Origin of the sequence: Micromonospora sp. NPDC048839, assembly GCF_040649915.1 — a bacterium.
Lineage (GTDB): Bacteria > Actinomycetota > Actinomycetes > Mycobacteriales > Micromonosporaceae > Micromonospora.
On sequence record NZ_JBEZGL010000001.1, the window covers coordinates 473,832 to 583,966 of the forward strand.

The window sequence follows — 110,135 nt, forward strand, 5'->3', positions numbered from 1 at the left end:
CGCAGGACGACCGGCAGGTGGCCGCGTCCATCCACCGCGAGTTGCTCCGCGACGGGCAGGTCTTCTACCTGCACAACCGGGTCGAGTCGATCGACCGGGCGGCGCGGCGGCTGCGGGAACTGGTGCCCGAGGCGCGGGTCGCGGTGGCACACGGCCAGATGGGTGAGGACGCGCTGGAGAAGGTAATGGTCGGCTTCTGGGAGAAGGAGTTCGACGTCCTGGTCTGCACCACGATCGTGGAGTCGGGCATCGACATCCCGAACGCCAACACGTTGATCGTGGAGCGGGCCGACCTGCTCGGCCTGGCCCAGCTGCACCAGATCCGGGGCCGGGTCGGCCGGGGCCGGGAGCGGGCGTACGCGTACTTCCTCTACCCGCCGGAGAAGCCGCTCACCGAGCACGCCCACGAGCGGCTGGCGACCATCGCGCAGCACACCGAGCTGGGCGCCGGCATGTACGTGGCGATGAAGGACCTGGAGATCCGGGGCGCCGGCAACCTGCTCGGCGGCGAGCAGTCCGGGCACATCGAGGGCGTCGGCTTCGATCTGTACGTACGGATGGTCGGCGAGGCGGTCTCCGCGTTCAAGGGTGAGCGGTCGGAGGACGAGCCCGACGTCAAGATCGACCTGCCGATCGACGCGCACCTGCCGCACGACTACGTGAGCGTGGAACGGCTGCGCCTGGAGATGTACCGCAAGCTGGCCGAGGCACGGGACGAGGAGCGGCTGACCGAGGTGGTCGCCGAGATGACCGACAGGTACGGCGAGCCGCCGGCCCCGGTGCAGAACCTGGTGGAGGTGGCCCGGTTCCGCCTGCTGGCCCGCCGGTACGGCCTCACCGACGTGTCCATGCAGGGCAAACACGTGCGGTTCGGTCCGCTGCCGTTGCCGGATTCGAAGCAGATGCGGCTCAAGCGCTACCACCCGGACGCCGTCTACAAGCTGGCCACCGACCAGGTGAGCGTGCCTCGGCCGAGCACCCGTCGGGTCGGCGGGGAGCCGCTGCGGGACCAGGCGCTGCTCCAGTGGTGCGCGCAGCTGCTCTCCGATGTGCTGGGTGCCCCCGCCCCGCTCGCCGTCGCGGCGGGCTGAGGTGGGGGCCGGGGTGCGGTGGGGGCCGTCACAGCACGGACGAGGGCATGAGAGAGTGACGGGCATGCGTGCTCGCCGTGTGATCGCCGCCGCCAGCGTCGCGGCCCTGGGTGTCCTCTCCCTCGCTGCCTGCGGTAAGTCCGCACCGGATGTCGCCGCGTACGTCGGTGACACCACCTATTCGTTGGAGCGGGTCGACGCGATCTACGCCGACGTGCAGGCGAAGTACGGCGACGCGATCCGGCAGCAGGCGGTCCAGTCGGGTGCGTCGCCGTCGCCGGAGCAGTTGCGTTCCACGGTCACCCGTCAGGACGTGGTGGACCTGCTCGTCAGCCTGGATCTGGGCAAGCGGGTGGTGGCGGCGAAGGAACTGCAGGTGCCCGACGAGATCACCCCGCAGCAGCTCGAACAGAACCTGCGGGTGCCGGCCACCACCGAGTACGCCCAGCTCTGGGGCGAGTGGGTCGACCTGCTGCAGGTGCTCAACCAGCAGCTTCCGCCCGCCGATCTGAGCGACGATTCGCTGATGGCCGTCTACGGCGCCCTGGTCAAGACCGGGGCGATCGACGCCGGCATGTCGGTGGCCGACGTCCGCAAGGCGTTCGGCGACGGCGGTTTCGTCCGTACCGCCACCGCCCTCGGTGCCGCGTTGGGCGAGGAGGCCGACCGGGTCGACGTCTCGATCAACCCGCGCTTCCGGGCGGTCGGGGTGCCGTCGTTGGTGAGTACCGGCCAGTCGGTGGTCTTCTACTCGCTGCCGTACATCAGCGAGGACGGCTCGGTCACCGACATCTCCACCCCGGAGCCGGTGCCGTCGACCGACTCCCCGAGTGCCGAGGGCCCCGCACCGGACCAGGGCACGGCCAGCTGAGCATGTCGGCACGGATCGTCCTCCTGGTCACCTCACCCCGGTTGCCGGCCGGCCTGCTGACCTCGGCCGCCTGGGACGTCGTACGCGGGCACCAGGTGTTGACCGGCGCGGAGAGCGAGTTGGCCACGGCCGTGCGCCAGGCGGGCGCCGAGGTGACAGTGGTGGACGGTCCGGCGACGCAACCGTTGCTGGATGCGGTGGCCACGCACGGCACGGTGGTGTGGTTGGCCGGTCCCGCCGGCGACGAGGCGCTGGCTCGGGAGCTGGGGCTGCGACTGGCCCGCCAGCCGGGGTTGGCCGAGATGGAGCTGATGTACGGGTCGTGGGACCCGCCGGGTGCCCGGCTGCTCGACGCGGTGGCCGTGCTGGACCGACTCGCCTCGCCGGGTGGCGACCCGTGGAAGAGGGCGCAGACGCACCGCAGCCTCGCGGGTTATCTGCTGGAGGAGAGCTACGAGGCGTACGACGCGATAAGCGCCGACGACACCGACGCGCTGCGCGAGGAGTTGGGTGACGTCCTGTTGCAGGTGGTCCTGCACGCGCGGCTCGCCGAGGAGTTGCCCGAGGACGAGCGGTGGACCATCGACGACGTGGCGGGCGGCCTGGTCGACAAGATGATCCGGCGTAATCCGCACGTCTTCGCCGGTGCCGAGGCGGGCACCCTCGAGGAGATCACCGAGAACTGGGAGCGGATCAAGCGGGCGGAGAAGGCGCGGAGTTCGGTGCTGGACGGGGTGGCCCTGAGCCAGCCCGCGCTGGCCCTGGCCGCGCAGATCCTGGACCGCGCCGCCCGCAGAGGCATCGAGGTCCCACCGCCGTTGGCCGACACCCAGGTGGATGCCGAAGCAAGGCTGGGCGCGAGCCTCCTGGCCACGGTAGCGGCGGCCCGCGAGGCGGGCATCGACCCGGAAGCGGCCCTCCGCCGCGCCACCCTCGCCTACGCCGAGGCCATCCGCGCCGCCGAGTCCGTCTGAGCCCGCACACCAACGTTGATCATGTAGTTGTTGCCACGACCCCGAGGTCGACGGCAATAACTTCATGATCGACGTAACAGGTGGCAGTGGGTGGGCCGGTCGGTAGGGTGGGCCGGGTGGAGGCGTTTGGGGTACTAGCTGAGCGGGTTGTCGAGGCGCTGCTGGAGTCGCGGCCGGGGGTTGCCACCGCTGCCGGGGACCACCGGTTCGACGACCGGCTACCCGACCTGTCCGTTGACGCGCTGGCCGCCGACCGGGCGATGCTCTCCGACGCGGCCAACGCGCTGTCCGAACTGGACCCGGACTCGCTCGACGTGGACGAGCAGGTCGACCACGCGCTGCTCAGCTCATTCGTGGACCGGGAGCTGTTCGAGCTGACCGAGATCCGGTCGCACGAGTGGGATCCGCTGCGCCACAACCCCGGCGCGCTCCTGCACCCGCTGCTGGCCCGCCCGTACGCCCCGGCGGAGGTGCGGCTGACCCAACTGGCCGGCCGGCTCGCCGCCGTACCGGACGCTCTCGCCACCGCCCGCGCGACGCTGCGGGACATGCCGCGGATCCACGCGGAGACGGCGGTCGGGCAGTTCACCGGCACGGCCGCGCTGATCCGTGACGAGCTGCCGGCACTGCTCGCCCAGGCGCCGAGCACCCACGACCGGGTGGAGCCGGCGGCGACCGCGGCGATCGCCGCGCTTGAGGAGTTCGTCGCCTGGCTGCGCGCCGGCCTGGCCGACGACGCCGCCCCGGGCCGTGACCCGCGACTGGGCCGGCGCCGCTGGGAGGCCCGCCTCTGGCACACCCTCGACACCGAGTTGAGCGCCGCCGAGATCCAGTGCCGCGCCTGGGCCAACCTGGACCGGGTCACCGCCGAGATCCGCGAGGCGGCAGTCGAGCTGGTCGGTGGCCCCGCCGACGACGCGGCCGTCCGCCGCGCACTCGACGTGCTGGCCGCCGAGCACCCGAACGACGCGACGATCGTCGACCTGGCCGGCATCACGCTGGACGAGGCCACCGACTTCGTCCGCGCGCACGACCTCGTCACCCTTGTCGACGACCGGTGCGTGATCCAGGAGATGCCGGAGTTCGCCCGGGGCGTCGCGGTGGCCTACTGCGACTCGCCAGGTCCGCTGGAGACCGCGTCCGTGCCCACCTTCTACTGCATCGCGCCCACCCCGTCGGACTGGCCGGCGCACCGGGTCGAGTCGTTCTACCGCGAGTACAACGACCACATGATCCGCAACCTGACGGTGCACGAGGCCATGCCGGGACACTTCCTCCAGCTCGCCCACGCCCGCCGCTACGTCGGCGGCACCCGGGTCCGGGCCTTGGCCGAGTCCGGGCCGTTCATCGAGGGCTGGGCGGTGTACGCGGAGGAGTTGATGGTCGGGCTCGGCTTCGGCGGCCTCCCGGTGCGGTTGCAGCAGCTCAAGATGCAGCTCCGGATGACCATCAACGCGCTGCTGGACCAGTTGGTGCACGCCGAGGACCTCCCCGAGGCCGAGGCGATGGCGTTGATGACCGAACGCGGCTTTCAGGAGGAGGGCGAGGCGGCCGGCAAGTGGCGCCGGGCGCTGCTCACCTCCACCCAGCTCTCCACCTACTTCGTCGGGTACAGCGAGGTGGCCGAGATCGCCGCGGCCCGCCCGGACGGGGTGTCGGTCCGCGACTGGCACGACGCCATGCTCGCCCACGACTGCCCGCCCCCGCGCCACCTGCGCACCCTGCTGGAGATCTGAGCCCCGCCGCCGCGCGGGGTCAGCGCCGCCGGGTGCTCACCGTCGCGTCGATCAGCCAGCGCGAGATGGAGTACGCGGGCGGCAGCTCCGCCGGCAGCGCATCCAGGCCGAACCACCGGGCCTCGGTCAGCTCCCGGCCATCGACCACCGGCTCGGCGTGCGGGTCAGCGGCACGGGCGGTGAACCCGGCGAGCAGCACACCGGGGCCGGAGATCGCCCACGGTTGGCTGCCGAAGTAGGCCAGGCGGTCCACGGGCAGCCGGACCTCCTCGCCGACCTCCCGGTGCACCGCCGCCTCAAGCGTCTCGCCGGCCTCGACGAAGCCGGCCACCAGCGCCCACAGCCCGGTCGGCCCGGTCGCGTGCCGGACCAGCAGCAGCTCGTCGGCACGACCGGCGGGGCCGGGCCGGGTGATCGCCACCAGTACCGCGGCGGAGAGCTGCATCGGCACGTACAGGCCGCAGTCGGGGCATCGCCGGGCGGTCTCGCCGGGCACGTCGGTCAGCTCGGTACGGCAGGCGCCGCACCACCGGTGGGTACGCCGCCACGTCACCACCGCCAGCGCCCGGCCGGCGAGCGTGGCGTGTGGCTCCGGCACCTCGGCGGCGAGCGAGGCCCAGCCGCGCGCCCGGCCGGGAAGGTCGTCGGCGGTGGCCACGTCGGTGCCCCAGGCGGACACTCCGTCGAGCGTGCCCAGCGGCACCCAGTCGGTGCCGGCGGGCAGGTCGGCGACGCGGAGGGGCTGGCCGTCGGCGCTGGTCAGCAGCTTCGCGCCGGTCACCGGCAGGGCCAGGTCGCCGGGGGCGGGCGGTCGGCTCCGGTCGGCCCCGGGCGTGAACCCGCCGGGCGTGGGCTCGGCCGGTGGGTCGGTCACGAGCCGCCGGGGCGACGGTCCACGACGCCGGCGCCGGCAGGCGGGTCGAACGCGCCCGTGTCGACGGTCGCGGAGTAACGGCTCAGCGCCAGGTCCACCGGCTTGCCGTCGACCGGTCCGGTGAAGCTGCCGAGCACGCCCTCGGTGGTCACGCAGGCGGTGAAGTCGCCGGACGACGAGCCCTGCACCTCGACGCAGGCGGCGTGGTGCCCGGCGACCGTGGTGTCGCTCTGCTTGATGACCGCCTGCGGGTCGAGCGCGGCGGCGGTCAGCAGCCCGACCACCACGGGTGGGGTGGCGAGGCCCTTCTGGTTGGCCTCGCCGAAGAGCGTCACGGTCGGCTTGCTGCCCGGTGTGGGCGGGGCGACAAGCGTGCACTCGGGGCGGGCGCCTGTCGTCGTACACCTGGTGATGGCCTCCGGGGTGACGGTGAGTCGCCCGCCCGGGTAGGTGTACGCGGACCGGGCCGGATCCTGCGCCTGCACGATCGCGGCGCGCTGGCCGCCCGGAAGTTGGTAGTCGGCCGAGTAGGTCAACTCCAGCGCCCGGTCGAGCCGGGCGGCGAGGTCGTTGACGAGTTCCGAGCGACCCATGGCGACTCCGGCGTCCTCGAACGTCTGACAGCCGGTGACCGTGAGCGACGCGATGACCGACACGGCGAGCATGCGGAGGGTGGTCGAGGCGGCGGGCATGACGACCAGCCTGGTGGATCTGGTCCGTGCAGCGCAAACCCGTTGCCGGTTGACGCCCGGAAATCCGGGAATGTCCGTCAACGCGGGGCGACTCGGGTGCGCGGGCGACGCCGTGCCCGTTCGCGCCGCCCGATACGCTGCGTTCAACACCTGCCTCAGCCGCACCGTCGCGGCCCACCCACGGACCGGATCACAACAACGAGGAGCGACTTAGTGGCAACCATCGAGGGAATCGTCGCCCGGGAGATTCTCGACTCGCGGGGCAACCCCACGGTCGAGGTCGAGGTCGGCCTGGACGACGGCACGGTCGCCCGCGCCGCCGTGCCCTCCGGCGCCTCCACCGGCGCCTTCGAGGCGATCGAGCTGCGCGACGGTGACGCCGACCGCTACCAGGGCAAGGGCGTGGAGAAGGCGGTCTCCAACGTCGAAGACAAGATCGTCGACCAGATCATCGGGTACGAGGCCAGCGAGCAGCGGCTCATCGACCAGAAGATGCTCGACATCGACGGCACCGACAGCAAGTCGGAGCTGGGCGCGAACGCCATCCTCGGGGTCTCCCTGGCGGTGGCGAAGGCCGCTGCCGGCAGCGCCGAGCTGAGCCTGTTCCGCTACCTGGGCGGCCCGAACGCGCACCTCCTGCCGGTGCCGATGATGAACATCCTCAACGGTGGCGCGCACGCCGACTCGAACGTCGACATCCAGGAGTTCATGGTCGCGCCGATCGGCGCGCCCACCTTCCGCGAGGCGCTGCGCTCGGGCGCGGAGGTCTACCACGCGCTGAAGTCGGTGCTGAAGAAGAAGGGCCTGTCCACCGGGCTCGGTGACGAGGGTGGCTTCGCGCCGAACCTGCCGACCAACGCGGCAGCCCTGGACCTGATCGCCGAGGCGGTCGAGAAGGCCGGTTACCGGCTCGGCACCGACATCGTGTTCGCGCTCGACGTGGCGGCCACCGAGTTCTTCGACAACGGCACCTACACCTTCGAGGGTGCCGCGAAGTCCGCCGAGGAGATGAGCAACTACTACACCAAGCTGGCCGGTGACTACCCGATCGTGTCGATCGAGGACCCGCTGGCGGAGGACGACTGGAGTGGCTGGCAGACGCTGACCGCCTCGATCGGCGACCGGGTGCAGATCGTCGGTGACGACCTGTTCGTGACCAACCCGCAGCGCATCGCCCGCGGCATCGCGGAGAAGTCCGCGAACGCGGTCCTGGTCAAGGTCAACCAGATCGGTTCGCTGACCGAGACCCTGGACGCCGTGGACCTGGCCCACCGGGCCGGCTTCAAGTGCATGATGAGCCACCGTTCCGGCGAGACCGAGGACACCACCATCGCCGACCTGGCGGTGGCCACCGGCTGCGGCCAGATCAAGACCGGCGCGCCGGCCCGCTCGGACCGCGTCGCGAAGTACAACCAGTTGCTCCGGATCGAGGAGGAGCTGGCCGACGCGGCGCGCTACGCGGGCGCCGGCGCGTTCCCGCGCTACCGTTCGGCCTGAGCGCGCGAAGCCTCGGGGGAGGGGTGTGACGATGCAGCAGCGCCGCACACCGGGTGGTCAACGTCCCGCCCGCCGGCCGGGTCAATCCGGTCGGTCGGGTGGCGGCCGGGCCACCCGGGGATCGGTCCGCGAGACCGGCGTCCGCGCCGAGTCGCGCGGCACCGCTGGTCGGGCTCCGGGCGCGGCCCGGGGCACCGAGGGCGTCCGCTCCGCGAATCGTCCCGCCGCCGCTCGGCGTACTGCCGCCGGTGGCGCCGTCAAGCGGCTCACCGCACCCCACCCCCGTCGCTTCACCGGTCGGGCCACCGTGCTGTTCGCGGTGCTCATCGCGCTCGCGCTGGCCTACACCTACCCGGTCCGTGTCTACCTGGACCAGCAGGCCGACATCGAGCGGATGGAAGCCGCGCAGGCGGTGCAGGAGCAGGAGATCGCGAAGCTCGCCGCCGAGGCCGACAACTGGAAGGACCCGGCGTACATCGAGACCAAGGCCCGGGAACGGTTCTTCATGGGCCGCCCCGGCGAGAAGATGATGGTGGTGCTGCACGACGCCGAGGGCGCCGCCCGAGACGCCGGGAAGTCGGCCGGTTCGGCCGCCCCGGCCGGGCCAACGACCTGGTACGACACGCTCTGGTCGAGCGTGCAGGCGGCGGACAACCAGCAGCCGGGCAAGTGATCCACCGATCGACGCACCAGGAGAGACCGTGACTGTCGTACCACCGTCGGAGCCGGCGGCGGATTCCGTACCCCTGCCGCAGCGTGCGCCGGCCACCGAGGCGGACCTGGCCGCGGTGGCCGCGCAGCTCGGCCGGACGCCCCGGGGCACCCGGGCGGTGGCCCACCGTTGCCCGTGCGGACTCCCGGACGTGGTGGAGACGACTCCCCGTCTCGCCGACGGCACACCGTTCCCCACGCTCTACTACCTGACCTGCCCCCGGGCCACCGCGGCGTGCAGCCGGCTGGAGTCGGCGGGGCTGATGAAGGACATGGCGGACCGGTTGACGACGGATCCCGAGTTGGCCGCCCACTACCGGACCGCGCACGAGGACTACCTCACCCGCCGGGAGGCGATCGGCGAGGTGCCGGAGATCGCGGGAATCTCGGCGGGTGGCATGCCGGGCCGGGTGAAGTGCCTGCACGTGCACCTGGGTCACGCGCTGGGCGCCGGCCCGGGCGTGAACCCGTTCGGCGACGAGACGTTGGCGCTGGTCGAGCCCTGGTGGACGGCCGGCCCGTGCGTGGACGTCCCGGCGGCCGAGTGAACGCGCCGGCCGGGTCCTCGGCACCCGAGAGTCGGATCCTGGTGCGGCGCGCCCGCACCGGGGACGTGCGCGGCATCCGGCAGCTGGTCGACACCTACACCAACGACCGGCGGCTGTTGAGCAAGGCGACAGTCACCCTCTACGAGCAGGTGCAGGAGTTCCGGGTGGCGGTCCGCCCCGCCGACGGCGCGGTGGTGGGGTGCGGTGCGCTGCACGTCATGTGGGAGGACCTGGCCGAGATCCGTACGGTCGCGGTGGATCCGGCCTGTCGGGGCCGACGGATCGGGCACCGGCTGGTGGGCGAGCTGATCGACGCGGCCCGCGAGTTGGGGGTGGCACGGATCTTCGTGCTCACCTTCGAGACGCGGTTCTTCGGCGCGTTCGGCTTTCAGGAGATCGACGGCGCGCCGGTGCCGCAACCGGTGTACGAGCAGTTGCTGCGCTCGTACGACGAGGGTGTCGCGGAGTTCCTCGACCTGGAGCGGGTCAAGCCGAACACGCTCGGCAACACCCGGATGCTGCTGCGCCTGTAGGTCAGGCCTTGCGCGGGTGCGCGGCGAAGAACTCCCACATCAGGTCGGTGGCCGACAGCCCTGCGGAGGAGTCGGCGAGCGAACCGGTCGTCGCCCCCGGCCAACTGTGGCCCATCTCGGGCAGGGTGTAGACGCTCACCTCGCTGCCGTCCTTGCAGCTCGCCAGCGTGTGTGTCACGCCCGGCACCCCGGACGCCTTCGGGCTGGGCTGGCAGGAGAGCCGCTGCTGCCAGGTCTTGATGCCGGTCTGGAACGTCGAGGCGTACCGGTCCTGGCCGCCGATGAAGGTGATCACGGAGACCGGGCTCTTCGGCACGTAGGTCTCGGCCGTGGTCAGTTTTCCGCTGTACCCGCCGCTGACCGCCCCGATCGCGGCGAATTTGCCGGTGCCCTCCACCGCCGCCCGGAAGCTCATGTCGCCGCCGTTCGAGATGCCGGTGAGATAGACCCGATTCGCGTCCGCGTGCCAGGTCTGCACCAGGTGGTCGGTGAGGGCGGTGAGGAAACCGACGTCGTCCGCGTTGCCGCAGCAGATCAGCGCGTTGAAGCCGCCGGCCACCCCGTCCGGGTAGGCCACCAGCACGTTGTCCTTGTCGGCCTTGGCTTCCAGGCCGGCCAGCTCCTGGATGCCGGCGCCGCTTCCGGGATAGAAGTGCAGCGCGATGACCAGCGCGGGTGACCGGCTCGGGTCGTACCCGGGTGGTGCGTGCAGCAGGTAGGTGCGCTCCTGGCCGTTGTGGTTCAGGGTGAGGTCGTGGTCACCCGCAGCCGGGGATTCGCTGGTCGCGGAGGGCGGGGCCGGCGCGGGCCGTCCCCGCTCACCGCAAGCCGCAACCATGGCAATGAGGCAGAGCCCCGTCAACGCTGCCACCATTCGCCGCACGTCGGCCACCCCCCGTAGACCCGACGTCCACTCTGGAGATGGGTCGCTGGTCGATCAACCCTTTCGGCCATGGGCGAAGGGAGGCAGGCTGTGCCTCATGCTTCGTCTCCAGCTCGGGCCGGCCGACCTCTGCCGGGTGCGGTTCGCCGACCGGCTGCATCCGGTCGGCACCGCACTGCTGGCCGGTCAGTGGCTACGGGACCCGACGGTTGCGGCGTTGGCACCGGCGCTGGCCGAGCGGGCGGCGACGGTCGAGCGCACGGGCACCGCGCGGGCCGCCACCGCGACGCTGCGGCACCTGCTCCCCGCCCGGGGGCGCCTGCCGGACTTCGTCACCCCGTGGGCCGGCCTGGAATCGGTCGAGGCCGGCCTGGAGGCGATCCGGGCCACTCCGGCAGGGCGGATCCGGGCCGAGGCCACCGCGTCGTACGCGCAGACGGCTGTCACCCCGCTGCGGCGGCGGTTCGCGGACGCCGACCCGGAGGTGTTGGGCCTGTTCGGCGGGGCCGTCCGCACCTGGTTCGACGCGGTCCTGGCACCACTCTGGCCCGATCTGACCGGCGCGTACCGCCAGCAGTTGACCTGTGCCAGCCATCGGCTGGCGCAGCATGGCCTGGACGGCCTCTTCGCGGGGTTGCACCCGGCGATCCGGTGGCGGGAGCCGGTGCTGGAGGTGCGGACGTGGTGGAGCGGTGACCTGTCCGGCACCGGCCACGGGCTGATCCTGCTGCCCTCCCCGTTGGCCGGACCCCGCCCCCGGGTGCTGGTCCAGCCCGGTCACCCGATCCTGCTCGTCTATCCGACGGTGCTGCCCAGTTTCGGGACCACCGCCGGGGGTGATTCCCTCGGTCGACTGCTCGGCACCACCCGGGCGCTCGTGCTGCGTCGGCTGGCGGTCGACGGCGGGATGACCACCACCGTGCTGTCCCAGGCCGTCGGGATCAGCCTCTCCTCGGCCTCGGAGCACGCCACCGCGCTGCGGTCGGCCGGTCTGGTGGCCAGCGAGCGGGAGGGTGGGGCGGTTCGGCATCACCTGACCGCGCTCGGCGCGCAGTTGTCGAGAGGCTCGTCCGAGGGGTGGCGCCTCGGCCACGCTCCGGGGTGGCCGCCGGCCCTGCCGTAAGGTTGCTGCCGTGACGACGCGTGTGGCGGCCATCGACTGCGGGACCAACTCGATCCGACTGCTGGTCGCGGACCTGCCCGAGGAGTCCACCGGGGCGCCGCTGACCGACCTGACCCGGCGGATGGAGATCGTCCGACTCGGCCAGGGTGTCGACCGCACCGGCCGGTTGGCGCCGGAGGCGATCGAACGGACCCGGGTGGCACTGGCGTCGTACGCGGCCGACATCGAGAAGCTGGGCGCGGAGCGGGTGCGCATGTGCGCCACCTCGGCCTCCCGGGACGCCGCCAACGCCGACGACTTCACCGAGATGGTGCGGGGCACCCTCGGCGTCGCACCGGAGGTTGTCAGCGGCGACGAGGAGGCCCGGCTGTCGTTCACCGGCGCGGTGCGTGGCCTGCCGACCGACGCGAAGGAGCCGTTCCTGGTCGTCGACATCGGCGGTGGTTCCACCGAGTTCGTGGTCGGTGACCGGGCCGCAGGGGTGCGGGCGGCGATCTCGGTGGACATCGGTTGTGTGCGAATGACCGAGCGGCACCTGCCCGGTGACCCGCCGACGTCCGAGCAGGTCAAGGCGGCAGAGGCCGACATCGCGGCCGCGGTGGACCGGGCGCTCGCCGTGGTGCCCGGCCGCGAGGCGGCCACCCTGGTCGGCCTCGCCGGGTCGGTCACCACCGTGGTCGCCATCGCCCAGGGCCTGCGGGAGTACGACCCGGAGCGCATCCACCACGCCCGAGTGTCGTACGAGGCGGTCGCCCAGGTGACGGCGGACCTGCTGGGCCAGACCCGTGCGCAGCGGTTGGCGATCCCGGTGATGCACCCGGGCCGGGCCGACGTGATCGGCGCGGGAGCGCTGGTGCTCCGCGTGATCATGGAGCGGGCCGGAATGCCGTCGGTGGTCGCCTCGGAGCACGACATTCTCGACGGCATCGCCTGGAGCCTTCAGCCAACCACCGCCCGCTAGGCCGTCCAGGGAACGTTGCCGGCGCAGGCGAGCTTGATCAACTCGCCTTCCTTGAAGTCGCGGTGTCCAGGTGCCTCGGATACCCCGACTTCCTGAAAACCGAGTCGATCACGTTCGGCTCAGCGATCCCAACGAACTCGCCCACGGGTTGACGGTAGGTACCGCCGATTGCTTCGCCTTCGTGGGCTGGACCGCCGGGCGGTCTGCTTCCGATTCGATCGGCTCCGAAGGTCTGGACGAATCCGCGCCGGCCGGTTGATCGACTCGTCTTCGGTGAAGTCGCGGTGCCCGGGTCGTGTTGACAGCCCGTTGTGCAGGAATTCGAGTGGATCACGAGCGGGTGCCCCGGCGTGTCGGGGCGTGATCGTTGACGCTACTTCGCATTGCGCAGTAGTGTGCATTGCGTGGACACCACACAGTTGCTGAAGGGCGTGCTCGACATGGCCGTCCTGGCTGTCCTCCGGGAGGAGGACGGCTACGGTTATGACATCCTGCGCCGGTTGCGTGAGGCCGGCCTGGAGGAGGTCGGTGACGCCTCGGTCTACGGGACGCTGCGCCGCCTCTTCGCCGCCGGCCTGCTCACCACCTACGTCGTGCCGAGCGAGTCCGGGCCGCACCGCAAGTACTACTCACTCAACGCCGCGGGGCGCGACCAGTTGACCCGCTCCGGCAAGCTCTGGCGCTCGTTCGCCACCACCATGGACAGTCTGCTCGACGATCGGGGGATGGCGGCATGACCGTCGCGGAGCAGGAGATCACCGACTATGTGGCGCGGGTCCGGGCCGCTCTGGCCGACCTGCCGGCCACGCAACGCGACGAGCTGACCGAGGATCTCGCCGACCACCTCACGGAGGTCGCCGCCGAGGCCGAGGGCACCCTGGTCGAGCGGCTGGGCGAGCCCGAGACGTACGCCGCCGAGCTGCGCGCCGCGGCCGGCGCCGCGCCGGGCGGCGGTGGGCGCAATCTCGACCAGCGGGTCACCGCCGCGCTGGTCCGGCTGCGCGGCCGGCTGAACGCGATCGACACCCGGCTCGGTCCACCCCTGGGGTACGCGCACGCCAGCGACTTCCTCCGCCTGCTGCGCCCCGGCTGGTGGGTGCTGCGCGGCTACCTGGCGGCGATGCTGATCACGGTGATCTCCAGTGGTGGCAACTACTACAACCTGCTGCCCCGCTTTGGTGGAGAGCTGCTCGCCGGCCTGATCATGCTGGTCGGCTTCGTGCTCGGCTCCATCTGGATCGGCCGCCGTCCCACCCAGCTGAGCCGCTGGCCACGTTCGGCGGTGCAGGTCGGCAGCGCGGTGCTGGTGGTGTTCGCGTTCGCCGCACTGATCAATACCGAGGGCCGACTCAACCGCGACTACTACTACGACCAGACCTCGGTCGACAGCCAGTACAGCCAGGTCCGGGACGTGTTCGTCTACGACAGTGAGGGCCGGCTGGTGGAGAACGCCCGGCTCTTCGACCAGGACGGCAACCCGATCCGCCTCGGCTACCCGGACTGTGGTCCGGTCAGCGAGGACGGCAACCCACTGCTGCGGCCGTACCCGTACTGCGTGGGCCGGGCGCCCTTCGGCCCCCGCGGTCCGGCCGGGTCCAATCCCACAGTGACAACACCGCCCGCGACCAGCACGCCCCCGGCCGGCTCGACCAGCACGCCCCCGGCCGGCTCGACCAGCACGCCTACGGCGGAGCCGACCAGCACGCCGCCGGCCGAACCGACCAGCACGCCGTCGAGCGGAACGACGACCGGCGAGCCCTCGGCGGAGCCCACCAAGACACCGAGTCCCACCCCCACGAGTTGAGTCACGGTGTGTGAATTGGATCATGTGGGCGCGGCTGGAATTAACTGAACGGACGAGGCGAGCGGGACGGCACCGGAAATCAATGATCGTTACGGTGTCGTCTGCTCATCCACCCCTCGGAAGGAACCCCCGTGCCAGAGCAGGTCGCACCGCCATCCGCGTCCGACGCCGCACCGGCTGAGCCGGCCGTCGAGGCGCCGCAGCCGACCGAGCCGCAGGCGGCGGTGTCACGTCCGGCCGAGCCGCGTGTGGTCGAGTCGGAGACGACCGGGTCGGCGTCGGCCGAGTCGAAATCGGCCGGGCCGAGTGTGCCTAAGCCGCGTGTGTCCGACCCGGAGTCGGCCGGGTCGCAGTCCGCCGGGTCGCAGTCGGCCGGGTCGCAGTCGACCGGGTCGCAGTCGGCCGGGCCGATTGTGCCCAAGCCGCGTGTGGCCGCCGCGGAGTCGACCGACCCCGACTCGGCCAAGCCGCGTTCGGCGGCCCGTGAGTCGGAGCCGCGTTCGGCAGACCCGCGTTCGGCAGACCCGGAGTCGGCCGAGCCCGAGTCGGCCGAGCCGGAGTCGGCCGAGCCGGAGTCGGCCGAGCCCGAGTCGGCCGAGCCGGAGTCGGCCGAGCCGGAGTCGGCCGAGCCGCAGTCGGCCGAGCCGGAGGTGAAGAAGTTCGGTGCGATGAAGGTCCTCGGCATCGTCGGCGCGATCCTCGCGGTCGCCGTCGTCGCCGGCCTGAAGTTCGGTGTCGTGTCGGCGATCAGCAACGTCATCAACAAGGACGAGACGGCTGCCGCCAAGGCCGGTGACTGTATCGCCAAGTTGCCCGAGGTCACCGGCACCAAGCAGGAGAAGGTGACCGACGCCAGGATCGTCGAGTGCACCTCCACCGAGGCGGTGTACAACGTGGTCGGTCGGGTCGACGACCAGACCGAGGCCCAGGCCAGAGCCGGCACGGCCTGCGAGCAGTACTTCAAGCCGGACGAAAAGGGTTACATCTACTCCACCATCTTGCCCGGCAAGACGGGCTACGTGCTCTGCCTGACCAAGAAGGCCTGACCGCGAAGGCCTGACCGCGAAGGCCTGACCGCGAAGGCCTGACCAAGAAGGCCTGGCCACAGCGGTGGATCGGCATCGACGGCGGCGGGGAACCCACCCCGCCGCCGTCGGCGTATCCGGAGTCACCGGCGGGCGAACAGGAGGTGAATGCCACTGTTCCGGCGTCTTCCCGGCGGCGGCGTGGCATGGCAGGCTACCGGCACTGGAACCACTGGGCGACCAGCCAACGATGACTGACCGCTAGGAGGACGGCCCATGGGCGAAATGGTGACCTACCGCAGCAACGGGGGTACGAGCGAGGGGTATCTCGCGATACCCGCCAGTGGTTTGGCCAGCCCCGCCGTCATCGTCATCCAGGAGTGGTGGGGGCTGGTGCCGCACATCCGGTCGGTCGCGGAGCGGTTCGCCGAAGCCGGTTTCGTCGCTCTCGCCCCGGACTTCTACCACGGTGAGACGACAAGTGAGCCGGACGAGGCGCAGCGGCTGTTGATGGCGATGCGGATGGACGAGGCGGCGAAGGACATCGCGGGCGCGGCCGACTATCTCGCCGGGCGGCCGGAGGTCACCGGTAAGGTCGGTGCCGTGGGCTTCTGCGCCGGTGGCAGCCTCGCACTCTGGTCGGCCACCGTCTCCGAGCGGATCGTCGCGACCGCCGGTTTCTACCCGGTGCTGCCGTGGGAGTCGATGCGCCCCGACTGGGCCGACTACGCCGGCAAGGCCGCGGTCGTCCACTGCTCCGAAGAGGACGGCACCTCGGCCGCCGAGGGCGTGCAGACCGCCCGCCGGGCCATCGAGGAGGCCGGCGGCGACTGCCACCTCTACGACTATCCGGGCACCGCACACGCCTTCTTCAACGACGACCGACCGGAGGCGTTCGACCAGCGCGCCGCCGCCAGTGCCTGGGCCCGCACCCTGGAACTCTTCCGGGCCAAGCTTGGCTGAGTCCCGTACCCCCGAGCAGGTGGTCGCCCGCGCAGCGCGGGCGACCGACCTGGCCGACCTGGACGCGGCGGTGAGCGACTGTTTCGCCTGCCCCCGGTTGGTTCGGTGGCGGGAGGAGGTAGCCCGCACCCGCCGGGCTGCCTTCCGCGACCAGGAGTACTGGGGTCGCCCGGTGCCGGGCTTCGGCACCGGGGACGCCCGGATCGCCATTCTCGGGCTGGCACCCGCCGCACACGGCGGCAACCGCACGGGCCGGATCTTCACCGGTGACCGGTCCGGTGACGTGTTGTTCGCCGCGCTGCACCGGGCCGGGCTGGCCAACCAACCGACAAGCGTCGCCGCCGACGACGGGCTCGCCCTGCGGGACCTGCGGATCTTCTCGGCCGTCCGTTGTGCGCCGCCGGACAACAAACCGACCCCGCCCGAGCGGGACAACTGCGCGCCCTGGCTGCACCGCGAGGTCACGCTGATCCAGCCCACGCTGCGTGTCGTCGTCGCGCTCGGCGCGTTCGCCTGGGCCTCGTGGTGGCCGGTGCTTCGCGAGGTGTACGGGCAGCGCCCGCCCAGCCCGCGACCGAGGTTCGGTCATGGGGCACACTGGTCCGGCACGGCCGCTCCGGACTTGCTCGGCTGCTACCACGTCAGCCAGCAGAACACCTTCACCGGGCGGCTGACACCAAAGATGCTGGACGACGTCTTCGGCCAGGCTAAGCAGCTGGCCGGGGTGGACTGAGACGCGCGTGGGGTGGTGGCGATGACCGACGGAACACGCGCCCCCACTTCGTTGCCGGCCGCCGAGCCGGGGGTGTCGCGCTCGGCGCTTGGCCTGCTTCGCCGGTGGTGGCCGGTCGCCGCGGTCGCCGCACTGCTCGCCGGTGCCGCGCTGGCGTCCGGGCACTCGTCGATCGGGGCCAGCCGGATCCCGCCAGCCGCGGAGAACGTCCCGTGGGTGCCCGAGTACCCGACCGCCGAGCCGTCGCGGTCCATTCCGGTCGAGCCACGCACCGCCGGTGAGGCCACCCAGGCGCACATCCCGGAGTGGGTCGCCACCGTGGCGATGGTTCTGCTCGGGCTGGCCATCCTCGCCGCCCTCGGTTACCTGTCCTGGATCCTGATCCGGGGCGCTCTGAAACGCACCAACCGGGCACTGCCGGCGCAGCGGGCCCGGCGTACCGCCGAGGGCACCGCCCGGGAGGTGGTCGCCGCCCTCGACGCCGGGCTGGTGGAGCTCGACGACCGGGACACCGACCCCCGGGTGGCGGTGATCGCGTGCTGGGTGCGCCTGGAGGAGGCCGCCGCCGCGGCCGGCGTGCCACGGCTCGCCGGGGACACCCCCACCGACCTGGTCAGCCGGCTGCTGCACGGTGACCCGGCGGCCGGCGTTCCGGCCATCGTCAGCACCGAGGTGCTGGCTGAGTTCGCGCACGTCTACCGGGAGGCCCGCTACGCCACCCGCCCGGTCGACGAGCGCACCCGCGACCAGGCCCGCGCCGCACTTCGTCGGCTGCGCGGAGAGCTCACGGCGGTGGCCCCATGAGCAGCACCAGCATCGACGACCTGCTCGCGTTCGACGAGGAGGCGGCACCGAAAGGCCCGCAGGCACCCCGCTCCCGGACCGGTCCGGTGGTACGCGCCCTCGCGTGGGCCGCCGCGGTGGTCGCGGTGTTGCTCGTCGGCCTCCGCGCGGTCGGCCTCCAGGTCTCGCTGCCCGTACTCGTCGCCGGGGTGCTCGCCGTGCTGGGGGTCCGCCGGATCACCGCCCTGCTCGCGCCGCCACCCCCGTCGCCGCCGGCCCGTCGGGCCGGCACGGGTGACGAGGACGGCAGCTACAACTGGGCAACCCGGGACGCGCTGCGTGGCGCGATCAACCAGTGGGAACGGCCCCTGGACTGGTCCTCGAACCGACCCGAACGTTTCACCGGGGTGGTCCTGCCCCGGATCGGTGAACTGGCCGACGAACGGATGCGCCTGAAGCACGGCGTCACCCGCGAGTCGGACCCGGCCCGCGCCCGTGTCCTGCTGGGTGACCGGCTGTGGACGTTCCTGGAGACCCCGCCTCGCCGCACCCCGTCGCCACGCGACCTCGCGGTGATCGTCGCCGAACTGGAGAAGATCTGATGAACGACGTGGACCGGAGCATTGCCCCCGCCGAGGTCGGCCACCTGGCTCGGGCGGTCCTGGACGCGGTCGGCACCGTCGTGGTCGGCAAGCGGGACGCGTTGGAGCTGGTCCTCGCCGGCATCCTGGCGGGTGGCCACGTGCTGCTGGAAGATCTGCCCGGGTTGGGCAAGACGCTCACCGCTCGCTCGTTCGCCCAGGCGCTGGGCCTGGACTTCCGCCGGTTGCAGTTCACCCCCGACCTGCTCCCCGCCGACGTCACCGGCTCGTTCCTGTACGACCAGCGCAACGGCGACTTCACCTTCCGGGCCGGGCCGGTCTTCACCAACCTGCTGCTCGCCGACGAGATCAACCGGACGCCGCCGAAGACGCAGTCCGCGCTGCTGGAAGCGATGCAGGAGAAGCAGGTCTCGGTGGAGGGGGTGACCTACAAGCTGGACGAGCCGTTCCACGTGCTGGCCACCGCCAACCCGATCGAGTACGAGGGCACGTACCCGCTGCCCGAGGCCCAGCTGGACCGGTTCCTGCTGCGGGTCTCCTTCGGTTATCCGCAGCACGAGGAGGAGTGGGAGGTGCTCCGCCGCCGGATGAGCCGTCGCCGCGAGGAGGCGGACATCAAGCCGGTGGTCGACGCCGCCACACTGCGGGCCATGCAGGCCGCCCTGGAGGACGTGGTGGTGGAGGACTCCATCGGCCGCTACATCGTCTCCCTCACCGCGGCGACCCGGGAGCACCCGTCGGTGCTGGTCGGCGCCTCGCCGCGCGGTTCGTTGGCGCTGTTGCTGCTGGCCCGGGTCCGCGCGGTGTTCGGCGGACGGGACTACGTGGTGCCGGAGGACGTCAAGGAGGTGGCCGCTCCCGCCCTGGCCCACCGGATCACCCTGCGCCCGGAGATGTGGTTGCGCCGGGTCGACCCGGCGTTCGTGGTCGGCGAGGTGCTGGAGGCCACCCCCGCTCCGGCGAGTGGCGCGCTGCCCAGCTACGCCGCGGGCGGGCCTCGGCACTGATGACCGGACCGACCGTGCCGATGGCCACCGAGCCGGAACCGGGTGCCGGCTGGGCACCCACCCGGGCGCTCGGCCGGGCGGTGCTGCTCGCCGGCCTGCTGCTGGTGGCGGGGGTGCTGCTGGGGCGGGTCGACCTGATCGTGCTGGCCGCCCCGTTCGCGCTGGGCACCGCGTACGCGCTGCGTCGGCGGCCCACGGCGCTGCCGCAGGTGTGGATCAGCCAGGATGAGGACGGGCCGCTGGTCGAGGGCGGCGACGTGACGGCGGCGGTGAGCGTCGGCAACCCGGACAGCGTCGACTACGACCTGGTGGTGGTGCGTTCCCGCGTGTCGCCGTGGCTGCGCATCACCCGGGCCGGTTTCGCCCGGGACGGGGCCGTCGACGACGTGCCGTCCTCCGCCACGACGCCGGCCGACGGTGGGGCTCCGGCCAGCGGCAGGGGCCGTTCCATCGCCGACCGGCCGTTCGTGACAGCGGTGCCCACCGGGACGGTGGCGGATCTGGAACTCGCCGGCCGCGCCGTGCGCTGGGGCCGGCACCCGGTGGGACCGGCCGGTGCGCGGGTCGCCACGGCGGGCGGTCTGCTGGTCTCCCGGGCGGTGCTCACCGAGCCGGTGCGGGTGCGGGTGTACCCGCGTACCGAGCCGTTCGAGGCTGTCGAGGCCATGCCCCGCGCCGCCGGTCTGGTCGGGGCGCACCACTCCCGGCGGCCCGGCGAGGGCGGCGAGCTGGCCGGCGTACGGCGCTTCGGCCCCGGGGACCGGCTGCGTCGCATCGACTGGCGGGTCTCGTTGCGCGCTCGGCAGTTGCACGTGGCGGCCACGCTCTCCGACCGCGACGCGGAGGTGGTGGTGCTGCTCGACGTGCTCGCCGAGGCTGGCCGATCCGGCGGGGTGAGCGGCGCCGCCTCGGTGCTGGACACCACGGTCCGGGCCACGGCCGCGATCGCCGAGCACTACCTGCACCGCGGCGACCGGGTCTCCCTGCTGGAGTACGGGCCGGGAGCTCGCCGGCTGCGTCCGGCCGCCGGACGTCGGCAGTACCTGACCGTGCTGGAGTGGCTGCTCGACGTACGCGTCCATCCGTCCTCGCACGAGCCGTACGACCAGGTTTTCGGCCCGCAACTGCTCTCCTCGGACGCGCTCGTGGTGGTGTTGACCCCGCTGCTGGACGAACGGTCGGCGCAGATGCTCGCCCGGCTGGCCCGCGCCGGGCGGTTCGTGGTGGCCGTCGACACACTGCCGACCGACCTGGCGTCACCGAAGGACCTGGGCTGGGCCGAGGTGGCGTACCGGCTGTGGCGCCTGGACCGGGAGGTCATGATCGGGCAGCTTCGGGAGCACGGCGTACCTGTGGTGCGCTGGGCCGGTGCCGGCAGTCTGGACCAGGTGTTGCGGGACGTGGCGCGGTTGGCGACGGCTCCGAGGGTTGGTGGCAGATGATCGACGCGGTGACCGGGCGGGTTCGGGCCGCCCAGAACGCGGTTGCCCGCATCAGTGTCACCCCGCTGCTGGTTCGGGCCGGGATCTTCGTCATCGTGTTTGCCGGGTTCGTCCTGGCCTTCCCCTCCGAGGTGCTTTCCGGCCGGCCGCTCCTCTTTCTGGCGGTCACCGCGCTGCTGCCCGCGCTCGGTCCGCGCCGGGTCTGGGCGGTTTTCACGGCGTTGGTCACGGTGGGCGGTTGGCTGCTCGCCACCGACGGGTACGGCCGCCCGGTCGCCCTCTGGCGGCTGCTCGCCGTCGCGGCCCTGCTCTACCTGTCGCACACCCTCTGCGCGCTGGCCGCACTGTTGCCCTATGACGCGGTGGTGGACCCCGCGCTGATCAGCCGCTGGTTGTTGCGGGCGGGCGGCGTCCTGCTGGGCACCGCGGTGCTGGGGGTGCTGTTGTTGCAGGCCGCGGGCATGGGTGGGGAGACCGGATACCAGTGGGTGACCCTGCTGGGGCTGCTGTTGGCCGTCGGGACGGCGGCGTTGCTGGGCTGGCTGCTGCGACGGCGGTGACCGCTGCGACCGGAGGGTTACGCAGGTCACACGGGTTGTGCTCCGTCACAGATGGGGGCCGCGAGCGGCATTACCTGAGCCGGCCGGGGAAAGATAGACAACGTGAATCCGAAGCGGATCCTTGTGGTGGGTGCCGGGCACGTCGGTCTGTACGCGGCGCTGCGCCTGTCGAAGAAGCTCAGCTCCCGTGAGGCTGAGGTCATGGTGGTGGACCCCCAACCGCACATGACCTATCAGCCCTTCCTGCCCGAGGCCGCGGCGGGCAACATCTCCCCACGGCACTCCGTGGTGCCGCTGCGCCGGGAGTTGAAGCGGTGCAAGATGGTGGCGGGCACGGTCACGCGGATCGAGCACGACCGCAAGGTGGCCACGGTCCAGCCGATCAGCGGCCCGGCCCGGGAGATCACGTACGACCACGTGGTCGTGGCCCCGGGGTCGGTCTCCCGCACCCTGCCGATTCCCGGTCTGCACGAGCAGGGCATCGGGTTCAAGACCATCGGCGAGGCGATCTACCTGCGCAACCACGTCCTCGACCGGCTCGACGTGGCGGCCGCCACGGCGGATGCGGACGTCCGACGGTCGGCGCTGACCTTCACCTTCGTCGGCGGTGGGTACGCCGGCATCGAGGCGCTCGCCGAGATGGAGGACATGGCTCGCGACGCCCTGCGCTACTACCCGGAGCTGAACCAGGACGAGGTTCGCTGGGTGCTGGTCGAGGCGACCCAGCGGGTGCTGCCCGAGGTCGACCGGGACATGGGCGCGTACACCGTCCAGCAGTTGATGAAGCGCAACATGGACATCCGGCTGGACACCCGGCTCGAGTCCTGCGTCGACGGGGTGGTCAAGCTCTCCGACGGTGACAGCTTCCGGTCCGACACGATCGTGTGGACCGCTGGCGTGAAGCCGTCGCCGATGCTGGACGCGACCGACTTCCCGCGCGACGACCGTCGGCGGATCACCTGCCTGCCCACCCTTCAGGTGGTCGACGGTGACCAGGTGGTCGAGGGCGCGTGGAGCGCCGGCGACTGCGCCGCCGTGCCGGACCTCACCAAGGAGCCGGGCAACTTCTGCTCGCCGAGCGCCCAGCACGCGGTGCGCCAGGCCGCCCGGATGGCCGACAACATCGTGGCCGTGGTCCGGGGCCGCGAGCCGGTCAACTACAAGCACAAGCACGTCGGCAGCGTCGCGAGCCTCGGGCTGCACAAGGGCGTCGCCCAGGTGTACGGCATCAAGATGACCGGTTGGCCGGCCTGGGTCATGCACCGGACGTACCACATGAGCCGGATCCCGTCGTTCAACCGCAAGGTCCGGGTCGTGGTGGACTGGTCGTTGGCGTTCTTCCTCAAGCGTGAGGTGGTCGCCCTGGGGCAGTTGCACGACCCGCGCGAGGAGTTCGTCGAGGCGTCCCAGCCGGTCGGTGCCCCCCGCGTCTGACCCGAACACGCACGCGAAGGCCCCTCCCTCACCCGTTGCGGTGGGGAGGGGCCTTTCGTTGTGCGACCGCGGTGGTCAGACCCGCCAGATCCAGGCGTCGGCCATCCGGGTCGCGGGGCCGTAGAGCTGCTCCAGGGTGTTCCGCAGGCTCTCCGCGTGGGGGGCGTCGTCGGCCAGCGCCACGCACGAGGCGCCCCAGAAGTCCGCGTCCACGGTGGCCTGCCGGCGCTGCTCGTCGCCGATGGCCGGTTGGTCACCGCGCCGGGCGACGTCCGCCAACAGGGCGGACGTGGGCTGCTTGAAGGTGCCCATCGCCGCGGTGCCGCGCCTCCCGTACGGGCCGATGAAGAACCCCTCGGGCAGGCTGAAGTCGGCGTCGGCGGCCGTGGCCCAGCGCATCGGCCCGGGTTCCTTGGGCGTGGGCAGCGGCACCGGAACCAACACCCCACCGGGCGGCACGCACTGCCGCCAGTGGCCGCCGGTGATGAACTCCGGCACGGCGGGCCGTTCGGTCGTGGGCAGAGGAGTGGGGAAGATCGGCAGCAGTGCCGCGCCGACGGCCAGGGGCACGAGCCGTCGGGCCCGACCGGTGCCGCGCAGAGCCCGGTCGACCGCCAGCACGAGCAGTGTCGCGACGATCGGCAGCAACGCCAACGCGAACCGCATCGGCAGCGCGCCGTCCACCACCGGCAGCCCGCCGATCAGGGCGTACGGGCCGGGAATCGCGGTCCTGGTGCCACCGAGCACCACCTCGGGGCCGAGCGAGAGCGCACCCATCACCAGACCCGCCACGACGCAGGCGAAGGCCAGCCGTCGATGCCGCCCGGCCCAGATCGCGCAGGCGACGGTGACCAGCAGGAGGGGCCAGCCGAGGAAGGTGTTGTACTCGGCCGGACCGGTGGTCAGCCGGGCCGCCTCGGCGCTGCCGGCCACCGACAGCGGGGAGACCGCCCACCAGCTGCTCAGGTCGGCGGAGAAGTAGGCCGGGGTGAACATGCCGTCGGCAACCCCCTGCGGGCCGGCGAACTGGAACCACAGCGGATAACCGAGCACCAGCACGGAGAGCCCGGCGGCGATGGCCAGCCCACCGGCGAAGCCGGGCAGCACCCGCCGTGCCAGGTCCCGGTCCGCCACGGCGTAGCTGATCGCCATCACCAGCAGCGTGGCGGCGGCGAGGAAGAGCACCTCCTCACCGATGAACACCTGTGCGCTGACCGCGCTGGCCAGCCCGGCTGCCGAGGTGATCATCCGCCGGCGGTCCGGGCCGCCGGGTCGGGTGAGTCCGGTCTCGTCGAGGGTCACCGGCCCCGGGTCGGCCGCCCGCAGCAGCCGGACCACCAGCCAGACGATCACCGGCACCAGCCACTGGGCGGTCATGTGCAGGTGGCTGTTGGTCTGCGAGACCATGCCGGGACCGAAGCCGCACAGGCCACCGCCGAGCGCGGCGGCGAGCCGGCGGGCGCGCAGCATCCGGTGCAGCAGCAGGTACCAGGCGACGGCGGTGCCGGCGAGGTTGGCGGCGGCGAGCAGCGCGAAGCTGACCGGCGCTCCCAGCAGCAGGGTGACCGGCGCGACGACGATGCCGAGGGCGATCACCGTGGTGTTGGCCATCAGATTGACGCCGTCGGGCGCGTTGAGCCGGTCGGTGAGCAGGTCGAAGTCCCCGAGCAGCGCGCGGGCGTCGACCGCCAGGAACCATTCGTAGAGGGTCTGGTCCTCCGGGTTGAGCGCCAGGGTGCGGCCGGCCGGATCGGGCCACAGCCCGTGGGTGAGCCAGCCGGCGAGCGCCACCCAGGCCAGAGCGACGAGCAGATCCGCCCGGTGTCGGTGGACGGTGGCCAGCAGGCGAGCTGCCCGAGGCCGGCGGTCGACCTGACGGTCGAGGCGGAAGGCCTGCTCAGGGGCCGTGGGGGCTGTGCTGCTCACGGCACCGACCCTAATGTGGCCAGCCCTGCTGGGTACGTCAGGTCGCCGCTAACCGGTTACGGTGACACTGCACCTCGCGTGTCGACGCGCCGGTGCCACCCGCCCGGGTGGTGGAAAGGCAGACACGGCCGCCTTAAAAGCGGCTGCCGCAAGGCGTGCGGGTTCGACCCCCGCCCCGGGCACCCACCAGCTCGACACATTCTCATCCGTGATCACCAGGACTTGGCCGTGCCGTCTACTCTTGAAGGGCACGTTCACGTGCAAACGACCCCCTGAGGGAGGCCAGACAGTGAAGACCTCGAACCCGGTGCTCGCCCGGCTCGGCCAGGCGGCCGAGCGGGAGCGCTCCGCCGGGTACGCCCCGGCCGGGCCGTACGGACAGCCCGGCATTCCCCAGCAGTACCCGTCCCAGGCCGGTTACCCGGCCGCGCCGCCCACGGTGGCGCCGATGACGGTCGACGACGTCGTCGTCAAGACCGTCGCTCTGCTCGGCATCCTCGGCATCACCGCCGCGGCGGCCTGGGTGCTCGTGCCCGACGCGCTCGTCAGCACCGCCTGGATCGGTGCGGCGGTCGTCGGCCTGGTCCTCGGCTTGATCATTTCGTTCTCCCGGATGGCCAACCCGGCGCTCGTCATCGCGTACGCGGTCGTCGAGGGTGTCTTCGTGGGCATGGTCAGCAAGGCCTTCGAGACGCTCTACGACGGCATCGTGCTCCAGGCGGCGGTGGCCAGCTTCGGCATCTTCTTCCTGATGGCGATGCTCTACCGGGCGAAGGTCATCCGGGCCACCCCGGCATTCGTCAAGGGCATGATCGCGGCGATGGTCGGCCTCTTCGCCGTCATGATGATCAACCTGGTGCTGGCGCTGTTCGGCGTCAACACCGGCCTGCGCGACGGCAGCCCGCTGGCCATCGGCTTCAGCCTGGTCTGCATCGTGGTCGCCTCGCTGAGCTTCGTGCTCAGCTTCAAGGAGATCGAGGACGGCGTCCGGATGGGCCTGCCGCAGCGCTACTCCTGGGTGGCCGCGTTCGGCATCCTGGTCAGCCTGGTCTGGCTCTACATCGAGATCCTGCGCCTGCTGAGCTACTTCCAGGGCGACGACTGACCTCGTCCGCACTGCCGACCGGCGCCCGCTCCCGCTTCGGCGGGGGCGGGCGCCGTCGTCAGCGCCGTTTCCCCGCCGCCGCCGGCCCGACCGGGGCAGAGTGACTGCGAGGGCCACATGCCCTGGGGGTACGCGGGCGAAGGAGGCGGCGGTGCGCAGCAACAACCCGGTGCTCAACCGGCTGGACGAGACCGGCCGGGTCGAAGCCCGGGTGCTCGGCGCCCGCGACGTCGAGCCGATGACGGTCGACGACGTGGTGACCCGTACCGTCGGGTTGCTGCTGGTCACCGGTGTGGCGGCGGCGGTGTCCTGGGCGGTGATCCCGGATGCGGCCTGGCTCGGCGCCGCGCTGGCCGGCAGCGCGCTCGCCTCGATCGCGCTGGTCCTGGTCATCTCGTTGCGGGGCATCACCAACCCGGTGCCGATCGTCGGCTACGCCGTGCTGCAGGGTCTGCTGCTCGGGGTGGCGAGTCGCACCTTCGAGCAGGTCTACCCGGGCATCGTGGTGCAGGCGGTGGCCGGTACGTTCGGCGTCTTCCTCGGCATGGCGGCGCTCTACCGGGCGCGGGTGATCCGGGCGACGCCCCGGCTGGCCCGCCTGGTGATCGGGACGTTGCTCGGGATCGCGGTGCTCAGCGTGGTCAACCTGGTGTCGTACCTGATCTCCGGCCGGCCTGGTCTGGCGGTCTACAGCGTCAGTGGTCAGGTGGGCTGGCTGCCGTACGCCTTCTCGGTGGTGGCCATCATCGCCGGGGCGTTCAGTTTCATCCTGGACTTCGACCTCGTCGAGCGCTCGGTGCGCGACGGTCGTCCCCGCCGGTACGCGTGGCTGAGCGCGTTCGGCCTGCTCACCGGTCTGGTCTTCCTCTACTGGCAGCTGCTGCGGCTGCTCAGCTACCTGCGTCGCTGACCGGCGCGCCGGTCGGCCGTAGACTCGGCGGCGATGAGCGCAGCGGAGTTGGAACAGGCCGTGCGGTTGCTGGTCGGTCAGGTCGGGCACTGGCAGCAGCCGCGCTGGGCGGCGGTCGCGACGACCGGCAACGTGCCCCGCGCCGACCTGGTGCACCGGCTGGTGCAGGAGCTCGCCAACCTGGCCGCCGACGCCGAGGGCACACCGCGCCGGAGCGTGCCCCGGCTCGACAACGACCTGGCGCTGCCCGACCAGTTGCGGGTGGTGACGGCCGACCTGCGGGCCACCGGAGCCGGCGACGAGGTGTTGGCGCGGGCCGCCGCCGAGGTGACGGCGACCCGCAGCGCGCTCTGAGGCCCGCTCCGCGAGCCGCGGGGCAGGTTTGCCTCAGCTCAGCCGTTCGAGCACCATGGCCATGCCCTGGCCGCCGCCCACACACATGGTCTCCAGGCCGATGGTCTTGTCGTGCCACTCCAGGGCGTTGAGCAGGGTGCCGGTGATCCGGGCGCCGGTCATGCCGAACGGGTGACCGACCGCGATGGCGCCGCCCATCACGTTCAGCTTCTCCTCCGGGATGCCCAGCTCACGGTAGGAGGGGATGACCTGCGCCGCGAACGCCTCGTTGATCTCGACGAGGTCGACGTCGTCGATGGTCATGCCCGCCCGGCGCAGCGCCTGCCGGGACGCCTCGACCGGCCCGAGGCCCATGATCTCCGGTGACAGGGCGGTCACCCCGGTGGAGACGATCCGGGCCAACGGGGTCAGCCCCAGCTCCTCGGCCCGCTGGGCGCTCATCACCACCACGGCGGCCGCGCCGTCGTTGAGCGGGCAGCAGTTGCCGGCGGTGATCCGACCGTCCGGACGGAAGACCGGCTTCAGGCCGGCGACCGCGTCCAGGGTGACGCCGGCCCGGGGGCCGTCGTCGGTGCTCACCACGGTGCCGTCCGGCGTGGTGACCGGGGTGATCTCCCGGGCCCAGAAGCCGTCGGCGATGGCCTTCTCGGCGAGGTTCTGGCTGCGTACGCCGAACTCGTCCATGTCGGCGCGGGTCACGTCGTGCACCTGGGCCAGGTTTTCCGCGGTCTGCCCCATGGTCAGGTAGATGTCGGGCAGCTCACCGGCCTCCCGCGGGTCGGTCCACACCTCGGCGCCACCCTGCGCGCGCTGCTTCGAGCGCTCGCCGGCCGCCGCGAAGCGCGGGTTTTCCCAGCCGCCGCCGACCAGGGCCTGCGCCTCCGGTGGCAGCCCGTCGGAGCTGCCCCGGGCGTAACGGGAAACGATCTCCACACCGGCGGAGACGAACACGTCGCCCTCGCCGGCCCGGATCGCGTGCATCGCCATCCGGGTGGTCTGCAGCGACGAGGCACAGTAGCGGGTCAGCGTGGCGCCGGGCACCGTGTCCAGACCGAGCAGGGTGGACACCACCCGGGCCATGTTGAAGCCCTGCTCGCCCCCGGGCAGGCCGCACCCGAGGTAGAGGTCGTCGATCGTGGTCGGGTCGAGTTGGGGGATCTTGTCCAGGGCCGCCTGGACGATCGTCGCGGCGAGGTCGTCGGAGCGGACGTCGCGCAGGGACCCCTTGTGCGCCCGGCCGATGGGGGAGCGGGCGGTGGCGACGATGACGGCGTCGCGGGACGACTCAATCGGCATGAGCCAACGTTAACCCGCCAGTAACATGGCGCGGAAGAAGCCGACGCGGCGGGAAATGTCACCCCGGCCGGGGACGATCTAGCGCCGGGTCGCGACCGTCGCCGCGGCGACGACGGCGGGCAGCAGCGCGTGCGCCCACACGCGGTAGCCGTCGGCGGACGGGTGGAAGCCGTCGTGGCAGAGCGTCCCCACGTCGGCCCGGAACACCGGCCCGGTCTCGGTGGCGAGGTCGACCACCGAGCCGCCCGCGTCCAGCACGGCGGCGGTCTGCGCGTGGGCCATCCGACGCCCCGACCAGCCGACCACCTGGCGCAGCGGCGGCGCGATGGCACGCACCGCGCCGAGGTCGGGGCAGGTGCCCACCACCACCTCGACCCGCGCCTCCCGCAGCCGGTGCACAGCGGCGGCGAGATAGGCCGCCGCGTCGGAGGGGCGGCGCAGCCCGGTGGCGTCGTTCGCGCCGATCAGGATCAGCGCCACGTCGGGCCGTTCACCGAGCAGGGCCCGGGCCACCTGGGTGGCCAGGTCCGTCGAGCGGGAGCCCGAGACGCCGACGCTGGACAGGTGTACGCGTCGGCCGGCCGGACCCTCGGCGAGCAGGTTCGCCAACTGCCCGCCGATGGTGTCGTCGAGACGGTCGACGCCCACGCCGAGCGCCGACGAGTCGCCGAGCAGCACCAGCCGCAGCGGCGGAGCCCCCGCCCGGCCGATCGTGGCCCGCAGGGCCAGCCCCAGCTCCGGTTGGGCGTAGCGCCGGTGCCGGGCGACGAACGCCTCACCAGCCAGGACGGCAGCGCCGCCCACGGTGCCGGCGAGCAGCGAGAACGCCGCTGCCCGACCCAGTCGGCCGGCGAGGCCGGCGGTCACGCCCCGGTCGCTGCGCTCGTTCATGCCAGTCCCTCCACTGTCGAGGCGTCGGGGGCGGATCCGTGTTGCGGCACCGCGACGACACCGAAGAACGCCCGGCGGCGCAACTGCGCCCACCGGCCGGCCGGCCCCCGGTCGCGGCCCCGGACCTGGGTGCCACTGACCTCGGTGCCGGCGTGCCGGGCCGCCTCCTGTGCGGCCTCCGGCAGCGACCGTACGCCCTCTCCCCACGTCGGTGTGGCCCGGCGGTCCTGCCCCGCGCCGAGCGCGGACAGCATCGTCGGCAGGAGAGCGGCGGCGCACATCGCGTACCCCTCGGCGGAGGGATGGAACCGGTCCCACGCGAACATCCGGGTCGGCTCCGCCGCGAACCGGGGGCCGAGGAGATCACCGAGGGACACCGTCCAACCGCCCGCCTCCACCACCGCGACCGTCTGGGCTGCGGCGAGTTGGCGGCTCCACCGGTGTGCCAGCCACCGCAGTGGAGGCTGGATCGGGCGGATCGCCCCCAGGTCGGGGCAGGTGCCGACGACCGCCTCGCAGCCGGCGTCGCGCAGCGTGTGCACCGCCTCGACGAGGTAGCGCACCGCCAGCCCCCGTGGAGTCCGGTTGGTGATGTCGTTGCCGCCGATGAGGATCACCGCGATGTCGGGTCGGCACTCCAGCGCCGCCTCCACCTGGTGGCGGAGTGCCGACGAGATGGCGCCGACCACCGCGAAGCGGTGCAGTTGCACCGGCCGGTGCAGTCGACGGGACAGGCCGGTGGCGAGCAGCGCGCCGGGCGTCTCCCGACGGCGGTGCACCCCGTAGCCGGCGGCCGACGAGTCACCGAGCACGACCATGGTGAGGGCTGGGCCGGGGAACTTCGCGCCGTAGATCCCGTCGCAGCGCGGTGGCGGTGCCTCGGCCATCGGGATGGTGCGTCGGGCCTGCCGGGCCTGGCCGAGCAGCACCCCGCCGGTCGCCACCGCGGCCGCCGCGGTGGCGCCCGTCCCGATCGCCGCCAGGCGGGCGAACCGCCGGGTCTGCCGCCAGCGCTCACCGGGTACGACGGAATCAGCCACCCCCATACCACGACATTATCGCGAAGGTCCGACACGCCGCTGTCGTCGTGACGGCACCCGAGTGCCTGGAAACCGACGCGACGGGGTATCGGTACGGCAGAGGCCGGCCGAGTTGCGCCGACCCGCCACGCTGATCCGGCGGAGAGGAGCGCGACGATGGGGAAGACACTGAAGCGCAGCGCGGCCTTCGCGGCCCTGGCACGGGCACTGACGGCCGGGGCACGCGGGGGACCGTCGCTGGGCACGCGGTTGGCTGCGTTGCCCCGGATGATCCGGGCCACCACCAAGGGGGAGTACGACGGCGGCCTTCGGCTGGCCCTGATGACGGCGGCGACGGCGTACATCGTCTCGCCGATCGACCTGCTGCCGGAGATCCCGCTGGCGATCTTCGGGCTCGCCGACGACGCTGTCATGATCACGTGGTTGGCCGGCAGTGTGCTCGCCGAGACCGACCGCTTCCTGGAGTGGGAGGCCCGCCGCAGCTCGGTCATCCCCGGGGGGCTGGTGCCCTGACGGCACGTACGCTGGGCGACGAGGAAACGTCTGCCCGGCCGCCGTTGCCGGCGCCGCAACGAAGGGCACACCGTGCAGTACTACGACAACGTCGTCGACATGATCGGCAACACCCCGCTGGTACGTCTGCGTAACGTCACCGAGGGCATCCAGGCCACCGTGCTGGCCAAGGTGGAGTACGTCAATCCGGGCGGCTCGGTCAAGGACCGGATCGCGCTGCGGATGGTGGAGGACGCCGAGGCCGCCGGCCTGCTCAAGCCCGGCGGCACCATCGTCGAGCCGACCAGCGGCAACACCGGCGTCGGGCTGGCCCTGGTGGCCCAGCTCAAGGGCTACAAGTGCGTCTTCGTCTGCCCGGACAAGGTCAGCCAGGACAAGCAGGACGTGCTCCGGGCGTACGGCGCCGAGGTGGTGGTCTGCCCGACCGCCGTCGCCCCGGAGGACCCGCGGTCGTACTACAACGTCTCCGACCGGCTGACCCGGGAGATTCCCGGCGCCTGGAAGCCGAACCAGTACAGCAACCCGGCCAACCCGCGCTCGCACTACGAGACCACCGGCCCGGAGCTGTGGAAGCAGACCGAGGGTGGGCTCACCCACTTCGTGACCGGCGTCGGCACCGGCGGCACCATCTCCGGCATCGGTCGCTACCTCAAGGAGGCCTCCGAGGGTCGGGTGCGGATCATCGGGGCAGACCCGGAGGGTTCGGTCTACTCCGGCGGCACCGGCCGGCCCTACCTGGTGGAGGGCGTCGGCGAGGACTTCTGGCCGGAGACGTACGACCAGGGTGTGGCCGACGAGATCGTCGAGGTCTCCGACAAGGCCTCCTTCGAGATGACCCGGCGGTTGGCCCGCGAGGAGGGGCTGCTGGTCGGCGGCTCCTGCGGCATGGCCGTGGTCGCCGCGCTGGAGGTCGCCCGCAAGGCCGGCCCGGACGACGTGGTGGTGGTGCTGCTGCCGGACGGCGGCCGGGGCTACCTTTCCAAGATCTTCAACGACTCGTGGATGGCCCGGTACGGATTCCTCGACAACTCCGGCGCCGAGCCGACCGTGGCCGACGCGCTGGCCAGCAAGCCGGGCGGGCTGCCCGAGCTGGTGCACGTGCACCCGACCGAGACGGTCCGCGACGCCATCGACTACATGCGCGAGTACGGCGTCTCGCAGCTGCCGGTCCTCAAGGCCGAGCCGCCGGTGGTGACCGGTGAGGTGGCCGGCTCGATCGCCGAGCGGGACCTGCTCGACGCGCTCTTCACCGGCCAGGCCCACCTGCACGACACCATCGAGCGGCACATGGGCGACCCGCTGCCGATGATCGGTGGCGGTCAGCCGGTGAGCGAGGCGGTGGGCCTGCTGGAGAAATCCGACGCCGCACTGGTCCTCGTCGACGGCAAGCCCAAGGGCGTCCTCACCCGCCAGGACCTCCTGGCCCACCTGGGCGCCCACTAACCGTCGCTCCGCGGAGCGCCCCGGTGTCCGCCTGGGGCGGCACCGGGCGTCCCTGCGCGTCCTTTGCTCTGCTTCACTCCACGCACCAGCGAGTGTCCGATAATCGGACATCCGCCGTTGCGCATGGTGAAGCAGAGCAAAGGGTGCGAGGCAGGGAGAGGCTCCAGCGGGCGAAGGCGATACTCAGAGGCGGCGGGCGTAGCGCAACTGCAGGGTCTGTGCCGATCCGACCGCCTCAACCCGTTCGTCTCCGGTCGCGGTCCAGCCGCCCCGCTCGTAGAAGGCGCGGGCGTGGGCGTTGTCCTGGAGCACCCAGAGCACGGCGCCACGCCAGCCTCGGGCCCGCATGGCGTCCAACGCGTCGACCATCAGTGTGCGGCCGGTGCCCCGACCCTGCTCGGCCGGGTCGAGATGGATCGCGTTGAGCAACCCGGTGGCCGGATCGTCCTCGTCGTCCGGACCCAGGTAGCTGAACCCGACAAGCGTCCCGGCCCGCTCGGCCACGGTCATCCGGTGGTTGTCCCGCTCCCACTGCCACCGCTCCGCCCAGTACCGCCCCATCGCCTCCGGCGTCGGGTCAGCCAACGCCTCGGCCGGCAGGAAGGCCGAGTATGCGGCGACCCGGGAGCGCTGGTGCAGGGCACCCACCGCCATCAGGTCGCGAGCGGTCGCGGGGCGGAGCGTGACGATCACCCGGCCGAGGCTACCCGGCGGGGTGGGAGCTGCACCGTGGTCAGGTCCTCGGCGATGATCAGGTCACCGTCGAAGTGCGCGCGGGCCTCGTCGTGGAACCGGCGCGGGTCCGGGTAGCGCTGGGAGAAGTGGGTGAGCACGAGCCGGCGTACCCCGGACTCGGTCGCCACCCGGGCGGCCTGCGCCGCGGTCAGGTGGCCGACCTCGGCGGCGAGCGCGGCCTCCGACTCCAGGAAGGTCGACTCGATGACCAGCAGGTCGGCGTGCTCGGCGAGGGCGTACACCCCGTCGCAGAGCCCGGTGTCCATCACGAACGCGAACCGCTGGCCCGGCCGGGGCACGCTCACCTCGTCGCGGGTGACGCGACGCCCGTCGAGGTCCAGGTGCCCGACGCGGATCAGCTCGCCGACAGCCGGCCCACCGATGCCGTACGCGGCCAGTTGCTCCGGCAGCATCCGGTGGCCGTCCGGCTCGACCAGGCGATAGCCGTACGTCTCGATGGGGTGCCGCAGCCGGCGTGCCTCCAGCGTGCCGCAGCGCAGCGCGATCCGCTGCCCGTCCTCCTCGATCGGGGTGACCTGCAACTCGGCGGTCTCGTAGAAGGAGGTGGCGTGCCGCAGCCGGGCGAAGTACTCGGCGCCGCCGGCCGGGAAGTGCACGGCGACCGGGTGCGGCACCCGGTCCAGGGAGAGCCGCTGGATGGTGCCGGGCAGACCGAGACAGTGGTCGCCGTGGAAGTGGGTGACGCAGATCCGGGTCAGGTCGGTGGCGGTGACCGTGGTGTGCAGGAGCTGACGCTGGCTGCCCTCACCCGGGTCGAAGAGGATCACCTCGTCGTCCCAGCGCAACACGTACCCGTTGTGGTTGCGCTGACGGGTCGGCGCCTGGCTGGCCGTTCCGAGGATCACCAGCTCGCGCATGGACATCGTCGCTCCCCCGGAGATGGAGCGACCCCCGGGGCGCTCCGCGCAGGTGCGCGGGCCGGCTGGACTTGGCCGGCACCCCGGGGGTCGGGTGGCTGTCGTGGATTCGCCGCACCGCTGCCACACGGTCTCGACGATGGTGCTGGTTGCCCGCCTTGCGGCGGACCGATCACTGTCGAGGACAGCGGCTAGCTGACAGCCACCTCACGAGTCCGATTGCTATACAAGTCTGGACCACCTCCTTTCACGTGTACGGCCACGTTATCGAGTTCCCGCCGGGCTCGCCAACGGATTTCGATCACAGGGTCAGATGGGAATGCCCGGCCACCTCATCGGCGGCCGGGCATCATCCGTGTGCGGGTGGCGGTGGTCAGCCGCCGACTCGGGCCACGCCGACCGGGCAGCTCAGGCCGTTCGGGCCGTGGTTGCAGTACCCGTTCGGGTTCTTGGTCGGCGCGAGGTACTGCTGGTGGTAGTCCTCGGCAAAGAAATAATCGCCGAGCGGGGCGATCTCGGTGGTGATCTCACCCTTGCCGGCCCGGCTCACGATCGGCTGGAACGCGTCCCGGGACGACTCCGCGATGGCCCGCTGCTCGTCGGTGGTCGTGTAGACCGCCGAGCGGTACTGGGTGCCGACGTCGTTGCCCTGGCGCATGCCCTGGGTCGGGTCGTGGTTCTCCCAGAAGACCTTCAGCAGGTCCTCATAGTTGATCTTGCTCGGGTCGTACACCACCTGGACGACCTCGGCGTGTCCGGTCCGGCCGGAACACGTCTCCTCGTACGTCGGGTTCTTGGTGATGCCACCCGCGTAGCCGGCGGAGGTGGTGTAGACGCCCGGCAGCGTCCAGAACAGCCGCTCCGCTCCCCAGAAACAGCCCATGCCGAAGACTGCGACCTGCAGACCCTCCGGGAACGGGCCCTTCAGCGGGGTGCCCAGCACCTCGTGGCGGTCGGCGACCGGCATGGCGATCGGACGGCCCGGCAGGGCCTGGTCGGGCGAAACCATCTCAGCGTTCATACGGCGCAAAAACACGTGGGGATCTCCTCTCGTACCTCTCCCAGCGTGTAACACCGGTGGGTTCACCTTCCTTACCCGCGCCGGTGTGAGTCAGGCCCCGTCCGGGAGTGCGGCGGCAACGCGGTCCGCGTAGGCCCCGGCCTCGGCGTCGTCCTCGTAGCGGGTGCGTGGCCAGAAGAAGCCCCTCAGGCCGTCCCGCCTGGTGCGCGGAACCACGTGGGTGTGCAGGTGCGGGACGGACTGGGACACCTTGTTGTTCATCGCCACGAACGTCCCGCCGGCGCCCAGACCGGTCTCCACGGCCACCGCCAGGCGCTGCACCAGCGCGAAGTAGCCGCGCAGCAGGTCCGCCGGCAGCTCAGCCAGGGTCACCAGGTGGACTCGGGGCACCACCAGCACGTGTCCCTTGAACACCGGCCGGGTGTCCAGGAACGCCACCCCGTCCGGGGTGTCGGCGACCCGGAACGCCGGCACCTCACCCGCCACGATTCCGCAGAACACGCACCCACTCATCGGCTCAGGCTATGCCGACCGGCCGACGGATCACGGTGCCCCCCACGCGCGCATCGACTGTGATAGTTATTGACCAGTCTGGATAAGCACACGGGGGTGACGTGCTGTCGCGACAGCGACGCCCGGCCGATCGGCCGAGGCGGGCTGCCGCTTGGACTGCGCCCTCACGACGACGATCCGATTCCGTTGCGCCTCAGGACCCCGGGCCGTCGCGGTCTCGCTCGTCGAGACTCCGAAAGGACGCACCTTGCAGATCAGAAGAGGTCCGACCCTGGCGCTGGCCGCCCTGACCGTCGGGCTGCTGACCGCCGCGATCTCGACTCCCGCCCAGGCTGCTCCCGCGCAGACGGCCACCCCGCTGTCACTGCCGGGCGTGGCCGACGTGGTGTCGGCCGGTGACCGGGTCTTCGTCAGTGGTGGCTACTCCTCGACCGAGGTCGTGGTGACAGGCGCGACGGGCACGGTGGTCGGCACCCTGTCGGGGCTTCCCGGCCCCACCGACCTGCTGCTCAGCGCCGACCGGCAGACGCTCTACGTGGCGCTGCCCAGCGCCAACGCCATCGCCGCCTTCAACACCGGTTCGCTGACCGAGTCGGCCCGGTACGACACCGGCGCGGGGGAGTGCCCGTCGTCGCTCGCGCTGACCGGGCGGTACCTGTGGTTCGGCTACGGCTGTGACCAGTGGGGCGGCAACATCGGCCGGATCGACCTGGGCCGCCAACCGGCGGTGGTGACCACCGGTGTGGCCACCGGTCAGGACTTCTACGACGCCCCGCTGCTGACCGCCGCCAGCCAGAACCGGTCGGTGCTGCTGGCCGGGCAGCCCGGGTTGAGCCCCGCGTCGGTGTACGCGTACACGATCGGCAACGGGGGCGCACTGAGCGCGCCCAGGGAGAACGACTTCATGGCGGTCGGCAGCAACCTGCAGGACGTCGCGCTCGACCCCACCGGCACCACGGTCTTCACCGCCTCCGGCGCCCCGTACGTGGTGCAGGCGTTCCCGTTCGCCGACATCAGCACCCCGTCGGTGACCTATCCCACCGGTGCGTACCCGAATGCGGTCGAGGTGTCCCGTGACGGCACCAGGATCGCCGGCGGGGCGGACGCCTCCTACGACCCGGACGTCTTCATCTTCCGGGCCGACGGCACCGAGCTGGCCCACTTCGAGCTGAACGACGACCTCAGCCCGGGAGCGCTGGCCTGGGCGCCCAACGGAGCCCGGGTCTACGCGGTCTCCTACGACTGGACCGGGGACCACCCGGTCACCCTGCACGTCCTGCCCGTTCCGGCCGGCTGACCGGCCCGCCGACCGATGGTCGGCGTGCGCGGGGCCGGGCCAGATGGTCCGGCCCCGCGCCCGGGAGCGCGGGTTCCGTTCCAGTCATCTCCGGCGGGGCACTAGCCTCACCAGAATGAACCACGGCTTCGACACGCTCGCGATTCACGCCGGTCAGGACCCCGAGGCGCGGACCGGCGCGGTGATTCCACCGATCTACCAGACCAGCACGTACGCCCAGGACGCCGTGGGCGCGCCCCGGCTCGGCTACGAGTACAGCCGCTCCGGCAACCCGACCCGGGACGCGCTCCAGGAGTGCCTGGCGGCGCTTGAGGGTGGGCCGGTCGGGCTCGCCTTCGCCAGCGGTCTGGCGGCGGAGGACGCCCTGCTGCGGGCCGTCTGTCAGCCGGGCGACCACGTGGTGATCCCGGACGACGCCTACGGCGGCACGTACCGGCTCTTCGCCCGGGTCGCCCAGCGCTGGGGCCTGGAGTTCACCCCGGCGAAGGTCTCCGACCCGGCGGCGATCCGGGCGGCGGTGCAGCCCGGCCGCACGAAGATCGTCTGGCTGGAGACGCCGACCAACCCACTGCTGAGCATCGCCGACATCGCCGCCCTGGCCGCCGTGGCACACGACGCGGGCGCGCTGCTGGTGGTGGACAACACCTTCGCCTCGCCGTACCTGCAGCAGCCGATCGCGCTCGGCGCGGACGTGGTGGTGCACTCCACCACCAAGTACATCGGCGGGCACTCCGACGTGGTCGGTGGCGCGCTGGTCGTCGCGGACACCGCGCTCGGCGAGGAGTTGCGCTACCACCAGAACGCGATGGGCGCGATCAACGGCCCCTTCGACGCCTGGCTCACCCTGCGCGGCATCAAGACCCTCGGGGTACGCATGGACCGGCACTGCGACAACGCCGAGCGGCTCGCCGCGTACCTCGACGGGCACGCCAAGGTCGCCGAGGTGCTCTATCCGGGACTGCCCTCGCACCCTGGTCACGAGGTCGCCGCCAAGCAGATGCGCCGGTTCGGCGGCATGATCTCGTTCCGTGCCGAAGGTGGTGAGGAGCACGCGGTGGACATCTGCAACCGCGCCAAGCTCTTCGTGCTCGCCGAGTCGCTGGGCGGCGTGGAATCCCTGATCGAGCACCCGGGTCGGATGACACACGCAAGTGCTGCCGGCTCGCCGCTTGAAGTTCCCGGCGATCTCGTGCGACTGTCTGTCGGCATCGAGACGGTCGACGACCTACTCGCCGATCTGGAGCAGGCGCTGGGCTGACCGCTGGGGGAGGATGGCCGTGCAGGACATCATGGCGACCTGGGTCGGGGCGACCGCCAAGCAGATCGCCCGGGGCGTACGCCGAGGTGACGTCTCGGCGACCCAGGTCGTCGCCGACCACCTCGAATACATCTCCCGAGCCGACCGTGAGCTGGCCGCGTTCCGCGCCGTTCGCGGCGGTGAGGCGATCACCGAGGCGGAGAAGGTCGACGAGCAGGAGGACCTGGCCAACCTGCCACTGGCCGGGGTGCCCGTGGCGGTCAAGGAGAACACTCCGGTCGCCGGTCTGCCCACCTGGAACGGGTCGGCCGCCGCCCGCAGCGACGTGGCGGAGGCCGACCACGAGGTGGTGCGTCGGCTGCGCGGCGCCGGAGCGGTGATCCTCGGTGTTACCCGGATGCCGGAGCTGGGGCTGTGGGCGCTCACCGACGACGACAGCGCGGTGACCCGTAACCCGTGGGACAGCACGCGTACCCCCGGTGGTTCCTCCGGCGGCGCGGCCGCCGCGGTGGCCGCCGGGCTGGTGCCGATCGCGCACGCCAACGACGGCCTCGGCTCGATCCGGATCCCGGCGGCCTGTTGCGGGCTGGTCGGGCTCAAGCCGGGTCGGGGCGTGGTCCCCTGCCAGCTCGGCGCGGACGACTGGTTCGGCCTCACCGAGCACGGCATGCTGACCAGCACGGTCGCCGACGCCGCGGTGGGCTTCTCGGTGCTCGCCGGTCGGCGTCCCGAGAAGCTGGTCCCGCCGCAGCGGCTGCGGGTGGGTGTCTCGCTGCGCTCCCCGGTGCGGGGTGTCGCACCGGACGCGCCCAACCGGGACGCGGTCGCCGCCGCCGGTCGGCTCCTTGCCGCCGCCGGGCACGACACGGTGCCGGCCGATCCGGTCTACCCCACCGCGCTGGGCCTGCAGGGCATCGCCACCTGGCTCGCCGCCGCCGCCGCCGACGTGCGGGCCGCCGGTTTGGACCGCCGTGGCCTGCAACGACGTACCCGCCGGCATGTCGCGCTGGGCGAGTGGGCGCAGCGTCGCGGCTACGTGCGGGAGGCCGACCGGGCCGCGTGGCGGCAACGGTCGGTCGACTTCTTCACCGACCACTCGGTCGACCTGCTGCTCACCCCGGCGCTGGCCAGCGCGCCACCGGAGGCGGCCCGCTGGTCCGACCGGTCCTGGCGGGCGAACATGACAGCCAACATCCGGTACGCCCCGTACGCCGCACCGTGGAACATCGCCGGCCTGCCGGCGATCGTGGTGCCGGTCGGCCGCCGCCCGGACGGTCTGCCGGTCGCCGTGCAGCTCGTCGGTCCGCCCGGCTCCGAGCTGCTGCTGCTCGGGGTGGCCGGCCAGTTCGAGATGGCCGCACCGTGGACGCGCCACGCTCCCGGTTACCCCCGGGCCGGAACAGGGTCGCCAGCTGCCGCCTGATTGGCCGGTGGCCAGCCCGTCGTGCCCAACGCCGCACACTCCGGTGTCGCCGCAGAGGGCTCCGGAGGTGGGTGGCACGATCGGGGCATGACGGAACTGGTCGGTCTCGACGACGTGCGGGCTGCACGGGAACTGCTCGCCGGTGTCATCCGGACCACCCCGCTGGAGCCCTCCCGTCCGCTCAGCGCGGCGCTGGGCGGGCCGACCTGGCTCAAGTGCGAGAACGTGCAGCGCGCCGGCTCGTACAAGGTGCGCGGCGCGTACGTGCGGATCTCCCGGTTGTCGGCGGCGGAGCGGGAGCGCGGCGTGGTCGCGGCGAGCGCGGGCAACCACGCGCAGGGCGTGGCCCTCGCCGCGGGCCTGGTCAGCACGCGAGCCACCGTCTTCATGCCGGTCAACGCGCCGCTGCCGAAGGTGGCCGCGACCAAGGGGTACGGCGCGCAGGTCGAGTTCGCCGGCAACACCGTCGACGAGTCACTTGTCGCCGCGCACACCTACGCCGAGCGCACCGGAGCGGTGCTGATCCACCCGTTCGACCACCCGGACGTGATCGCCGGCCAGGGCACGGTCGCGCTGGAGATCCTCGAACAGTGTCCGGACGTGAAAACGATCATCACCGGGGTCGGCGGCGGTGGCCTCATCTCGGGCATGGCGGTCGCCGTGAAGGCGTTGCGACCGGACGTCCGGATCATCGGCGTCCAGGCGACCGGCGCGGCGGCGTTTCCTCCCTCGCTGGTGGCCGGGGAGCCGGTCCGGCTGCCGGCGTTCTTCACCATCGCCGACGGCATCGCGGTCGGTCGGCCCGGGGAGATCACCTTCAACCATGTGCGCAAGCTCGTCGACGAGATCGTCACGGTTTCCGAGGAGGACATCTCCCGGGCGCTGTTGATGTTGCTGGAGCGGGGTAAGCAGGTCGTCGAGCCGGCCGGGGCGGTCGGCGTCGCCGCGCTGCTGGCCGGCGTGGTCGAGGTGGAGACGCCGGTGGTCGCGGTGCTCTCCGGCGGCAACATCGACCCGCTGCTGATGCTCCGGGTGATCGAGCACGGTCTGGCCGCCGCGGGCCGCTACCTGCGGGTGACCGTGCGCTGCTCGGACCGGCCGGGACAGCTGGCGTCGCTGCTCAGTCAGATCGCCGAGCACCGGGCCAACGTGGTGGACGTGGAGCACCAGCGCGCCAACCCGCACCTCAGTCTCGGCGAGGTGGAGGTGGCGCTGTCGGTGGAGACCCGGGGCGTGGAGCACTCGGACACGCTGATCAGCGCGCTGCGGGCCAGCGGCTACCAGGTGGTCTTCGCCGCCGAGGCGTGACACCGGTGGGTGCCACGCCTCGGGGCGGTGCGTCTGGGCCTGCTGCGGTGCAGCCGGCGTCGTCAGCCGGAGAAGGGCTCGAAGCTGACCACTGTCACCTTGATGTCGGCGCCACTCGGTGCCGTGTAGGTGCAGGTCTGCCCGGGCCGACCGCCCAGGATCGCCTTGCCGAGCGCGGACTCGGGGCTGTAGACGGTCAGGTCGGTGGTGGCCGCGATCTCGCGCGAACCGAGCAGGAAGGTCTCGGTGTCGTCGGCGTCGTCGTCGAAGTAGATCGTCACGACCATGCCGGGCGACACCGCGTCCGCGGACGGCGCCTCGCCGACCTTCGCGGTGCGCAGCAACTCCTGCAGGTAGCGGATGCGTCCCTCGGCCTTGCCCTGCTCCTCGCGGGCGGCGTGGTAGCCGCCGTTCTCCCGCAGGTCGCCCTCCTCGCGCCGAGCGTTGATCTCGGCGGCGATCGCCGGGCGGTTGGCGATGTGCTCGTCGAGCTCGGCCTGGAGGCGGTCGTGCGCGTCCTGGGACAGCCAGGTGGCGGGCGCCTCGTTGCCAGTGGACACAGGCGTTCTCCTCAGTTGTGCGTGGCTGGCTGACAGGTGAACTACCAAGTTACCAGTGCGGTACGACACAGCGTGTCGGCCATTACCGCCGGTGTCCGGTTCCGACACCCCGGGTAGGCACCCTCCGAGGCCTGTCGCTGAGGCTGTTGTGGCAGCTCAGGACGGGGGTCGGCAGCGCAGGACCTCGCCGATGAACGGCCGCGCGGTGGTGGTCAGGCGGTGCTGGGTCGTGACGTGCCGGTCGCCGGGCCGGGCGGTGACGGTGATCTGGTCACGGGCCACCTCGGCCCCCGCGCGGTCCCGGGCGCGCAGCACGCAGACCGCCGAGCCGCCTGCCGGCACGGTCACCCGGAAGTCGACAAGCACCTGGGCGTCCGTGATGTCGGTGTAAGTGATCACCTGGGCGTCGTAGACCGGGTCGCCGTACTGGCGGTAGAGCCGCACCGAGATCACGGTCAGCGTCGCCACGAGCGCCAGCAACACCAGCGCGGCGAGCAGGTTGCGTCGGCGTTCGCCGCCAGGTGCCCGGCGACGGCCGTAGCGTCCGGCGGGAAAAACCGGAGCGCCGGGGGAAATTGTGGCGTGCGTCTCGGTCACCGGCGGGTATCTCCTGGCGTTGTTGTCGGCGGCATCGGCAAGAATGACAAGGTCCATCCTCCCACCCGGTCCAGCGGCAGGAATGGCAGGTCATGCCCTGCGGTGCTGGCCGGCGACAGGGTGCGGTGAGCAACGATCCCGGCAGGTCAGCCGGTCGAGCCCGGTCGGGTCCACCGGCCGGCACAGACGAGGAGTGCCGAAGTTGGCAGAGCAGCTGCGACTCATGGCCGTGCACGCGCACCCCGACGACGAGTCGAGCAAGGGCGCGGCGACCATGGCCAAGTACGTCGCCGAGGGCGTGGACGTCCTGGTCGTGACGTGCACCGGTGGGGAGCGCGGCAGCGTGCTCAACCCCAAGCTCGACCGTCCCGACGTCTGGGCCAACATCGGCGAGATCCGCCGCGCCGAGATGGACGCCGCCCGGGCGATCCTCGGCGTCGAGCAGGCCTGGCTCGGCTTCGTCGACTCCGGGCTGCCCGAGGGTGACCCGCTGCCGCCGCTGCCCGAGGGCTGTTTCGCCCTGCAGGACGTCGAGGTGGCCGCCGGCCCACTGGTGCGGCTGATGCGCGAGTTCCGTCCGCACGTGGTGACCACGTACGACGAGGAGGGTGGCTACCCGCACCCGGACCACATCATGTGCCACAAGGTGAGCGTGGCCGCGTTCGAGGCCGCCGGTGACCCGGAGCGCTACCCGGAGCTGGGCGCGCCCTGGCAGCCGTTGAAGCTCTACTACGACATCGGCTTCTCCAAGGCCAAGATCATGGCCTTGCACGAGGGCATGCTGGCCGCGGGCAAGGAGTCGCCCTACGAGGAGTGGATCAAGCGTTGGGAGGACCGGCCCGACAAGGGTCCACGGATCACCACGCGGGTGGAGTGCTCCGAGTTCTTCCCCGTCCGCGACGACGCGCTGCGCGCCCACGCCACCCAGGTCGACCCGGACGGCTTCTGGTTCCACGTGCCGATGGAGTTGCAGCGCCGCGCCTGGCCGACCGAGGACTTCGAGCTGGCCCGATCAATGGTCGACAGCCCACTGCCCGAGTCCGATCTCTTCGCGGGGGTGCGGGAGACGGCGCACGCGCGCTGATTCCGGGCAGAGCTACCCTGGTTACCAACCGCACATCGGAGGAACGCCATGCTGACCGCTGCCCAGGTGCTCGCGGAGAACAACTTCGGAGACACCCGCACGGGTGGTCTGGCCGGGCCGATGGGCCTGTTCCTCATCCTGCTGCTGGCCGCCGCGACCATCCTGCTGATCCGCAACATGAACGCCCGGCTGCGCCGCCTGCCGGACCGGTTCCCGCAGCAGGCGACGCCGTTCGACCCGACCACGGCCGACGCTTCAGTCGTCGATCCGACAGACGGGACCACCGGGCGTGATTCATCCACCGCCGGTCCCAATGGGCACCAGCAGCACCGGAACGGGTAGCCAGCGCGTGAATCACGCCGAACCGGTTGGTCGCCCCCTGTTGCGACCACCCGGTTTGGCTTAGCCTTCCGCCGGGGGACCAAAAGTCTCCGAGCCGTGTGCGGGAGGGGGCGCCGATGACACGCACAGCACCGGCTGCCCGCCGTACCGTCGGTCGGTCGACTGACGGGGGAGGTCGATGACCTCCGGTCCGGCCGGCTGCTCGTCCGACCGGCTCGGGGTGCGGGGCACACCGGGCCGCCTGCTCGTGCTCACCGCCGCCGTCACCCTGACCGCCCTGGTCGCCTCCGTGGTCGGGTTGACCCTTCCCGCCCGGCTGCCGGCCGACGATCCCCTCGGCGGACCGGCCCGATTCGGCATCGCGGTCGCCGTCCTCGCGCTCGCCCAGCTCGCCCGGCTGCGCTTCCGGTCGTCGGCGGGCATGGTCAGCATCACCTGGGGCGAGGCGGCGTTGATCGTCTGCCTTCATCTGACGCCGGCCGGCTGGCTGCCGTCCGCCACGCTGCTCGGCACCGGGCTGGCCTGGACGATTCTCTCCCTGCACAACGACCGCCGTCCGGCCCTCGATGTCGTCCGGATCGCCGCGTCGCTGGCCGCCGCGACGGCACTGGCCGCCTCCGTGGCCACCGCGCTCGGGCGGCCGTTGCTCGCCCCGCCCACCCCGATGCTGGCGTCGGCCGTGATCGCCGGGTCGGTGACCTACCTCCTGGTGACCGCCTGGCTGGGTGGGGTGACGCTCGGCCTGCGGCACGGGCTGCCGATCGGGCCGCCGCTGATCGCCGCGCTGCGCGGCAAGCTGCTGATGTTCGTCGGCAACGTCGCGGTCGGCCTCGTCGTCGTCGCCCTGATGGAGCTCGACCCACGGTGGTTGCTACTGCTCCCACCCCTGCTGTGGCTGCTGCAACAGACCTACCGCTACCGGCTGCGCTCCGATCAGGAGCACCGCACCTGGCGAGCGTTCGCCGAAGCCACCGCAGCCCTCAACCAGCTCGACGAACGAGGTGTGGCCAGTGCGGCGGTCACCGGTGCGCTGACGCTGTTCAACGCCGAACTGGTGGACGTCGACGTCGCTCGGACCGACGGCCAGTGGCACCGGTACCGGGGAGACGCCACCGGCCAGTTCGTCGACCGGGAGACGGACCCGCCAGACCGGTCCGAGCCGGACGAACACGAGCTGAGTCGGGCACTGTCGGTAGGTGCCGCGCCGGTGGGCCGACTGCGGGTGCGGTTCCCCCGATCTGCTCCACCCAACACCCGGGAACGCGATGCGGTGGCCGCGTTCGGTGACGCGCTCGCCGCCGCGCTGCACGACGCCTCGACCCACCAGGAGCTGCGGCTGGTCACCGCCCGTTCGTCGTACGAGGCGGTGCACGACCCGCTCACCGGGCTGGCGAACCGGGCCGCGATGCTCGGCAAGGGCGATCAGTCGCTGCGACAACTCGCGCACGATCACCCGGTGGCGCTGCTGCTGCTGGACATCAACCAGTTCAAGGAAGTCAACGACACCCTCGGTCACGCCGCCGGCGACCAGTTGCTGCGACTGACCGCGAACCGGCTCAGTGCGCTGGCCCGCCCTGGTGACCTGCTCGGCCGCCTCGGCGGCGACGAGTTCGCTCTGCTGCTCACCGCGGTGCCGGTGCTCGGGGACCGGGCCGCCCCGATGGCTCACGCACTGCGGCAGGCCCGCGAGATCGCCGAACGACTGGCCGCGCCGACCGAGGTGGCCGGCGTCCGGATGTCGATCGAGGTCTCCGTCGGGGTGGTGGTGGCCGACGCCGGCACCGCCGACCTGACCGAGCTGCTGCGCCGGGCCGACATCGCCATGTACCAGGCCAAGGAGGGCGGCGGCAACGTCGCCGCGTACGACGGCACCCGCGACGCGGCAAGCACCGACCAGCTTGCCCTGCTGGCCGAGCTACGCGAGGCGCTGAAGGTCGACGACCAGTTGGTGCTGGCGTTGCAACCGGCTGTCGACCTGGCCACCGGTGCGCCCACCGGAGTGGAGGCCCTCATCCGCTGGCAGCATCCCCGGCGCGGATGGCTGGGTCCGGCCGACTTCATCCGGCCCGTGGAAAACAGCGAGCAGCTCGGCACCTTCACCCGCTACGTGCTCGACAAGGCCCTCGGCGTGGCCGCGAGTTGGGCCCGGGAGGGGCTCGACGTCCCGATCTCGGTCAACCTGTCGGCGCGCAGCCTGCTCGATCCCCGGTTGCCGGCGGAGATCGCCGAGGTGTTGCGCCGACATCAGGTGCCACCGCACCGGCTGGTCCTGGAGATCACCGAGACGGTGGTGATGAGTGAACTGGAGATCATCGACGAGGTGCTGGCCACGCTCCGGTCGATGGGCGTGCAGCTCGCCGTCGACGATTTCGGGACCGGCTTCTCGTCGCTGACCTTCCTCACCCGGATCGCGGTGGACGAGCTGAAGGTGGACCGCTCGTTCGTGATCCGGATGACGGACTCGCCGGAGGCCGCCGCGATCGTACGGACGACCGTGGGGCTCGCCCACGAGTTGGGGCTGCGCGTGGTCGCCGAGGGGGTGGAGACCGCCGAGCAGCGGCTGGCCCTGGCCGAGCTGGGCTGCACCTCGGCGCAGGGTTACCACTTCTTCAAGCCGATGCCGGCCGACAAGATCGGCGCGGTGCTCGGGTCGCTGCGCGACTCGGCGGAGTCGAACGTGTTCCGGCTGCGCGCCGACGGCGCCTCCTGACCGTCTCGGGTGGAGCCCGCGCGGTCCGCCCCGCGGCTGGTTATGGTCGTCGGGTGAACCGACTCGTCGACGCCACCAGCCCGTACCTGCTCCAGCACGCCGACAACCCGGTCGACTGGTGGCCCTGGACGGACGAGGCGTTCGCCGAGGCGAAACGGCGGGACGTTCCGGTGCTCATCTCGGTGGGCTACGCGGCGTGTCACTGGTGTCAGTGAACAGCTTAACCCAGTAGTCAGGGAGCTGGGAAGACACCAGGGAGTGAGCCGTTGTGTGCGTACGACGAGGAGCTTGAGGCCGAGATTGAGTCCTGGGTGAAGGCCCAGATCGCCGAGTCCCCCGAGCTGGGGGAGCGGGTCCTGGAGGCCCTGCGGCGATCGAGCGACGACCCAGCGCCGGAGTAAGCAGCAGACGAAGAGAGCGGTCCCCGAGCACGGGGACCGCTACTTCCTGACCCCAAAAAACTGGCCCCGAACGGTGTGTCACCACCGCCGGGGCCTGACGGACAGTGGAGGTCCGCCGTGTACCAGAAGTCTATCAGTGCTGGTGGTGCTCAATGAGCATCGAAGCCTTGAACTGGGCCTTCAGCGAAGCGCCGGGCGTACGCAAGTGCTGCGTGCCTGTGCTGCTCGGGTTGGCCAACCACGCGCGGCCGAACGGCAAGGGCGCGTTCCCCTCCCGCAAGCTGCTCGCCCACTACTCCCGCAAGAGCATTCGCGCCACGCAGGACTGCCTGGGCCACCTCATGGAGGACGGCCTGATCGCCCGTGGCGACCAGCGACACAACGCCTGGATTCCGTCGGACCGCCGGCCCGTGGTCTACAACCTGGCGATGCACCTGCGGATGGAGCTGCCGGCGGATCTGCACGCCGATGCTGAGCCGCAGTCGGGCAAGCCGACGATCGTCCCCGACCCCGACGCGCCCGCCGAGGAGCCCGAGGGCGAGCCGGAAGCGCCGGCCCAGCCGAAGCCCAAGCCGGGGAACGTGACCGGCCTGGCGGCCTTCAAGGCGGCCCGCACCAAGCTCGGCCACAAGGGCGCCGGGGCGGCCAACCCGCCCAACAGCTACGCGGCCCAGTGCCCCAAGCACCGAGGCCAGTTGGCCGCCTTCTGCGCGCCGTGCAAGAGCGAAGCCCTGGGGGAGCTGTGAAGGAGAAGGAGAAGCCCACCGCGACCGAGCGGGCCGAGACCACGATCCTCGTCCTGATCCTGCTCGCCGTTGGCGGCATGGCGATGGCGAGCAGCTTCACTCACGTCCACGACTTCACGATGAAGCACTCGCCGGCCGACCTGCCGGACTGGTTCGGTTGGGCCAACGCCGTCATCACGGAGCTGACCCCGACCGCAGCCCTGCTGGAGGTACGGCGGTGCTCGCGCCGTGGCAAGTCGATCCGGTTCCCGATGTGGGTACTGATCGGCTCGACGCTGGTGTCCCTCACGGCGAACCTGGCCCTGGCCATCCCCTCGCTGTTCGGCTGGATGGTCGCCGGCCTCCCGGCGCTGGCCTTCGCCGTACTGACCAAGATGGTGCTGTCCGGCCTGCCGAAGACTGACGAGGGGCCGGCGTCGGTACGGGTCCAGTCGACTACCAGTACGCCGGCCGTACCGGTACACCCTCTGGCTCAGGTGCCGCCCGTACCGGTACGCCAGGCGGTCGGTACGGGTGCCGTACCGGTACCCCCGGTAGCCAGTACGCCTGCTGTACCGGTACCCGTACCGGTCACCCCCGTACCGGTACCCGTACCGCCCCGACCTGCACCGGTACACCCGGCGAACCCCGTACCGACCGAGCCAGCGATCGTCATTCCGGGGCCGGCTCGGCGTACCCGCAAGGCTGCCGGTACGGCTACCGACGAGGAGCTGCTGGCCGTACTGGGTGACGCGAAGCGCGTACCGCGTGACGAGGACGGAACCGTACCGGTACGCCGGGCGGCTGCCGCACTGGGTACCGGTCCGGACCGGGCGCGTCGCCTGCTCGATCACCTCGGGCTGCGGACGCCGAAGGTACCGGTACCCGCGTAGAGCGAAGCGGGCCAGCCTCGATCAGGCTGGCCCGCTTCGCTCTGCTTCACAGCGTGGCGTGGCTCGTCTCCTGCTGAGCAGCGCGCCGCAGCGCCCCCGACATCTCCTCAAGGTCCAGCCCGGAGAGGTAGTCAATTAGGAGCGACCGCGCCTCCGCGACTGTCTGTGGCATGGTCGCGGGATTGAGCCCTGAAGGAGGGATGACGGCGCGGAAGCGGGGGTCGCGGATTGCACTGCCAACCAACCGCTCGGCGACCCACAGCGGTACGCGCTCTTTCAGCACGAAGGTCAAGTGCACGCTGGTCGCTGCGGAGTTGCGCGAGTGCGGGTTGTGCACCCAGCCTCGCGGCAGCATGAGGATATCGCCGGGGGTCAGCTCAACCGTCTGGTAAGGGCCATCCTCCTGCCACCGCTTGACCCAGTCGTCTTGCCACAGGTTCGTCGACATGGAGTGGTCGCGGTAGGGCGCGTCGACCATGGGCTTGAACAGCTCCCACGTCTTCGTCCCCTGAAGCTGCACCACGATCCCGAGGTACTGATCCCAGTGGTAGTCAAGCCCCTGCCTGCTAGGCGGCGTGATGAAGGCGGTGACGTACCCCGGATAGCCGGTCTCTGCCTGGATGCTCGAACAGATCGCGCTCAACGGGGGGAACCAGCGATTCAGCTCGCGGAGCTGGATGGTGCAACCCTGGTCGAGCAGGAGCTGGACGGAGGCTGGCGCCACCCGGTCGTCGGCGGTGAAGCGGGCTGGATGCAGCCCCTCGCCCTTGTGGAACACGTTCACGTAGTTGCTCGGTGCGCAGCCGGCGTCGAGGAAGCCGCGGATCGTCTGCGCGTTGACCACCCTTCCGAGTGGGCTGCCGCTCGGGAGCTTCAGTGTGTACGGGTGCTCGGGCCACTCGCTGAGAACGGCGTTGGCGGCCTCGGGGCCGAGGATCATTTCAAGGGACATGTGCTTCTCCCAGTGTCGAAGGTCAGTTCGGCGGGAGGGGGCACGGCACGGTGGTGGCGAAGCGATGCGGACAGCAGATCACCGAGAACACGACGACCCTGTTGCCGTTCAGGCTCGCGGTGTAGTGCCAGATCGTGTCGCTTCCATGCCTCAGCGAATCGCTGGTGTGCTCAAGTCGGGCAGCCACATCGAGGTAGCTCAGTTGCGGGTCGGGCGGTTGCTGGGCATACGTGTCGGCCAGCCATGCCAGCGGCCCCTGGATGTCGGTCCATGTCCGCTCCCGTGCCGTCTGGTCACGGCGCAGAAGGTAGTGGCCGTTATACAGGGGCGGTGTCGACGCCCGGATGAACGCGACCGTAGCGGCGTCGCCGGGAGTCTCGCCGGGCCGTCGCACATGGTCGTTCTTGGTCTCGAAGGTCTGGTGCGGACCCGCCCACGGGCCGTAACCGTGCCAATGATGCGTCACCAGCGTCATTGTTCCCCCTGGGTGCGGGCTGGCCGCGCAGCGCACGCGGCCAGCCCTGGTCGATCAGATGATCTCGCCGGCCTGGTACGCCGCGAAGAAGTTGTCCAGCTCGCCGCGCGTGAACCGCAGGGTCGGCGAGTCGGCACCCAGCTTCGTGTCGCCCAGGATGATGGCGTCCTCGCTGCCCGGCAGGATGGCGGCGGCGACGCAGCTCTCCATCGTGTTGGTGATGCCGCCTCCGCAGAGCTTCCGGAGGTTCACGCCGGTGGCATCGACCTCGTACAGGTCGAGCGGACTCTTGATCGTCATGAGACGATCTCCTTTCGGTGTACTGCCATGCGGGGATTCGGTCCTCGCGCCGGTGGTGCACCTTCACCCCGGTCTGGTCGTCTGCTTTCCACGGGAGGCGGCCAGGCCGGGCGTCTCGGGGTCGACGGAACTACGCGCCGCCGGCCGTCATCGGGGGTTCGACGATGGGCCGGCGGTGATGACCCCAGCCGACGAAGCGCCTGAACAGGTCGGTCGGGTTCGGTCCATCGTGCGGGTTCAGGTGATACAGGTCCCTGGCCGCCATGTAGTACATCCCCGCCAGGTAGATCGTCAGGCCAACCCCGTTGTCCTCGAACTCGGCCTTCAGCCGTAGCCGAGCTTCACCGCAGGGCCAGTGCTGCCCGTCCGCCCGACAGAACCACATCGGGCGCAGTGGAGTGTGTGGCGTCGCCCCGGCGTGCGATCTGGGGAGGTCGGCTGCCGGGAGGGAGCGCGGTGGGGCGGTCAGCTCGCTGAGCTTGTTCACAAGGTCTCCTGCCATCGGGTCCTGGTCTCGGCGGCCAGCGTCCAGTTGATCTCCGTAGGGGCGTTCCAGTGAGTCCAGGTGGGGTTGTACTGCGGGATGAGTCCGCTGGGGGGTGCGTCGAAGCGGGCGATCGGCTGCTCGGCCGCGCTGGCCGCACGCTTCGGCTTGCGGGGGGTGCGGCAGGAGGGGCACGCGCACTTCCGCCCACTCAAACGGAAGCGCTTCGAGCGATGCGGCCGGTGCCGTGGTTGGGCCAGGTCGGCATCGTCGTCGTCCACGATCGCGCCCCTCCTGCCTGCTACACGGAGTCCGGGCCGCGACCTACACGTCCCCTCCACGACCCGGACCCCGACTCCTCGGGGCGCGGTGCCGAGGTACCACGGGGGAAGCAACTCGGCACCGCGCACTTCACAGTCTGGATAGGACGGGTCTATCTTCGATATGCGCTCACGCTGATTGAGCTGGTCAATCACTACGGGTGAGTGCCCTTGAGTAGCTGTGAGTGAGACGCCGGGGAACTTGGGCAGAAGGTGGGCAGCCATGGGCAGCGCGTTGGAGTTCGTCGTGATGGAGCTTCGTCTCCTGCGGGCGACGCTCAGCCTTAGCCAAGAGGACTTCGGTAGGTCGATCGGCTACTCGGCATCCCATGTCAGCTCCGTCGAGACAGCCAGCCGCGCGCTGACGCCTGACTACGTCCTGGCTGTCGACCGGGCGCACGACCCCGCCTGCCACAGGGAGAAGGGCGGCCGGTTCACCCGGATGCTCCGCGAGCTGTCGAAGGTCGATCCCGAGTGGTTGCGTGAGTGGATTGAGCTGGAGAGGGAAGCGACACTGCTCCGCTGGTACGAGCCCGCCTACATCCCCGGCATCCTTCAGACCGAGGCTTACGCAAGGGCGAGCCTTGCCGACGGCCTGCTGCCAGCCGACGAAGTGGAGCGGCGAGTGGCGTCCCGACTGGAGCGGCAAGCTGCCCTGATTCGGGACAACCCACTGCCGCTCGTTGCCGTGCTCGATGTGATGGTCCTGCGGCGGCAGATGAACGGACATGCCGGCGTCATGCGGGAGCAGGTGGATCACCTGATCAAGATGGCCGAGCTGCCCCACGTCCAGATACTCGTGGTGGCTGAAGACGCGGGGGTCTACCCTGGATTGCAGGGGGGCTTCATCCTGGCCACCCTGCCGGACGGGACGGTAGTCGCCCACCTGGACCACCAGGTGGAGGCGCGAGTCGTGAATCAGCCTGATCGACTTGCTACTCTCCAGCGCGTATGGGAGGCGGTCCGGGGCGAAGCCCTCTCGCGTAGGCAGTCACTCGAACTGATCAAGGAAGCGGCGCAGACATGGACATAACCGGTGCCAAGTGGCGCAAGTCGTCTCGCTCGGGTGCCAACGGCGGATCGTGCGTAGAGGTGGCTGACAACCTGCCTGGAGTCGTGCTGGTGCGCGACACCAAGGACCGGGACGGCGGCACGCTCACGTTCAACCCGCAGACCTGGAAGGCGTTCGTCGGCTACGCCAAGTCGGCGAGCTGACACTTCCACCCGTCGACCACCTGTTGTATGGTCGATCCGCTCCTGCTTCGGCGGGAGGTGCCGCCCCTCGGGGCGTGAAGGATCGCAACACCGTAACGTCAGAGGCAGCAGGAAGCATCCTGCCTGCCGCCCTTCGGGGCGTGAAGGATCGCAACTCTGTTGTCGTGTCAGACTTGGGTGCTGACAACAACGAGAAGGCCCCCCAGCATCACGCTGGGGGGCCTTCCTCGTGCCGGCGCGCATCGTGTCGGGCTTCAACCTGTCGGGCCCCTGCGTTACCCTGGGACCTGTTCGCGGCCGGACTCCATTGACGGCTCACGGCGGAAGCTGTGTCTCGCCAACGGCGTTTTTCGCCAGGCAACTCTTCCGGCCGCGAACCCTGCTTGCGGCCGGGCTCCGTTGCAGGGAACCGAGGGCTTGGTGCTTGCGGCTGGGCTCCGTTGCAGAGAGCTTGGGACATGGCGTCTTGTGCCACACCCGAGATCCACCTCCCGGCCGTAAACCAAGAGGCCCCCCAGCATCACTGCTGGGGGGCCTTCTCGTTGCGCTGCGCCTCACGGGCGTCGATCCTGTCGAGCACGGTGGCCAGGGACCAGCCCCGCTTCAGGGCCCAGGAGACCGACCGGGCATACCTGGTGAACACCACGTAGACGCCCGGCCGATCGGTCATGTCGGCAGGCTACCGAACTGGGCAGGCCCCGGTCTGACAGTCCTCGTCGATGCCGTCAGCAACCAGGGTTGCGCTCGCCGCCTTGTACTGGGCCTCGGTGATCTCCTCGTACGGGGCCTGCGGCCGGCTCCCGTTGTCCGGCATGATCGTCGTCCCCTTGAGCAGGTGTAGCCACCGACCGATGGTCACCGCGGCTTCGTCCAGGCCCAGGTCAGGCTTGATGTTGGCCGTGAACGAGACGGCGTTGTCGGCGTACTCCGTCTGGTACATCGCCTGGAAGGACAGCAGCTCGTCGAGGGTCATCTCCCCGCTGCTCTGCACCAGGTCGATCGCCTCGTACTTGCCGTAGCCGAGGTCTTCCACCTCCTGGAGCAGCGTCTCCTTGGTGGGGAACGAGACGACTGCCGTGTTACCCGAGGCGTCGTAGACGCACGTCTCCACGGTGAAGCCCTGCTCGCGGAAGCCCTCCACCTTCGCCCGCTCCTCGGCGCTGTTCAGGCTGAACCGCACCCTGCGGATGAAGTACCTGAAGTGGATGGCCTCGCAGCCCTCGGTGGTGCCCGGCAGCTTGGCGATCGTGCCCGTCGGCGCGACGCAGGTGGTCTTGACGGGCTCGGGGATGCGCAGCTCGAAGGCGTACGCCCTAGCGGCTTCCCGGACCACGTCCTTCATGTCGCGCAGCTCCTGGCGAAGCCGGGCGATCTTCGGGACCGCCGAGTAGGCGTACCCCCGCTTGGCGAAGAACGCCTGCACCCCGAAGTGCCCGACCCCGATGCGGCGTTCCGACTCCATGACCGCCTTCTGGCCGGCGTCCAGCATGTCGCCGGATGTCGCCCTGATCAGGAAGCGCGTCATGAGCCGGTGCGCCTCGTCGAGACCAAGCCAGTCGACCGGACCGCCCCGCCGAGTCGGCGCGAAGGCGTTCAGGTTGACGTGGCCCAACACACACGCGCCGCTCTCGGGGAGCGGGATCTCGCCACACGGATTGGTCGCCACGATCTCGTTGATCTCGCCGATGTTGCTGTACTCGCTGTTCCAGTAGCCCGGCTCGCCGTTGGCCAACGCGGCGGCAGTCACCAGACGGTGGATCTCGGTCGCCTCGGCCTCGCCGACCAGGACCCCCTGCACGAAGGCGTTGTCGATCTCGACGCTGATGTTCGTCGTCCAGTGCAGGCCCGAGTCCCGCTTCGCCGCGATGAAGTCCTGGATGAAGGGGTCACGCCAGTGCACGATGGACATGCGGGCGCTGCGCCGGTTGCCCCCGGACACCACGCACTCGGCGATGGCGTGGTCAATCTCCATCGCGTCGAGCGGGGTCACCATCGAGCCGTCGAAGGGCAGCTCATCAGCGCGGGCGTCAGCCCGGTTCAGTACCTCGCTCGTCCGGTGGAGGAGTTGGGCGAAGGGGGCCGGACCCGAGGCGGTGCCGCCGAAGGTCTTGAGCCGGCTCCCCTTGCAGCGGACGCGCGAGACGTCGAAGACGCGGTTCTTGTGCTTGACCGGATCGGGGGTCATGTAGGTGTCGATCAGGTCGACCAGCGCGTCCGCCCAGCCCTCGCGGGAGTCCTCCACCTCGAAGGCTCCGGCCCAGTCCGAGTCGTACTCGTCGGAGAGCAGACCGGCGGCCTTCATGTCGGCGTAGTCCTGGTGCATCGGGTCGCACACGATGTGCACGCGGAGCTGCCGGTTCGGCGGGCCGAACTTCGTCAGGAAGCGCGAGCTGTAGTTGGCGCCCACTCCACCGCCCTCCATGAGCCGGAGGAAGGCGAACCGGAAGTGCTCGGACAGCTTGTCGCTCTGCCAGCCGGCGACGTGGCAGTTGAACAAGAACTGTCGTCCGCTGACGCCCGTGGCCCACAGGTGGCGGCCGGCGGGGATGACGGCGAAGCGCAGCATGAACGCCTTCAGCCGCGTGTACTCCTCGGTCACCTCGGCGGACCAGGTCGCCTTCGGTCCGTAGACCAGGGCGAAGTTGCCGGCGGCGACCCGCTCCACGGTTTCGGGCCAGGTCTCCTTGGTGCCGTCCGGCTTGGTGCGGCTGTAGGTCCGGTCGTAGACGACCTCGCCGGTCGGGCCGAACTCGTACTCGGGCTCAAGGTTGAGGCTGATCACTGGTTCTCTTCGCTCCCTACACTTACCCACTCGGATGTGAACTCTTCGCCGTTGAGGTGCGCGACGATCCGCCCGACGCCCCGGACCAAGCGGTCAGAGACCGTCCGGCGGGGGACGCCGAGGATGACGCCGATCTCTCGCTCCAGGCAGCCCATGCCGTACCGCAGGACCAGGGCCTGGCGCTCCTCCAGCGGGATGTACGCCCGCTTCCACGTCGACTTGATGTCCGCGATGTGGGCGTACAGCGTGTTGCCGTGCTTGGGGTTGGCCTTCGCCTTGGGCATGTCCGGGTCCGGCATGGTCGGGTTGACCAAGCCGAACGCGAAGCTGGAGTCCCAGGCGGTGGGCAGCAGGTGCTCCACCATCGGCCGGTCGTAGCTACTCATCAGCGCCGCCAGCGAGCAGGGCATCCAGCGACCGGGTCCGGTTGGACTTGCTGACGTTGATGCCGTTGACGAGCCGGCACCACAGCCAGTGGTGCAGCCCGCCCAGGCCGTCCGGCCCGTCCACGTAGGCGTGCACCAGATCGGACTTCGTGGCCAGGTGGATCAGGGCGTCCTGGTACATGTCGTCGTACTCGACGAGGCTGGCGTAGTCCCGGGCCACCTTGCGGGCGGCGCGCACGGCCACCTCGCTGACGCCGGGGATCTCCAGCACGGTCCAGTTGGCTTCGCCGGTCACCTCACCACCTCCTTGATGTTGGTCTGTCCGTCCTTCGTCACCAGGAGCACCAGGCCAGGCGCTCCGGTCGTGCCCTTCGCATGCCTCCACCAGGTGCTCTCGGACTCCATGGCCGGCGGCTGCACGAACGTCCGGGGCCCGTCGGTGTCGACGTGTTCGTGGTGCAGGTGGCCCGCCAGGAGCAGGTCCGCCTGGTGCATGGCCGAGGCGCGGTTGAAGGACTGGCCGCGCCACCACTCCCAGTGCTTGCCGGGCCTCCACTGGTGGCCGTGGGCGTGGGCAACCACCGTGCCGGCGACGTCGACGACCACGGTCAGCTCGTCGGTCTGCGGCACGAAGAACTGGACATGGTTGAACGCGGCGTGGTTGAGCGCGGCGGCGTCGGCGACCGCGATCAGGGACTCCGTGTCGTGGCTGTCGTCGTACCGGGTCAGGCCCTTGCCGTTGAGCCGCACGGCCTCGCCGTGGTTGCCGGGGACGGCGGCCATGGTCAGCTTGGTGACGATCGGCGCGAAGGTCACCAGCGCATGCAGCATCACCCGGCGGGTGAGCCTGATCTGTTCGTTGAGGGTGAGCTGGGTCCGCCAGGTGTTGGACCCGCCCTGCGAGACGAAGCCCTCGACGTGGTCACCGAGCCAGGCCAGGTGGACGTGACCGATGTCGAGCTGGTTGCTGTAGTCCATGAGCCGGTCGGCCGCCTTGTCCAGGCAGTCGATGGTCCGGCGCAGGGTGCCTTCCACCCCGTCGCCGTCGATCTTGCCGAACTGCATGTCGCCCAAGGCGACGATGAATCCGTGGTCGCCCTCGCTTCGTGCCGTGGGCGCCGGCTGATGGGTGCCGATGTTCGCCAGCAGCTCGTCCAGGTTCGGCCGCTCAGCCTCGGCCGAGCCGGCGCGGGCGTAGGTGTAGCGGGTGCTGACCCCGGTGTCCCCGTTGGCCATCGTCCACTCGGAGCTACGGAAGCCGGTGGCGATCCAGTCCTCGGTGTTGAGGCCCTGGCTGCGGAGATGGGTCACCGCGGCATCGACAGTTACTTCTTCCGCCGATCCCCGCACGGTCACAGCTGCGAGGTCGCCGGTCACCTCCACCTGCTTGGTGAAGTCGCGGTCGGGGTTGGTGGTCCGGGCCGGGATCTCCGGGCCCACGGGCTTGCTCAGCAGCTCGTCGACAAGCTCACTCACTGGGTTGCTCCGATCTGGCGAGGGCTCGCCGGTACGTGCGGATCGTGGAGGCCGACACGGGAGTGCCGGCGCGGTGCAGCCAGTCGGCCAGGTACTCGGCCGGCGTGGTGCCGAGCAGGTGAGGCAGGAAGGCCGCCTGGGTGTCGCCAGTCATGGCGTCCCAAGCGGCCCTCAGCCGTGGTCCAGGTCTGCCCGGCAAGGTGCTGGGCGGGTCGGTCACGTCACCCGCTCCAGCCACCGCACGTAGTCGCCCAGGCTCTCCAGGGGGACGCGGACAACCACCTCGCCGTCGACCCAGCGCACCCACTCCTGGGTGGCCTGGTCGAAGTGCCAGCCGTTCATGCGGTCGCCCGCCGCGCCCGGCTGGCCTCGTAGCCGGCGACGCAGATGGCGGCCAGGTCCAGCAGCTCGTTCTCCCGCAGCTCGTCGTCGGTCTGCGACAGGGCGATGTACGCGGTCTGGAGGATCACCCCGTCCCACGCCGCCTGCCCGTGCTCGGCGCGGACCTTGTTGTCTGCCACCCACCGGTCGGCTCGGTGCTGGTACTCGGCCATCCAGGCGGCACCCTCGGGGTACATGGGCACCCGCTCGTCGAGCCCCGGCAGCGCAGCGCGGACGTACTCACGCCGCTGCCGCAGGCGCAGCAGGGTGTTGCCGCTCAGCTCCAGGCCGTTGTCGGTCCAGAGCATGCTCACCAGATCGAGGAACGCCTCCTCCTGGTACTCCTCGTCGGTCACTGGTCGTTCCCCTTCCACGCACGCATCAGGGCCTCAGCCCCGCCTTGCAGATAGGTGTCGCTCACGTCGCCGTCTCGCAGGCGCACGCCCTTGGCCTGCCGCAGGGAGCGGGTGATCTTCATCAGCAGCTTCGCGCCAGCGTCGTCCGGGTCAGCCCACACCCAGATCCGGCTGAAGCCGGCGAGCATCCGGCGGTGCCGGCCCTTCCAGCTCTCCGCGCCCGGCGCACCCACCGCGTGGACGCCCAGCTTGTGGCGCAGGATCAGCCGGTCCAGCTCGCCCTCGGCTACATGGATCTCGTCGTCGGCCTGGTGGATGGAGTCGATCCCGTACATGCGGGCCGGGTCGTCCTGGATCGTCATGTACTTGCCGTGACCCAGTGCCCTGTGGTTGTGCTCCTCCATGCAGCGGAAGCGGATCTGCACCGGTCGCCCTTGCGGGTCCAGGTACGGGATGGCCATCCAGCCCTCGAACCGGCCGTGCCCGGGGTAGGGGTCGCTAACGACGCCAAGACGGGCGGTAACCGCCACCTCCCGGTCGATCCCCCTTGCCACCAGATACCTTGCGACGTCCCGCGTAAGCGCTCCCTGATAGGCGGTCGTCGCCTCCTCCAGCGCTTCCCGCTGCGAATCCGAGAGAGGACGCAAGGGTGCGTGCTCCGACATAGTTGATCTGCTCCTTCTCCATGATCAGCGCGTAGCTGTCGCCCCCCTTGCCGCAGGAGTGGCAGTTCCACAAGTCCTTGTCGGTGTTGACCGAGCACGACGGCGTCCGGTCCTCATGGAGCGGGCACTTCACCATCTGCGACACCTTGTAAGGGCTGTAGTGCACGTCGTAGTGGTCCAGCACCGCCGTGAGGGCCGGACGCTCGCCGTCGTCGCTCACGCCACGCGCTCCCAGGTGGTCGTCGCCTGCTCGATCCAGCGCTCGATCGCCGGGTCCGGGGTGCCGAACCGCCGGCCCCACAACCGCTGGTTGATCTGGCTGGTGAGCACCGAGCTGGCCGAGCTGGTCGACGTGTACGGGCCGACCTCGATCCGCTCCTGCCAAGGCTTGTGGCGGTTCTCGTTCCAGTGGTCCGGGTCCGCCTCGAAGCTGAGTACCGCGACTCCCCGGAAGACGTGCCGGTCGTCAACGAACGTGCGTGGCATCGCTGATCACACCCCTCTCATGTCGATGTGGAAGAAGTCCTCCACGGCGGCGATCTGGCGCACGCCGTAGTGCTCCTCGTCGCGCTCGTAGGACTCGGCCAGGGCGTCCATGTCGAACGCGACCGTCGCCGGGTCCGGGCCTTGCGGCCACTCGCGGAGCTGGAGCCAGCGGGCCCAGTCACCGCCTCGTTCTGCGGCCAGCTCGGCGAGCCGGTCACGCCTCGGTGGGTAGTTCGTCAAGGCTCAGCACCTCCCTCGCTGGCGGGTTGATCAGGTAGTTGACGGCGCGCAGGAAGAACTTCGGGTCGTCCCGGGCGTGCCCCAACATCTCGTTGCAGGGCCCGCAGAGGAGGCCGCGCACCGAGGCGCGGCTACCCTCCAGCTCCTCGCGGGCGTGGTCGTGGTCGACGGCCAGCTTCTTGGTCGCCCCGGTCGCCCTCTCGCAGATGGCGCACCGCTTGCCCTGGTACTCGTAGAGCAGCCGGTACTCCCCCGCGCTGATCCCGTAGACCCGCATGACGCGGTAGCCGTGGGCTCGCTCGCGGCGCTGACGTCGGGCCAGGAGCCGGCACCGGTAGCACCGCAGCTCGGTCTGCTGGTTGGGCCCCTTCTTGCCCCCGCAGTCCTTGCACGGCTTGCCCCGGTGCCGCTCCCCGGTCGCCGACACTTACCCACCCGCCCCAGCGCGAAGGCGCTCGGCGAACGTGATCAGGTGCGAGGTGTCGAAGTGCTCCTGTCGACGCGCCATCTCCAGCGCCTCCTGCCACTCGAAGACCGGCCGCAGGTCGCCTCGACTGGTGACCTTCTCCGTGAAGCTGGTGCACGAGCAGCCGCTGGCGTGGGCGTAGAACAGCCCGCCCCCAGGGGACTTCAGCAGGGCGGCGATGTTCCAGTCGTAGCCGTACTCGCCGGCCTGGGCCACGATCTCGAAGTCCTCGTCGTCGATCTTCACCGTGTTGCCGTAGATCACTGCCGCGCCCCCTGCATCTGTCGTTGGAGCGGCGACGTGTTGTGGAACCGGGTGAACTCCGGCTCGCACCACATCACCGCGTACTTCCTCGCGGTCGGATCGGAAGGGCCCATGCGCTGCTTGATCGTGGCGACCCGGTACTCCATGGAGTTGGGGTCGAGAGCCACGCTCAGGCTCAGCTCGGGCTTCTCCGACAAGCCGCCCTTGACCTGGTCTCGGGACGGCGGCGCCCATGGATCGGACTTGGCTTCCCAGCTCTTGTCGCTGGCGTGGTGGAGGATGATGATCGTTGCCCCGGTGGCTCGCGCCAGCTCGGTGGCGCTGGACATCACCGCCATCTGCTCGGTGTAGTCGGATTCACCACCCTCAAAGTCCATTAAATTGTCGAACACAATTATTTGTGGATACGAATTAAATAATTCGACATAAGCTTCCAATTCCTCATCAACGGACTCCCATTTAATTGGTGCTCCGAAGGAGAACGTGATTCGGCTGTCGGCCAGTGCCTTCAGGTACTTCTTGGGGTCGGTCGCCATCCCCGCCTCCACCTGTTCGGTGGTCTCGCCGGTGGCCATGGAGGCGAGCCGGGAGCTGGCGGTGAAGGCGGACATGTCGGCCGAGAAGTACAGGGTGGGCAGGTTCATCTGGGCCACCCAGAACAAGGCGAACCCAGACTTCTGGGTGCCGCTGCGGCCGGCGACCATGATGACTTCCCCGTGCCGGGGCCGCGTTCCCCGCTCGTAGAGCTGAGAGAACGCGGGCACCCGGGGGAGTTCACGGCCGGACTCGGCGTGCAGGCTGAGCGACCTACCAGGAGTCAGCAACTGCTACGCCCTTCGGCTCAGGCGTCGAACGACGGCATGGCACCGGAGGCCAGGGCCTCGGAGACGGCAGCCTCGCGGTTGCCGTAGTAGGTGCCTACCTGGCCCTCGATCGCGGCCGAGACGTCGCGGAAGGCGTAGCCGCTGCCGGCCTTCGTCGGGACCTTGGCCACGACGCCGACCATCGCGCCGCCCATGATCTTCTCCAGGGTGGAGGTGAGCATGCCGTGGGTGACCCGCGCGCTCTTGATGACGGCGGTCGGCACGCCCTTCTCCAGGGCCTCGCTGGTGCCGAAGACGGTGATGTCGGCGGTCACCTCGTCGCGGACGCGGGTGACGTTGTTGTAGGTCGACTCCACGTTGCGGTCGATCCGCTTCGGCTCGATCAGCAGGGCCAGGTCGTTCATGTGCTCCAGCGGCTTGAAGAACGTGCCACCAGCGAACTCGGACGGCTTGGCGAACTGGAATCCCACGAGTGTTGCTCCTCTTGTCTGTGCGGCGGTTGCCGCAACTTACCCATTGCGATACTCTGGGCGGGCAAGTGACCTACACTTACCCACCTACGTGCGGGGGATGGACTGATGTCAGCGCGAGGCGCAGCGGGCCGGCACGTTGCCAGCCTTGCTGTACGTCCACAGCTCACACGGTCCGGTGAACCAGGTGAAGACGCCGCACAGCAGCGTCATGAGAAGGGCGAGCCCTGCGGCCAGCTCCTTCACTTGCGGATCTCTCGGCCGCGCGCCTTCCAGGCGTCCATGATGGCCGGGTCCGAGAACGCCGCCTGGTTCTCAGCCCAGAGGCGTTCGAGCGACGGCACGTCCAGGGCCGCCTTGATCAGGCCGAGCAGCGGGTTCTCCGCAGGCTTGGCCGGCGTGGTGCCGGCGTCGATCCACGGGTCATCGCCCGAGGCGGACGACCGTGGCCTGTCCGCAGGCTTCGGGCCGGAGGCCAGGACGGTGCCACCGAGGAAGCCGGCGACGTTGCCCACGCCGTGGGCGATGCTCGTCGCGTTGACCACCAGGTCGTGAAGCGTCAGGGACTCGACCTCCGAGCGGTTCATGCCGAAGAAGTCGATCAGGTCTTCACGGACCTCGGGGAGCTGGCCCTTGAACACCGTCCAGGTGTCCTGGTAGCCCTTGCCGTGCTTGATGGTGACGGTTGTGCCTCGACCCGCTGGGTCACTTGCGATTGTCACGCGGCCGTGCTCCTCTCTCTCACTTACCTTAACTTACCCACCGGCTCAGTTCGATGCAACTTCGGGGCCGGTGTCGAGCGACACAGTGGGCTCGAAGGGGTGCAGCACCTTGTTCTGCCGACGCAGCGCCCGGACGACCTTCGCCGCCAGGACGCCCTCCCATCCCGCCCGCAGGTCGATCCAGTACACGGTGGCCACTCCACTACCGGCGGGCAGGTGGATGATCAGGCCCCAGTCCTGGTTCACGTCGGGCAGCGGCGTGTACGCGGCACGCGCCAGCTCCTCGGGGAACTCGGTCTTCTTCCAGCGGGCGAACGCCTTGGCGTCCTCCATGTCGACCGGGAACTTCGTGGGGTCGTAGAACATGCCCTTGCTGTAGTCGGAGAGCTGCATCGCCATCTTGAAGGCCCCGTACTCGACCGACCCGGTCTTGAGGTCGGTGATCAGGTTGCCCTTGATGTGGATGCGCTTGCCGTCGACCAGCGGGCCGGGGCCGTCGTAGTAGCTCACGCGGTCCGGGGTGCCGGCGGTCTTGTTCTCGCCCACCACCACCAGCTTCTCGATGTGCACCACGTCGAGCTGCACGGTGGCCATCTTGTACGCGGCCATGTCCACCAGGTCAGCCTCGCTGCACGGTGGCAAGGGCTCGCCCCGGTCGACGAACTCCGACAGGTGGTGAAGGTGGCTGCCCTTCTCCCGCTTGTCGTTGGCGCCCGCGATCTCCTGCGCCCGCTCGGCGATGGCGTTGAGCTGGCGCTTGTCCTTCGCGTCCTCGGGGTCGAGCAGACGAACCGCGTCCAGCAGGCTCGGCTTCTTGGCCGCGCCCAGAAGGACCATGCGCTGGTGGTAGACGTCCAGGTTGGACTTGTCGTCGATGCAGTCGATGTACGTGGTCACCCGCGTGTGGGCCGCCGGCCTGCCGCCGTCGATCGGCACGACCAGGGGTCGCTTCCAGCCGTCGCGCGGGACGTCGAACTCGGGGACCTTCTCCGTGTTGCCGAGTTGGCTCGGCTTGCTCAGGGTCAACGTCACGCGGGCACCCGCTCGGCACACCAGATGCGCGTCATGCCGTTGTCCAGCAGCTCGGCCGGCGCTTCCCACGGGAGCACGGCCTCCAGGCCCTCCTCCTCCAGGATCAGATCGACCTGGCGGGTGGTGTCAGCAGTGGCCACGCGGCCGAGGTCGAAGTAGCACTCCTCGCCCTCGCGGTCGATGTAGACAACCGCGTGTCCGTCGGTCGTGGTGATGGTCGTGATCTGGTCCTGCACTGTGCGTCGTACCTCCACCTGGGCCAGTGGGTAAGTTGCGGCCCATCCCCCGTTGTAGCAGTCCCGATCATGGGTGGCAACTACGTGCGTCACCCCTGAAACTTTCCTTCACCAGCGCGTCCTCACCGCAGGTGATCGCCAACGTACCCATCTCGATCTTCGGCTGTCCAGTTTCCCGGACAGTCGTCCGGAAGATTGGACGAACGGATGATCAGGGGGGTAGGGTTCCGCCCCGATGGAGCACGATTCAACCCCGAGAAGAGAGGCATCGTGGCAGATCACGGGCTTGCTCGGCTGATCGCCGAACATCAGAGGAAGACCAGGGACTCCTACCGCGACATCGCCGAACGGGGCGGCGATGCGCTGAAGAAGACCATGGTCGGCGCTCTCGCCACGACCGACCGGCCGGCGATGCCGAAGCCGGAAGTGTTGGAGGCGCTGGCGCACGCCCTCGGCCTACCAGTGGAGCAGGTGACATTGGCCGCCGCAGAATCGGCCGGGCACGCAGTACCGCCAGAGGTGCACGTCTACCGCGAACGGGTGCCAGACAGTGACGAACAGGTGATCATGGCCGGGTACGAACGGCTGAGTCCCGACAAGCGGAAGGCGCTTCTTGCGCTGGTCAAGTCCATGGCCGATGACGTATAGCACGCACGTTGATCGACAAGTTGATCGGTAACAACCATTACAGTGAGCAAGCCTTCGTCCCGTAGACGGGACTGGCCACCCTCCCCACCCCCAAGCAACAAGGAACCATGAGTGAAGATCGTTCAACGGCAGACCGGACTGGAGTGCGTCTCCTTCCCTGACCGGGGCCTTATCTTCGTCGACCCGGCCCTCAACCATGAGTCGGTCGTGCACCTCATCCAGCAGTCCATGCCGTTGGTCCACCCGGACGCGATCCGTCACTGGGTGGAAGCGGCCATGCCGACGGCCGATCCGCTGTCGAGCTACCGGGCGTTCGATCAGAAGCGGGCGCGGTCGCGGTCGCATGAAGCTGCACACCGCAAGCCTGTCCGCACGCTCGGGGACAGGATGGCCAGCGCAGGCCGTCAGTTCGCTACGGCAACGGCGGCTGCTGTGCTCGGCGCGGTGGTGGCCCCGATGATCATGGGCAACCATGGCGTGGTGCCGGCTTCGGCGGCCGAGGCGTGGAACAACCCGGTCTTCAGCTCCGTCCAGACCGGCTCCGACTGGGACTGCTCGGGCACGGACAACTCCGACCTGGTGGCCACCTGCGTTGCCAAGGACGGGGCGGTGATGCACGTCGAGGCATGGGTGGGCCCCGACAGCTTGACCTTCACCTTCGCCTACAAGGACCCGCGCACGGGTCACATGCAGCGCAACCGCATGAAGGTGTTCGCCACCCCCGAGGGCGTGGAGAACTGGTTCACCAACGTCCCGCCCGACTCAGGTGAGTACAACAACCTCATCAAGGGCGAACGCTGGATCATGTACGGCACCGACGCCGGCCGGCTGAAGCGGTGGGCGCACGGGCTGGACTCGACGGTCGTCATCCCGGCAGACATGACCCAGGCCGCGTACGCCATGGGCCTGCTGGTCGATCCGGGCGAGAACTCGCCGAAGAACCAGAAGGAGCTGGCGACCGTCGAGCCGATTCTGCGCTCCACGGTTGCCCGGATCATCCTCGGCGACAACACGTTGCCCATGCCCGTCCTGGGTCCGGTCGGGCCGAACGACCCGATCGAACCGCTCGACCCCTCGGCTCCGAACGTGCCTTCAGTGCCCGTCCCGCAGGAGCCGAGCAACCCGGTCGAGACGCCGCCGGCCACGCCTCCAACGGCACCGCCGATCAACACGCCGGCCGAGCCCCCGACCACCATCCCCGCCGAGCCGCCGACCATTCCGACGCCGCCCATCATCCTGCCCGTCGATCCGCCGCCGGCCGACCAGACTCCCTCGAAGCCGCCGGCCGAGGAAGCCCCCTCCAAGCCGCCGGTCGAAGAGGCTCCGTCTGGCGATGCTCCGTGGAACGTGCCGGCTGACGAGACCCCCTCCAGGCCGCCGGTCGACGAGACCCCAGCCGGCGAGGCTCCCTCCGAGGAGCCGGCCGATCAGGCGCCCATCGACGAGGAGCCCACCTCGCCGCCGTCCAGCGAGGAGCCGGCGACTGAGCCGGCGACGCCGGTCGACGAGCACGACCCCCTGGAGGACCCGATCGAGGTCCCGCAGGAAGAGGTGGCCCCGGTGCACGAGGAGATGACTGCGACGCCCATCTTCAGCAAGCTCAGGTGGGACATGCGCCTGGCTGCCTGACCCCAGGCACGAGGAAGCCCCCCAGCAATCTGCTGGGGGGCTTCTGTATGGGGGAGGGGAGGCCGCGGTGACCCCGTACGCCTACTTGCCGCCGGAGCCGTGAGACTTCCGCATGGTCGTGACCGCCTCTGGGACGCGGATCAGGTCCGTGTCGATGCCCGGCCGGCGAGGCACCAGGAAGAAGCCCTGCTCGGTCTCGGGGTCGTAGTGCACCACGGAGTCCTCTGCCTTGCGCTTGGCCAGCCAGCTATCCAGCTCAGCCGCCTCGCGGGCAGGGAGCTTCTTACCGTCACGCCGGCGTGCCTCTGCCCGCAGCATCATGACGTGCCAGTTGTAGCGGTGCTCCGGCTCAATCTTCCAGGGGATGAGGTTGCTGTCCCGAGTAAGGCGCGGCTCCAGGCCCTGGCGACGACGGAAGTTGCCCCACATCGTCACCGAGGTCTCGATGCCGTACTTCTCTCGGTACAGCTCGATCATCTCGCGGTAGGTCCTGCCTTCCGTGATCCAGTCAATGGCTTCCTGGTGATTCTGGATCTTCGACGCTGGCATGGCCCCCGCTCCCCTCGTTGACGTGTTGACTTACCTGCAAGGTACACCAAGTGGGTAACTTGCGTGTGGGTAAGTGAAGTGTGCCACGGTCGATCTGTCAACTCAAGGTATAGTCATGCCTCGTTGCCAGATGCATGGCAAGGAGTCCGATTACCAGCGGGAAGGTTGCGGTTGTGAAGATCAGCCTCGTCGTATGCAACGTCTGCCAAGACCCTAAGAAGCCAACCAGGCAGTACAGGGTCGCATCCGAGGGCCGGTCAATGGTCGCGGACCTGTGCAAGGAAGACGGTGCTCCAATCGAACAGTTGTTCGAGAAGCAGCCGACGACAACTCGCACCCGCCGCCAACAATCGCAGGTCACCTCCATGGAGGAGATCGAGAGATTGAAGAACAAGGGCACGAAGAAGCCATAGACAGAGCAAGCGCCCAACCCGCTGGCACACGGCGCGTGCGCAGCGGGTGGGGCGACGGGGGCGGCATGATGGCACGACCGACCCGGAAGGACAGGCAGCATGAGCTTCGATGCGGGCGACCTTGCCGCCCTCGACCAAGCGTTCGCGGCGCACCGCGAACAGGTCCGCGACATGGTCAACCAGGCCGGGCCTGCCATCAGGGCCCACGGCAACAGCGTTGGCATGGCCATCGTCGGTCGAATCCTGCGGGATGATCCCGACTGGGACGAAGACGCGTTGCTGCTGACGCTCAGCGCCGCCGTGGTCGTGCTCGCAACCGGGGACCACGAGGGCTGAGGACACCGCGCTCAAGACAGCAGGCGGGCGCTTCCCCTTACTTGCCCTTGGCCGAGAGCCAGGGAACGAACCGGTCGATCCAGGCGACCACCGGACCGGCAGACATCACCCGAGTTACCAGGGTGGCCCCGGCGGTGATGGCCGCAGCAACGCCGGCCAGGGCCGCGTACTGCTCGGCCGACAGCGAGTGCTCCAGGTACTTCATTGCCACCGGCACGCCGACCATCAGGACAGCGCAGGCGCTGACGAAGGCTTGGAAGGCGGTGCGGATCTTCCGCCGCCGGTCCTCGTCGCTGGTGTCGAGAGCGGCGTGAGCGGGCGTGTAGTCGTCCATAGGGGCTGCCTCCATGGGTGAGTGTGGGTTCAGAACTTGTTGGTGTTGAGGCGGCGCTGAATGGCCTTCACCAGCTCGGAGACGGGGGCGGACATGCGGCCATCCCGCTCGGTGCCGAGGTAGCCCTGAAGGGCGTACGTGGTCAGGTAGTACCGGCCGTCCTGGCGGATGCCCCGGCCGTCCACGTCGATCTGGTGGCCCTTGCTGCGCAGGAGGCGCTGGACCGCTCGGACCAGCTCGCTCGGGTCGCTGATCTTGCCGTCGACCGGCGTACCCATGACCTGCTGCCAGCGCCGGATCGTGGCCGGGCCCAGCTTGCCGTCGACCACGAGCTTCGCCGGCTGGGCCGGAGGCTTCGGAGTGCTCGGCGGCTTCGGGGCCGACAGGGCTCGGATCTTCCGGGCGATCCGCGCAACCTCGGATGCGCCCTTGTTGATCTCGAAGTGCATGTCGTCCTTGCGGCCCGAGTAATCCCCGCCCCACCGGACAACGCCCTCGCAGAAGGCAAGGATCTTGCGGATCGCTGCGACCTTCGCGGCGCTGAAGGTGTTCGCCCGACCCATCGGGTGAGCCGGCGCGTTCAGGTCGATGGCCGTACCGGACGCGTGGTTCGACAGCTCGCTGCTGCCCTCGATGTTCTTGTAGAAGTAGCCCCAGCACTCGCCGTCCTTCAGCGGCTCGACGGTGCGGTGGAACTCGGCCGCCACGTACATCAGGACGGTCTCGACGTCGCCGGCCAGGACGCCTTGCGGGAAGTCGACGTTCGTCCCCGGGACCTTCGGGGACACGATGCGGATCTCGGTCTTCGGGCCGGCGTTCCAGCCGTTCTGGCTCTTGCTCACGGGTGCGGTACCTCCGAGTAAGGGGTGACGACGCGGGCGATTCCGGCTGCGGCGATGAGGCGGGCGCAGCCGTCGCAAGGGGCGTCGGTGATGTGGGGGTGCTCCTCGGCTGGCCTCGCGGCCTGCGCGCAGGAGGGCGTTCTGTTCGGCGTTTAGCTGTCCCAGTCCGGCTGGGTCAGCGCGCCGTGAGGTGGTTGTCCAGTCGGCGCTCGACGTCGATGCGCTCGATGCGCTCGGTGCGCAGCTCCTCGCGCAGGCCGCCGATGTCCTTGCCGTGCTGGCGCTGCGTCTCGATCACCTGGTCCAGGCCAGCAAGGACCCGGTCGATGTCGTCGCGCAGGTTGGTGGTGTGGCTGTTCTGGACCTGGTCGCGGGCGGCTGCGGCGTGGGCCTTCACCTCGCCGAGGCGCTTGTGCTGCCGGCGCAGCAGCTCGACGACGACGCCGATGAGGGCGACGCTGACGGTGCCGCAGGCGGTGACGATGGCCGCCTGGACGGGCGGCTCCATGGACAGGGCGAGACTCAAGGGGTGACTCACTTCCAGGTCGTTCCGTCGCCGACCTTGACCTGGCACAACACCCACTTGGAGCCGTCGCCGACCCACACGATGGCGTCGAGCCACTTCGTGCCGTCGCCCACCCGCAGCCCAGACAGGGTGGTGAACGACCTGGCGGCAGACCAGTCACCCGCGCCGGCTGCGTTGTTCGCGCGGGTGCGGGTGTAGTAGGTGGTGCCCGGTAGCAGGCCGGTGAGGGTGGTGGACGAGCCCGAGGCGGTCACCGATACCGGGCTCGTGAAGCTGGAGCTGGTCGATCGCTGGATCTCGTAGTGCGTGATGTCCGAGCCGCCGTCGTCGGACGGGGCGGACCAGGACAGGGAGGCCGAGGTGGGGCCGATGCCGCTGGCGCTCGGCTGAGCCGGCGCGCTGGCGGGGGTGATGTTGGTGGTGAAGGCGCGCGAGGGGGACCAGCCGCCCCAGCCGTTGGCGTTACCCGCCCGGACGCGGACGTAGAGCGTGGTGCCCTTGGGCAAGCCCGTCAGGTTTCTGCCCTGCCACCCGTCCTCCTGCCAGCCCTGGATGAGGTCGGTGAACGCCGAGTTGCGGGACACCTGGCCGCCGTTGGCGCTCAGCGGAAGGCCGCCAGTGTCGGACGGCGCACCCCAGGTCACGTACGCCTGCGTGGAGCCGATGCTGTCGACAGTGGGAACGGGTGGCGTGTCCGGCACCGTCGTGAGGGTCTTGAAGGTGACCGTGCCGGAGCTGCCGGACCAGCCGGCGGCGTTGTGTGCCCGCACGGTGGCGTAGAGAACTGTGCCCTTCGGGAGCCCGGTCAGACTGCGGCTCGTCCCCCAGGCCGTTGCCCAGTAGGCCACGCGGTCGACGAAGCCAGGGTCGCGGGCGACCGCGCCGTCAACCGTGTCCAGTGCCCGGCCGTTGTTGGCCGGCGTCGACCAGGACAGCGTGGCCGTGGTGTCGGTGATCGAGCTGGCCACCGGAGTGCTCGGCGTGCCGGGGGGCGCGGGCGGGCGGGCCGGCATGGTGATCGAGCGCGAGTGCGCCGGGGTGCCGCCGTTATACATGCCGGAGATGGAAGCGGTCCACGAGTACGTTGGTCCGCCGTCGTAGTCGATCCCGGACGAGAAGTCCCGGCTGTAGATGAGCTTCGTTGCCCCGGTGCCGGACAGGTTGTTATGGAACGTGCCCGATCCGCCGCCGGTCCCGGAGACGCTGTAGTTCTGATCGTCGTCGAAGTCCCACTGCTGGTCGTACACCTTGACGTAGACCCGCAGGGAGACCGTGACCGAAGTGCTGCCCGAGTTGGGCGTGGAGGTCCAGCAGTCGATGCCGACCTGTAGATGGCCCTCAGCGGAGCCCCATGTAACTGCCACTCAGTGCCTCCTTAGCTGGTCGGCTGAATCCAGATGCGGTCAGTGGTGGGGGTGCCGGACGGCTGGGTCTTGGAGACGGTCACCGTGTAGCCGTTCCAGCGGGTGGCGTTGTCGGCCGTGGCGGGGATCAGATCCGTCCAGCCAGTGCCGGAGCCGTTGTAGAACTCCCACTTGCCGGTGGTGACGTTGAAGCCGAGCTTGCTTCTGCGCGGGGCGCTCGGGCGGATGGCGGTCGTCCAGACGCCGACCCGGCTGCCAAGGAACTGCCGCTCATCCACCGGCACGTCGGCGGCGATGGCGACAGCTCCCGCAGCCACCGGAACGCTGCCGAGGCTCATCTCGAAGACGCCCGTGTCGGTCTGGGTGACGCCCGGCGCACCGCTTCCCGGGGTGCCCGTGAGAGGGACCAGGGTGATGCTGTTCGAGGTCGGGTCCAGCCGCAGAGCCACGCGGTCGGTCCGCAGGGTGCCGGACGCGGCGGCGACCGCGACCTTCTCAACTGCCGTCGAGTACACGGCGTGGCCGCGCAGGATGGCGAAGCCCGGCTGGACGAAGACGTACATGCCGGTGCCGTCAGCGGTCAGCTTGAAGTCCGAACCACTGATCGAGTCGGCGACGCCGGAGTCCTGCAACTCGCGGAACAGGCGGGAGAACTGGCTCTCGTCGGTGTCCTGGTTGTCGAAGGGGAACGAGGTGATTGCCACGGGGTGGGCCTCCTGCGGGCATGAGGAAGCCCCCGCGCAGATCGAGCGCGGGGGCTGAGGGAGGGGGGGGGTCAGTCGGTGGGCGGGAGGTCTTCGTCGATGACCGGGAAGGGGTCCTCGCCCGCCTCGTCGACCAGCCGGAACACGGCGTTGCCTGGACCCAGCAGCGCCTCGACCTCGGGCTCGGGGTCGGTGTCGCTGTAGATGCTGCCGTCTTCGAGGTTGGCGTCGAGCAGGCCCTGCCGCTCCCACTCCTCAATGTGCTGGCGCAGGACACGCCAGGTCCGCGTCTCGAACGTGAACGCCTCGAATCGGAACACGTTGATCTCCTCAGAGGTCTGGGCGGACGCGGATTCGCCGGTTCGCCATCTGCATGGTTCCGGTGGGCGCCATGTGCACCAGCCGGACGTTGTATGAGGCCCCCGGCGTGAGGCCGGGCACGATGTCGCTCTGGGCGGCGTGGTACCAACCGCCGCCGGCACCGACCCGCGAGGCGTTGTTGCTTGCGCCAGCCACGATCACCGACCCCTGGCCCATGACGGCCCCCTCGCGGAGGGTGAATGACGTCAGGGCTCCATCGCCGACGGCTGCCATCTCGCAGTCCCAGATGACCTCGACCTGTGCGCTCGGGGGAGCCACGAACACGACGCCAACCTCAGCTCCGGAGACGGAGCCGAAGGTGGTACCCGTGTAGCTGCGCGCGTTGGTGTCGCGGCCACTTGAGGTGGTGCGAAGGACGCTGCCGGCGATGCACCGCCAGCGCGACCAGCCGGACGCCTGGTTGGCCGTGCGCTGCCACAGCTCGGTCTCGCCGCCGGACCCGCCCTGGTGTCGCGTCCAGGTCTGGACCGCGAAGTCGTCGCTGGAGCGGTAGGTGGTCACCATGCCGAACTGCGCGCCGAAGTACCAGCCGCCGGTCGTCGATTCGGTTGAGTTGAGGTACAGGAAGGACGTGCCCCACGGGTAGCTGGTGAAGCCTCGGCCCTGGGGGAAGTCTGCCGCGCTGAGGCGCGCTTCGGTGAGCACCTTCTGCCAGTTCCCCCAACCGCCCGCCTGGTCCTCGCGGTAGCGGCGGAAGTGCAGGTAGTTCTCCACCTGCATCACCTGGAAGCTGCGGTAGCCACCGTTGTTGAAGGTGGCGATCGTGCCGAACTGGGTGGGCGGGACCGAGCCCCAGACTGGGCCGGCGCTGCCCTCCATGCCCATCAGTGAGATGCCGCTCGGATAGGCGCTGAGCGGGTCGGTGGGCTGTCTCGTGGGGATCGCCGTGCGGCTCTCGGCAGTGCGCTCCAGCGAGGAGAGGCGGACCTCCGCGCCCTGGACGCGCTTCTCCATGGATGCCGTGCGGTCGAAGCCGGAGGGGTCGCCGATCAACGCGCCGAGCCGGAAGCCCTCGCGGTTGACCTTCAGCACGTAGCCGGTGACGACGGTCGACAGCTCCTGGCCCTCGACGACGACGCCGACCTTGTCCCCGACGCCCCAATGCACGCCGAAGTCCATGCCGCTGTCCTCCATGGGCACGGCCTGGACGGCGAGGATGGCGGCGGCGTCGTCGGCCAGGCGCTCAAGCCCGGCCTGGCGCAGCTCGTCGACGACGTTGGTGTTGCGCTGGTCGACGAAGCGTTCGATGCGCCGGCCCCAGTCGGATTCGCCGGCAAGGGAATCCGCGGTGGTCACCTGAAGGAACTGGCGGTCGACGCCTTCGTTCTGGCCAGCGACGATCGCCCGCGTACTGGCCGGCGGGCTGATCGCCACGCGGTGCCCGGCCAAGGTGTTGTTGCGAATGTCCAGCCGGATCTCCCGGCTGCGGTCGGCGACCGCGTAGGTCTCGAAGACGAGCACGTTGCCGCGCTGCACGATCCTGAAGCCCAGGTTCGCCGTGGCCGCCAGTTCACTGAGCAGGTTGCCCAGCACCGGGAATCGAGCGGACTTGGTGGTGACGGGGCCGCGACCAAGGTTGGCGCCCATCGTCAGCTTCGAGGCCATGAGGCCGGCAGCGCGCCGCTCGGAGGGTGCGCCAGGGCCGATGTTGGCGTTGACGAAGGCGTGCATCAGTGACTCGACGTTGCCGGTGCGGGTGTCGTTCGCCAGCGTCTGCTTCGTCGGGTCCGGGTTGGCCGGCTGCGGGTAGGCCAGCGCGTCGGCCAGGAGCACGGTGTCGTCAACGCCCTCGACGGTGACGGTGCCGTAAGGGTCGGTAGAGGTCGCCTGGTTCTCCGGCTTGACGACCGGCCCGCTGAGGAGAACATCGGTCGGGCCGGTCACGATGATGCCGGAGCCGGGCTGGCGCAGAGCCCCCGCAAGGGGGTGCTCCGCTGCCAGCGTCAGCTTCCAGTTACCGATCCCGTTGTGCAGGTCGGACAGGTCCAGGTCCAGCTCCTCGGGCCGGATGAGCCCGAGGCGCTTCAGGTCGCGGTCCCGCGCCTCGACGGTGATGTCCGCGAGCTTCACGTCAGATCACCATCCACTTCCGAGGTCGCCATGTGCAGGTGATGGAGGACGATGTGGTCGTCGAATCCAGTGAGGCGGTCGCCTCGGTGATGCCCGGCGGGATGCGCCAGAGCCGGGGTGCTGCGGCCAGGTCGGCGTAGCGGTTGACACCGTTGCCGTCGCGGACCGTGCCGCTGCGGGTGTCGATGACCAAGCGCTCGCCGGCCGCCAGGACGCCTGTCCAGTGGAAGGACTCCCCGGATCGGGAGATGGCCCTGAAGTCCCGACCGGGGCCGGTGACCGTCCACAGGGGGTACGCGTCGGCGTCGCCCAGCTCGTTCTCCAGCGCCATCGTGCCGATGGCCTGGGAGCTGGCAACCTTCAGGCTGGCGAGCTTCCCGACCAGGCCGCGACCGGCCCCGGCGTTGGTGATCCGCTTGGAGGTGGCCCGCGAATAGGTCCAGTACGGGTCGCCAGCGCGGAGGGTGATGACCGTTCGGAGGTCGGTCTCGCCGTTCGTGTCGACGCCGTACGTGTACTGGCCGCCGCCGACGCGGACCACGTCGGTTGACCAGTCGCTGCCGTCGTCCTCGACGAGCCGCAGGGTGCACGGGTTGGCGAGCATGACGGCGAGCCGGGACAGCCGCGCCTTCAGGTCGCTGCGATGCCACCCCGCGACGTAGATCGGTATGTCGATGTCGCGGGGTGGAACTCGCTTACCCCGGAAGAGGCCGCCGTCGCCGGCCCCTTCCTGCCACTGGGTCTGGACAGCGGGCAGGCCCAGTCCGGTTACCCCGGAGAGGGCCTGCACGCCGACGTCGTGGTTGAGCACGTCGTCCAGGTCGAGCCGATCGGTCGCCGAATCGAGTACAAGCCGTGGCATTACCACCCCCACCTTGCGCGGCCGACCGCAGCGAACAGGTCTTCCTGGCTGTCGATCGAGGAGCCGGGCGCTGCGTTGTAGATGAACTGCTTGACCACGGGGCCTTCGGTGCTCGCGTCGCCCAGCGCGCCGGCCAACTGGTCAGCCATGCCGCGAGAGGAGACGCCGCCGATGGACGGGCCAGCGATGGTCATTCCGCCGAGGTCGGCGGTGAGGCCGGCGAGGGAGCGCCGCACCTGGTCGTACTGGGACTCAAGGCCCTTGATGAAGCCGCCGATGACGAGCTGGCCGGCGCGGACCAGGAGCACCTTGTCCAGGGACTCGGGGCCCTTCCAGTCCTTGATCTTGTCGGTCAGTCCGCCGAGGGTGTCCTGAACGCTGCCGAACATGTTCTTGATGCCGTCGATAAGGCCACCGATGATGGACTTACCGATCTCGAACAAGATGTTCTTGGCGGCACCGAAGGCGTCCTTGATCTTGCCGGGCACGCTCTTCATGAAGGACAGCACTTCGCCGAACTTCTGTGGCACGACGTTCTTGATGAGGTTGAGGCCGGATTCCCAGACCGACTTGGCCGCATCAATTCCGGACCGGAAGAGGTTCTTCCAGGCTTCGATTCCGCCACGGAAGTACGCGACGATCCATTCCCACACCGTGGAGGCGACGTTCTTGATGGCGTTCCAGGTGTTGTCCCAGAGGCTCTTGATGAAGTTCAGGCCAGAGGAGAACAGGTTCTTGTAGAACGTGAAGCCGTTGTCCAGGAACGACTTGATGCCGTTCCAGACGCTCTCGAACAGCGTCTTGATCGCCAGCCAGGCGTCGTCCCACAGGCCCTTGATCGCCTTGAGTCCGCCCTTGATGGCGGTGCCGCCCATGTAGGACAGGGCGACCTCGACGATGCCGACGATCAGGTTCCAGATCGAGGAGAAGACCTCCTTGATTCCGCTCCAGACTCGGTCCCAGTCGCCCGTGAAGATGCCGGCGAAGATGTTCCAGATCCCCAGCACCACACCGACAACGCCCTCGAATACGCGAGCCACGCCGTCGATCGCCATGACCAGCGTGTCGATTAGCAGGCCAGCGATGAACGCGATGGCCGGCCCGAGGATGCTCATCAGGAATCCGACGACTACGGTCAGCGCCGCGATAACCGGTTGGAGCGCGGCGACCAGCTTGTTGATCGCCTCCATGAAGGGGCCCATCGCCTCGGCGATAACCTGCTTCACAATGGCGATAAGCGGCGTCAGAATCGCCATGGCGAGCTGAAGCAGCGGAGCGATCAGCGGCATGATCGCCGCCAGGAGCTGGCCGAGAAGCTGACCGATGAGCTGGAGCACCGGGGCGAGCTGCGAGACGAGCTGCGGCACCAGCTCCGCGAGGAGCGCGATGGCCGGCTGGATGGCCGGCATGAGCGACTGGAAGACGCCCAGCAGCGCGCCACCCAGGACCGTCACCAGGGTCTGGACCGAGGGCAAGATGGCCATGAACGCGGCCGACAGGGTCGGCAGAACGGCGGCGATCAGCGGCCCGAGCTGGGCGGCGAAGGTGCCGACGATCTGGCCGAGCATCCCGAAGACCGGGGACAGCGACTGGATGACCGGGGCCAGCGAGGCGATGCCCCGCGAGATGCCCTCCACCATCAGGATGAGGCCCTGCTGGATGGCCGGGTCCGCGAGAGCCGTAGCCAGGCCGGAGACCAGGTTGCCGATCGCCACGCCAGCGGCGGGAAGAACGGACTGGAGCGTTGTGGCCAGGGTGCTGAGCATGTTGGTCACGGCCGGGCCGGACCGGTTCGCCAGGTTCTCCATCATCTGGTGCGCCGCCGCGAAGGTCGCGGCGAGCTGCCCCTGGAAGACCGGGTCCTTAGCCGCCTGGGCGATGGCCGTGAGGCCGGTCGCCAGGGTGCCGAGGGTCGCGCCGCCGCCCATGCTCGCGGCCTCGGCCACGCTGACGAAGATCGACGCGGTCTGGGTCAGGACCGTCCAGAGCTGGCCCAGGGCCACGATGGCGGTATCCACCCAGCCCTTGAGCCGGCCGTCCGCCTCAGCAGCCGCCAACCAGCCCTCGAACTTGTTGACGATGTCGACGAACCACTGCGCGAGCTGCGGCAGGTAGGACGCGCCCAGCTCGCCGAGGATGCCGATGATCGAGGCCAGGTCGCCGGTCGACTTCTTGGCGATCTCGATGGACTCGGTCAGGTTGCCGAACATCTGCGCGAGCAGCGACGGGCCGATGGCCCCCTGAAGGGCGGTGGCGAACTGGCCGAAGAACTGGCCAACCTCGGTGCTGACGTTCTTCATCCCGGCCGAGAAGGCGGGGAGCAGGTTGTTGATCAGGTCGGAGATCGGGGCCTTGGCGGCGGACCAGAAGTTGCTCGACATCTGGTCGGCCAGCTCGGAGAGCTGCTGCTTGACGCCAGGCAAGACGGCGTTGAAGTCCTTGAGGGCAACGAAGGTCGCGCCCAGGCCGAGGGCCATGCCGGCGAACAGGCCGGGCAGCAGGAGAGCTGCTGGCGCGATGCTGGCCAGGGACGCGGCGAGCGAGGCCATGTTGCTGGCGGCCGAGATTGTGGCGCCGGCCAGGCCGAGTGCGGCGAGGGTGACCGAGCCGATCAGGGGCACGGCCTTGTCCAGGTTGGCCAGGGACTTCATGAAGGTGTCGAAGATGCCGGTCAGGACCCGAGCACCGGACAGCGCATTGATCATTGCCAACGCCGCGGCTGCGCCGCCCTTGTCGACGACCGGGAAGATGTTGACGATCCGGTCGCGGGTCAGCTTGACGAGGCTGGCCGTGACCAGCGCCATGGCACCCTTGGACGTCTCCGGCTTGACCTCGGCCTTCAGGTCCTTGATCTTGTCCTGGAGGTCTTCGATGTCGCGCTCCACCTTGCGGCGGGCGCGGTCGTCCAGTTCCGGGGTGATCTTCGCGCGAAGGTGTTCGATCTGATCCAGGTAGCCCTCGATCTGCCGCATGACCTTGGCGATCTTCGCCTCGTCGAGCTTGGTGTTGACCGGGATGTCGGAGAGCTGCGCTTCGATGCGGGCGCGAATCTCGGCCGCAGCCTTGTTGTCGAACGCCAGCTTGATCTTCGTCTGCCGAGCCATGGTCAGCTCCAGCTCGGCGCGAGCCTTGGCCAGCGACTGCTGGTCGAGCTTGACCGGGAGCTTGACGTCCTTGAGCTTGCCCAGCTCCTTGTCGATCTGGGCGATGGCCGCCTTGACCGAGTCCATCGAGCTGCGGTCAACCTCAAGGTCGATGTGCCGGACCTTCTCCAGCTTGGCTTCCAGGAAGCCGATGGCGCTGTTGAGCGACGCCTTGTCCAGGGTGATCGGGAACGGCTTCTCGCTTAGCTTGTCGAGCTGGCCCCGGACCTGGCCGAGGGACTTCATCAGCGACTGCTGGTTCTCCAGGTCGACCTGGAGCGTGATGCTCTTGAGCTGCTTCTGGGCCTTGGCCCGGACCGCCTTCGCCTCCTCGGCGACCCCGTTGTCCTCCAGGTCGACGACGAGCTTGACGTCAGCGGTCAGCTCCTTCTCGACGGCGTTGAGCTTCTTCTGCGCGTCGCGCCGGAAGTCACTCGTGTCGGGCATGACCTTGACGCTGACGCGCCCGATGATCGTGCCGGCGTTCGCGGCCATGCACTTACCTCCGCTGGAATCGCTTGTAGATGTCCGCGACCGTGACCGGCTTCTTGTCCTGCTCGGGCTCGGCCGCCGCGCTCTTGGGCCGTGGCCACACCGGCATCTCCGGGGCCTTGCCCTTCTTCCAGTTGCCGGTCGCCCGCGTGTTGGCGTTGATCGCGTCGAAGGTGTCGACGGCCAGGTGGCGGTCGACGCCCCAGCCGTAGAACTGCCTGCCGCCGGACGCGAGAGCGACGGTCAGGCTTGTGTCAGGGAGGGCCAGCGCGAGCGCGAGGACCAGCGCGGGGGCGGGGCCCCGACCCTCGATCACGTCCACCAGGTCCACCTGGTAGAAGCGCTTCAGGTCGGGGTACAGCCCCGTGCCGTAGTCGTCGATCAGTCGCGCGAGCCCGAGGCTTCCCCCGCCGACGTCCCCTTGACGTAGTTCTCGAAGACCTCGGCCAGGACGGTCAGGTCGCCGCCGATCGCGGCGAGCAGCTTGTCCGCGTGCTTCTCGGACTGGGCCACCAGACGCAGCGCGTCGGCCAGCATCTCCTCCTGGTCGGTCTCCGACTCGTCGCTGTTGATGCCGCCCTGAATGTCGGCCAGCGCCTTGCGGTTCTCCTTGGACAGCCGCAGCGGGTTGAGCAGTCGGACCGTGCCGTCTTCCAGCTCGATGTCGAGCGAGCCGTACTTGGCTTCGGCCGCAGCGCGGATGGTGTCAAGGCTGATCGTGGACATGGGGGTGCGGACCTCCGGGTATTGAAGCGATTGGATGCGGACCTACAGCTGCGATTCGGCAGGGGTGGAGCCCTCCCCGCGACGGGTCCGCACGCATCGCGGGGAGGGTGGATCAGGGGTGGCTCACGCCTCCGGGTCGGCGTCGCCCAGCGGGGTGACGGCGTAGGCGTACGGGTTGGTGCTCAGCGCCATCGGCTTGACACCCAAGGGCAAGCCGGCCAGCGACTCGGTGTCGCTCAGCGACATGTCGTCGGCGCGGTAGATTTCAGCCTTCGGGGCCCAGAAGCCGAAGTGGTTCACGCCGTCCAGGAAGACCACGAGGAACGCGGCGACAGTCGGCACCGGATCCTGCGGCACACCGAGCAGGCCGTTGGCCAGCGTCGGGGCGTTCGAGCCGTAGAACAGGCGCAGGCCCGGGGTGTCGAACTGCTGGAGCGTGAAGGTCATCGTCTCCTGGCGCGGGCTGTACTTCGTCCTCAAGCTCTTGTTCTGCAACGAACCCAGGGTGGTCGCCTCACCACCTTCGGAGGTGATGCCGAAGATGTCTTCCAGGCTGGTGTGACCGACCGACTGCCACGGGGTGGCGATGGCCATCAGGTCCGCCGGGAGTTCGGTTCCGACAGGTGCGGTGAAGAAGTTGCCACTGCCGATGACGAGCGTGGCGTTGTCGTTGAGTGCCACGGGGGCGGCTCCTTACGAGGGCATGCCGATGGCCCCGCTCGCGCGTCGCGGCGGGGTTCGGGATGGGGTGGGTCAGGGCAGGGGGTACGGCCGCTGAAGCGGCTTGCGGATGTCGATGCGGTACTGGGTCTCGTACCGCCAGACACCGGTCGGGAGGTCGGCGTACTGAACCGGCCCCGTCGCCGTCGCCCAGTCAGTGGCCCGGCGGGGAGCCGAGGTCATGTCGACGCGGATCAGGTGGCCCCGGCCGGGCACGACCGTCTGGTTCAGCCAGGCGTCCCGCAGGACGATCCGCACCGCCTCCGAGAGGATCGCCGCGTCTTCGTCGCCGTCGGGGTCCTCGGCGAAGGCTTGGATCGTGACGTCCGCCGAGTCGGTGAACCGCTGATCAGCGGACCAGTTGCCGAACTGGGGCATGCGGCGCGGCACTACCAGCGGGAACGTCTGGTCATCGGCGATGAGGCTCTTGACCTGGACGCCGGGGAGGCCGGCTCGCAGGATCGGGAGTAGCAGGTCTTCGACGGGGCTCAGCTCGGCGAGCGCCCGCACCTGCGGTGGGATGCCAGCCATTACGTCCTCTTCGACTTCTTGTAGGCCCCGCGCTTGCCGCGCTTGCGGCTGGCCCGGACGACCCGCTTGCGGGGGATGTCGACGGCGACCTTGGGGCCCTGGCGCCGGTCCAGGTTGAAGGCGTTGTGCAGGATGAACAGGCCCTCGGTCGCGGCGTACTTCACCTCGACGACTTCGCCCGTGTCCTCGTACAGCACCTCGTAGCTGCCGCCCTTGCGGCCGAACTCGATGCTCATCGCGGCGTCCTGGCCCGCCTCGTCGTTCAGGACGAGGTAGACGTCGATGTCGCCGTGCTCGATGTGGGTGAACGCGTCACCGTCGCTGGAGCCACCGTTGGCCTCGCGTGCGCTGAGCAACGCGTTGTCGGCCTTCGCCTTCGCCTCGAAGGTCAGAGCGGTGATGTGGGCCTGGACGCCGGGCAGGTTCGCCAGCAGCTCCGCGCCCCAGTCGTCGTCCATGCGGGTCTTGCCGTTGTGGTAGACCTCGGCCATCAGGGGCGCTCCCGCAGGTCGATCGACCAGTGCCGGGTGCGCCGGGTGCCGTGGTGATGGGACGGCGGAGTGACGACGTCCCACTGCTTGCCGTTCCACTCGACACGCGACCACAGATCGACGTCAGTCAAGTCCGCGGTGACCAACATCCGAACGACGTTGATCTGTTGCTGGCCGGGCACTTCGGCCCTGGCGCTGCGTTGCGGGATGAAGGCGGCCCGGACGATGTGGGGGCCATCGGCCTGGGCGACCTTCACGACGTTGCCCCGGTTGTCGGTGACGGTCTGGGTCTTCCAGACCTTGGCGAGCTGGCCGCGCCTGCGCTGCATGCTCACCAGGGCTCATCCCCGGCGAAGTACGGCAGCGGCTCGGAGCTTCCCTCGACCGGCACGTAGCCGGTGGTGTCGCGCTGGGGGCCGTTGCGCCGGCCGCCCCATGCCGTGATCGGCACGGACCAGACGCGGGCCGCCTTGCCGGCCAGGCCCTTGATCAGGGCCTGCTCGTCGCGGGTGAAGTAGACGCTGCCGGCGTCGTGGCCGGCGCTGTCGTTCCAGGCCAAGGTCTCGTCCCCGGCGCGAGACTGCGTGTAGCCGCCGGGGTTCTTGACGTGGCGGGCTGCCGCCTTGAGGACAAGGGTTCGCACCAGGCGCGGGACGGTCTCTGACGGCCAGTCGCGGCCATAGCCGCGCGCCAGGTCGGAGGCGTCCTCCAGGGCGCTGGTCGCTACCCGCTCCTCGTCTTCGTCGAGTGCCCAGTCCAGCCGGGCCTTCAGTTCATCGAGCGTCGCGTAGGACTCCAAGGAGCCTCCCTCCGGGGAAGCGGAGGGCGGCAAGCCGTAGCTCGCCGCCCTCGCGCGGTGGGTCAGCTCTTGGCAGCGGTCTTCGCCAGCGCGGCCTTGGTGCCGAGGCCGGTGATCTGCGCCAGCTCGTTGTCCTCCGCAGCGGTCCGACCGATGGCCGGGCGACCGGCGGTGCCGTTCGGCAGCGAGTCGGTGCCGTCCAGGTCCAGGCGGATGGCCCGGATGAAGTGCTCGTACTGGCCGACCGACCGGAAGCCGGTGGACGCGTCGCGGGCGATCAGGATGTCCTCGACGTGGCGGAAGCCCTGGTAGGTGTTGAACACCGACCGGTCCTGGAACTTCTTGGACTCGTAGTCACGGATCCAGCGCAGCGCCACGCCGTTGTAGGACGCGGTCGCGCCGAACGGCACCGACTGCGGAACCGACGGGGCACCCGTGGCGAAGATGAACGCGCTGTCCACCATGGCGACGGCCATGGTCGGCTCCAGCTCCTGGGCCACGACGAAGTTGAAGCCGTAGCGCCGGCCCAGAGTCGCCTCGCGGAGCTGGGACACCGCCTCGGCCTCGCCGACGTTCGACGCCAAGTTCAGCTTCTCGTCCTCCAGCAGCGCCTGCTCCCACTGGGAACCGACCAGGATGGTCCGCGCGCCGGCCGGGACGTGCAGCCGGTTCATGGTCGCCCGCGCCCGGATCAGGCCGGACTTCAGGTTGTCGGCCGCGATGCCGAGCCGGATGGTGAACGGGGCATCCATCAGGTAGTCGGTGGCCTTGGCCTCCAGACCCTTGCCCAGCGCCTCGGTCTGCTTGCGGGCGAGCTTGGCCCAGCCCGGCAGGTCGAACTCGTTCTGCTCGTCGGTCAGGCGGACCGCCGAGTAGATGTCGCCGCCGAACTTGACGCCGACCTTGCGCTCCTTGTATTCGTCGAACTCGATCTCAGTCGACCGGTCGTTCCGCCACCCGTAGGTCCGGAACGGCAGCACGCCCTCGACGGTGACGTTGATCGTGTCGTCCTCGGCGCCCTTGTAGGCGTCGATGCCCTCGCGCCGGAAGACGGCGGGGACAACAAGCTGCTCCTCCAGGAGGACCGCAGCGGTGGACGCGATCTTCTCTGCCTTGACTACCTGGTGCTGTGCCACTCGGGGGCCCTCCTAGGGGCATGAAAAAGGCCCGGACCAGATCGGTCCGGGCCTGCGGGTTCGGGGTTGGTCAGTAGCGGCGGGCTCGCGCCTCGCGCGCCGTCTTGACGGGGTCGAATGCGCCCTCGTCGTCATTGGGGTTCAGGCCCCCGCGCAGCTCGCCCGGCTCGTCACCTACGGCGTACCTGGCGAGCGCCTTGGCGTCGGCCAGCAGCTCGTCGTACGTGGAGCCCTTCAGGCGGCCGGCGAGGTCATCGGGGAGCTTGGCCTTGCGTGCCACTCGCTCCACCAGCAGCTCGTGCTCCAGCGCCTGGTTGGCCGTGCGCAGCTCCTGGGTGGCTGCCTCGAACTCCTCCACCGTCTTCGCGGCGGTGAGCTTGGCTTCTGCCTCACGGAGCTTCGTGCGGAAGTTCGCGGCCTCGGCGTTCGCCTTCGTGAGTCGCTTCCTCAGCACCTCGGCGGGGATCTCCTCCTCGCCGTCCTTGTCCTCGTCGACCTCCGTGCCCGGAACCTCGGTCTCGTCCGGCGGCGTTTCAGCCGGAGGGGTCACCGCGGCATCGGTGTCGGTCTGTTCGGTGCTGGTGTTCTCGTCGGGCTTAGCCACGGTCACGCCTCCTGGACGTTGTTGTGCCGCGCCGCCAGGGCGCGGTCCTTCTGTTGCTTGCGGATGAAGCTGCGCCAGGCGGATACGGCAGCCTTGCCGGATAGGCCGTTGGTGACCTTCGGCCAGAGCTGGGCGTACTCGCGGTTCAGCGCGTAGAGGGGAGAGCTGCCAACCTGCGTGTCGCTGAAGACCGGCTCCGCGTAGCAGTGGCAGTTGTTGTGGTACCGGTCGCCGTCGTCGTAGTCGCCGGAGTCGAGCTGGGCGAGCGTCGGCCCGGCCGCTGCCTGCGATCGGTAGCGGTCCTTCTTGCGGACGAAGCCCTTGCTGATCAACATGGCGCACCACCCGCAGGGGGTGCCTGTACGCGACAACCGGACGTAGCCGACGCAGCGCCGGTCCCGCTGAGCGATGGACCAGACGGTCCCTCTCGCGCCGTCCATGACGACGCGTTCAGCGGCTGCGGCCTGCTGTGTGCCGGCTCGGGTGTGGGCTTCCTCGCGGGCCTTGTCGACGTCCTTGGCTGGTGCCTTGGTGTCGATCTCGTCGACGAGCCTGATGAGCTTCTGCGGACCGAGGGCGATCAGCGAGGTCCGGGCTTCTTGCTGGGCCGCGTGCTCCAGGCGCGCGTGCTCCTGCTTGATTCCTGGGATCTCTTCGACCTTGATCTGCTGGTCGTCGCCGCCCCGCTCGGGCTCCTCGGTGTCTCGGGCCGGCTCGTCATCCCCGGCGCCCTCCTGGGGCTTCTGAGGACCGACGAGCAGCGCGAACTCGTGGCGCAGCATGGCGAGGGTGACGTACGGCGGCTCGGGCCTGCGGGGGTCCGCGATCGTGGTCCCGGTACGCAGCGCCCGGACCAGCCGGTAGTACGCCATGGCCAGATCGCGCGAGCGACCTCGCCGGGTGGTGATCATGTGCACGGCCTTGCCGAGCCAGTCAGCCGCCGTGCTGGCGGTGTTCGTCGGGGGCACGCCGGCCCAGAGCGCCATCGCGTCCTGGATGGTCGCCGCCCCGATCTGGGTCAGCGCCAGGTGGTACGCGATGGACGCCTGTTCTGCCTCGGCCTCGTTGGCCGGCGTCGTCACGCGGCGATCACCCCGGACTCCAGGCCAGGGGCGTCGGGCGTTGCGCGGCGCAGGGCCTGGGCCAACTGCAACTCGCCGTTGTCGTCCTCGGCGATGCGCTCCCACTCGTCCAGCTCCTGGCGCGTTGCGCCGGGGACTCGGGGCCACAGGCCGCGAGCGGGGATGCCGAGCTGTTCCCGCAACTTACCCAGGGCGTCAGCGGCCTGGGCCAGGGACTTCTGCTCCATGTCCCGCCACAGAACCTCGCCGCTGTAGTCCTCGGCTGAGGCGTCGATACCCTCCATCTCGGCGGCCAGGCGGAAGACTCGCTCCCAGCTCTCGCCGAAGGACTTCCTGAAGGACTCGATCTTCCGGCTGAGCGCCGTCTCCGCAGCCAGCAAGGCTTCAGCGGACAGGTTGGCGATCTGGCCCAGGAGGTGGTGAGGCGGGGTCTGGCTCATCGCCGACAGGTGCCGGATCGACATGTCGATGCTGTCGATGAAGCCGTTCAGCGGGGTCTCGTCGAGCGTGCCCCACCTGGTGTCCGGGTCCTCGGCGAACAGGAACCGGGAGACGTTGACGTTGATCTCAGCCGGGATCGGCTCGCCGTCCTTGTCCAGGATCGGCTCGCCCTCGGCGTTCCGCTTGACCGGCGGTGCCATCCCGGAGACGGTGCGGATCTTATGGCTGCCCCAGGTCTGCGCAATCAGCAAGTCCAGAGTGGTCTGGTTGATGCGATTTTGGAGTTCGATCATGGGCTCGATGACGCCGCAGGTCCGACCCTCCAGGTCGACCGCAGCGGCGAAGCGAGTCACGGGGCACTCGGTCGCGCCGTGGAGGGCTCCCCGCTTGATGGCGACGGAGTCCAGGTCGGCCAGGGAGTCGAAGGTGACCTCGTACTCCCGGCTGCCATCCCACATGCGGGCGCGGCCCCGGTCGTCCCCCTGGTTCCAGCGGGTCACCGTGAGCGCGGCGTATGGGGTGTCGTCGTTCGCGGGGTCCTCGTACAGGGCGCTGGTGCGCAGCGCGCTCAGGCCCTTGGTGCGGATCTTCCCGTTGCGCAGCCGCTCGGTCACGGTGAAGCTGTGGCCGTAGGTCAACGCTCCCTTGTGCACCGCGATCTGGCGGGCGTCGAGCCGGCTGCCCTGCCAGTGCAACCACTCGGGCAGCACCTCGTCGAACTTCGCCGTGGTGGTGCCGCGCCGGAAGCTGTCGACGTACATGGCCTGGGCCGGCGTGTCGACGAGCAACGGCATCCAGTTGGACACCGCCCTCTTGGCCAGCAGGCGGTACTCGTCGTCACAGTTCGGCGGCATGTACGGGTCGTCGTGGATGCCGTGCAGGTAGTCGTCGATCCGCAGCAGCGTGTCGCGGTCCTTGTGCAGGATGGTGAGGAGCTGCTTGGCCAGCTTCAGGGGCGCAGTCGCCACAGGTGAACACCCCCGGTCGGGTTAGAGGAAGTGCCCCCGACCTGTCCGGGGCTTGGTCTTCTTGCCGCGCGTGAGCAGGTCGTGCAGCGCCTCGTGGGCGAGCATCAGGGCGGCGTAGGCGTCGACCTTGCGGTTGTGTTCGGGCTTGCCGAACGAGACGCCGTAGATGTTGGTTCGGCGGTGCGCGTTGAGGACGTGCCGCTGAAGGGTCAGGTCACCGTCGTGGCGAAGCCGGCCGTCGAAGATGGTGGTCATCAGGCGCTCGTGCGCTCGCGTGACGAGCTGCTGCGAACGCCGCATGTCCCAGCCGATCGCGGACTTCTCGCTCGCCTTGACGCCGAGCTGGTCTCCGTACTTCTCGCTCCAGTCGGAGATGTGCGATTCCCACAGAGCCACATCGGCGTACATCGCGCGCACGTTGAATACGCGGAATGCCTCGTGGATCTCGGAGTTGACGCGGTCTCGCGGCACTTCCCAGCCCTCGCCGTTGGGGCCGTCCGGCTTCTCCCATACCCCGATCACGAAGGCGCAGCGATCCTTGATTCTGATCGCTATTGCAGCCGTGGCATCGTCGGACTTGCCACCGTCGAATCCGATGACAATCTCGTCGCCGGGCTTCAGTACCGCAGTCTCGTCGGTGAGCGGAAGCCACTGTGCTGGCCCGTATAGGGCGTCCTCGTCGGCCACGATCTGGTTGAGCCACATCCGCCGGCTGCGGGCCGGCGAGATCGTGGTGTCCATGACCGACTGGATGATGGTCTCGACGTTGAGCCAGACCGCGTCGCCCCTGATTTTCGGGATGACGATGCGCAGCGCTTCCGCCGTCAGCGGGGTCTTGGGGTGCGCCTCAACGCTGTCGTACAGGAAGCCGACATCGACCGACCGACCCTCGCGGATCTTGTCGTACGACTCACGCATCCGCTGCGCCACGGAGTCTTCTCCGGGCAGGTAGGCATTGGTAATGGCGAGGTAGCGCGAATCCTTCTTAGTCGCATTACCATCAATGGTCTCCATCATTTTATGACCATTGTTGCCGCTTACCCAGTGGTGCGTTTCATTTAATAGAATAAAGGAAGTTCTTTTACCCTCGATCGCCCTATACGAGGATGTTACCGCCTCTAGTCGACACTTACCGCCATTAGCGCGAATAAGCACCGCGCCATCTTTAATGCGGTACTTCTTGCGGAATGCATCCGACATTAGTGACGGAATCAATTCCATCGTATTCGTCGTCTGCGACTGGTTGACCGCAGTCACCTGCACCCAGGCTCGCGGGTGCGGAATCGCCACCGGCTCGCCGGTCTTCTTGTCGAAGAACGCGAAGCGCGAGGGGCCCACCAGCTCGACGAGGCAGAGCACCGCCAGCAAGGGGTCCTTGCCGTGGCCCTTCATCCGCTGGAAGACGCCCTTGCGACTGATGAAGCGGCCGGTCTCGTCGATCGCGTACCAGTGCAGTACGAACCGAAGTTGCTCCATCGTGAATCGCCACGGGCCGCCGTCCTCGGCGGTCAGGTTCTCCGCGCACCAGGCGGCGATCTGCCAGCCCAGCGTCAGCTTGGGGAGGAACCAGGAGCCGTCGGGGTTCTTCTTCCAGGTGGGCCCGATGTAGATGGGCGCCAGGGCGTCGATCTCCTCGGCGGTCAACGGCTTGTCGGCCACGGCAGTAGCCACGGCGATCACCTCCCCTCGGGGGTGGTCCCTCCGTCCTGGGGAGGTGGGCGGAACAGGGCAGGGTCAGCCGGGGTGAGCTTCAGCAGCTCCACCCAGGCGATCAGTTCGTGGTCGTCGCGGGAGAACGGACATCCCTTGCGCCGGCAGCGCGAGCGCCGGCTCATCCGACGATGCCGAGGCCGCGCCGGTAGTCGTCCATCACCGCGACGGAGGCCGGGGTCTCTTCCTCCTCGGCCTCGTGCAGCTCGATGCGGACGCGCCGCCGGTCGGCCTCGGTGACCAGGAGGTTGGTCATCGCCGAGTAGATGGTCTGGAGCATCTGTCCCGACCGCTTGCCGGACTTCTTGTAGACCGACAGGTCTTCGCACAGGCTGAAGGCGAACGCCCAGTCGGACTGCTGGTAGAAGTCGGCCTGGCCGGACTTCTTCAGCGAGTCCCACAGCATGCGGGCGATGGGGTGCCAGTTGGCATCGGCGCGAGGGACGACCACCGGCCGCAGCTCGCCCCGAGTCACCGCCTGGACGTCGCCGCCCTTGCGCTCTCGCGGTCGGGCCAGGTCGTCCTCACGGTTCGGTACGGGGCCGGGCATGGTGGTCACCTCCTCAGTGCTTGGCGACGAATCCGAACGGCTGCTTGGCCTCGGGCTCGTCGTCCTGGTCCTCGTCGTCGTCCAGCTCCAGGGGCTCGTTCGCCTGCCGGCCGGCGTCGATGTCGAGCACCCATGGGCCGAGGCCCAGGCGGACGGTCAGCATCACCAGAGGTTCCACACGATGTGCGGCACGAACCAGACGACGAACGCCACCAGGACGCCGATGAAGGCCAGCGGGCCGGCGGACTTCCAGCCCCGATCGGTGCGCAGCCAGGTGCGGGTGTTCTCGCTCAGGGTGTCGCCAGGCTTGCGCCGGACCAGCGCAGCGCCTTCCAGGATGGCGAAGGACAGCGCCACCAGGAGCAGCCACAGCTTCCAGCAGGTGGCCCAGAACCGCCGGTACGGGTCGATCATGCAGCTCTCCGTCCCTCGGCTCTGGCCGATAGTTGAGTGTGGGTGTCGTATGTAGGTGCGAAGATCACTCGCGTCAGTTCAGCGAGAAGTGGGGAACCATGACCGACCCGAACCAGCCGTACCCGCCCCAGCCGCAGGGTTACCCACAGGGTTACCCACCGCAGGGGCAGTACCCGCCGCCCGGCTACCCGCCGCAGGCACCGCAACAGCAGTGGAAGGTCATCAAGACCGGCGGGACGCGGCACGGGATGCACGCGATGATCACGCTGTTCACCTGCGGTATGTGGGCTCCGGTGTGGTTCTGCGTGTGGCTCGTGACCAAGAAGCACAAGGTCGCCGTGCCTCGCTAACGTCGTGGGCCCCTGCCCTGGAGAGGGGGTCAGGGCAGGGGCCGGGCGAGGGGGCGAACCGCCCGCACCTCGCAGCACTCAACGGGGATCGCCCGGAGTGCGGTGACCGCAGGGCCGCCGGGTCGCTTGTCTTGTCGCGCACCCGTAGCGGCCCTACTTCTACAGCAGGCCGGGGTGACCCTCAGTCCTGCGGAACTTCCTGTTGTTGCGCCGCCAGCGGGCAGCTCGCGCCGCCGCGCCTTCCGCGCCGGACTTCCTGTCGTGGTGCCATTCGCACAGCGACTGAAGCGCCTCGTCCCTGTGGTCCAGGGGCCCGTTCATGTGGTCGACGTCGACCGCTGCCTCAGCGCACCGCTCCCCGTAGACGTTCGCACCGCGGCATCGATAACCATCGCGCCGGAGCACTCGCTTCCGGATCGCGGGCCAGTCCGGGGGGAGCTGGGCTCGGCGGTCTGATCCTTCCCAGCGCGGCATCCAGCTCCCCCGTCGAGGTGGTGATGGCCCCGACTACGTGTGCTCGGAAGCGTGCAGACCCGGGGCCAGGTCAAGGGGTAAGCAGGAGAGCTGGCAACCGCTTGTGGCCCCTCCGGGGCCCAGCAGTTGACCTGCTTGCGAGCTACCAGTTGGTGGCCCCTCCGGGGCCCAGCAGGCTTCCCTGCCAGCTCGCTAACTTGCTTACATGTTTAATACCGGCTCGGCCGGCTGATATGGCGGATGTTGTGTCCTGTCCCACACTTACCCATCGGCGAAGGGATGGCAGCGGCGAAGGGATGGGAAGGAAGCCCTGGTCAACCGACGTGCAGTGGACTTCACCCCGGTTGAGCTGGGGTTGTACTGGATGGCTGTCGTCCCTGCTCAAGCGACGTGCAGTGGACTGCACCCCGGTCCCGACCGGGGAGAAGTTGAGGGTCGAACGGGGTGAAGCTGAGGGTCGACCGGGGTGAAGCCCACTGCACACGAACCGGCCTTAACCTTCTTGAACCGATGGGGGGATCTCTGAGGGTCAACAGCAGAAGATCAACCCCCAACCCACACCTACCCATCGGCGAAGAGAAGGGGCCCCGGAGGGGCCACATGAGGTAGCCTGGCAACCATGATCGACGTCAACGACCCAGCCCAGGTGAAGCGCCAGTTCGCTTCCATGTTGATCGCAGCCGAGCTGGTCACGCCGTCGCAGCTCGACGGCCAGGACGGCGCCAGCATCGGCAAGTTCGCCGCCAACGCCCGCCGGCTGCGGCAGGGCGAGATCACCGTTGAGGAGTTCGAGGCCATCGTGGGCGAGGACAGCTAACGCCCCGTTACCAGCCCTTCGCCGATGGGCCCAGATGAGCCGGCGAACCAGTCGTGAGCAGCGCCGTTCCCAGTCGGGGGCGGCGCTTCTTCGTGCCCTCGTCGACCTTGGAACCGTGGCAAGATCCCAGGCGCTAAGACAGGGCGGTCCCTAAAAAATCGCGCGAGGGGTCATACCCCCACCCCTTCGGAATGTCAACGGGCCGAGCGGTTGATGTGTGAGCGCGTGCGGTCTGGTGGGATCGCGCGTCGCGCGTCTTCCTGACTACGGATCAGGGCAGGGCATGGCACACCCACCCCCCACCTGCACACACGCCAGCTAGCCCACCTGAGAGCCACGCTGCGGGCTGAACGTGCCGCACCCATGGGTAAGTGTGGGTCTGCCTGGAGGGGCGCTGAGATTGGCTCAAAAAAGGTTGGCCGAGAGGGCGTCGCATCGACGAAGTCCTAATAGCTGGCCTGACCTGCGGAAATGTCCGCCGCCAGGGGAGCTGCCAGCGCCACCCAACCGGCCGCACGGGGTGCCGATCATGCCTCTGACCTGCGGAAACATCCCGATTAGACAGTGGGTAAGTGTAGGTGTAGTGTTCTCCTTGTTCGGCCGGCACGACGGGCCGGACGGGGTTACAGCAGGGCCTGACAACTGGAGATGCAAGGCGCGGGATCGGTCGACAGACCGGCCAACCCGCCCGACGCGAGCGTTAGAACGGTCCGGCCGCAGCGCACGCAAGGGCATTAGGGCTGGCCAACCGGCTACCGAAACCGCAAGTTGCACACTTCGAGCGGATGCCCTACAGTTACCCACAGCACGGCAAGCCCCGACGGGGCGGGCGTCCTGGATAGGAGCCCATCCCATGGTGTGCGGTTGTTCGTTGATGGAACTCAATAGCGACATTAGGCAACAAGGCGCGAGCCATGCCTACGCAGCAAGTCTGCACATGCCTCCCGGTAGCACGGGGGGTGCGGGCCGAGCGTGGGAGCCGCGAGCGCCGCTCTACCTGGCCTATCCCTATCCACTCGTGGGTAAGTGTAGGTTCGTCCTGTCCACTGCAAGGTGGCTCCCGGTTCGCGGCCGGGCAGGGCGCTGTGCCTGACCAGACTCGCTGGTCGGCATGGGTAAGTGGAGGTAGTTGTGCCTGAGATGACTCACGACCAGCGTCTGCGTCTCACCGCCGGGACCAACATCCGGGCGACCGCCGATCGCATCGTGACCACCTGGAATCGGGCGACTGACACCAACAAGGAGGCTGGCGCTCGCTGGTACTCCGAGGGTGAGCAGTTCATCGACAACCTGGCCGCCCAGACTGGTCGGTCGCGTGAGTTGGTGGCTGCCGTAGTTGCACACCTGTCCCCTCGCACGACGTGGAAGCGGAACCTGTTCGGGGCGACCATGCTCCTGACTACGGGTGAGGCTCCGACGTGCATGAGTAACAACGTCGACCGGGCTCGCCGCGCGATGGATGCGGACCGCCCGCTTGACACCCTGAACGGCCCGAAGACTCGGCGGTTCGCCGCCAACCTGCTGGGTGACCGTGAGTCCGTCACGGTCGACATGTGGGCGGTGCGTGTGGCCCTGGGCCAGCGTGACGACTCCGAGCAGTTGCTTGCTCGGGTCGGTGTCTACGACGCGTTGGAGCACGCCTACCGGACCGCCGCCCGCCGCATCGGGGTGGACCCGGTAACCGCCCAGGCCACCACCTGGATTGTCGCCCGCAATGGGCGCGCTGCCTGACCTACGTGGGTAAGTGTAGGTAGGGCAACCTGCAACCGGCTCGGCCGGCGGGGGTTCGTGACCCCATGCAGGTGCTCCCCGTACCAATAGATGGGAGAACGTGCATGAATGTCGACGAGGCAATGACCGCGCTGGTCGAGGCCGAGCGCGCGGGTGCCGGCGAGACCCTGTGCGGCAAGCTGCCGCCCCGCATCCTGCGGGAGCTGTGCGACCTGATGTACCTGCCCACCACGGGCAACCGCCAGACCCTGACCCGTCGGGTGATGGCTGAGGTCCGCGCATGACCGCCCCGGTGTCGAAGGCATGGGCGCAGTGGCACACGCCCGTCACGAAGTGGGACCTGCTGCCCGAGAACGTGCGGGAAGCGCTGGACGCCCAGCCGCTCGGAATCAACTGCTCGGGATGTTCCGAGCCCCTGCCGACTGAGGGTGCTTTCGCTCGGCACTTCGTCCTCTACGACCGCCAGTACCTGAACCTCGGCTACTGCCCAGTCAAGGGGCGTAACCCCAACGCCATGCCCTGATCCACCAGCCTGCGGCCCGGTCCGGCCGGTGTGGGTTCACGACCCACCGCAGGCACTCCCCTGTACGCCATCGAAAGGAATCACCATGCGTGGAATCGCCAAGGCCCTGCTCTCCGACGACCGTGCCGCGCTGGACCGCGCGGTTAACCGCGAGGTGCTGCGGGCGGCTGTGGCCCGGCAGATGTTCTGCGACCAGACCGGGAAGCTCCTCGACGTCAGCGACGCCGTGCTGGTCACCGTGACCCACAAGAGCGGCCGGGGTGCCCGCCTGCTCTCCGGTGCCGCCTTCGACGAGATCAAGGAGCACCTGACCAATCGGTCGGTCGTGCTCGGTGCCGAGCTGGAGATCATCGACGGCCGCGACTCCTGATCCGCCCGCCTGCGCGCCGGTTCGGCCGGTGAGGGTTCGTGACCCGGCGCAGGCACTTCCCTGATCCATCCATCCAAGGAGATGACCATGCGTATCAAGACGGCCGACGCCGGCAAGTTCATCGCCAACCTCTGCCCGTTCACTGCCGGCAACCTGCGGGGTGACGGCGTGGGAGTCCTGTCCGCACCGCCCGCCACGGGTGCCCTGCCGGCTGAGTTGGCCGCCGGCCTGCGTGACGCACAGATGAGGCTCACGCAGGACTACCTGGCCGGCAGCGGTGCCCGCGACGCGGTACCGGACGCGCCCGCCTACATCGTGAGCAGCTACGGCACCCCGATCGCGTGGGTCACCCACGCCCGCAAGGTCGTGATCCCGGACGTGACCTACTCGTCGACCACCACCCGTCACCAGCGGGTGGTGCGCGAGGCGCTGGCCGCCCGGCCCTGATCCGCCCGCCTGCGCGCCCGGTCTGCCGGGCGTGGGTTCACGACCCGGCGCAGGCACTCCCCGCAATCCGACCAAGGAGACAGCCATGCCAGTCGACACGCCGGCCCAGGCCCGGCAGGCGATGACCGTTCGTAACGGGTTCACCTGGGGCGCACTGTCCGGCCGTGGGATCTACGTCCTGACCCCCGTCATCAGCACGGGCCAACTGCCGACTGAGTACGCCAACCGCCTGCGTGCGTTGCAGCGGGAGCGCGAGGCCGCCTACCTGGCCGGCAAGGGGCGGGACGCGATCCCGGACGCCCCGGCCTACGTGGTGACCAGCTACGGCACCCCGATCGCGTGGGTGACCGTGGCCGGCGAGGTGGTCATCCCGCCGGTCACCTACAACCCGACCATCAGCCGCCACCAGGCGCTGGCGCGTCTCGCCCTGGTCGTCGAGTCCTGACGCATCGCCTGCACGCCGGATAGCCGGCGAGGGTTCGTGACCCGGTGCAGGCACTCCCCAGCAAGAGGAGAGCCCGATGACCACCAGGGACATGTTCGGCCACCTGACCGTCTCCATCACGCGAGAGCAGTTGGAGAGCTGGGCCGGGCGGACGTTGACCGACGACGAGGTTTACCGACTGGACGACTGCGTACCGGACTCTTCGATCCCTGATGCGATCGACGCCATCGTCTCCGAGCGCATGCCAACTCCGGACGAGGACGAGGACGACGACGAGGGCGAGCAGGCCGAGAGCACGCCTGCCTGACCCACCACCTGCACGCCGGTCAAGCCGGCGAGGGTTCGTGACCCGGTGCAGGCGCTTCCCCAGCAAGCCAGCCACGGACTCGACGTAAGTCGATGCCGCGGTGACCCCTGCCTATCGAGAGGTAGCAACATGACCGCACCAGACAGCAAGCTGGCGACGATTCGCGCTCTGCTGGCCAAGGCTGAGTCGAGCCAGTTCCCGGCAGAGGCCGAGGCGCTGACCGCCAAGGCGACCGAGCTGATCGGCCGGTACGGCGTTGACCGCGCCATGCTTGCCGCCTGCGACCCCACCATCGACGTGCCCGCCGACAAGGTGGTGATCGTCGAGGGTTCGTACGCGATCGACAAGCGTGACCTGCTTAGCTGCGTCGCCCAGGCGCTCGGCGTCAGGGTGGTGTTCCCGTCGCGTGGCAGGACCCGGAGCCGGCACCCGGTCCACCTGTTCGGCTACGCCTCGGATCTGGAGCGGGTCGACATGCTCTTTACCTCGCTGCTGGTGCAGTCCGCCAACGCGCTGGCCAAGGCCGAGATCCCCTGGTGGGAGAAGGCAATCACGTTCCGCAAGGCGTGGCTGGCCGGCTTCCGGCAGACCATCTCGTATCGCCTCCAAGCGGCCGAGGCGCGAGCCAAGCAGGAGGGGGCCGAGGAGCGGGCCGGCACGGCGGGTCCGTCCGTCGCCCTGGTGCTCGCCGACCGGGCCACCGTGGTCAAGACCCGGATGGAGCGGGCGTACCCGAAGCTCGGCAAGGAGAAGCATCGGCCGGTCGCGTCCGGCGATGGCTACACCAGCGGGCGCGCGGCCGGCGAGCGTGCCGACCTCGGCGGGACTCGCATCGATCGCCAGCGGCAAGCGCTCGCCCACTGATCCGCAGCCTGCACGCCGGTCAAGCCGGCGAGGGTTCGTGACCCGGTGCAGGCACTTCCCCAACCACACCGAACAAGGAGCGACCCGTGCCGCACCAGCTCGACTTGCCGACCGTCGACAACGGCGGGATCTACTTCGCCGCCGCGAAGCGGTACCGCACCGACTTCGTCCTGGCCGTGACCGACTACGACGGCAAGTCAGCCGAGGTCGGCCTGACCGAGGACGAACTGATCGCGCTGATCCACAGCGCGGCCACGCTGCTGGCCGAGGCTCGGCAGTGACGCTCGCCAGCGCCATCCTCGCGGCCCTGCTGACCCTGGTGCCGGGCGTGGTGAACGCCCACCCCGAGATCCTGCCGCCGTGCGCCACCGAGGACAGCGCCGGCCCCTGCTACTGGGACGCCACGACACGCGGCACCGGGTCCGGCAAGGGCCACGGCCAGCCGTTCTGGGTCGACGCCGCCCAGCGAATCCACTACCTGCCCACCAACTGAGGAGAGATCCATGCCTGCTACTGAAATCCGCGGTGACCGTGTCGAGCTGGTCGCCTGGCACGACGGGGTGCACGTCTACTCGGCCGGCGACGAGCGGGCGCTGGCGCAGCGCGCTACCGCGCTGGCCAACTGGGGCGAGGACGTGGGCATGGTGCTCACCCCCGACCACTGGGACCGCGCCGCCCTGATGCTGCCCGCCGGGATGCAGATCCACGACCACCGCGACGCCTGATCAACAGCCTGCGGCCCGACGTGGGCGGCGAGGGTTCATGACCCACCGCAGGCGCTCCCCATCCCTACCGACTGGAGGAACCATGACCCCCACCACCCTGTGCCGGCGCCCATCCGTCAACCGCACGAACCGCACGGACTTCCTGTACGACATGCTTCTGCTCGCGCTGAACCACGGCGGGCAGGGCTTCTTCACCGTCGCGGCGAAGCACGTCGATGACGAGAACCCATCCCGGACGTGGGTCGACATCGTGGAGGAGCGGACCGGCGCGAAGCACCGGGTGACGCTCTACCGGATGCGCCGGGCCATGGCGAGCATCCGCCGCGCTGGCTACGGCCCTGGAATGGGGCAGCCGCGAACCTGGGTGCCCATGGTCGACAAGAAGACCGGCCGGCGGCTGTACCTGAGCTGGACCGAGCAGTACCGCCTGGCCGACGCCGACCGGATGCTGAGCGTTCGGACCCTGGGGGTGGACGACGCGCTCTGCGTGTTGCAGGTGGCCGTGTTCGGCCAGAAGGTCTACGTCTGATCCGACCCCTTGATCTTGCCCTGATGGGTAAGTGTAGGCTTGCGGGTGAGGGGCGAGCGTTGCTCGCCAGCGGGTGTTCCGCTATCAGGGCGGCTGGGTTCATGACCCGACACTCCGCACCACAAGTTCCCCACGTAAGAGAGTGAGACACGTCAGTGCGTTGCGAGGTTGAGAACAGCAAGGGCGAGCAGTGCGACCGGGACGCTCTGGCGTCCTGGGGGATCTGCAAGACCCACCTGTACCGGCTGGACCGGTACAACGACGTCCAGGCCGACCGGCCGATCCGGCAGTACACGATGCGGGTGCCGCGCAGCTACCCCCGCTATCCGGGCGACGACGAGGCCGAGCGCTTCTGGTCCCGCGTGGTCAAGACCAGCAACCACTGGTGGTGGACCGGGTCGCTGACCGGCCCGCAGGGCGTGCCGCAGGCGATGTGGGGCGGGTACACCCGCACCGCCGCCCAGATCATCTGGGAGCTGGCGCACGGCCCGATCGAGCCCAACACGATCATCCGCCACACCTCCGACTGCGGCGAGTCCGACTGCGTGCGGCTGTCGCACCTGACCGACCAGCCGGCGCGAGTGGAGGTGCCCGCGTGACCCGTCCCCTGGTGGGCGTGCTCGGACGGAAGCGGGCCGGGAAGACCACCTTCGCTGACCGCTTCGTCGAGCGACACGGCTACGTGTCCTATGCCTTCGGCGACCCCGTCAAGACCGCTCTGCTGGCCCTGGACCCGATCATCGGTTACGAGGAGCGGTTCGAGGAGTTGGACCCGAGGAACCACTGGTACGAGCCGGTGCGACTCTCTGAGGTGGTCAACCAGCTCGGCTGGGAGAAGGCCAAGGAGTTGCCCGAGGTGCGGGCGCTGCTCCAGCGGTTCGCCACCGAGTCGATCCGGGCCTTGGACGAGGACTTCTGGGTGCGCCTGGTGATGAGCGACGTGGACAGCGACATCAGGCCCGTCGTAATCGGCGACGTGCGCTTCCACAACGAGGCTGAGGCGATCCGGCGGGCCGGCGGCCTGCTGGTGCGAGTCACCCGCCCAGGGCTGCCCCCGGACCCGCACATCAGCGAGAACGGGCTGATCGACCGGGCCACCGACTACGAGATCCACAACGATGCGGGTCTCGACTTCCTGACCAGCCAGACCGACTGGCTGGCGGGACTGATCAACCGGAGGTACGGCAAGTGAGAGACCGCAGCTTCAACACCCTGGTGTACGGCGGCCTGGCGCTGTCTGTCGTTGCCGTCGCGGCGCTGACCGCGTGTGCGGCCGATGAGGCGTGCGCCGCCGGCCCGAGCAACCCCCGCCCGCCGGCTCCCGCGTACCGGGCTCCGGCGCCCGCCTACAAGCCGCCGGCTGCGCCCAAGGCTCCCGTGACGGGACCGAAGGTGCAGAGCGTGCCCAAGGCTCCCGTGAGCAAGCCGACGGTCTACAAGACCACGTACGACAGTCACGGCTACCCGATCATCATCCCCGTGGTCGTGGATGACGACGCGTTCGAGAGTGACGACTGCGACTAAACCGCAAGTTGCACACCGCACGGTCGGTGGGTAAGTTAAGGGAAGACAGCAAGGGCAACGAGAGGGGCACCAACCAGTGAGCAGCACTACCACCCAGACCCGGACCGTCCAGATCGACACCAAGGAGGGCCTGATCGCCCTGCCGGTCGGCGCGAAGGTCAAGGACCGCGACGGTGACCGCTACCGCCGCACCGAGTCCGGCTTCATCACCGGTCACGGTAGCGACGGCATCCCGTTCTCCTTCGGTGAGCTGGCGGTCTACCTGCCCTGCACGCTGGAGAACCCGGAGATCCTGTCGTCGGAGCTGAAGACCGGCGACCCGGTCACGGTCAGCGCCGACATGTTCGCGCCGTACATCAAGCGGGGCGACAAGGGCACGGTCAGCCGGGTGGTCGGCCCGCACCTGTACGTCTCGTTCCCTGACGGCCTGGTCCTCCCCTTCCTGCCCAACGAGCTGCGCAAGCCGCTCGCGGCCGGCGACCGCATCCCCAGCTCGTCCGAGCTGCGGACCCTGCCTGACGGCACCGTGGTGGTCAGCGACCGGGGCGAGGTCCGCAAGCGGATTCAGGGCCGATGGTTCCGGCCGGGCTCCACCGCTCAGTGCGACCTGGGCACCGGCATGATGGCCTCCCGTGGCGAGCTGCGAATCGCCCACGTCGCTTACTGACATGGGTAAGTGTGGGTGGGGCTGGCCGGTTCGCCTGCCCCACCCCTGGCGGGGGAGGGGGGCGCAGCGTTGCGGCTGACACCGCGCAAGGAAGAGATCCAGGTCGTCAAGGACATCTTGGAGAGCGACGAGTACGCCAACGCCGACCAGATGGCCAAGGCCCTGATCAAGGCGGTGGCCGACGCGCTGTGGATGCGCGACTGGTACGGCGTCGGGACGAAGTTCCGCGAGGACGACCCGTTCTGGCTGCCGTACGGCCCGTTCGCCTCCGAGAGCGAAGCACTCCAGACCGTCAACAAGTACGGCTCCGGCGTGGTCGCCAGGACCACGAAGCTCTACAGCCCCGGCCGCCTCGTCGCCTTCCACGAAGGCAAGGACTGGCCTGGCTACTGCCGGACCTGCAAGCACGACGCCACCTGGCACATGCAAGACGGCAGCTCTCGCGGCAAGTGCGTGAGCTGCCCCGCCTGCAAGAAGTTCAAGAAGTGACGGGGAGAGACAGTGAGCACCAAGACGCCAGACCACACGTTCTGCCCGACCTGCGGGCTGCACGGATTCTTCGACGAGCGCGACGCTGACCGGGCCCTGGGCCAGGCCCGCACCCGGCGCAACCGGACGGCCGACAAGCAGGGCTCGCGGCGCGGCATGACCCGCGAGAACCGCACCTTCACCTGCGGCGAGGGTCTGATCCACCTGACCTCGCAGAGCCGGCGCAGCTTCGTCGCCATGGGGGTGACGGCATGAGCTGCCCCACCTGCCGCAACCAGCGGGTGGCCCTCGGCCACGACGAGCACTCCGTCCGCATCGCCGTCCGCCGCGCGCTGAAGTCCGAAACGGCGGCCAACGTAGCCGCGGTGAGGTCCGCTCAGGAATCGCTCGCCCGGACCCGCCGGGACATCAAGGCGCACGCCGCCGAGCACGAGCTGGTGGCCGCGTGACCGAGCTGCGGCAGGCGCTGGGAGCCGTTGAACGCGCCGTCAACGAGGAGAACCGCAAGGGCGGTGAAGCCCGCCAGATCGTCGTGGGCGTGGCCCGCCTGGTCGACATCGACCTGACCCGCGATCCGGCCGAGGGCAACGTCTGGTCCCTCTCGAACATGAGCAGGGTCCTCACCGGGGTCCACGGCCTGGCGCGACGAGTCAGGGAGCTGGAGGGCCGACAGGTCGTCGACTTCGCCGCGATCACGGCCCAGATCGACGAGCTGGAGACCCAGATGCAGGAGCTGGAGAGCGACCAGTTCGCCGGCTACCGGCAGAAGGTCCAAGACCTGTCCCGCCGCCAGGCCGGGCTTCAAGAGGCGTTGGCCATCCTGTTCCAGCAGAGCAAGGAGTCCAGTAAGTGAGCACCGAACCGGCCTTCAGGCCGGACCCGACCCCGACCAGGCGAGCTTGGCGTGACCCCGCCGAGGACGACATGGACTTCTGGGGCCTGACCCTTGAGCAGCGCATCCACCACCTGAAGCGCCTCGTCAGCTACGGCATGTGGCGCGTCGAGCAGCGCATGAAGCGGGCGGCCCGGTGACCTGGAGCCAGCTCTACTTCGCCGCCGGGGCCGCGTTCCTCATCGCTGACCACCCCGTCACCGCCGCGTTCCTCCTCCTCTGTTCCATCTTCGCCAGCTACAAGGAGACCCCCCGTTGATGTTGCTCGGAACCGCAGTCATGCTCACCGGCATCTGTACGGACACCACGCCACTGACGATCACCGGCCTTGTCTGGATGGGCATCGCCCTCGGCATGTGGCTCAGCAAGCCGGCGGTGCGCCGATGAGCAAGAAGACCGAGGAGCCGGTGACCCTGCCTCCGCTGACCGACATCCTGGTGGTGGGCTTCCTGCGCGAGGCCCAGGAGTATCCGGCCTTCGGGCAGCGGCACGTCTTCTCGGTGCTCAGCCAGAACGCCCTGTACGGCCGGCGCTTCCGGCGGGCCTACTTCACCACCGAGGCGGCCAACCACCCGCGCTGGCCGCACTTCCAGTCCCTGCTCCTGGCGTTCGCTGCCCGGTCCGGGCCTGGCGCCGAGGTGAAGCACATCAGCTACTACGACCAGGACCAGGCGGCCGATGCCGCCGCTTACGCCGGAGCGGGTGGGTAAGTTGCGGGAACTCGCTCGACGCGCGTTGGGACAGCTCGCGCTGTTCGCCGCGTACCTGGTCCTGGCGGTCGGGGCCATCGCACTGTCCGGCTTCGCGGTCCTCTGGATGACCGCTCACGGGTACGCCTGAAGGGGGTGAGCCACAGCATGACCAGCGCCCTGATGGAGGACACGTTCGACGCCCAGGTGGACGCAGAGATCGATGCCTGGGTGGCCGCCCACCTGGCAACCTCGCCCGAGTGGGACGAGGAGCGGTGGGCGGCACTCGGGGAACTTCTCGGCGTCGAGTTCAGGCCCAAATCGGCTTGAGCCGGTGGGGGTCCGGCGTCTTGGACCCCTTCTGGCCCGGCTGCACCTGGATCGCGGTGAACACATCGAACAGGATCTTCCGGCGCTGGGCGAGGTCGTATTCGCCAGTGCGCCACTTGCGGATGATGTCGGCCGGTTCTTCGGAGCCGGCCGCATTTTCCGTCTCCCACCGGGCGCGTTCCGCGCGCAGGTTCTTCACGTCGGCCTGGAGGCTGGGGGAGAGGCGGTAGAACTGCTCGTCGCCGACCTCGCCCGCCATCCACCGCCTCTCCAGGCCGGCAAGCCGATCGGCCAGGGTCTTCAGTGTCTCCTCCTGGGGCCAGACCAGCTCGGGCTTGCGGTAGGTGACCTGCATCTTGCTGAGCTTGGCCAGTAACAGGCGCGTGACCTGGCGGTCCACCATCGGCCCGGAGATGTTGTTCCGGCTGCAACTGCCGCACCCGTAGGTGTACGGACTCCGCTTCGACTTCGTCGGGCTGCCGGTGATCGAGCCGTTGCAGATGCGGATCTCGCCGTCGCGCTCGACCTTGTTCATGCAGCGCAGCAGTTGCGAGGCCAGGTACTTCACCGTCTTCGGCTTGCCCGTGACCCGTGGGGCCAGGGGCCCTCGGTGCAGGTAGGTGCTGCCTGGCTTGAAGGTGGCGCAGACCGCCTCCCACTCCGCCGGCTCGCAGACCTTCTCCCACTGGCCGACGATCGGTGCGCCGTGTTCGTCCACCGCGAGCACGCCGCGATTGCCCCGGTAGCCGCACAAGCGAGGTGCGGTAATCATCTGGGTCAGCGAGGTGGGGGTGATCTCCGCGCCCTTGCTGCCCTTCAACCCGCGCGCCTTCGCCTCCGCGCACAGCGTCGGCATCGCCTTGCCCTTGATCCGCTCGCAGATGGCCCAGTACAGGAAGTCGGACTCGACCTTGCGCAGGGTCATCTTGTCCTCCTCCCAGCCGAACGGCCTCGGGCCGCTGTGCGGCAGCCCGTCGAGGATGAGGTCCTGGTGCCAGTCGCGGATGCGCCGCTTCTTCTTCATCGACTCGGCCTTGTTCAAGACCGCCATGATTCCCGACTTGATGACGTCGCCCTCGTCGGTGAGGTCCATCGATCCCGATGGCGTCCAGAGCAGTCGGCCGGGCTGGGCGTTAAGGGCATCAACGAACCGCTCCCAGGCCGAGCCGGTCCGCTGAACCCGGTCCTGGTCGGTGCAGATGATCCCGTCCAGCCGGTAGCCGGCGGCGGTCCTGCCCTGGCGCAGGGCACGCAACATCGCCTCGAAGTCCGGGCGGATCACGTCGTCCGACGACGCCTTGAGGTCGTTGTCGGTCCAGCGGTGCACGATGATCAGGCCGTGCCGGCCGGCGTTCGTGCCGTTCCGTCGATGCTGGTTCGCCACGCCCTTGCCGGCCTTCCAGTGGGACGCCTTGGCCTTCTTCGAGTTGTTCTTGCGCCAGTCATCCGAGATGCGCGAGTAGGCCCCGACGAAGATCGCGCTCGGGTAGAGGGCCAGTAGCTCGGCGTACGTCGGCAGCCCTGGTGGGGTGCCCCGCAGCTCAAGGTCGTTCGGTCCCGACTCCTCGGGTAGCGACGTGCTCACTTCAACTCCTCCTGTGGCAGGATCGGCCACATGAACCGACTGGCAAGCTCCCAGTCGCCGTATCTCCTCCAGCACGCCACCAACCCTGTGGATTGGTGGCCATGGGGAGAGGAGGCGATGACAGAGGCTAAGAGGCGGGACGTTCCCCTACTGATTTCAGTTGGGTATTCGTCCTGCCACTTATGCTTCTGATACTGTACTGGTGTCATGTGATGGCGCACGAGTCGTTCGAGAACGAGCAGGTAGCGGCCCTGTTGAACGACAACTTCGTGTCGATCAAGGTGGACCGCGAGGAGCGCCCGGACGTGGACGCGGTCTACATGACCGCGACCCAGGCGATGACCGGCCAGGGCGGTTGGCCGATGACCGTCTTCGCCGCCCCGGACGGCACCCCGTTCTTCTGCGGCACCTACTTCCCGCGTACGAACTTCATGCAGTTGCTCCAGTCGGTCAGCACCGCCTGGCGGGAGCAGCGCGAGGCGGTGGTGCGCCAGGGCGCCGCGGTGGTCGAGGCCATCGGTGGCGCACAGGCGGTGGGTGGCCCCACCGCCCCGCTGGACGCGCCGCTGCTCGACGCCGCGGCCGGCAGGCTGGCCAGCGAGTACGACGCGACGAACGGCGGCTTCGGCGGCGCCCCGAAGTTCCCACCGCACATGAACCTGCTCTTCCTGCTGCGCCACCACCAGCGCACCGGCGACCCGCGCAGCCTGGAGATGACCCGGCACACCGCCGAGGCGATGGCCCGCGGTGGCATCTACGACCAGCTCGCCGGCGGCTTCGCCCGCTACTCGGTGGACGAGCACTGGACGGTGCCGCACTTCGAGAAGATGCTCTACGACAACGCGCTGCTGCTGCGGGTCTACACCCAGCTGTGGCGGCTCACCGGTGACCCGCTGGCCCGCCGGGTGGCCCGGGACACCGCCCGCTTCCTCGCCGACGAGCTGCACCGGCCGGGGGAGGGCTTCCTGTCCGCGCTGGACGCCGACACCGAGGGCGTCGAGGGGCTCACCTACGCCTGGACACCCGCGCAGCTCGTCGAGGCGCTGGGCGAGGAGGACGGCCGGTTCGCCGCCGACCTGTTCACGGTGACCGACGAGGGCACCTTCGCCCCTCATTCCGCCTCCGCGCCGCAAGGCGGCACTCCGGACGGAAAGAAGGGCGTCGAGCACGGCATGAGCGTGCTCAGGCTCGCCCGGGACGTCGACGACGCCGCACCCGAGGTGCGGTCCCGCTGGCAGCAGGTGGTCGGGCGGCTCCTCAGCGCCCGGGACACCCGCCCGCAGCCGGCCCGCGACGACAAGGTGGTGGCCGCCTGGAACGGTCTGGCGATCACCGCCATCGTCGAGTTCCTCCAGGTGGCCGCGTTGTACGCGTCCCCGCAGGACGAGGACGCCAACCTGATGGACGGCGTGACGATCGTCGCCGACGGCGCGATGCGCGACGCCGCCGAACACCTGGCCACCGTGCACCTGGTGGACGGCCGCCTGCGCCGGGTCTCCCGGGACGGCAAGGTCGGCGAGCCGGCCGGTGTCCTGGAGGACTACGGCTGTGTGGCGGAGGCCTTCTGCGCGCTGCACCAGCTCACCGGCGAGGGACGCTGGCTCACGCTGGCCGGCGAGCTGCTGGACACGGCGCTGGCGCGCTTCGCCGCGCCCGGTGGCGCCTTCTACGACACCGCGGACGACGCGGAACGGCTGGTCGCCCGGCCCGCTGACCCGACCGACAACGCCACCCCGTCCGGACGCTCGGCGTTGGTCGCCGGGCTGGTCGCGTACTCGGCGCTGAGCGGGGAGCCGCGCTACCGGGAGGCCGCCGAGGCGGCGCTCGCCACCGTCGCGCCGATCGTCGGGCAGCACCCCCGGTTCACCGGGTACGCGGCCACGGTCGGTGAGGCGTTGCTCTCCGGGCCGTACGAGATCGCCGTGGTGACCGACGACCCGGCGGGTGATCTCCTGGTGGCCGCGGCCCACCGGCACGCCCCGCCCGGGGCGGTGGTCGTCGCCGGGCAACCGGACCAGCCCGGGGTGCCGCTGCTCGCGGACCGTCCGCTTGTCGACGGGCGGTCCGCCGCGTACGTCTGCCGGGGGTTCGTCTGCCAACGGCCGGTCACCTCCGTCGAGGAGTTGGTCGCCGAGCTCGGCTGAGCGCACCGTAGTTGCCCACGCCGCACGCCGGGCGGCCGCCGCAGCGCTTCCGGGGCGGGTCGCCGGCCCACCGGGTGGGCGTGCCGAGGCCCCGGATAGGCTGGCCGCGCTATGGATTCCCGTACCGGTCTGCCTGTTGTCGGCATGGTGGGTGGCGGCCAGTTGGCCCGGATGACCCACCAGGCCGCGATCGCCCTCGGCCAGTCACTGCGTGTGCTCGCGACCGCCCCCGACGACGGCGCGGCGCTGGTCGCCGCCGACGTCCAGTACGGCGACCACACCGACCTGGTCGCCCTGCGCACCTTCGCCAAGGGCTGTGATGTGGTCACCTTCGACCACGAGCACGTGCCCTCCGAGCACATCCGCACGCTGACGGCGGAAGGGATGACCCTCTATCCGCCGGCGGACGCGCTGCTGCACGCCCAGGACAAGCAGGTCATGCGGCAACGCCTGACCGAGCTGGGCGCGCCCAACCCGGTGTGGCGGCCGGTCGGCGAGCCCGCCGACCTCGTCGGTTTCGGCGAGCAGGTCGGCTGGCCGGTGGTGCTGAAGGCGGCGCGCGGTGGCTACGACGGCCGGGGCGTGTGGATGGTCGACGACGCCACCCAGGCCACCGAACTGGCCGCGACGCTGCTCGCCGGCGGCACCCGGCTGATCGTCGAGGAGCGGGTGCCGTTGCGCCGGGAGCTGGCCGTGCAGGTCGCCCGGTCGCCGTTCGGTCAGGTGGCCGCGTACCCGGTGGTGGAGACGGTGCAGCGGGACGGCATCAACGTGGAGGTGTTGGCCCCGGCACCCGGCCTGGACGAGGAGCTGGCGGTCTCCGCCCAGCAACTCGCCATCGACCTGGCCACCGCGCTCGGGGTGATCGGCCTGCTGGCCGTGGAGCTGTTCGAGGTGCGCGACGACGCCGGCCGCCCCGCGATCGTGGTCAACGAGCTGGCGATGCGCCCGCACAACTCCGGGCACTGGACCATCGAGGGTTCCCGGACCTCGCAGTTCGAGCAGCACCTGCGGGCGGTGCTGGACTACCCGATGGGCGACACCTCGCTGACCGCGCCGGTGGTGGTGATGGCGAACGTGCTCGGTGGAGAGCCGGGCGGCATGTCGATCGACGAGCGGCTGCACCACCTCTTCGCCGCCGAGCCCGGCGCCAAGGTGCACCTCTACGGCAAGCAGGTGCGACCGGGCCGCAAGGTCGGGCACGTCACGGTGCTCGGCGACGACCTGGACGACGTACGGGCGCGGGCCGCGCGGGCCGCCCGCTGGCTGCGCGAGGGGCACGAGTGAGCCCTTCGGTCGAGAAGGAGACCTCGGTGAGCACGGTCGGCTTGATCATGGGTAGCGACTCGGACTGGCCGACCATGCGCGCCGCCGCCGAGGTGTTGGACGACTTCGGCGTGGCGTACGAGGTGCGGGTCATCTCGGCGCACCGCACTCCGGTGACGATGATCGAGTACGGCCGGGACGCCGCCGACCGGGGCCTCAAGGTGATCATCGCCGGGGCTGGTGGTGCCGCCGCCCTGCCGGGCATGGTCGCCTCGGTGACGCCGCTGCCGGTGATCGGTGTGCCGGTGCCGCTGAAGCACCTCGACGGCATGGACTCGCTGCTGTCCATCGTGCAGATGCCGGCCGGGATCCCGGTCGCCACCGTGTCGATCGGCAACGCCCGCAATGCGGGCCTGCTCGCCGTACGGATCCTCGGCGCCCACGACGAGGCCCTGCGCGCCAAGATGACGACCTACCAGCAGGACCTGGAAAAACTGGTGGCAGACAAGGAGTCAGCCCTCCAGGCAACCCTGCGGTAAGTCCTGACTCAGAACGGGGCTGGGGTTGCGGCGAGGGACACCGGCCATCCGCTGTGGCTGCCCGCCAGGTCGATGTGCTGGTGAGCGGTATGACTCAGAGGTATGAATATGACTCTGAGGTATAGCGCTCATCACCGCAATCGCCCCGAACGGAGGTGACCGGCGGTAACCGCCGGCCGCCGGCTGCACCCACCCGGACCACTCACCGCCTCCACTCACCCACGCCGCAGGGACCCTCCGATTCATCTCATGCCGCGCAGGGCGGTCTGGAGGCGTTCCTGGGCGCGGCGGCGGCGCTCATTGCTCGCGCCGAGCACGAGCAGCAGGATGCCCACCGGGATGAGCGCCAGCCACGGGCCGAGGCTCACCAGCGCGTGGATCGCGGCGATCGCGGTGACCGACGCGCCGACGATCACCGGTGCCTGCTGCCGGCTGGACGAGCCGAAGATCAACACCGCGACCGCGCCGAGGAGCAGCAGCATCTGCCGTACCGTGCTGGACTCGGTGGCCAGCACGATGGCCAGCGTCGGCACGAAGGCGGCGACCAGCGCCGGCCCGTACGCCACCCAACTGCTCAGGTCCGGTCGGTGGCGCAGCTCCAGGACCCCGACGAGCAGGGCCAGCGCGGCGAACGGCAGCGTGTACGCCTCGGGCAGCGCCACGTCGGCGACCCGCATCAGGATCCACCACGCGGTGATCTCGCAGATCACCACGGCCCAGAACAGGATCCGGCGTTCCACCGGCCGGCGGCCGGGCCGGGTCGCCGCCACGCCGAGGACCGCACCCCAGGCGGCCAGCAGGGCGGCGATGTGTCGGGGCGAGTCGAAGGCGAGGGCCAACGCGATGAGCGCGGCAGCATAACCGGTCCACTCCACGGTGGACGCCTCCCGCTGTGCCTCGGGACGGCGCAGCCGGGGCAGGGTCGCGGCGAGCACCTGCAGGACCGCCCCGACCGCGAGCACCCCGAACGCGGACCAGACCGCGGCCAGCCCGGCGACCAGGCCGGCGGTGAGGACGAAGAGCTGCGCCATGAGTGAGGCGAAGAGCCATCCGAGGATGCGCGCTCGCTGGGTGGTGCCGAACACCGCCCCGACCGCCCCCACCGCGACAGCGCTGCCGAGGGTGAACAGGGTCAACTGCCGGTCGGCCAGACTGCCGGCGAGTCCGGCGCTGCCGCCGGCCAGCCCGATGACGAACACCAGCACCCGGGCCAGCCGCAGCGAGCGGGCCCGCTCGGCCAGCGGCGGCGGTGGGGTCAGCGCGAGACCGAGCATCGCGATGGTGAAGACGGAGAGCGCGGCGACCGTGCTGGCGGGCCAGCCCCGACCCAACGCGATGGGTGCGATCAGCAGGGTGACGGCTGCCCCGGGCAGCACCACCGGCACGGCCCGGGACCGCCGCCCGCCGCTGAACCCGGTGGCGGCCAGCGCGGCGGTCGCGGTGAGCAGCAGCGCCGTCAACACGTGCGTCGGGTTGACCACGTCCGGCGGCGGGGTGAGCAGATCCGGCGACGGACCCTGCCAGATCCGGGTCAGGGTGCGGTGGGGCTCGACCAGTGCGGTGACCAGCGCCGGCGCGATCGAGGCGAGAGCCAGGGCGGTCGGCAGGGCCGCCGCGGCCAGTGCACCCGCGGCCGGGTTGACCCGCCACCGGCGTCGTTCCGGGTCGTCCGGCAGTCGCCGCAGCGCGCCGTCGAGCCGTACCGCCCAGCGCCGGACCGGCTGGGCGGAGCCGGTGGGCGGCACAGTGGCCGCTCGGATCAACTCGGCCAGCACGCCGAGCAGCGCGGCGGCGGCCGCGTAGACGCCCGCGGGAAGGCCGGTGGGGATGGCGGCGAGGGCGCTGATGCTGGCCCCGCCGACCACCGCGACGCTGACCCAGGGCAGATATTGCGGCACCTGACGGCGGACCGCGGCCACGGCGGCGAGGCCGAGGCTGGACGCCGCCAGCGCGGCGGTCAGCACCACCTGCGCCGAGTTCTCGAATTCGGCGGCCAGTGCCGCCACCGCGCCAGGGAGGGCCAGCAGAGCGGCACCGATCGCCGCGCCACCGATCTGCACCAGGTGCGGCGGCATCCCCTCGGTGTCGATGTCGGCCACCTGTGGGCCGGCCAGGACGCGTGCCAACGTCGCCACCACCACGCCGATCAGCGCGATGCTGCCCAGGGCCAGTGCCGTCGTCCAGGGCTGGACCAGGCCGGCTCCGGCGGCGTGCAGCGCGACCACTCCGGCCACGGTCGCCCGGGACAGCCCGGCGCGCGCCTCCTCGGAGGCCGCCGCGGCCATCCCGTAGACGGTGGCGACAACTGCGCCGACCAGGACCGGCGACCACCAGGCCAGATCGAACGCGGCCGGCGCGCCGATCGTGGCGAGCACCACGGCCGCGCCGGACACGTCCCACCGCCAGGGCGGGGGGAGCAGGATGCCGGCGGCGAGGGCCAGCAGCACCAACGCGACAGGTGCCTGCCAGGTGGCCCCGCCGACGGGCGCGGCCGGCCAGCTACTCAGGTCGCCCTGCCAGATCGGGCCGGGGGTGGCCAGCACGCCGACCCCACCACGAATCGCCGACCAGCCGGCGAGTACGCCGATGAGGAGACCGCCAGCGGCGAGGCCGAGGATCGGTCCGCGCCGCCACTCCTCCGGCATCGTGCGTGCTCCCACGGCGACCACCAGGACCAGTGCGGCGGCCATCGCCAACTGCCCGCCGGGGGCGAGTACCGCCCCGATCCGTACCAGCGTGGCGATCAGGGCGGTGGTGACCGCCGCGGCGGCCAGGTCCGAGCCGTCGAGGGTGAGGTCGGCGCGACGGCCGGCGTCGATGGATGGGGCCAGGAACAGCAGTACCGCGGCGACCAGCAGCAGCGCGCCCACCCAGGCGTCGGCGACGGTCGCGCCGGGCGCTCCGAACGCGGCGGCGGTGACCAGCAACGCGCCCAGCCCGGTGCCGACCGACAGCGGCGCGGGGATGCGGCGCTGGGAGACCTGCACGACGGCGGCGTAGCCGAGGGTCACGCAGACCGCCAGGAAGCTGGCCGCCAGCACCGGTACGGTCACCTCGCGGAGGCTGGCCGGGGTGGGGGTCGGGTCGGTGGGCACGGTGGCGGCCACGAACGCGGCCACCGCCCCGGGCAGGGCGAACGCCGCGCCTCCGGCGGCCCAGGCGGTGACCGTGTCGGAGGCGGCCGAGGCGATCCGGATCCGGGGTGCCAGCGCGACAAGCGTGCCGGCGGTGAAGAGGGTGAGCAGGACCGCTGCGGTGAGTGCGGGGCGCGACAGGCTGGCACCGGCGCCGAGCAGGCCCACCACGGCCGCTCCGATGGCGTGCGCCGCCGCCGCTCGGTCGGTGCGGGCGGAGAGCCCGATGACCCCGATGCCGATCGCGGTGATCACCATCGGCCAGGGTGCCGCGGCCCAACCGAGACCGAGCGAGGCCGGTACGGCGAGCGCGGTCAGCGCCGCGCCGGCGACCGCGAACTCCCGGCGGATCTCCGCCGGCAGGGCCAACACCGCCGCGATGGTGAGCAGGAGGGCGGCACCGGCGAGCTGCCAGGTGGTCGGCCCGACCGCGGCGGTCAGCGCGGCCGGATACCGGTCGAGGTCGGCGTCCCAGGCGGGCAGTGCCGCCCGGACCGGCGCCAACCCGGCGCGTAGCGCGCCACCGGCGACCACCAGCCCGCTGACGGTCAGCGCCACCGCCGAGGCGAGCTGCGGGCCGCGTCGGGCCGCCTCGGGGACCGCGCGCACGGCCAGCCCGGTCACCGTGATGACCGCCGCGATCAGCAGCAGCGCCCGGCCCGGGACGGCCACCGAGGCGATGCGACTCAGCGCGCCGATCACGGCAAGCGTGACGATGCCCGCCGCCACGTCGGGCAGTGGCGCGCGACGCAGCACCAGCGCGCCGGCAAGCCCGATCGTGGCGGCCAGCAGCAGCACCACCCCGGCGCCGGTCGCGGTAGGCACGGTCTGCGCCCGGAGCAGGGCGGTGACCGCGTACGCCAGGGCGACCGCGACCGCCACCGCGTGCAGCACCCAGGTCAGCTCGCCCAGCCCGGGGACCGGGCGGCTCGGCCGGGTGTCGGTCGAACCCGCGCTGGCGTCGATCAGCTCGGCGGCCTCCTCCGCGTCGCCTTCCGGCCGGGTCTCGGCGCCGCGCTGGCGGGGCGCCGACGTGGTGTCCGACGGTGGCAGGTCCTGCCGGGCGGGGCGTTCCAGGGCCACGCCGGAGCGGGCCAGCCACAGGTCGACGAGGGCGACCAGGGCCAGCACCAGCGCCCAGCCACCCGGTCCGGTGATCTGGTCGTAGGCCAACAGCGGCAGCACCGGCTGCGCGGCGAGCACGGTGGCGAAGCGGGGTGCGCGCAGACCGGTCCAGCCGGCGTACCCGAAGGCGACCGCGGCGGTGACCGCGAAGAGCACCCCGGCGAAGACCGTGCCGGAGGCGCCGCCGGCGCCGATCCGGTCCACGGCCCAGAGGGCGTTGCCGGCGAGCGGCACCAACAGCAGGCCGACCGCGGCGATGGTCTCGGCGGTGGAGGTGAGCCCACGCCGGGCCAGCACCGGTGGGGCGAGCAGCATCAGCACCGTGGCCAGGAGCAGGATGCCGAGCCGGGCCAGCGCGTCCATCGAGCTGGTGGCGACGGCGGCGAAGACCACCGCGGCCACCGCGAGCAGCAACGCGCCCAGCCCGAGGGGGATGTTCTGCACTTCGCGCGACGAGGCTTCCGGGGGGTGCGCCGGGTCGTCCGCGTCCAGCCAGCTCGGCCGCGGTGAAGGCGGCGGCGGGTCCTCGGGGGCGGACGTGCTGCCCTGGCGGGGGACCCGGGGCGGCACCGATGCGCCGGCGGCCGATGGGCGCCGGCCGGGGCGGCGGCGGAGCACGCGGCGCGGCCGGGTGGCCTGCTTGAGTCGCTCCTCACCGGCGTGGGCGAGGATGTCCCGCTGGAAGAGCGCGGCCTGCATCTTCGCGGCGATCTGCCGCTGTTCGCTGGCGATGGCGGCGTCGCGCCGCTTCATCTCCGCGATCGAACGCTCGATGTCCGCCAGGTGCTCGACCCACTGCGGCTGGTCAGCCCCGCAGTGTGGGCAGTGGACGGCCGGTTTGATCTCCCGGCCGCACGAGGAGCATTGAAAGTTCGCCACGACACCCCTCCACCCGCACTGTGGACTCCCACTGTCGCAGCATGCCCAAAGCTGGCCCGGATTTCGACTCTTGTCGGCGGGTCCGGGGCAAACAACGACACCGGCCGGCCACCGATACGTTCGATGGCCGGCCGGTGGGGTGCTCCGATCAGGGGCGGCCCATGCCCCGGTACTCCCAGCCGGCCTGGGTCCAGAGCGCCGAGTCGAGGCAGTTGCGACCGTC

Annotated in this window: 139 protein-coding genes, 1 tRNA gene and 1 pseudogene (2 of these 141 cut by a window edge); 75 read left to right on the plus strand and 66 right to left on the minus strand. The window is 70.0% G+C overall.

Going from position 1 to position 110,135, the window contains the following annotated elements; all coding sequences use genetic code 11:
- The 4 genes from mfd to AB0C25_RS02290 form a co-directional block, all read left to right on the plus strand.
- On the plus strand, positions 1-1,091 hold the 3' portion of the coding sequence (mfd, locus tag AB0C25_RS02275; RefSeq protein ID WP_357368667.1) for a transcription-repair coupling factor. It extends 2,539 nt beyond the left edge of the window; the window shows 1,091 of its 3,630 coding nt (coding positions 2,540-3,630); its start codon lies beyond the left edge, outside the window; it ends in the stop codon at positions 1,089-1,091.
- Positions 1,092-1,155: 64 nt separating this feature from the next.
- The gene (locus AB0C25_RS02280) at positions 1,156-1,962 is read left to right on the plus strand and encodes a hypothetical protein (RefSeq protein ID WP_357368669.1); all 807 of its coding nucleotides are present in this window, start codon (positions 1,156-1,158) and stop codon (positions 1,960-1,962) included.
- A gap of 2 nt (positions 1,963-1,964) precedes the next feature.
- Entirely contained in the window at positions 1,965-2,936 is a 972-nt protein-coding gene (locus AB0C25_RS02285; RefSeq protein WP_357368672.1) for a nucleoside triphosphate pyrophosphohydrolase, read from the plus strand.
- A 116-nt stretch (positions 2,937-3,052) separates the two neighbouring features.
- Positions 3,053-4,672, plus strand: coding sequence for a DUF885 domain-containing protein (locus tag AB0C25_RS02290; RefSeq protein ID WP_357368674.1), 1,620 nt, complete (start codon positions 3,053-3,055; stop codon positions 4,670-4,672).
- Positions 4,673-4,691: 19 nt separating this feature from the next.
- Here AB0C25_RS02290 and nudC read toward each other — a convergent pair whose 3' ends face one another.
- Positions 4,692-5,546, minus strand: a complete 855-nt coding sequence (gene nudC, locus AB0C25_RS02295) for an NAD(+) diphosphatase (protein ID WP_357368676.1) — start codon at positions 5,544-5,546, stop codon at positions 4,692-4,694.
- Positions 5,543-6,238, minus strand: coding sequence for a hypothetical protein (locus tag AB0C25_RS02300; protein ID WP_357368678.1), 696 nt, complete (start codon positions 6,236-6,238; stop codon positions 5,543-5,545). Before AB0C25_RS02300 ends, nudC begins: the two co-directional genes overlap by 4 nt.
- Positions 6,239-6,451: 213 nt before the next feature.
- Here AB0C25_RS02300 and eno point away from each other — a divergent pair, with 213 nt between their 5' ends.
- From eno to AB0C25_RS02320, 4 genes are read left to right on the plus strand one after another with little or no spacing between them, the layout of a single operon-like run.
- On the plus strand, positions 6,452-7,735 hold the full coding sequence (eno, locus tag AB0C25_RS02305) for a phosphopyruvate hydratase (protein WP_184181511.1): 1,284 nt from the start codon (positions 6,452-6,454) through the stop codon (positions 7,733-7,735).
- Positions 7,736-7,766: 31 nt separating this feature from the next.
- Entirely contained in the window at positions 7,767-8,408 is a 642-nt protein-coding gene (locus AB0C25_RS02310; protein ID WP_357368680.1) for a septum formation initiator family protein, read from the plus strand.
- Between the two features lie 28 nt (positions 8,409-8,436).
- A complete protein-coding gene (locus tag AB0C25_RS02315) occupies positions 8,437-8,994 on the plus strand; it encodes a DUF501 domain-containing protein (RefSeq protein WP_357368682.1) in 558 nt (185 codons plus the stop codon).
- Positions 8,995-9,029: 35 nt separating this feature from the next.
- Positions 9,030-9,527, plus strand: a complete 498-nt coding sequence (locus AB0C25_RS02320; RefSeq protein ID WP_357369042.1) for an amino-acid N-acetyltransferase — start codon at positions 9,030-9,032, stop codon at positions 9,525-9,527.
- 1 nt (position 9,528) lies between these two features.
- Here the strand turns inward: AB0C25_RS02320 and AB0C25_RS02325 are convergent, their stop codons facing one another.
- Positions 9,529-10,365 (minus strand): polyhydroxybutyrate depolymerase, encoded by an 837-nt coding sequence (locus AB0C25_RS02325; RefSeq protein WP_357368684.1) that lies wholly within the window; start codon positions 10,363-10,365, stop codon positions 9,529-9,531.
- A gap of 142 nt (positions 10,366-10,507) precedes the next feature.
- Between AB0C25_RS02325 and AB0C25_RS02330 the strand changes: the two genes are divergently transcribed.
- From AB0C25_RS02330 to AB0C25_RS02390, 13 genes are all read left to right on the plus strand, one after another.
- Positions 10,508-11,533, plus strand: coding sequence for a helix-turn-helix transcriptional regulator (locus AB0C25_RS02330; protein ID WP_357368686.1), 1,026 nt, complete (start codon positions 10,508-10,510; stop codon positions 11,531-11,533).
- Between the two features lie 22 nt (positions 11,534-11,555).
- Positions 11,556-12,494 (plus strand): Ppx/GppA phosphatase family protein, encoded by a 939-nt coding sequence (locus AB0C25_RS02335; protein WP_357369044.1) that lies wholly within the window; start codon positions 11,556-11,558, stop codon positions 12,492-12,494.
- A 404-nt stretch (positions 12,495-12,898) separates the two neighbouring features.
- A complete protein-coding gene (locus AB0C25_RS02340) occupies positions 12,899-13,231 on the plus strand; it encodes a PadR family transcriptional regulator (RefSeq protein ID WP_030328782.1) in 333 nt (110 codons plus the stop codon).
- Entirely contained in the window at positions 13,228-14,298 is a 1,071-nt protein-coding gene (locus tag AB0C25_RS02345; RefSeq protein WP_357368687.1) for a hypothetical protein, read from the plus strand. Before AB0C25_RS02340 ends, AB0C25_RS02345 begins: the two co-directional genes overlap by 4 nt.
- A 131-nt stretch (positions 14,299-14,429) precedes the next feature.
- Positions 14,430-15,344 (plus strand): hypothetical protein, encoded by a 915-nt coding sequence (locus AB0C25_RS02350; RefSeq protein ID WP_357368688.1) that lies wholly within the window; start codon positions 14,430-14,432, stop codon positions 15,342-15,344.
- A 255-nt stretch (positions 15,345-15,599) separates the two neighbouring features.
- Complete coding sequence (locus AB0C25_RS02355) at positions 15,600-16,286, plus strand: dienelactone hydrolase family protein (protein ID WP_357368689.1); 687 nt, start codon at positions 15,600-15,602, stop codon at positions 16,284-16,286.
- 19 nt (positions 16,287-16,305) lie between these two features.
- The gene (locus tag AB0C25_RS02360; protein ID WP_357369046.1) at positions 16,306-17,019 is read left to right on the plus strand and encodes a uracil-DNA glycosylase; all 714 of its coding nucleotides are present in this window, start codon (positions 16,306-16,308) and stop codon (positions 17,017-17,019) included.
- 21 nt (positions 17,020-17,040) lie between these two features.
- Positions 17,041-17,823 (plus strand): DUF4129 domain-containing protein, encoded by a 783-nt coding sequence (locus AB0C25_RS02365; protein WP_357368691.1) that lies wholly within the window; start codon positions 17,041-17,043, stop codon positions 17,821-17,823.
- The gene (locus AB0C25_RS02370) at positions 17,820-18,404 is read left to right on the plus strand and encodes a hypothetical protein (protein ID WP_357368693.1); all 585 of its coding nucleotides are present in this window, start codon (positions 17,820-17,822) and stop codon (positions 18,402-18,404) included. The genes AB0C25_RS02365 and AB0C25_RS02370 overlap by 4 nt, the downstream gene beginning before the upstream one ends.
- Positions 18,404-19,411: a MoxR family ATPase gene (locus AB0C25_RS02375; protein ID WP_357241749.1), complete on the plus strand. Its 1,008-nt coding sequence runs from the start codon at positions 18,404-18,406 to the stop codon at positions 19,409-19,411. The genes AB0C25_RS02370 and AB0C25_RS02375 overlap by 1 nt, the downstream gene beginning before the upstream one ends.
- Positions 19,411-20,853 carry a DUF58 domain-containing protein gene (locus AB0C25_RS02380; RefSeq protein WP_357368695.1) on the plus strand — a complete coding sequence of 481 codons (1,443 nt, stop codon included), beginning with the start codon at positions 19,411-19,413 and terminating at the stop codon, positions 20,851-20,853. Before AB0C25_RS02375 ends, AB0C25_RS02380 begins: the two co-directional genes overlap by 1 nt.
- A complete protein-coding gene (locus AB0C25_RS02385; RefSeq protein ID WP_357368697.1) occupies positions 20,850-21,413 on the plus strand; it encodes a hypothetical protein in 564 nt (187 codons plus the stop codon). The genes AB0C25_RS02380 and AB0C25_RS02385 overlap by 4 nt, the downstream gene beginning before the upstream one ends.
- Positions 21,414-21,515: 102 nt before the next feature.
- A complete protein-coding gene (locus tag AB0C25_RS02390; protein WP_357241758.1) occupies positions 21,516-22,847 on the plus strand; it encodes an NAD(P)/FAD-dependent oxidoreductase in 1,332 nt (443 codons plus the stop codon).
- A gap of 75 nt (positions 22,848-22,922) precedes the next feature.
- Here AB0C25_RS02390 and AB0C25_RS02395 read toward each other — a convergent pair whose 3' ends face one another.
- The gene (locus AB0C25_RS02395; RefSeq protein WP_357368699.1) at positions 22,923-24,773 is read right to left on the minus strand and encodes a hypothetical protein; all 1,851 of its coding nucleotides are present in this window, start codon (positions 24,771-24,773) and stop codon (positions 22,923-22,925) included.
- 101 nt (positions 24,774-24,874) lie between these two features.
- Here AB0C25_RS02395 and AB0C25_RS02400 point away from each other — a divergent pair.
- The 4 genes from AB0C25_RS02400 to AB0C25_RS02415 all read left to right on the plus strand — a co-directional run bounded on the left by AB0C25_RS02400 (position 24,875) and on the right by AB0C25_RS02415 (position 27,142).
- A tRNA-Leu gene (locus AB0C25_RS02400) sits at positions 24,875-24,955 on the plus strand.
- Positions 24,956-25,062: 107 nt separating this feature from the next.
- Complete coding sequence (locus AB0C25_RS02405; protein WP_357368701.1) at positions 25,063-25,878, plus strand: Bax inhibitor-1/YccA family protein; 816 nt, start codon at positions 25,063-25,065, stop codon at positions 25,876-25,878.
- Between the two features lie 151 nt (positions 25,879-26,029).
- Positions 26,030-26,788 (plus strand): Bax inhibitor-1/YccA family protein, encoded by a 759-nt coding sequence (locus tag AB0C25_RS02410; protein ID WP_357241767.1) that lies wholly within the window; start codon positions 26,030-26,032, stop codon positions 26,786-26,788.
- Positions 26,789-26,821: 33 nt separating this feature from the next.
- Positions 26,822-27,142, plus strand: a complete 321-nt coding sequence (locus AB0C25_RS02415; RefSeq protein ID WP_357368703.1) for a hypothetical protein — start codon at positions 26,822-26,824, stop codon at positions 27,140-27,142.
- 33 nt (positions 27,143-27,175) lie between these two features.
- Here the strand turns inward: AB0C25_RS02415 and AB0C25_RS02420 are convergent, their stop codons facing one another.
- From AB0C25_RS02420 to AB0C25_RS02430, 3 genes are all read right to left on the minus strand, one after another.
- Complete coding sequence (locus AB0C25_RS02420; RefSeq protein ID WP_357368705.1) at positions 27,176-28,438, minus strand: acetyl-CoA C-acetyltransferase; 1,263 nt, start codon at positions 28,436-28,438, stop codon at positions 27,176-27,178.
- Between the two features lie 78 nt (positions 28,439-28,516).
- A complete protein-coding gene (locus AB0C25_RS02425) occupies positions 28,517-29,329 on the minus strand; it encodes an SGNH/GDSL hydrolase family protein (RefSeq protein WP_357368707.1) in 813 nt (270 codons plus the stop codon).
- Entirely contained in the window at positions 29,326-30,375 is a 1,050-nt protein-coding gene (locus AB0C25_RS02430; RefSeq protein ID WP_357368709.1) for an SGNH/GDSL hydrolase family protein, read from the minus strand. Before AB0C25_RS02430 ends, AB0C25_RS02425 begins: the two co-directional genes overlap by 4 nt.
- 150 nt (positions 30,376-30,525) lie before the next feature.
- Between AB0C25_RS02430 and AB0C25_RS02435 the strand changes: the two genes are divergently transcribed.
- Entirely contained in the window at positions 30,526-30,882 is a 357-nt protein-coding gene (locus tag AB0C25_RS02435; RefSeq protein ID WP_357241782.1) for a YkvA family protein, read from the plus strand.
- A 72-nt stretch (positions 30,883-30,954) separates the two neighbouring features.
- Positions 30,955-32,325, plus strand: coding sequence for a cystathionine beta-synthase (locus AB0C25_RS02440; protein WP_088946256.1), 1,371 nt, complete (start codon positions 30,955-30,957; stop codon positions 32,323-32,325).
- A 183-nt stretch (positions 32,326-32,508) separates the two neighbouring features.
- Here AB0C25_RS02440 and AB0C25_RS02445 read toward each other — a convergent pair whose 3' ends face one another.
- The 4 genes from AB0C25_RS02445 to AB0C25_RS02460 all read right to left on the minus strand — a co-directional run bounded on the left by AB0C25_RS02445 (position 32,509) and on the right by AB0C25_RS02460 (position 35,472).
- Entirely contained in the window at positions 32,509-33,018 is a 510-nt protein-coding gene (locus AB0C25_RS02445; protein WP_357368711.1) for a GNAT family N-acetyltransferase, read from the minus strand.
- Positions 33,015-33,944, minus strand: coding sequence for a ribonuclease Z (locus AB0C25_RS02450; RefSeq protein ID WP_357368713.1), 930 nt, complete (start codon positions 33,942-33,944; stop codon positions 33,015-33,017). The genes AB0C25_RS02445 and AB0C25_RS02450 overlap by 4 nt, the downstream gene beginning before the upstream one ends.
- Positions 33,945-34,311: 367 nt before the next feature.
- Positions 34,312-34,974: a peptide-methionine (S)-S-oxide reductase MsrA gene (msrA, locus tag AB0C25_RS02455; protein WP_357368715.1), complete on the minus strand. Its 663-nt coding sequence runs from the start codon at positions 34,972-34,974 to the stop codon at positions 34,312-34,314.
- 75 nt (positions 34,975-35,049) lie between these two features.
- Entirely contained in the window at positions 35,050-35,472 is a 423-nt protein-coding gene (locus AB0C25_RS02460) for an HIT family protein (protein WP_357368717.1), read from the minus strand.
- Positions 35,473-35,719: 247 nt separating this feature from the next.
- On the opposite strand from AB0C25_RS02460, the gene AB0C25_RS02465 reads away from it, so the two are divergent.
- From AB0C25_RS02465 to ilvA, 4 genes are all read left to right on the plus strand, one after another.
- Positions 35,720-36,769, plus strand: a complete 1,050-nt coding sequence (locus AB0C25_RS02465) for a WD40 repeat domain-containing protein (RefSeq protein WP_357368719.1) — start codon at positions 35,720-35,722, stop codon at positions 36,767-36,769.
- A gap of 115 nt (positions 36,770-36,884) precedes the next feature.
- A complete protein-coding gene (locus tag AB0C25_RS02470) occupies positions 36,885-38,027 on the plus strand; it encodes a cystathionine gamma-synthase (RefSeq protein WP_357368721.1) in 1,143 nt (380 codons plus the stop codon).
- A 13-nt stretch (positions 38,028-38,040) separates the two neighbouring features.
- Positions 38,041-39,450 carry an amidase family protein gene (locus AB0C25_RS02475; protein WP_357368723.1) on the plus strand — a complete coding sequence of 470 codons (1,410 nt, stop codon included), beginning with the start codon at positions 38,041-38,043 and terminating at the stop codon, positions 39,448-39,450.
- Between the two features lie 87 nt (positions 39,451-39,537).
- Entirely contained in the window at positions 39,538-40,758 is a 1,221-nt protein-coding gene (gene ilvA / locus AB0C25_RS02480) for a threonine ammonia-lyase (protein ID WP_357368725.1), read from the plus strand.
- Positions 40,759-40,820: 62 nt separating this feature from the next.
- Here the strand turns inward: ilvA and greA are convergent, their stop codons facing one another.
- Complete coding sequence (greA, locus tag AB0C25_RS02485; protein WP_357241813.1) at positions 40,821-41,318, minus strand: transcription elongation factor GreA; 498 nt, start codon at positions 41,316-41,318, stop codon at positions 40,821-40,823.
- Between the two features lie 156 nt (positions 41,319-41,474).
- Positions 41,475-41,915, minus strand: a complete 441-nt coding sequence (locus tag AB0C25_RS02490; protein ID WP_357369048.1) for a DUF4307 domain-containing protein — start codon at positions 41,913-41,915, stop codon at positions 41,475-41,477.
- A gap of 202 nt (positions 41,916-42,117) precedes the next feature.
- On the opposite strand from AB0C25_RS02490, the gene mca reads away from it, so the two are divergent.
- The 7 genes from mca (at position 42,118) to AB0C25_RS02525 (ending at position 48,070) form a co-directional block, all read left to right on the plus strand.
- On the plus strand, positions 42,118-42,999 hold the full coding sequence (gene mca, locus AB0C25_RS02495) for a mycothiol conjugate amidase Mca (RefSeq protein ID WP_357241816.1): 882 nt from the start codon (positions 42,118-42,120) through the stop codon (positions 42,997-42,999).
- A gap of 48 nt (positions 43,000-43,047) precedes the next feature.
- Positions 43,048-43,341: a hypothetical protein gene (locus AB0C25_RS02500; RefSeq protein WP_357368727.1), complete on the plus strand. Its 294-nt coding sequence runs from the start codon at positions 43,048-43,050 to the stop codon at positions 43,339-43,341.
- A gap of 178 nt (positions 43,342-43,519) precedes the next feature.
- Positions 43,520-46,051, plus strand: a complete 2,532-nt coding sequence (locus AB0C25_RS02505; RefSeq protein ID WP_357368729.1) for a bifunctional diguanylate cyclase/phosphodiesterase — start codon at positions 43,520-43,522, stop codon at positions 46,049-46,051.
- Positions 46,052-46,104: 53 nt separating this feature from the next.
- Positions 46,105-46,266, plus strand: a complete 162-nt coding sequence (locus tag AB0C25_RS02510; RefSeq protein ID WP_357368731.1) for a DUF255 domain-containing protein — start codon at positions 46,105-46,107, stop codon at positions 46,264-46,266.
- Positions 46,267-46,317: 51 nt separating this feature from the next.
- On the plus strand, positions 46,318-46,452 hold the full coding sequence (locus tag AB0C25_RS02515; protein ID WP_357368733.1) for a hypothetical protein: 135 nt from the start codon (positions 46,318-46,320) through the stop codon (positions 46,450-46,452).
- Between the two features lie 152 nt (positions 46,453-46,604).
- Complete coding sequence (locus AB0C25_RS02520; protein WP_357368735.1) at positions 46,605-47,198, plus strand: hypothetical protein; 594 nt, start codon at positions 46,605-46,607, stop codon at positions 47,196-47,198.
- Positions 47,195-48,070, plus strand: coding sequence for a DUF2637 domain-containing protein (locus AB0C25_RS02525; protein WP_357368737.1), 876 nt, complete (start codon positions 47,195-47,197; stop codon positions 48,068-48,070). The genes AB0C25_RS02520 and AB0C25_RS02525 overlap by 4 nt, the downstream gene beginning before the upstream one ends.
- Before the next feature lie 46 nt (positions 48,071-48,116).
- On the opposite strand, the gene AB0C25_RS02530 is transcribed toward AB0C25_RS02525, so the two are convergent.
- The 5 genes from AB0C25_RS02530 to AB0C25_RS02550 all read right to left on the minus strand — a co-directional run bounded on the left by AB0C25_RS02530 (position 48,117) and on the right by AB0C25_RS02550 (position 50,562).
- Positions 48,117-49,022: a cupin domain-containing protein gene (locus AB0C25_RS02530; protein WP_357368739.1), complete on the minus strand. Its 906-nt coding sequence runs from the start codon at positions 49,020-49,022 to the stop codon at positions 48,117-48,119.
- Between the two features lie 22 nt (positions 49,023-49,044).
- Positions 49,045-49,497, minus strand: coding sequence for a hypothetical protein (locus tag AB0C25_RS02535; RefSeq protein WP_357368741.1), 453 nt, complete (start codon positions 49,495-49,497; stop codon positions 49,045-49,047).
- Between the two features lie 54 nt (positions 49,498-49,551).
- A complete protein-coding gene (locus AB0C25_RS02540) occupies positions 49,552-49,797 on the minus strand; it encodes a DUF397 domain-containing protein (protein ID WP_357368742.1) in 246 nt (81 codons plus the stop codon).
- Between the two features lie 130 nt (positions 49,798-49,927).
- Complete coding sequence (locus AB0C25_RS02545) at positions 49,928-50,284, minus strand: hypothetical protein (RefSeq protein ID WP_357368744.1); 357 nt, start codon at positions 50,282-50,284, stop codon at positions 49,928-49,930.
- Positions 50,281-50,562, minus strand: a complete 282-nt coding sequence (locus AB0C25_RS02550) for a hypothetical protein (protein ID WP_357368746.1) — start codon at positions 50,560-50,562, stop codon at positions 50,281-50,283. Before AB0C25_RS02550 ends, AB0C25_RS02545 begins: the two co-directional genes overlap by 4 nt.
- A gap of 262 nt (positions 50,563-50,824) precedes the next feature.
- On the opposite strand from AB0C25_RS02550, the gene AB0C25_RS02555 reads away from it, so the two are divergent.
- Together AB0C25_RS02555 and AB0C25_RS02560 are read left to right on the plus strand one after the other, a co-directional pair.
- Positions 50,825-51,634 (plus strand): helix-turn-helix transcriptional regulator, encoded by an 810-nt coding sequence (locus AB0C25_RS02555; RefSeq protein WP_357368747.1) that lies wholly within the window; start codon positions 50,825-50,827, stop codon positions 51,632-51,634.
- On the plus strand, positions 51,631-51,816 hold the full coding sequence (locus AB0C25_RS02560; protein WP_357369050.1) for a DUF397 domain-containing protein: 186 nt from the start codon (positions 51,631-51,633) through the stop codon (positions 51,814-51,816). The genes AB0C25_RS02555 and AB0C25_RS02560 overlap by 4 nt, the downstream gene beginning before the upstream one ends.
- Before the next feature lie 520 nt (positions 51,817-52,336).
- On the opposite strand, the gene AB0C25_RS02565 is transcribed toward AB0C25_RS02560, so the two are convergent.
- The 20 genes from AB0C25_RS02565 to AB0C25_RS02660 form a co-directional block, all read right to left on the minus strand.
- Entirely contained in the window at positions 52,337-52,486 is a 150-nt protein-coding gene (locus AB0C25_RS02565; protein ID WP_357368749.1) for a hypothetical protein, read from the minus strand.
- Between the two features lie 9 nt (positions 52,487-52,495).
- A complete protein-coding gene (gene nrdJ, locus AB0C25_RS02570; protein ID WP_357368751.1) occupies positions 52,496-54,598 on the minus strand; it encodes a ribonucleoside-triphosphate reductase, adenosylcobalamin-dependent in 2,103 nt (700 codons plus the stop codon).
- Complete coding sequence (locus AB0C25_RS02575; RefSeq protein ID WP_357368754.1) at positions 54,595-54,984, minus strand: sigma factor-like helix-turn-helix DNA-binding protein; 390 nt, start codon at positions 54,982-54,984, stop codon at positions 54,595-54,597. The genes nrdJ and AB0C25_RS02575 overlap by 4 nt, the downstream gene beginning before the upstream one ends.
- Positions 54,977-55,279, minus strand: a complete 303-nt coding sequence (locus AB0C25_RS02580; protein ID WP_357368756.1) for a hypothetical protein — start codon at positions 55,277-55,279, stop codon at positions 54,977-54,979. Before AB0C25_RS02580 ends, AB0C25_RS02575 begins: the two co-directional genes overlap by 8 nt.
- Positions 55,276-56,460, minus strand: coding sequence for a hypothetical protein (locus AB0C25_RS02585; RefSeq protein ID WP_357368758.1), 1,185 nt, complete (start codon positions 56,458-56,460; stop codon positions 55,276-55,278). The genes AB0C25_RS02580 and AB0C25_RS02585 overlap by 4 nt, the downstream gene beginning before the upstream one ends.
- On the minus strand, positions 56,453-56,614 hold the full coding sequence (locus tag AB0C25_RS02590; RefSeq protein ID WP_357368760.1) for a hypothetical protein: 162 nt from the start codon (positions 56,612-56,614) through the stop codon (positions 56,453-56,455). The genes AB0C25_RS02585 and AB0C25_RS02590 overlap by 8 nt, the downstream gene beginning before the upstream one ends.
- Before the next feature lie 62 nt (positions 56,615-56,676).
- Positions 56,677-56,802, minus strand: coding sequence for a hypothetical protein (locus tag AB0C25_RS02595; RefSeq protein ID WP_357368762.1), 126 nt, complete (start codon positions 56,800-56,802; stop codon positions 56,677-56,679).
- Complete coding sequence (locus AB0C25_RS02600; protein WP_357368763.1) at positions 56,799-57,197, minus strand: hypothetical protein; 399 nt, start codon at positions 57,195-57,197, stop codon at positions 56,799-56,801. Before AB0C25_RS02600 ends, AB0C25_RS02595 begins: the two co-directional genes overlap by 4 nt.
- Positions 57,194-57,811, minus strand: a complete 618-nt coding sequence (locus AB0C25_RS02605) for a toprim domain-containing protein (RefSeq protein ID WP_357369052.1) — start codon at positions 57,809-57,811, stop codon at positions 57,194-57,196. Before AB0C25_RS02605 ends, AB0C25_RS02600 begins: the two co-directional genes overlap by 4 nt.
- Positions 57,696-57,998, minus strand: a complete 303-nt coding sequence (locus AB0C25_RS02610) for a CHC2 zinc finger domain-containing protein (RefSeq protein ID WP_357369054.1) — start codon at positions 57,996-57,998, stop codon at positions 57,696-57,698. The genes AB0C25_RS02605 and AB0C25_RS02610 overlap by 116 nt, the downstream gene beginning before the upstream one ends.
- Positions 57,999-58,078: 80 nt before the next feature.
- Positions 58,079-58,348 (minus strand): hypothetical protein, encoded by a 270-nt coding sequence (locus AB0C25_RS02615; RefSeq protein ID WP_357368765.1) that lies wholly within the window; start codon positions 58,346-58,348, stop codon positions 58,079-58,081.
- 6 nt (positions 58,349-58,354) lie between these two features.
- Positions 58,355-58,588, minus strand: a complete 234-nt coding sequence (locus AB0C25_RS02620; protein WP_357368767.1) for a hypothetical protein — start codon at positions 58,586-58,588, stop codon at positions 58,355-58,357.
- Positions 58,563-59,015 carry an endonuclease VII domain-containing protein gene (locus AB0C25_RS02625; protein WP_357368769.1) on the minus strand — a complete coding sequence of 151 codons (453 nt, stop codon included), beginning with the start codon at positions 59,013-59,015 and terminating at the stop codon, positions 58,563-58,565. Before AB0C25_RS02625 ends, AB0C25_RS02620 begins: the two co-directional genes overlap by 26 nt.
- A complete protein-coding gene (locus AB0C25_RS02630) occupies positions 59,016-59,318 on the minus strand; it encodes a hypothetical protein (protein ID WP_357368771.1) in 303 nt (100 codons plus the stop codon).
- The gene (locus AB0C25_RS02635; RefSeq protein WP_357368773.1) at positions 59,315-60,082 is read right to left on the minus strand and encodes an AAA family ATPase; all 768 of its coding nucleotides are present in this window, start codon (positions 60,080-60,082) and stop codon (positions 59,315-59,317) included. Before AB0C25_RS02635 ends, AB0C25_RS02630 begins: the two co-directional genes overlap by 4 nt.
- Positions 60,083-60,159: 77 nt before the next feature.
- Positions 60,160-60,612: a hypothetical protein gene (locus AB0C25_RS02640; protein WP_357368775.1), complete on the minus strand. Its 453-nt coding sequence runs from the start codon at positions 60,610-60,612 to the stop codon at positions 60,160-60,162.
- A 111-nt stretch (positions 60,613-60,723) separates the two neighbouring features.
- Positions 60,724-60,858 carry a hypothetical protein gene (locus AB0C25_RS02645; protein WP_357368777.1) on the minus strand — a complete coding sequence of 45 codons (135 nt, stop codon included), beginning with the start codon at positions 60,856-60,858 and terminating at the stop codon, positions 60,724-60,726.
- Positions 60,855-61,334, minus strand: coding sequence for a hypothetical protein (locus AB0C25_RS02650; RefSeq protein WP_357368780.1), 480 nt, complete (start codon positions 61,332-61,334; stop codon positions 60,855-60,857). The genes AB0C25_RS02645 and AB0C25_RS02650 overlap by 4 nt, the downstream gene beginning before the upstream one ends.
- Positions 61,335-61,379: 45 nt before the next feature.
- The gene (locus AB0C25_RS02655) at positions 61,380-62,366 is read right to left on the minus strand and encodes a hypothetical protein (protein WP_357368782.1); all 987 of its coding nucleotides are present in this window, start codon (positions 62,364-62,366) and stop codon (positions 61,380-61,382) included.
- Positions 62,363-62,602 carry a hypothetical protein gene (locus AB0C25_RS02660; protein ID WP_357368784.1) on the minus strand — a complete coding sequence of 80 codons (240 nt, stop codon included), beginning with the start codon at positions 62,600-62,602 and terminating at the stop codon, positions 62,363-62,365. Before AB0C25_RS02660 ends, AB0C25_RS02655 begins: the two co-directional genes overlap by 4 nt.
- 270 nt (positions 62,603-62,872) lie before the next feature.
- Here AB0C25_RS02660 and AB0C25_RS02665 point away from each other — a divergent pair, with 270 nt between their 5' ends.
- Complete coding sequence (locus tag AB0C25_RS02665) at positions 62,873-63,250, plus strand: hypothetical protein (protein WP_357368786.1); 378 nt, start codon at positions 62,873-62,875, stop codon at positions 63,248-63,250.
- A 111-nt stretch (positions 63,251-63,361) separates the two neighbouring features.
- The gene (locus tag AB0C25_RS02670) at positions 63,362-64,879 is read left to right on the plus strand and encodes a hypothetical protein (protein WP_357368788.1); all 1,518 of its coding nucleotides are present in this window, start codon (positions 63,362-63,364) and stop codon (positions 64,877-64,879) included.
- An 81-nt stretch (positions 64,880-64,960) separates the two neighbouring features.
- Here AB0C25_RS02670 and AB0C25_RS02675 read toward each other — a convergent pair whose 3' ends face one another.
- Complete coding sequence (locus AB0C25_RS02675) at positions 64,961-65,428, minus strand: hypothetical protein (RefSeq protein WP_357368790.1); 468 nt, start codon at positions 65,426-65,428, stop codon at positions 64,961-64,963.
- Positions 65,429-65,601: 173 nt separating this feature from the next.
- On the opposite strand from AB0C25_RS02675, the gene AB0C25_RS02680 reads away from it, so the two are divergent.
- A complete protein-coding gene (locus AB0C25_RS02680; protein ID WP_357368792.1) occupies positions 65,602-65,841 on the plus strand; it encodes a hypothetical protein in 240 nt (79 codons plus the stop codon).
- Between the two features lie 99 nt (positions 65,842-65,940).
- Positions 65,941-66,177 carry a hypothetical protein gene (locus AB0C25_RS02685; protein WP_357368794.1) on the plus strand — a complete coding sequence of 79 codons (237 nt, stop codon included), beginning with the start codon at positions 65,941-65,943 and terminating at the stop codon, positions 66,175-66,177.
- A gap of 37 nt (positions 66,178-66,214) precedes the next feature.
- Here AB0C25_RS02685 and AB0C25_RS02690 read toward each other — a convergent pair whose 3' ends face one another.
- The 24 genes from AB0C25_RS02690 to AB0C25_RS02805 all read right to left on the minus strand — a co-directional run bounded on the left by AB0C25_RS02690 (position 66,215) and on the right by AB0C25_RS02805 (position 87,067).
- Positions 66,215-66,526, minus strand: a complete 312-nt coding sequence (locus tag AB0C25_RS02690) for a hypothetical protein (RefSeq protein WP_357368797.1) — start codon at positions 66,524-66,526, stop codon at positions 66,215-66,217.
- A 14-nt stretch (positions 66,527-66,540) separates the two neighbouring features.
- Positions 66,541-67,353, minus strand: coding sequence for a M15 family metallopeptidase (locus AB0C25_RS02695; protein ID WP_357368799.1), 813 nt, complete (start codon positions 67,351-67,353; stop codon positions 66,541-66,543).
- Between the two features lie 175 nt (positions 67,354-67,528).
- A complete protein-coding gene (locus AB0C25_RS02700; RefSeq protein ID WP_357368801.1) occupies positions 67,529-67,891 on the minus strand; it encodes a DUF2746 domain-containing protein in 363 nt (120 codons plus the stop codon).
- Complete coding sequence (locus tag AB0C25_RS02705) at positions 67,888-69,243, minus strand: fibronectin type III domain-containing protein (protein ID WP_357368803.1); 1,356 nt, start codon at positions 69,241-69,243, stop codon at positions 67,888-67,890. The genes AB0C25_RS02700 and AB0C25_RS02705 overlap by 4 nt, the downstream gene beginning before the upstream one ends.
- 11 nt (positions 69,244-69,254) lie before the next feature.
- A complete protein-coding gene (locus tag AB0C25_RS02710; protein WP_357368805.1) occupies positions 69,255-69,947 on the minus strand; it encodes a hypothetical protein in 693 nt (230 codons plus the stop codon).
- 71 nt (positions 69,948-70,018) lie between these two features.
- Complete coding sequence (locus tag AB0C25_RS02715) at positions 70,019-70,267, minus strand: hypothetical protein (RefSeq protein ID WP_357368807.1); 249 nt, start codon at positions 70,265-70,267, stop codon at positions 70,019-70,021.
- Between the two features lie 10 nt (positions 70,268-70,277).
- Entirely contained in the window at positions 70,278-72,398 is a 2,121-nt protein-coding gene (locus AB0C25_RS02720) for a hypothetical protein (protein WP_357368809.1), read from the minus strand.
- Between the two features lies 1 nt (position 72,399).
- A complete protein-coding gene (locus AB0C25_RS02725; protein ID WP_357368811.1) occupies positions 72,400-73,260 on the minus strand; it encodes a phage tail family protein in 861 nt (286 codons plus the stop codon).
- Complete coding sequence (locus tag AB0C25_RS02730; protein WP_357368813.1) at positions 73,260-76,898, minus strand: hypothetical protein; 3,639 nt, start codon at positions 76,896-76,898, stop codon at positions 73,260-73,262. Before AB0C25_RS02730 ends, AB0C25_RS02725 begins: the two co-directional genes overlap by 1 nt.
- A 4-nt stretch (positions 76,899-76,902) precedes the next feature.
- Positions 76,903-77,217, minus strand: a complete 315-nt coding sequence (locus AB0C25_RS02735; RefSeq protein WP_357368815.1) for a hypothetical protein — start codon at positions 77,215-77,217, stop codon at positions 76,903-76,905.
- A 59-nt stretch (positions 77,218-77,276) separates the two neighbouring features.
- Positions 77,277-77,621, minus strand: a complete 345-nt coding sequence (locus AB0C25_RS02740; RefSeq protein ID WP_357368817.1) for a phage tail assembly protein — start codon at positions 77,619-77,621, stop codon at positions 77,277-77,279.
- 123 nt (positions 77,622-77,744) lie between these two features.
- Positions 77,745-78,302 (minus strand): hypothetical protein, encoded by a 558-nt coding sequence (locus tag AB0C25_RS02745; protein WP_357368819.1) that lies wholly within the window; start codon positions 78,300-78,302, stop codon positions 77,745-77,747.
- Between the two features lie 72 nt (positions 78,303-78,374).
- Entirely contained in the window at positions 78,375-78,872 is a 498-nt protein-coding gene (locus AB0C25_RS02750) for a hypothetical protein (protein ID WP_357368821.1), read from the minus strand.
- On the minus strand, positions 78,872-79,363 hold the full coding sequence (locus tag AB0C25_RS02755; RefSeq protein ID WP_357368823.1) for a hypothetical protein: 492 nt from the start codon (positions 79,361-79,363) through the stop codon (positions 78,872-78,874). The genes AB0C25_RS02750 and AB0C25_RS02755 overlap by 1 nt, the downstream gene beginning before the upstream one ends.
- Positions 79,363-79,692 (minus strand): phage head-tail adapter protein, encoded by a 330-nt coding sequence (locus AB0C25_RS02760; protein ID WP_357369056.1) that lies wholly within the window; start codon positions 79,690-79,692, stop codon positions 79,363-79,365. The genes AB0C25_RS02755 and AB0C25_RS02760 overlap by 1 nt, the downstream gene beginning before the upstream one ends.
- A 2-nt stretch (positions 79,693-79,694) precedes the next feature.
- Positions 79,695-80,162, minus strand: coding sequence for a hypothetical protein (locus AB0C25_RS02765; protein WP_357368825.1), 468 nt, complete (start codon positions 80,160-80,162; stop codon positions 79,695-79,697).
- 62 nt (positions 80,163-80,224) lie between these two features.
- Positions 80,225-81,298, minus strand: a complete 1,074-nt coding sequence (locus AB0C25_RS02770; RefSeq protein ID WP_357368826.1) for a hypothetical protein — start codon at positions 81,296-81,298, stop codon at positions 80,225-80,227.
- 70 nt (positions 81,299-81,368) lie between these two features.
- Positions 81,369-81,902: a hypothetical protein gene (locus tag AB0C25_RS02775; RefSeq protein WP_357368828.1), complete on the minus strand. Its 534-nt coding sequence runs from the start codon at positions 81,900-81,902 to the stop codon at positions 81,369-81,371.
- A gap of 2 nt (positions 81,903-81,904) precedes the next feature.
- The gene (locus tag AB0C25_RS02780; RefSeq protein WP_357368830.1) at positions 81,905-82,984 is read right to left on the minus strand and encodes a hypothetical protein; all 1,080 of its coding nucleotides are present in this window, start codon (positions 82,982-82,984) and stop codon (positions 81,905-81,907) included.
- Complete coding sequence (locus AB0C25_RS02785; protein ID WP_357368832.1) at positions 82,981-84,393, minus strand: phage portal protein; 1,413 nt, start codon at positions 84,391-84,393, stop codon at positions 82,981-82,983. Before AB0C25_RS02785 ends, AB0C25_RS02780 begins: the two co-directional genes overlap by 4 nt.
- A gap of 21 nt (positions 84,394-84,414) precedes the next feature.
- Positions 84,415-86,064: a terminase gene (locus AB0C25_RS02790; protein ID WP_357368834.1), complete on the minus strand. Its 1,650-nt coding sequence runs from the start codon at positions 86,062-86,064 to the stop codon at positions 84,415-84,417.
- Positions 86,065-86,224: 160 nt separating this feature from the next.
- Positions 86,225-86,653 carry a hypothetical protein gene (locus AB0C25_RS02795; protein ID WP_357368836.1) on the minus strand — a complete coding sequence of 143 codons (429 nt, stop codon included), beginning with the start codon at positions 86,651-86,653 and terminating at the stop codon, positions 86,225-86,227.
- Positions 86,654-86,666: 13 nt separating this feature from the next.
- Positions 86,667-86,816, minus strand: a complete 150-nt coding sequence (locus AB0C25_RS02800; protein ID WP_357368838.1) for a hypothetical protein — start codon at positions 86,814-86,816, stop codon at positions 86,667-86,669.
- Entirely contained in the window at positions 86,816-87,067 is a 252-nt protein-coding gene (locus AB0C25_RS02805; RefSeq protein ID WP_357368840.1) for a hypothetical protein, read from the minus strand. Before AB0C25_RS02805 ends, AB0C25_RS02800 begins: the two co-directional genes overlap by 1 nt.
- 98 nt (positions 87,068-87,165) lie before the next feature.
- On the opposite strand from AB0C25_RS02805, the gene AB0C25_RS02810 reads away from it, so the two are divergent.
- From AB0C25_RS02810 to AB0C25_RS02945, 28 genes are all read left to right on the plus strand, one after another.
- Positions 87,166-87,417: a hypothetical protein gene (locus AB0C25_RS02810; RefSeq protein ID WP_357368842.1), complete on the plus strand. Its 252-nt coding sequence runs from the start codon at positions 87,166-87,168 to the stop codon at positions 87,415-87,417.
- 1,093 nt (positions 87,418-88,510) lie between these two features.
- Positions 88,511-88,708, plus strand: a complete 198-nt coding sequence (locus AB0C25_RS02815; RefSeq protein WP_357368844.1) for a hypothetical protein — start codon at positions 88,511-88,513, stop codon at positions 88,706-88,708.
- Between the two features lie 1,131 nt (positions 88,709-89,839).
- On the plus strand, positions 89,840-90,439 hold the full coding sequence (locus tag AB0C25_RS02820; RefSeq protein WP_357368846.1) for a hypothetical protein: 600 nt from the start codon (positions 89,840-89,842) through the stop codon (positions 90,437-90,439).
- A gap of 104 nt (positions 90,440-90,543) precedes the next feature.
- Positions 90,544-90,723: a hypothetical protein gene (locus AB0C25_RS02825; protein ID WP_357368848.1), complete on the plus strand. Its 180-nt coding sequence runs from the start codon at positions 90,544-90,546 to the stop codon at positions 90,721-90,723.
- A complete protein-coding gene (locus AB0C25_RS02830) occupies positions 90,720-90,962 on the plus strand; it encodes a hypothetical protein (protein WP_357368850.1) in 243 nt (80 codons plus the stop codon). The genes AB0C25_RS02825 and AB0C25_RS02830 overlap by 4 nt, the downstream gene beginning before the upstream one ends.
- An 85-nt stretch (positions 90,963-91,047) precedes the next feature.
- Entirely contained in the window at positions 91,048-91,332 is a 285-nt protein-coding gene (locus AB0C25_RS02835; RefSeq protein WP_357368852.1) for a hypothetical protein, read from the plus strand.
- An 87-nt stretch (positions 91,333-91,419) separates the two neighbouring features.
- A complete protein-coding gene (locus AB0C25_RS02840; protein WP_357368854.1) occupies positions 91,420-91,779 on the plus strand; it encodes a hypothetical protein in 360 nt (119 codons plus the stop codon).
- Between the two features lie 85 nt (positions 91,780-91,864).
- The gene (locus AB0C25_RS02845) at positions 91,865-92,224 is read left to right on the plus strand and encodes a hypothetical protein (RefSeq protein ID WP_357368856.1); all 360 of its coding nucleotides are present in this window, start codon (positions 91,865-91,867) and stop codon (positions 92,222-92,224) included.
- 76 nt (positions 92,225-92,300) lie between these two features.
- On the plus strand, positions 92,301-92,531 hold the full coding sequence (locus tag AB0C25_RS02850) for a hypothetical protein (RefSeq protein ID WP_357368858.1): 231 nt from the start codon (positions 92,301-92,303) through the stop codon (positions 92,529-92,531).
- A 129-nt stretch (positions 92,532-92,660) separates the two neighbouring features.
- Positions 92,661-93,395: a DUF2786 domain-containing protein gene (locus AB0C25_RS02855; RefSeq protein ID WP_357368860.1), complete on the plus strand. Its 735-nt coding sequence runs from the start codon at positions 92,661-92,663 to the stop codon at positions 93,393-93,395.
- Between the two features lie 86 nt (positions 93,396-93,481).
- On the plus strand, positions 93,482-93,676 hold the full coding sequence (locus AB0C25_RS02860) for a hypothetical protein (RefSeq protein WP_357368862.1): 195 nt from the start codon (positions 93,482-93,484) through the stop codon (positions 93,674-93,676).
- Complete coding sequence (locus tag AB0C25_RS02865; protein WP_357368864.1) at positions 93,673-93,888, plus strand: hypothetical protein; 216 nt, start codon at positions 93,673-93,675, stop codon at positions 93,886-93,888. The genes AB0C25_RS02860 and AB0C25_RS02865 overlap by 4 nt, the downstream gene beginning before the upstream one ends.
- Before the next feature lie 10 nt (positions 93,889-93,898).
- Complete coding sequence (locus AB0C25_RS02870; RefSeq protein ID WP_357368866.1) at positions 93,899-94,120, plus strand: hypothetical protein; 222 nt, start codon at positions 93,899-93,901, stop codon at positions 94,118-94,120.
- An 82-nt stretch (positions 94,121-94,202) separates the two neighbouring features.
- Positions 94,203-94,649 carry a hypothetical protein gene (locus tag AB0C25_RS02875; protein WP_357368868.1) on the plus strand — a complete coding sequence of 149 codons (447 nt, stop codon included), beginning with the start codon at positions 94,203-94,205 and terminating at the stop codon, positions 94,647-94,649.
- A gap of 155 nt (positions 94,650-94,804) precedes the next feature.
- Positions 94,805-95,248 (plus strand): hypothetical protein, encoded by a 444-nt coding sequence (locus AB0C25_RS02880; protein WP_357368870.1) that lies wholly within the window; start codon positions 94,805-94,807, stop codon positions 95,246-95,248.
- On the plus strand, positions 95,245-95,841 hold the full coding sequence (locus AB0C25_RS02885; protein ID WP_357368872.1) for a hypothetical protein: 597 nt from the start codon (positions 95,245-95,247) through the stop codon (positions 95,839-95,841). The genes AB0C25_RS02880 and AB0C25_RS02885 overlap by 4 nt, the downstream gene beginning before the upstream one ends.
- Positions 95,838-96,173: a hypothetical protein gene (locus AB0C25_RS02890; protein WP_357368874.1), complete on the plus strand. Its 336-nt coding sequence runs from the start codon at positions 95,838-95,840 to the stop codon at positions 96,171-96,173. Before AB0C25_RS02885 ends, AB0C25_RS02890 begins: the two co-directional genes overlap by 4 nt.
- 76 nt (positions 96,174-96,249) lie before the next feature.
- Positions 96,250-96,840: a hypothetical protein gene (locus tag AB0C25_RS02895; protein ID WP_357368876.1), complete on the plus strand. Its 591-nt coding sequence runs from the start codon at positions 96,250-96,252 to the stop codon at positions 96,838-96,840.
- A gap of 69 nt (positions 96,841-96,909) precedes the next feature.
- Entirely contained in the window at positions 96,910-97,329 is a 420-nt protein-coding gene (locus AB0C25_RS02900) for a hypothetical protein (protein WP_357368878.1), read from the plus strand.
- 12 nt (positions 97,330-97,341) lie between these two features.
- Positions 97,342-97,584, plus strand: coding sequence for a hypothetical protein (locus AB0C25_RS02905; protein ID WP_357368880.1), 243 nt, complete (start codon positions 97,342-97,344; stop codon positions 97,582-97,584).
- Entirely contained in the window at positions 97,581-97,778 is a 198-nt protein-coding gene (locus AB0C25_RS02910; RefSeq protein WP_357368882.1) for a hypothetical protein, read from the plus strand. Before AB0C25_RS02905 ends, AB0C25_RS02910 begins: the two co-directional genes overlap by 4 nt.
- The gene (locus AB0C25_RS02915) at positions 97,775-98,182 is read left to right on the plus strand and encodes a hypothetical protein (RefSeq protein ID WP_357368884.1); all 408 of its coding nucleotides are present in this window, start codon (positions 97,775-97,777) and stop codon (positions 98,180-98,182) included. Before AB0C25_RS02910 ends, AB0C25_RS02915 begins: the two co-directional genes overlap by 4 nt.
- Positions 98,179-98,361, plus strand: coding sequence for a hypothetical protein (locus tag AB0C25_RS02920; RefSeq protein WP_357368886.1), 183 nt, complete (start codon positions 98,179-98,181; stop codon positions 98,359-98,361). Before AB0C25_RS02915 ends, AB0C25_RS02920 begins: the two co-directional genes overlap by 4 nt.
- Positions 98,358-98,480 carry a hypothetical protein gene (locus AB0C25_RS02925; RefSeq protein WP_357368888.1) on the plus strand — a complete coding sequence of 41 codons (123 nt, stop codon included), beginning with the start codon at positions 98,358-98,360 and terminating at the stop codon, positions 98,478-98,480. Before AB0C25_RS02920 ends, AB0C25_RS02925 begins: the two co-directional genes overlap by 4 nt.
- Positions 98,480-98,608 carry a hypothetical protein gene (locus AB0C25_RS02930; RefSeq protein ID WP_357368890.1) on the plus strand — a complete coding sequence of 43 codons (129 nt, stop codon included), beginning with the start codon at positions 98,480-98,482 and terminating at the stop codon, positions 98,606-98,608. The genes AB0C25_RS02925 and AB0C25_RS02930 overlap by 1 nt, the downstream gene beginning before the upstream one ends.
- Positions 98,605-98,931, plus strand: a complete 327-nt coding sequence (locus AB0C25_RS02935) for a hypothetical protein (protein ID WP_357368892.1) — start codon at positions 98,605-98,607, stop codon at positions 98,929-98,931. The genes AB0C25_RS02930 and AB0C25_RS02935 overlap by 4 nt, the downstream gene beginning before the upstream one ends.
- Positions 98,924-99,061 carry a hypothetical protein gene (locus AB0C25_RS02940; protein WP_357368894.1) on the plus strand — a complete coding sequence of 46 codons (138 nt, stop codon included), beginning with the start codon at positions 98,924-98,926 and terminating at the stop codon, positions 99,059-99,061. The genes AB0C25_RS02935 and AB0C25_RS02940 overlap by 8 nt, the downstream gene beginning before the upstream one ends.
- Before the next feature lie 17 nt (positions 99,062-99,078).
- Entirely contained in the window at positions 99,079-99,240 is a 162-nt protein-coding gene (locus AB0C25_RS02945) for a hypothetical protein (RefSeq protein ID WP_357368896.1), read from the plus strand.
- Here AB0C25_RS02945 and AB0C25_RS02950 read toward each other — a convergent pair.
- Positions 99,221-100,825 carry a recombinase family protein gene (locus AB0C25_RS02950; RefSeq protein ID WP_357368898.1) on the minus strand — a complete coding sequence of 535 codons (1,605 nt, stop codon included), beginning with the start codon at positions 100,823-100,825 and terminating at the stop codon, positions 99,221-99,223. The genes AB0C25_RS02945 and AB0C25_RS02950 overlap by 20 nt on opposite strands.
- Positions 100,826-100,855: 30 nt before the next feature.
- Between AB0C25_RS02950 and AB0C25_RS02955 the strand changes: the two are divergent.
- The 3 genes and pseudogenes from AB0C25_RS02955 to purE all read left to right on the plus strand — a co-directional run bounded on the left by AB0C25_RS02955 (position 100,856) and on the right by purE (position 104,774).
- Positions 100,856-102,969 (plus strand): annotated as a pseudogene (locus AB0C25_RS02955) (thioredoxin domain-containing protein).
- Between the two features lie 111 nt (positions 102,970-103,080).
- Positions 103,081-104,256 carry a 5-(carboxyamino)imidazole ribonucleotide synthase gene (locus AB0C25_RS02960; RefSeq protein ID WP_357368900.1) on the plus strand — a complete coding sequence of 392 codons (1,176 nt, stop codon included), beginning with the start codon at positions 103,081-103,083 and terminating at the stop codon, positions 104,254-104,256.
- A gap of 26 nt (positions 104,257-104,282) precedes the next feature.
- Complete coding sequence (purE, locus tag AB0C25_RS02965; protein WP_357368902.1) at positions 104,283-104,774, plus strand: 5-(carboxyamino)imidazole ribonucleotide mutase; 492 nt, start codon at positions 104,283-104,285, stop codon at positions 104,772-104,774.
- Between the two features lie 242 nt (positions 104,775-105,016).
- Here purE and AB0C25_RS02970 read toward each other — a convergent pair whose 3' ends face one another.
- Both AB0C25_RS02970 and AB0C25_RS02975 read right to left on the minus strand, forming a co-directional pair.
- On the minus strand, positions 105,017-109,912 hold the full coding sequence (locus AB0C25_RS02970; protein WP_357368904.1) for a permease: 4,896 nt from the start codon (positions 109,910-109,912) through the stop codon (positions 105,017-105,019).
- A gap of 148 nt (positions 109,913-110,060) precedes the next feature.
- On the minus strand, positions 110,061-110,135 hold the end of the coding sequence (locus AB0C25_RS02975) for a UDP-glucose/GDP-mannose dehydrogenase family protein (RefSeq protein WP_357368906.1). It continues 1,353 nt past the right edge of the window; only the last 75 of its 1,428 coding nucleotides appear in the window; its start codon lies off the right edge, out of view; it ends in the stop codon at positions 110,061-110,063.

Bases quoted from the DNA above. Each gene is read 5' to 3' on its own strand.
- AB0C25_RS02280 (WP_357368669.1), top strand. From the start codon at position 1,156: ATGCGTGCTCGCCGTGTGATCGCCGCCGCCAGCGTCGCGGCCCTGGGT.
- AB0C25_RS02285 (WP_357368672.1), top strand. From the start codon at position 1,965: ATGTCGGCACGGATCGTCCTCCTGGTCACCTCACCCCGGTTGCCGGCC.
- AB0C25_RS02300 (WP_357368678.1), bottom strand. From the start codon at position 6,238: ATGCCCGCCGCCTCGACCACCCTCCGCATGCTCGCCGTGTCGGTCATC.
- AB0C25_RS02310 (WP_357368680.1), top strand. From the start codon at position 7,767: ATGCAGCAGCGCCGCACACCGGGTGGTCAACGTCCCGCCCGCCGGCCG.
- AB0C25_RS02325 (WP_357368684.1), bottom strand. From the start codon at position 10,365: ATGGTTGCGGCTTGCGGTGAGCGGGGACGGCCCGCGCCGGCCCCGCCC.
- AB0C25_RS02330 (WP_357368686.1), top strand. From the start codon at position 10,508: ATGCTTCGTCTCCAGCTCGGGCCGGCCGACCTCTGCCGGGTGCGGTTC.
- AB0C25_RS02345 (WP_357368687.1), top strand. From the start codon at position 13,228: ATGACCGTCGCGGAGCAGGAGATCACCGACTATGTGGCGCGGGTCCGG.
- AB0C25_RS02355 (WP_357368689.1), top strand. From the start codon at position 15,600: ATGGGCGAAATGGTGACCTACCGCAGCAACGGGGGTACGAGCGAGGGG.
- AB0C25_RS02365 (WP_357368691.1), top strand. From the start codon at position 17,041: ATGACCGACGGAACACGCGCCCCCACTTCGTTGCCGGCCGCCGAGCCG.
- AB0C25_RS02370 (WP_357368693.1), top strand. From the start codon at position 17,820: ATGAGCAGCACCAGCATCGACGACCTGCTCGCGTTCGACGAGGAGGCG.
- AB0C25_RS02375 (WP_357241749.1), top strand. From the start codon at position 18,404: ATGAACGACGTGGACCGGAGCATTGCCCCCGCCGAGGTCGGCCACCTG.
- AB0C25_RS02380 (WP_357368695.1), top strand. From the start codon at position 19,411: ATGACCGGACCGACCGTGCCGATGGCCACCGAGCCGGAACCGGGTGCC.
- AB0C25_RS02385 (WP_357368697.1), top strand. From the start codon at position 20,850: ATGATCGACGCGGTGACCGGGCGGGTTCGGGCCGCCCAGAACGCGGTT.
- AB0C25_RS02415 (WP_357368703.1), top strand. From the start codon at position 26,822: ATGAGCGCAGCGGAGTTGGAACAGGCCGTGCGGTTGCTGGTCGGTCAG.
- AB0C25_RS02420 (WP_357368705.1), bottom strand. From the start codon at position 28,438: ATGCCGATTGAGTCGTCCCGCGACGCCGTCATCGTCGCCACCGCCCGC.
- AB0C25_RS02425 (WP_357368707.1), bottom strand. From the start codon at position 29,329: ATGAACGAGCGCAGCGACCGGGGCGTGACCGCCGGCCTCGCCGGCCGA.
- AB0C25_RS02430 (WP_357368709.1), bottom strand. From the start codon at position 30,375: ATGGGGGTGGCTGATTCCGTCGTACCCGGTGAGCGCTGGCGGCAGACC.
- AB0C25_RS02435 (WP_357241782.1), top strand. From the start codon at position 30,526: ATGGGGAAGACACTGAAGCGCAGCGCGGCCTTCGCGGCCCTGGCACGG.
- AB0C25_RS02450 (WP_357368713.1), bottom strand. From the start codon at position 33,944: ATGTCCATGCGCGAGCTGGTGATCCTCGGAACGGCCAGCCAGGCGCCG.
- AB0C25_RS02460 (WP_357368717.1), bottom strand. From the start codon at position 35,472: ATGAGTGGGTGCGTGTTCTGCGGAATCGTGGCGGGTGAGGTGCCGGCG.
- AB0C25_RS02470 (WP_357368721.1), top strand. From the start codon at position 36,885: ATGAACCACGGCTTCGACACGCTCGCGATTCACGCCGGTCAGGACCCC.
- AB0C25_RS02475 (WP_357368723.1), top strand. From the start codon at position 38,041: ATGGCCGTGCAGGACATCATGGCGACCTGGGTCGGGGCGACCGCCAAG.
- ilvA (WP_357368725.1), top strand. From the start codon at position 39,538: ATGACGGAACTGGTCGGTCTCGACGACGTGCGGGCTGCACGGGAACTG.
- AB0C25_RS02500 (WP_357368727.1), top strand. From the start codon at position 43,048: ATGCTGACCGCTGCCCAGGTGCTCGCGGAGAACAACTTCGGAGACACC.
- AB0C25_RS02505 (WP_357368729.1), top strand. From the start codon at position 43,520: ATGACCTCCGGTCCGGCCGGCTGCTCGTCCGACCGGCTCGGGGTGCGG.
- AB0C25_RS02520 (WP_357368735.1), top strand. From the start codon at position 46,605: ATGAGCATCGAAGCCTTGAACTGGGCCTTCAGCGAAGCGCCGGGCGTA.
- AB0C25_RS02530 (WP_357368739.1), bottom strand. From the start codon at position 49,022: ATGTCCCTTGAAATGATCCTCGGCCCCGAGGCCGCCAACGCCGTTCTC.
- AB0C25_RS02535 (WP_357368741.1), bottom strand. From the start codon at position 49,497: ATGACGCTGGTGACGCATCATTGGCACGGTTACGGCCCGTGGGCGGGT.
- AB0C25_RS02540 (WP_357368742.1), bottom strand. From the start codon at position 49,797: ATGACGATCAAGAGTCCGCTCGACCTGTACGAGGTCGATGCCACCGGC.
- AB0C25_RS02555 (WP_357368747.1), top strand. From the start codon at position 50,825: ATGGGCAGCGCGTTGGAGTTCGTCGTGATGGAGCTTCGTCTCCTGCGG.
- AB0C25_RS02565 (WP_357368749.1), bottom strand. From the start codon at position 52,486: ATGACCGATCGGCCGGGCGTCTACGTGGTGTTCACCAGGTATGCCCGG.
- AB0C25_RS02575 (WP_357368754.1), bottom strand. From the start codon at position 54,984: ATGAGTAGCTACGACCGGCCGATGGTGGAGCACCTGCTGCCCACCGCC.
- AB0C25_RS02590 (WP_357368760.1), bottom strand. From the start codon at position 56,614: ATGACTGGCGACACCCAGGCGGCCTTCCTGCCTCACCTGCTCGGCACC.
- AB0C25_RS02595 (WP_357368762.1), bottom strand. From the start codon at position 56,802: ATGAACGGCTGGCACTTCGACCAGGCCACCCAGGAGTGGGTGCGCTGG.
- AB0C25_RS02610 (WP_357369054.1), bottom strand. From the start codon at position 57,998: ATGGTGAAGTGCCCGCTCCATGAGGACCGGACGCCGTCGTGCTCGGTC.
- AB0C25_RS02615 (WP_357368765.1), bottom strand. From the start codon at position 58,348: ATGCCACGCACGTTCGTTGACGACCGGCACGTCTTCCGGGGAGTCGCG.
- AB0C25_RS02675 (WP_357368790.1), bottom strand. From the start codon at position 65,428: ATGCCAGCGTCGAAGATCCAGAATCACCAGGAAGCCATTGACTGGATC.
- AB0C25_RS02685 (WP_357368794.1), top strand. From the start codon at position 65,941: ATGAGCTTCGATGCGGGCGACCTTGCCGCCCTCGACCAAGCGTTCGCG.
- AB0C25_RS02690 (WP_357368797.1), bottom strand. From the start codon at position 66,526: ATGGAGGCAGCCCCTATGGACGACTACACGCCCGCTCACGCCGCTCTC.
- AB0C25_RS02725 (WP_357368811.1), bottom strand. From the start codon at position 73,260: ATGCCACGGCTTGTACTCGATTCGGCGACCGATCGGCTCGACCTGGAC.
- AB0C25_RS02730 (WP_357368813.1), bottom strand. From the start codon at position 76,898: ATGGCCGCGAACGCCGGCACGATCATCGGGCGCGTCAGCGTCAAGGTC.
- AB0C25_RS02740 (WP_357368817.1), bottom strand. From the start codon at position 77,621: ATGTCCACGATCAGCCTTGACACCATCCGCGCTGCGGCCGAAGCCAAG.
- AB0C25_RS02750 (WP_357368821.1), bottom strand. From the start codon at position 78,872: ATGGCTGGCATCCCACCGCAGGTGCGGGCGCTCGCCGAGCTGAGCCCC.
- AB0C25_RS02755 (WP_357368823.1), bottom strand. From the start codon at position 79,363: ATGGCCGAGGTCTACCACAACGGCAAGACCCGCATGGACGACGACTGG.
- AB0C25_RS02760 (WP_357369056.1), bottom strand. From the start codon at position 79,692: ATGCAGCGCAGGCGCGGCCAGCTCGCCAAGGTCTGGAAGACCCAGACC.
- AB0C25_RS02795 (WP_357368836.1), bottom strand. From the start codon at position 86,653: ATGCCCGGCCCCGTACCGAACCGTGAGGACGACCTGGCCCGACCGCGA.
- AB0C25_RS02800 (WP_357368838.1), bottom strand. From the start codon at position 86,816: ATGCTGACCGTCCGCCTGGGCCTCGGCCCATGGGTGCTCGACATCGAC.
- AB0C25_RS02805 (WP_357368840.1), bottom strand. From the start codon at position 87,067: ATGATCGACCCGTACCGGCGGTTCTGGGCCACCTGCTGGAAGCTGTGG.
- AB0C25_RS02810 (WP_357368842.1), top strand. From the start codon at position 87,166: ATGACCGACCCGAACCAGCCGTACCCGCCCCAGCCGCAGGGTTACCCA.
- AB0C25_RS02815 (WP_357368844.1), top strand. From the start codon at position 88,511: ATGATCGACGTCAACGACCCAGCCCAGGTGAAGCGCCAGTTCGCTTCC.
- AB0C25_RS02825 (WP_357368848.1), top strand. From the start codon at position 90,544: ATGAATGTCGACGAGGCAATGACCGCGCTGGTCGAGGCCGAGCGCGCG.
- AB0C25_RS02830 (WP_357368850.1), top strand. From the start codon at position 90,720: ATGACCGCCCCGGTGTCGAAGGCATGGGCGCAGTGGCACACGCCCGTC.
- AB0C25_RS02835 (WP_357368852.1), top strand. From the start codon at position 91,048: ATGCGTGGAATCGCCAAGGCCCTGCTCTCCGACGACCGTGCCGCGCTG.
- AB0C25_RS02840 (WP_357368854.1), top strand. From the start codon at position 91,420: ATGCGTATCAAGACGGCCGACGCCGGCAAGTTCATCGCCAACCTCTGC.
- AB0C25_RS02845 (WP_357368856.1), top strand. From the start codon at position 91,865: ATGCCAGTCGACACGCCGGCCCAGGCCCGGCAGGCGATGACCGTTCGT.
- AB0C25_RS02850 (WP_357368858.1), top strand. From the start codon at position 92,301: ATGACCACCAGGGACATGTTCGGCCACCTGACCGTCTCCATCACGCGA.
- AB0C25_RS02855 (WP_357368860.1), top strand. From the start codon at position 92,661: ATGACCGCACCAGACAGCAAGCTGGCGACGATTCGCGCTCTGCTGGCC.
- AB0C25_RS02870 (WP_357368866.1), top strand. From the start codon at position 93,899: ATGCCTGCTACTGAAATCCGCGGTGACCGTGTCGAGCTGGTCGCCTGG.
- AB0C25_RS02875 (WP_357368868.1), top strand. From the start codon at position 94,203: ATGACCCCCACCACCCTGTGCCGGCGCCCATCCGTCAACCGCACGAAC.
- AB0C25_RS02910 (WP_357368882.1), top strand. From the start codon at position 97,581: ATGAGCTGCCCCACCTGCCGCAACCAGCGGGTGGCCCTCGGCCACGAC.
- AB0C25_RS02930 (WP_357368890.1), top strand. From the start codon at position 98,480: ATGTTGCTCGGAACCGCAGTCATGCTCACCGGCATCTGTACGGACACC.
- AB0C25_RS02935 (WP_357368892.1), top strand. From the start codon at position 98,605: ATGAGCAAGAAGACCGAGGAGCCGGTGACCCTGCCTCCGCTGACCGAC.
- AB0C25_RS02945 (WP_357368896.1), top strand. From the start codon at position 99,079: ATGACCAGCGCCCTGATGGAGGACACGTTCGACGCCCAGGTGGACGCA.
- AB0C25_RS02960 (WP_357368900.1), top strand. From the start codon at position 103,081: ATGGATTCCCGTACCGGTCTGCCTGTTGTCGGCATGGTGGGTGGCGGC.